The 111,810-nt window shown below is 60.2% G+C and carries 111 protein-coding genes and 1 pseudogene; 61 read left to right on the forward strand and 51 right to left on the reverse strand.

The window, feature by feature from the left end; translation table 11 throughout:
- Window positions 1-188, forward strand: a 188-nt coding sequence (locus tag AC07TV_RS09355; protein ID WP_494648129.1) for a hypothetical protein, incomplete at its 5' end; no start/stop codon positions are given.
- Window positions 189-446: 258 nt separating this feature from the next.
- Here AC07TV_RS09355 and erpA read toward each other — a convergent pair.
- The 5 genes from erpA to rplM form a co-directional block, all read right to left on the reverse strand.
- Window positions 447-797: an iron-sulfur cluster insertion protein ErpA gene (erpA, locus tag AC07TV_RS09360; RefSeq protein ID WP_494648130.1), complete on the reverse strand. Its 351-nt coding sequence runs from the start codon at window positions 795-797 to the stop codon at window positions 447-449.
- Window positions 798-861: 64 nt separating this feature from the next.
- Window positions 862-1,263: a bactofilin family protein gene (locus AC07TV_RS09365; protein WP_494648131.1), complete on the reverse strand. Its 402-nt coding sequence runs from the start codon at window positions 1,261-1,263 to the stop codon at window positions 862-864.
- An 11-nt stretch (window positions 1,264-1,274) separates the two neighbouring features.
- Window positions 1,275-1,901, reverse strand: coding sequence for a DUF6776 family protein (locus AC07TV_RS09370; RefSeq protein ID WP_494648132.1), 627 nt, complete (start codon window positions 1,899-1,901; stop codon window positions 1,275-1,277).
- 324 nt (window positions 1,902-2,225) lie between these two features.
- Entirely contained in the window at window positions 2,226-2,618 is a 393-nt protein-coding gene (gene rpsI, locus AC07TV_RS09375) for a 30S ribosomal protein S9 (RefSeq protein WP_226403796.1), read from the reverse strand.
- A gap of 9 nt (window positions 2,619-2,627) precedes the next feature.
- Window positions 2,628-3,056 carry a 50S ribosomal protein L13 gene (gene rplM / locus AC07TV_RS09380; protein ID WP_117607868.1) on the reverse strand — a complete coding sequence of 143 codons (429 nt, stop codon included), beginning with the start codon at window positions 3,054-3,056 and terminating at the stop codon, window positions 2,628-2,630.
- Window positions 3,057-3,555: 499 nt separating this feature from the next.
- Between rplM and AC07TV_RS09385 the strand changes: the two genes are divergently transcribed.
- Complete coding sequence (locus tag AC07TV_RS09385) at window positions 3,556-3,984, forward strand: OsmC family protein (protein ID WP_494648133.1); 429 nt, start codon at window positions 3,556-3,558, stop codon at window positions 3,982-3,984.
- A 14-nt stretch (window positions 3,985-3,998) separates the two neighbouring features.
- Here the strand turns inward: AC07TV_RS09385 and coq7 are convergent, their stop codons facing one another.
- Genes coq7 through AC07TV_RS09400 form a run of 3 tightly spaced genes read right to left on the reverse strand, consistent with a single transcriptional unit; the run spans window position 3,999 to window position 5,703 of the window.
- Entirely contained in the window at window positions 3,999-4,622 is a 624-nt protein-coding gene (gene coq7 / locus AC07TV_RS09390) for a 2-polyprenyl-3-methyl-6-methoxy-1,4-benzoquinone monooxygenase (protein WP_494648134.1), read from the reverse strand.
- Window positions 4,623-4,627: 5 nt separating this feature from the next.
- Window positions 4,628-5,152 (reverse strand): CNP1-like family protein, encoded by a 525-nt coding sequence (locus AC07TV_RS09395; RefSeq protein WP_494648135.1) that lies wholly within the window; start codon window positions 5,150-5,152, stop codon window positions 4,628-4,630.
- A gap of 2 nt (window positions 5,153-5,154) precedes the next feature.
- Window positions 5,155-5,703, reverse strand: a complete 549-nt coding sequence (locus AC07TV_RS09400) for an RNA pyrophosphohydrolase (protein WP_494648136.1) — start codon at window positions 5,701-5,703, stop codon at window positions 5,155-5,157.
- A 111-nt stretch (window positions 5,704-5,814) separates the two neighbouring features.
- On the opposite strand from AC07TV_RS09400, the gene AC07TV_RS09405 reads away from it, so the two are divergent.
- Both AC07TV_RS09405 and AC07TV_RS09410 read left to right on the forward strand, forming a co-directional pair.
- Window positions 5,815-7,545 (forward strand): proline--tRNA ligase, encoded by a 1,731-nt coding sequence (locus AC07TV_RS09405; protein WP_494648137.1) that lies wholly within the window; start codon window positions 5,815-5,817, stop codon window positions 7,543-7,545.
- Window positions 7,533-8,144, forward strand: a complete 612-nt coding sequence (locus tag AC07TV_RS09410) for a lytic transglycosylase domain-containing protein (protein WP_494648138.1) — start codon at window positions 7,533-7,535, stop codon at window positions 8,142-8,144. Before AC07TV_RS09405 ends, AC07TV_RS09410 begins: the two co-directional genes overlap by 13 nt.
- Window positions 8,145-8,213: 69 nt before the next feature.
- On the opposite strand, the gene ffh is transcribed toward AC07TV_RS09410, so the two are convergent.
- Window positions 8,214-9,569, reverse strand: a complete 1,356-nt coding sequence (gene ffh / locus AC07TV_RS09415) for a signal recognition particle protein (protein ID WP_494648139.1) — start codon at window positions 9,567-9,569, stop codon at window positions 8,214-8,216.
- 29 nt (window positions 9,570-9,598) lie between these two features.
- Here ffh and AC07TV_RS09420 point away from each other — a divergent pair, with 29 nt between their 5' ends.
- The 15 genes and pseudogenes from AC07TV_RS09420 to slmA all read left to right on the forward strand — a co-directional run bounded on the left by AC07TV_RS09420 (window position 9,599) and on the right by slmA (window position 22,410).
- Window positions 9,599-10,438, forward strand: a complete 840-nt coding sequence (locus AC07TV_RS09420; protein WP_494648140.1) for a cytochrome C assembly family protein — start codon at window positions 9,599-9,601, stop codon at window positions 10,436-10,438.
- 3 nt (window positions 10,439-10,441) lie between these two features.
- Window positions 10,442-11,713, forward strand: a complete 1,272-nt coding sequence (locus AC07TV_RS09425) for an HlyC/CorC family transporter (protein WP_494648141.1) — start codon at window positions 10,442-10,444, stop codon at window positions 11,711-11,713.
- Window positions 11,714-11,788: 75 nt separating this feature from the next.
- Window positions 11,789-13,504, forward strand: a complete 1,716-nt coding sequence (gene pilB / locus AC07TV_RS09430; protein WP_494648142.1) for a type IV-A pilus assembly ATPase PilB — start codon at window positions 11,789-11,791, stop codon at window positions 13,502-13,504.
- Between the two features lie 15 nt (window positions 13,505-13,519).
- On the forward strand, window positions 13,520-14,746 hold the full coding sequence (locus tag AC07TV_RS09435) for a type II secretion system F family protein (RefSeq protein ID WP_494648143.1): 1,227 nt from the start codon (window positions 13,520-13,522) through the stop codon (window positions 14,744-14,746).
- Window positions 14,746-15,600, forward strand: coding sequence for a prepilin peptidase (locus AC07TV_RS09440; protein WP_494648459.1), 855 nt, complete (start codon window positions 14,746-14,748; stop codon window positions 15,598-15,600). The genes AC07TV_RS09435 and AC07TV_RS09440 overlap by 1 nt, the downstream gene beginning before the upstream one ends.
- A 71-nt stretch (window positions 15,601-15,671) precedes the next feature.
- Entirely contained in the window at window positions 15,672-15,926 is a 255-nt protein-coding gene (locus tag AC07TV_RS09445) for an FmdB family zinc ribbon protein (protein ID WP_494648144.1), read from the forward strand.
- On the forward strand, window positions 15,926-16,540 hold the full coding sequence (locus tag AC07TV_RS09450) for a DUF502 domain-containing protein (protein ID WP_494648460.1): 615 nt from the start codon (window positions 15,926-15,928) through the stop codon (window positions 16,538-16,540). Before AC07TV_RS09445 ends, AC07TV_RS09450 begins: the two co-directional genes overlap by 1 nt.
- Window positions 16,541-16,557: 17 nt before the next feature.
- A complete protein-coding gene (gene aspS, locus AC07TV_RS09455) occupies window positions 16,558-18,357 on the forward strand; it encodes an aspartate--tRNA ligase (RefSeq protein WP_494648145.1) in 1,800 nt (599 codons plus the stop codon).
- Between the two features lie 66 nt (window positions 18,358-18,423).
- Window positions 18,424-18,723 (forward strand): annotated as a pseudogene (locus AC07TV_RS09460) (guanyl-specific ribonuclease); the annotation flags it as partial.
- Window positions 18,724-18,733: 10 nt separating this feature from the next.
- On the forward strand, window positions 18,734-19,162 hold the full coding sequence (locus AC07TV_RS09465; protein WP_494648146.1) for a barstar family protein: 429 nt from the start codon (window positions 18,734-18,736) through the stop codon (window positions 19,160-19,162).
- Window positions 19,159-19,614, forward strand: coding sequence for a dihydroneopterin triphosphate diphosphatase (gene nudB / locus AC07TV_RS09470; RefSeq protein ID WP_494648147.1), 456 nt, complete (start codon window positions 19,159-19,161; stop codon window positions 19,612-19,614). Before AC07TV_RS09465 ends, nudB begins: the two co-directional genes overlap by 4 nt.
- A 60-nt stretch (window positions 19,615-19,674) precedes the next feature.
- A complete protein-coding gene (locus AC07TV_RS09475) occupies window positions 19,675-20,091 on the forward strand; it encodes an Hsp20/alpha crystallin family protein (protein WP_494648148.1) in 417 nt (138 codons plus the stop codon).
- Between the two features lie 83 nt (window positions 20,092-20,174).
- Window positions 20,175-21,062, forward strand: coding sequence for an acetylglutamate kinase (gene argB / locus AC07TV_RS09480; protein WP_494648149.1), 888 nt, complete (start codon window positions 20,175-20,177; stop codon window positions 21,060-21,062).
- A 64-nt stretch (window positions 21,063-21,126) separates the two neighbouring features.
- Complete coding sequence (locus AC07TV_RS09485; protein WP_494648150.1) at window positions 21,127-21,789, forward strand: pyrimidine 5'-nucleotidase; 663 nt, start codon at window positions 21,127-21,129, stop codon at window positions 21,787-21,789.
- Window positions 21,790-21,801: 12 nt separating this feature from the next.
- On the forward strand, window positions 21,802-22,410 hold the full coding sequence (slmA, locus tag AC07TV_RS09490; RefSeq protein WP_494648151.1) for a nucleoid occlusion factor SlmA: 609 nt from the start codon (window positions 21,802-21,804) through the stop codon (window positions 22,408-22,410).
- A 51-nt stretch (window positions 22,411-22,461) separates the two neighbouring features.
- Here the strand turns inward: slmA and hemB are convergent, their stop codons facing one another.
- Both hemB and yihA read right to left on the reverse strand, forming a co-directional pair.
- The gene (hemB, locus tag AC07TV_RS09495) at window positions 22,462-23,466 is read right to left on the reverse strand and encodes a porphobilinogen synthase (RefSeq protein ID WP_494648152.1); all 1,005 of its coding nucleotides are present in this window, start codon (window positions 23,464-23,466) and stop codon (window positions 22,462-22,464) included.
- A 134-nt stretch (window positions 23,467-23,600) separates the two neighbouring features.
- Window positions 23,601-24,263 (reverse strand): ribosome biogenesis GTP-binding protein YihA/YsxC, encoded by a 663-nt coding sequence (gene yihA / locus AC07TV_RS09500; protein ID WP_494648461.1) that lies wholly within the window; start codon window positions 24,261-24,263, stop codon window positions 23,601-23,603.
- A gap of 107 nt (window positions 24,264-24,370) precedes the next feature.
- Here yihA and AC07TV_RS09505 point away from each other — a divergent pair, with 107 nt between their 5' ends.
- The 5 genes from AC07TV_RS09505 to msrQ all read left to right on the forward strand — a co-directional run bounded on the left by AC07TV_RS09505 (window position 24,371) and on the right by msrQ (window position 28,124).
- Window positions 24,371-25,006 (forward strand): c-type cytochrome, encoded by a 636-nt coding sequence (locus AC07TV_RS09505; RefSeq protein WP_494648153.1) that lies wholly within the window; start codon window positions 24,371-24,373, stop codon window positions 25,004-25,006.
- Window positions 25,007-25,126: 120 nt separating this feature from the next.
- The gene (locus AC07TV_RS09510) at window positions 25,127-25,558 is read left to right on the forward strand and encodes a CBS domain-containing protein (RefSeq protein WP_494648154.1); all 432 of its coding nucleotides are present in this window, start codon (window positions 25,127-25,129) and stop codon (window positions 25,556-25,558) included.
- 1 nt (window position 25,559) lies between these two features.
- Entirely contained in the window at window positions 25,560-26,402 is an 843-nt protein-coding gene (locus AC07TV_RS09515) for an HDOD domain-containing protein (protein ID WP_494648155.1), read from the forward strand.
- A 104-nt stretch (window positions 26,403-26,506) separates the two neighbouring features.
- A complete protein-coding gene (msrP, locus tag AC07TV_RS09520) occupies window positions 26,507-27,457 on the forward strand; it encodes a protein-methionine-sulfoxide reductase catalytic subunit MsrP (RefSeq protein WP_494648156.1) in 951 nt (316 codons plus the stop codon).
- Window position 27,458: 1 nt separating this feature from the next.
- On the forward strand, window positions 27,459-28,124 hold the full coding sequence (msrQ, locus tag AC07TV_RS09525) for a protein-methionine-sulfoxide reductase heme-binding subunit MsrQ (protein ID WP_494648157.1): 666 nt from the start codon (window positions 27,459-27,461) through the stop codon (window positions 28,122-28,124).
- Window positions 28,125-28,191: 67 nt separating this feature from the next.
- Here the strand turns inward: msrQ and AC07TV_RS09530 are convergent, their stop codons facing one another.
- Both AC07TV_RS09530 and bioB read right to left on the reverse strand, forming a co-directional pair.
- Window positions 28,192-29,085 carry a methyltransferase domain-containing protein gene (locus tag AC07TV_RS09530; RefSeq protein WP_494648158.1) on the reverse strand — a complete coding sequence of 298 codons (894 nt, stop codon included), beginning with the start codon at window positions 29,083-29,085 and terminating at the stop codon, window positions 28,192-28,194.
- On the reverse strand, window positions 29,082-30,065 hold the full coding sequence (gene bioB / locus AC07TV_RS09535; protein ID WP_494648159.1) for a biotin synthase BioB: 984 nt from the start codon (window positions 30,063-30,065) through the stop codon (window positions 29,082-29,084). Before bioB ends, AC07TV_RS09530 begins: the two co-directional genes overlap by 4 nt.
- An 83-nt stretch (window positions 30,066-30,148) precedes the next feature.
- Between bioB and AC07TV_RS09540 the strand changes: the two genes are divergently transcribed.
- A complete protein-coding gene (locus AC07TV_RS09540; protein ID WP_494648160.1) occupies window positions 30,149-30,865 on the forward strand; it encodes a ComF family protein in 717 nt (238 codons plus the stop codon).
- A 44-nt stretch (window positions 30,866-30,909) separates the two neighbouring features.
- On the forward strand, window positions 30,910-31,374 hold the full coding sequence (locus AC07TV_RS09545) for a tRNA (cytidine(34)-2'-O)-methyltransferase (RefSeq protein WP_494648161.1): 465 nt from the start codon (window positions 30,910-30,912) through the stop codon (window positions 31,372-31,374).
- On the opposite strand, the gene AC07TV_RS09550 is transcribed toward AC07TV_RS09545, so the two are convergent.
- The 6 genes from AC07TV_RS09550 to AC07TV_RS09575 are packed head-to-tail and all read right to left on the reverse strand — an operon-like array spanning window position 31,371 to window position 34,306.
- Window positions 31,371-32,360, reverse strand: a complete 990-nt coding sequence (locus AC07TV_RS09550) for an NAD(P)H-dependent glycerol-3-phosphate dehydrogenase (RefSeq protein ID WP_494648162.1) — start codon at window positions 32,358-32,360, stop codon at window positions 31,371-31,373. The genes AC07TV_RS09545 and AC07TV_RS09550 overlap by 4 nt on opposite strands.
- Window positions 32,357-32,797 carry an SH3 domain-containing protein gene (locus tag AC07TV_RS09555; RefSeq protein ID WP_494648163.1) on the reverse strand — a complete coding sequence of 147 codons (441 nt, stop codon included), beginning with the start codon at window positions 32,795-32,797 and terminating at the stop codon, window positions 32,357-32,359. The genes AC07TV_RS09550 and AC07TV_RS09555 overlap by 4 nt, the downstream gene beginning before the upstream one ends.
- 10 nt (window positions 32,798-32,807) lie before the next feature.
- Window positions 32,808-33,272, reverse strand: a complete 465-nt coding sequence (gene secB / locus AC07TV_RS09560) for a protein-export chaperone SecB (protein WP_494648164.1) — start codon at window positions 33,270-33,272, stop codon at window positions 32,808-32,810.
- 30 nt (window positions 33,273-33,302) lie between these two features.
- Complete coding sequence (gene grxC, locus AC07TV_RS09565; RefSeq protein WP_494648165.1) at window positions 33,303-33,563, reverse strand: glutaredoxin 3; 261 nt, start codon at window positions 33,561-33,563, stop codon at window positions 33,303-33,305.
- Window positions 33,560-33,979 carry a rhodanese-like domain-containing protein gene (locus AC07TV_RS09570; protein ID WP_494648166.1) on the reverse strand — a complete coding sequence of 140 codons (420 nt, stop codon included), beginning with the start codon at window positions 33,977-33,979 and terminating at the stop codon, window positions 33,560-33,562. The genes grxC and AC07TV_RS09570 overlap by 4 nt, the downstream gene beginning before the upstream one ends.
- 9 nt (window positions 33,980-33,988) lie before the next feature.
- Complete coding sequence (locus AC07TV_RS09575; protein WP_494648167.1) at window positions 33,989-34,306, reverse strand: ArsR/SmtB family transcription factor; 318 nt, start codon at window positions 34,304-34,306, stop codon at window positions 33,989-33,991.
- 75 nt (window positions 34,307-34,381) lie between these two features.
- On the opposite strand from AC07TV_RS09575, the gene AC07TV_RS09580 reads away from it, so the two are divergent.
- The 4 genes from AC07TV_RS09580 to AC07TV_RS09595 all read left to right on the forward strand — a co-directional run bounded on the left by AC07TV_RS09580 (window position 34,382) and on the right by AC07TV_RS09595 (window position 38,538).
- Window positions 34,382-35,815 carry a murein hydrolase activator EnvC family protein gene (locus AC07TV_RS09580; RefSeq protein WP_494648168.1) on the forward strand — a complete coding sequence of 478 codons (1,434 nt, stop codon included), beginning with the start codon at window positions 34,382-34,384 and terminating at the stop codon, window positions 35,813-35,815.
- Entirely contained in the window at window positions 35,812-37,227 is a 1,416-nt protein-coding gene (locus AC07TV_RS09585) for a S41 family peptidase (protein ID WP_494648169.1), read from the forward strand. The genes AC07TV_RS09580 and AC07TV_RS09585 overlap by 4 nt, the downstream gene beginning before the upstream one ends.
- A gap of 20 nt (window positions 37,228-37,247) precedes the next feature.
- On the forward strand, window positions 37,248-37,649 hold the full coding sequence (locus AC07TV_RS09590; protein ID WP_494648170.1) for a hypothetical protein: 402 nt from the start codon (window positions 37,248-37,250) through the stop codon (window positions 37,647-37,649).
- 61 nt (window positions 37,650-37,710) lie between these two features.
- Window positions 37,711-38,538 carry a HesA/MoeB/ThiF family protein gene (locus AC07TV_RS09595; RefSeq protein WP_494648171.1) on the forward strand — a complete coding sequence of 276 codons (828 nt, stop codon included), beginning with the start codon at window positions 37,711-37,713 and terminating at the stop codon, window positions 38,536-38,538.
- Here the strand turns inward: AC07TV_RS09595 and ribD are convergent.
- The 4 genes from ribD to AC07TV_RS09615 form a co-directional block, all read right to left on the reverse strand.
- Window positions 38,453-39,541: a bifunctional diaminohydroxyphosphoribosylaminopyrimidine deaminase/5-amino-6-(5-phosphoribosylamino)uracil reductase RibD gene (gene ribD, locus AC07TV_RS09600; protein WP_494648172.1), complete on the reverse strand. Its 1,089-nt coding sequence runs from the start codon at window positions 39,539-39,541 to the stop codon at window positions 38,453-38,455. The genes AC07TV_RS09595 and ribD overlap by 86 nt on opposite strands.
- A complete protein-coding gene (nrdR, locus tag AC07TV_RS09605; protein ID WP_310494623.1) occupies window positions 39,538-40,002 on the reverse strand; it encodes a transcriptional regulator NrdR in 465 nt (154 codons plus the stop codon). The genes ribD and nrdR overlap by 4 nt, the downstream gene beginning before the upstream one ends.
- 69 nt (window positions 40,003-40,071) lie before the next feature.
- On the reverse strand, window positions 40,072-41,322 hold the full coding sequence (gene glyA / locus AC07TV_RS09610; protein ID WP_494648173.1) for a serine hydroxymethyltransferase: 1,251 nt from the start codon (window positions 41,320-41,322) through the stop codon (window positions 40,072-40,074).
- Window positions 41,323-41,361: 39 nt separating this feature from the next.
- Window positions 41,362-42,018: a histidine phosphatase family protein gene (locus tag AC07TV_RS09615; protein WP_494648174.1), complete on the reverse strand. Its 657-nt coding sequence runs from the start codon at window positions 42,016-42,018 to the stop codon at window positions 41,362-41,364.
- Between the two features lie 103 nt (window positions 42,019-42,121).
- Here AC07TV_RS09615 and AC07TV_RS09620 point away from each other — a divergent pair, with 103 nt between their 5' ends.
- From AC07TV_RS09620 to AC07TV_RS09630, 3 genes are all read left to right on the forward strand, one after another.
- The gene (locus AC07TV_RS09620; protein ID WP_494648175.1) at window positions 42,122-42,715 is read left to right on the forward strand and encodes a TRAP transporter small permease subunit; all 594 of its coding nucleotides are present in this window, start codon (window positions 42,122-42,124) and stop codon (window positions 42,713-42,715) included.
- Window positions 42,715-44,211 carry a TRAP transporter large permease gene (locus AC07TV_RS09625; protein ID WP_494648176.1) on the forward strand — a complete coding sequence of 499 codons (1,497 nt, stop codon included), beginning with the start codon at window positions 42,715-42,717 and terminating at the stop codon, window positions 44,209-44,211. Before AC07TV_RS09620 ends, AC07TV_RS09625 begins: the two co-directional genes overlap by 1 nt.
- A gap of 454 nt (window positions 44,212-44,665) precedes the next feature.
- A complete protein-coding gene (locus AC07TV_RS09630; protein WP_494648177.1) occupies window positions 44,666-45,328 on the forward strand; it encodes a PEP-CTERM sorting domain-containing protein in 663 nt (220 codons plus the stop codon).
- 60 nt (window positions 45,329-45,388) lie between these two features.
- Here AC07TV_RS09630 and AC07TV_RS09635 read toward each other — a convergent pair whose 3' ends face one another.
- Window positions 45,389-46,312, reverse strand: coding sequence for a LysR substrate-binding domain-containing protein (locus AC07TV_RS09635; protein WP_494648178.1), 924 nt, complete (start codon window positions 46,310-46,312; stop codon window positions 45,389-45,391).
- Window positions 46,313-46,410: 98 nt separating this feature from the next.
- Between AC07TV_RS09635 and AC07TV_RS09640 the strand changes: the two genes are divergently transcribed.
- Both AC07TV_RS09640 and AC07TV_RS09645 read left to right on the forward strand, forming a co-directional pair.
- The gene (locus AC07TV_RS09640) at window positions 46,411-47,190 is read left to right on the forward strand and encodes a ferredoxin--NADP reductase (protein ID WP_494648179.1); all 780 of its coding nucleotides are present in this window, start codon (window positions 46,411-46,413) and stop codon (window positions 47,188-47,190) included.
- Window positions 47,191-47,346: 156 nt separating this feature from the next.
- On the forward strand, window positions 47,347-47,808 hold the full coding sequence (locus tag AC07TV_RS09645; RefSeq protein ID WP_494648180.1) for a Dps family protein: 462 nt from the start codon (window positions 47,347-47,349) through the stop codon (window positions 47,806-47,808).
- Window positions 47,809-47,950: 142 nt separating this feature from the next.
- Here the strand turns inward: AC07TV_RS09645 and AC07TV_RS09650 are convergent, their stop codons facing one another.
- From AC07TV_RS09650 to pmbA, 3 genes are all read right to left on the reverse strand, one after another.
- On the reverse strand, window positions 47,951-49,039 hold the full coding sequence (locus AC07TV_RS09650; RefSeq protein ID WP_494648181.1) for a TRAP transporter substrate-binding protein: 1,089 nt from the start codon (window positions 49,037-49,039) through the stop codon (window positions 47,951-47,953).
- A 187-nt stretch (window positions 49,040-49,226) separates the two neighbouring features.
- On the reverse strand, window positions 49,227-50,315 hold the full coding sequence (locus tag AC07TV_RS09655; protein ID WP_494648182.1) for a TRAP transporter substrate-binding protein: 1,089 nt from the start codon (window positions 50,313-50,315) through the stop codon (window positions 49,227-49,229).
- A 170-nt stretch (window positions 50,316-50,485) separates the two neighbouring features.
- The gene (gene pmbA, locus AC07TV_RS09660; protein WP_494648183.1) at window positions 50,486-51,829 is read right to left on the reverse strand and encodes a metalloprotease PmbA; all 1,344 of its coding nucleotides are present in this window, start codon (window positions 51,827-51,829) and stop codon (window positions 50,486-50,488) included.
- Between the two features lie 67 nt (window positions 51,830-51,896).
- Between pmbA and yjgA the strand changes: the two genes are divergently transcribed.
- Both yjgA and mog read left to right on the forward strand, forming a co-directional pair.
- Window positions 51,897-52,436 (forward strand): ribosome biogenesis factor YjgA, encoded by a 540-nt coding sequence (gene yjgA, locus AC07TV_RS09665; protein WP_226403740.1) that lies wholly within the window; start codon window positions 51,897-51,899, stop codon window positions 52,434-52,436.
- A complete protein-coding gene (mog, locus tag AC07TV_RS09670; RefSeq protein WP_494648184.1) occupies window positions 52,429-53,019 on the forward strand; it encodes a molybdopterin adenylyltransferase in 591 nt (196 codons plus the stop codon). The genes yjgA and mog overlap by 8 nt, the downstream gene beginning before the upstream one ends.
- Here the strand turns inward: mog and AC07TV_RS09675 are convergent, their stop codons facing one another.
- Window positions 53,020-54,567, reverse strand: a complete 1,548-nt coding sequence (locus tag AC07TV_RS09675; RefSeq protein WP_494648185.1) for a cyclic-di-GMP receptor FimW-related protein — start codon at window positions 54,565-54,567, stop codon at window positions 53,020-53,022. It lies immediately after the preceding gene.
- Window positions 54,568-54,745: 178 nt separating this feature from the next.
- Between AC07TV_RS09675 and AC07TV_RS09680 the strand changes: the two genes are divergently transcribed.
- The 3 genes from AC07TV_RS09680 to AC07TV_RS09690 are packed head-to-tail and all read left to right on the forward strand — an operon-like array spanning window position 54,746 to window position 57,613.
- Window positions 54,746-55,540 carry a thymidylate synthase gene (locus tag AC07TV_RS09680; protein ID WP_494648186.1) on the forward strand — a complete coding sequence of 265 codons (795 nt, stop codon included), beginning with the start codon at window positions 54,746-54,748 and terminating at the stop codon, window positions 55,538-55,540.
- A gap of 2 nt (window positions 55,541-55,542) precedes the next feature.
- Window positions 55,543-57,144, forward strand: coding sequence for a glucose-6-phosphate isomerase (pgi, locus tag AC07TV_RS09685; RefSeq protein WP_494648187.1), 1,602 nt, complete (start codon window positions 55,543-55,545; stop codon window positions 57,142-57,144).
- A complete protein-coding gene (locus tag AC07TV_RS09690; protein ID WP_494648188.1) occupies window positions 57,137-57,613 on the forward strand; it encodes a dihydrofolate reductase in 477 nt (158 codons plus the stop codon). The genes pgi and AC07TV_RS09690 overlap by 8 nt, the downstream gene beginning before the upstream one ends.
- Window positions 57,614-57,668: 55 nt before the next feature.
- On the opposite strand, the gene AC07TV_RS09695 is transcribed toward AC07TV_RS09690, so the two are convergent.
- The 4 genes from AC07TV_RS09695 to AC07TV_RS09710 form a co-directional block, all read right to left on the reverse strand.
- Window positions 57,669-59,897: an Orn/Lys/Arg family decarboxylase gene (locus AC07TV_RS09695; protein ID WP_494648189.1), complete on the reverse strand. Its 2,229-nt coding sequence runs from the start codon at window positions 59,895-59,897 to the stop codon at window positions 57,669-57,671.
- 71 nt (window positions 59,898-59,968) lie between these two features.
- Complete coding sequence (gene dcd, locus AC07TV_RS09700; RefSeq protein ID WP_494648190.1) at window positions 59,969-60,535, reverse strand: dCTP deaminase; 567 nt, start codon at window positions 60,533-60,535, stop codon at window positions 59,969-59,971.
- A gap of 72 nt (window positions 60,536-60,607) precedes the next feature.
- On the reverse strand, window positions 60,608-61,699 hold the full coding sequence (apbC, locus tag AC07TV_RS09705) for an iron-sulfur cluster carrier protein ApbC (protein WP_494648191.1): 1,092 nt from the start codon (window positions 61,697-61,699) through the stop codon (window positions 60,608-60,610).
- Window positions 61,700-61,776: 77 nt separating this feature from the next.
- Complete coding sequence (locus AC07TV_RS09710; protein ID WP_494648192.1) at window positions 61,777-62,460, reverse strand: response regulator transcription factor; 684 nt, start codon at window positions 62,458-62,460, stop codon at window positions 61,777-61,779.
- A gap of 197 nt (window positions 62,461-62,657) precedes the next feature.
- Here AC07TV_RS09710 and metG point away from each other — a divergent pair, with 197 nt between their 5' ends.
- Window positions 62,658-64,748: a methionine--tRNA ligase gene (metG, locus tag AC07TV_RS09715; protein ID WP_494648193.1), complete on the forward strand. Its 2,091-nt coding sequence runs from the start codon at window positions 62,658-62,660 to the stop codon at window positions 64,746-64,748.
- Window positions 64,749-65,163: 415 nt separating this feature from the next.
- On the forward strand, window positions 65,164-65,496 hold the full coding sequence (locus AC07TV_RS09720; protein ID WP_494648194.1) for a hypothetical protein: 333 nt from the start codon (window positions 65,164-65,166) through the stop codon (window positions 65,494-65,496).
- On the opposite strand, the gene AC07TV_RS09725 is transcribed toward AC07TV_RS09720, so the two are convergent.
- Window positions 65,493-65,687 (reverse strand): CopG family transcriptional regulator, encoded by a 195-nt coding sequence (locus AC07TV_RS09725; RefSeq protein ID WP_494648195.1) that lies wholly within the window; start codon window positions 65,685-65,687, stop codon window positions 65,493-65,495. The genes AC07TV_RS09720 and AC07TV_RS09725 overlap by 4 nt on opposite strands.
- Window positions 65,688-65,792: 105 nt before the next feature.
- On the opposite strand from AC07TV_RS09725, the gene AC07TV_RS09730 reads away from it, so the two are divergent.
- Both AC07TV_RS09730 and AC07TV_RS09735 read left to right on the forward strand, forming a co-directional pair.
- On the forward strand, window positions 65,793-67,484 hold the full coding sequence (locus tag AC07TV_RS09730) for a SulP family inorganic anion transporter (RefSeq protein ID WP_494648196.1): 1,692 nt from the start codon (window positions 65,793-65,795) through the stop codon (window positions 67,482-67,484).
- Between the two features lie 12 nt (window positions 67,485-67,496).
- Complete coding sequence (locus AC07TV_RS09735) at window positions 67,497-67,835, forward strand: zinc ribbon domain-containing protein YjdM (RefSeq protein ID WP_226403726.1); 339 nt, start codon at window positions 67,497-67,499, stop codon at window positions 67,833-67,835.
- Window positions 67,836-67,909: 74 nt separating this feature from the next.
- On the opposite strand, the gene AC07TV_RS09740 is transcribed toward AC07TV_RS09735, so the two are convergent.
- The 5 genes from AC07TV_RS09740 to AC07TV_RS09760 are packed head-to-tail and all read right to left on the reverse strand — an operon-like array spanning window position 67,910 to window position 76,859.
- A complete protein-coding gene (locus tag AC07TV_RS09740; protein WP_494648197.1) occupies window positions 67,910-69,367 on the reverse strand; it encodes a complex I subunit 4 family protein in 1,458 nt (485 codons plus the stop codon).
- Entirely contained in the window at window positions 69,364-70,863 is a 1,500-nt protein-coding gene (locus AC07TV_RS09745) for a complex I subunit 4 family protein (protein ID WP_494648198.1), read from the reverse strand. The genes AC07TV_RS09740 and AC07TV_RS09745 overlap by 4 nt, the downstream gene beginning before the upstream one ends.
- Entirely contained in the window at window positions 70,860-72,386 is a 1,527-nt protein-coding gene (locus AC07TV_RS09750) for a proton-conducting transporter transmembrane domain-containing protein (protein ID WP_494648199.1), read from the reverse strand. Before AC07TV_RS09750 ends, AC07TV_RS09745 begins: the two co-directional genes overlap by 4 nt.
- Window positions 72,383-75,421, reverse strand: coding sequence for a DUF2309 domain-containing protein (locus tag AC07TV_RS09755; RefSeq protein ID WP_494648200.1), 3,039 nt, complete (start codon window positions 75,419-75,421; stop codon window positions 72,383-72,385). Before AC07TV_RS09755 ends, AC07TV_RS09750 begins: the two co-directional genes overlap by 4 nt.
- Window position 75,422: 1 nt before the next feature.
- Window positions 75,423-76,859, reverse strand: a complete 1,437-nt coding sequence (locus tag AC07TV_RS09760; protein ID WP_494648462.1) for a complex I subunit 4 family protein — start codon at window positions 76,857-76,859, stop codon at window positions 75,423-75,425.
- Between the two features lie 210 nt (window positions 76,860-77,069).
- Between AC07TV_RS09760 and AC07TV_RS09765 the strand changes: the two genes are divergently transcribed.
- The 3 genes from AC07TV_RS09765 (at window position 77,070) to AC07TV_RS09775 (ending at window position 80,002) form a co-directional block, all read left to right on the forward strand.
- Window positions 77,070-77,669, forward strand: a complete 600-nt coding sequence (locus tag AC07TV_RS09765) for a peroxiredoxin (RefSeq protein WP_494648201.1) — start codon at window positions 77,070-77,072, stop codon at window positions 77,667-77,669.
- A gap of 136 nt (window positions 77,670-77,805) precedes the next feature.
- On the forward strand, window positions 77,806-78,393 hold the full coding sequence (locus AC07TV_RS09770; protein WP_494648202.1) for a response regulator: 588 nt from the start codon (window positions 77,806-77,808) through the stop codon (window positions 78,391-78,393).
- A 91-nt stretch (window positions 78,394-78,484) separates the two neighbouring features.
- Window positions 78,485-80,002 carry a methyl-accepting chemotaxis protein gene (locus AC07TV_RS09775; RefSeq protein WP_494648203.1) on the forward strand — a complete coding sequence of 506 codons (1,518 nt, stop codon included), beginning with the start codon at window positions 78,485-78,487 and terminating at the stop codon, window positions 80,000-80,002.
- Between the two features lie 138 nt (window positions 80,003-80,140).
- On the opposite strand, the gene AC07TV_RS09780 is transcribed toward AC07TV_RS09775, so the two are convergent.
- The 3 genes from AC07TV_RS09780 to dnaE form a co-directional block, all read right to left on the reverse strand.
- Window positions 80,141-80,836, reverse strand: coding sequence for a PEP-CTERM sorting domain-containing protein (locus AC07TV_RS09780; protein ID WP_494648204.1), 696 nt, complete (start codon window positions 80,834-80,836; stop codon window positions 80,141-80,143).
- Window positions 80,837-81,107: 271 nt separating this feature from the next.
- Window positions 81,108-81,578 carry a WbuC family cupin fold metalloprotein gene (locus AC07TV_RS09785; RefSeq protein WP_494648205.1) on the reverse strand — a complete coding sequence of 157 codons (471 nt, stop codon included), beginning with the start codon at window positions 81,576-81,578 and terminating at the stop codon, window positions 81,108-81,110.
- Complete coding sequence (gene dnaE / locus AC07TV_RS09790; protein WP_494648206.1) at window positions 81,575-85,054, reverse strand: DNA polymerase III subunit alpha; 3,480 nt, start codon at window positions 85,052-85,054, stop codon at window positions 81,575-81,577. The genes AC07TV_RS09785 and dnaE overlap by 4 nt, the downstream gene beginning before the upstream one ends.
- A gap of 1,239 nt (window positions 85,055-86,293) precedes the next feature.
- On the opposite strand from dnaE, the gene AC07TV_RS09795 reads away from it, so the two are divergent.
- From AC07TV_RS09795 to AC07TV_RS09805, 3 genes are read left to right on the forward strand one after another with little or no spacing between them, the layout of a single operon-like run.
- Complete coding sequence (locus AC07TV_RS09795; protein WP_494648207.1) at window positions 86,294-87,082, forward strand: enoyl-CoA hydratase; 789 nt, start codon at window positions 86,294-86,296, stop codon at window positions 87,080-87,082.
- Between the two features lie 37 nt (window positions 87,083-87,119).
- Window positions 87,120-88,223 carry an exo-alpha-sialidase gene (locus tag AC07TV_RS09800; protein ID WP_494648208.1) on the forward strand — a complete coding sequence of 368 codons (1,104 nt, stop codon included), beginning with the start codon at window positions 87,120-87,122 and terminating at the stop codon, window positions 88,221-88,223.
- A complete protein-coding gene (locus AC07TV_RS09805; protein ID WP_494648209.1) occupies window positions 88,220-88,777 on the forward strand; it encodes a hypothetical protein in 558 nt (185 codons plus the stop codon). Before AC07TV_RS09800 ends, AC07TV_RS09805 begins: the two co-directional genes overlap by 4 nt.
- 54 nt (window positions 88,778-88,831) lie before the next feature.
- Here AC07TV_RS09805 and AC07TV_RS09810 read toward each other — a convergent pair whose 3' ends face one another.
- From AC07TV_RS09810 to AC07TV_RS09830, 5 genes are all read right to left on the reverse strand, one after another.
- Window positions 88,832-89,779, reverse strand: a complete 948-nt coding sequence (locus tag AC07TV_RS09810; RefSeq protein ID WP_494648210.1) for an SdiA-regulated domain-containing protein — start codon at window positions 89,777-89,779, stop codon at window positions 88,832-88,834.
- A gap of 15 nt (window positions 89,780-89,794) precedes the next feature.
- Window positions 89,795-90,478 carry a lamin tail domain-containing protein gene (locus tag AC07TV_RS09815; RefSeq protein WP_494648211.1) on the reverse strand — a complete coding sequence of 228 codons (684 nt, stop codon included), beginning with the start codon at window positions 90,476-90,478 and terminating at the stop codon, window positions 89,795-89,797.
- 251 nt (window positions 90,479-90,729) lie between these two features.
- A complete protein-coding gene (locus AC07TV_RS09820) occupies window positions 90,730-91,530 on the reverse strand; it encodes a response regulator (RefSeq protein WP_494648212.1) in 801 nt (266 codons plus the stop codon).
- Window positions 91,531-91,607: 77 nt separating this feature from the next.
- A complete protein-coding gene (locus AC07TV_RS09825) occupies window positions 91,608-92,162 on the reverse strand; it encodes a flavodoxin family protein (RefSeq protein WP_494648213.1) in 555 nt (184 codons plus the stop codon).
- 34 nt (window positions 92,163-92,196) lie between these two features.
- Window positions 92,197-92,904, reverse strand: a complete 708-nt coding sequence (locus tag AC07TV_RS09830; protein ID WP_494648214.1) for a pirin family protein — start codon at window positions 92,902-92,904, stop codon at window positions 92,197-92,199.
- A gap of 105 nt (window positions 92,905-93,009) precedes the next feature.
- Between AC07TV_RS09830 and AC07TV_RS09835 the strand changes: the two genes are divergently transcribed.
- The gene (locus tag AC07TV_RS09835; RefSeq protein ID WP_494648215.1) at window positions 93,010-93,933 is read left to right on the forward strand and encodes a LysR family transcriptional regulator; all 924 of its coding nucleotides are present in this window, start codon (window positions 93,010-93,012) and stop codon (window positions 93,931-93,933) included.
- A 60-nt stretch (window positions 93,934-93,993) separates the two neighbouring features.
- Window positions 93,994-97,080 (forward strand): CHASE domain-containing protein, encoded by a 3,087-nt coding sequence (locus AC07TV_RS09840; RefSeq protein WP_494648216.1) that lies wholly within the window; start codon window positions 93,994-93,996, stop codon window positions 97,078-97,080.
- A gap of 51 nt (window positions 97,081-97,131) precedes the next feature.
- On the opposite strand, the gene AC07TV_RS09845 is transcribed toward AC07TV_RS09840, so the two are convergent.
- The 4 genes from AC07TV_RS09845 to AC07TV_RS09860 form a co-directional block, all read right to left on the reverse strand.
- Window positions 97,132-97,758, reverse strand: a complete 627-nt coding sequence (locus tag AC07TV_RS09845) for a nucleotide-binding protein (protein ID WP_494648217.1) — start codon at window positions 97,756-97,758, stop codon at window positions 97,132-97,134.
- On the reverse strand, window positions 97,755-99,080 hold the full coding sequence (locus AC07TV_RS09850; protein WP_494648218.1) for a TAXI family TRAP transporter solute-binding subunit: 1,326 nt from the start codon (window positions 99,078-99,080) through the stop codon (window positions 97,755-97,757). The genes AC07TV_RS09845 and AC07TV_RS09850 overlap by 4 nt, the downstream gene beginning before the upstream one ends.
- Window positions 99,077-100,051 carry a quinone oxidoreductase family protein gene (locus AC07TV_RS09855; RefSeq protein WP_494648219.1) on the reverse strand — a complete coding sequence of 325 codons (975 nt, stop codon included), beginning with the start codon at window positions 100,049-100,051 and terminating at the stop codon, window positions 99,077-99,079. Before AC07TV_RS09855 ends, AC07TV_RS09850 begins: the two co-directional genes overlap by 4 nt.
- A 122-nt stretch (window positions 100,052-100,173) precedes the next feature.
- Window positions 100,174-102,318: a UvrD-helicase domain-containing protein gene (locus AC07TV_RS09860; protein ID WP_494648220.1), complete on the reverse strand. Its 2,145-nt coding sequence runs from the start codon at window positions 102,316-102,318 to the stop codon at window positions 100,174-100,176.
- Window positions 102,319-102,535: 217 nt separating this feature from the next.
- On the opposite strand from AC07TV_RS09860, the gene AC07TV_RS09865 reads away from it, so the two are divergent.
- The 4 genes from AC07TV_RS09865 (at window position 102,536) to holA (ending at window position 107,307) form a co-directional block, all read left to right on the forward strand.
- Window positions 102,536-102,886, forward strand: coding sequence for a hypothetical protein (locus AC07TV_RS09865; protein WP_494648221.1), 351 nt, complete (start codon window positions 102,536-102,538; stop codon window positions 102,884-102,886).
- A gap of 256 nt (window positions 102,887-103,142) precedes the next feature.
- Window positions 103,143-105,755 (forward strand): leucine--tRNA ligase, encoded by a 2,613-nt coding sequence (leuS, locus tag AC07TV_RS09870; RefSeq protein WP_494648463.1) that lies wholly within the window; start codon window positions 103,143-103,145, stop codon window positions 105,753-105,755.
- Window positions 105,756-105,766: 11 nt separating this feature from the next.
- The gene (locus AC07TV_RS09875; protein ID WP_494648222.1) at window positions 105,767-106,294 is read left to right on the forward strand and encodes an LPS-assembly lipoprotein LptE; all 528 of its coding nucleotides are present in this window, start codon (window positions 105,767-105,769) and stop codon (window positions 106,292-106,294) included.
- Window positions 106,294-107,307: a DNA polymerase III subunit delta gene (gene holA, locus AC07TV_RS09880; RefSeq protein ID WP_494648223.1), complete on the forward strand. Its 1,014-nt coding sequence runs from the start codon at window positions 106,294-106,296 to the stop codon at window positions 107,305-107,307. The genes AC07TV_RS09875 and holA overlap by 1 nt, the downstream gene beginning before the upstream one ends.
- Here holA and AC07TV_RS09885 read toward each other — a convergent pair.
- Window positions 107,304-107,555, reverse strand: a complete 252-nt coding sequence (locus tag AC07TV_RS09885; RefSeq protein ID WP_494648224.1) for a hypothetical protein — start codon at window positions 107,553-107,555, stop codon at window positions 107,304-107,306. The two genes, holA and AC07TV_RS09885, sit on opposite strands and share 4 nt — an antisense overlap.
- Window positions 107,556-107,668: 113 nt before the next feature.
- Here AC07TV_RS09885 and AC07TV_RS09890 point away from each other — a divergent pair, with 113 nt between their 5' ends.
- The 5 genes from AC07TV_RS09890 to AC07TV_RS09910 all read left to right on the forward strand — a co-directional run bounded on the left by AC07TV_RS09890 (window position 107,669) and on the right by AC07TV_RS09910 (window position 111,791).
- Window positions 107,669-108,925, forward strand: coding sequence for a glutamate-5-semialdehyde dehydrogenase (locus AC07TV_RS09890; RefSeq protein ID WP_494648225.1), 1,257 nt, complete (start codon window positions 107,669-107,671; stop codon window positions 108,923-108,925).
- 74 nt (window positions 108,926-108,999) lie between these two features.
- Window positions 109,000-110,175: an acyl-CoA dehydrogenase gene (locus AC07TV_RS09895; RefSeq protein ID WP_494648226.1), complete on the forward strand. Its 1,176-nt coding sequence runs from the start codon at window positions 109,000-109,002 to the stop codon at window positions 110,173-110,175.
- Between the two features lie 49 nt (window positions 110,176-110,224).
- Window positions 110,225-110,704 (forward strand): methylated-DNA--[protein]-cysteine S-methyltransferase, encoded by a 480-nt coding sequence (locus AC07TV_RS09900; protein ID WP_494648227.1) that lies wholly within the window; start codon window positions 110,225-110,227, stop codon window positions 110,702-110,704.
- Window positions 110,682-111,590, forward strand: coding sequence for a site-specific tyrosine recombinase XerD (gene xerD, locus AC07TV_RS09905; RefSeq protein ID WP_494648228.1), 909 nt, complete (start codon window positions 110,682-110,684; stop codon window positions 111,588-111,590). Before AC07TV_RS09900 ends, xerD begins: the two co-directional genes overlap by 23 nt.
- Before the next feature lie 9 nt (window positions 111,591-111,599).
- A complete protein-coding gene (locus AC07TV_RS09910) occupies window positions 111,600-111,791 on the forward strand; it encodes a hypothetical protein (protein ID WP_494648229.1) in 192 nt (63 codons plus the stop codon).
- The last annotated feature ends 19 nt before the right edge of the window (window positions 111,792-111,810 follow it).

The raw sequence follows: 111,810 nt of genomic DNA on the forward strand, positions 1-111,810 counted from the left end.
ACCGCGCCGTCGCTTTCGCTTCGTCTGCAGCAGAGAGGCAAGATTATGAAGAACTTCTCACCTCCCGTCAAGCTTTTTTGCAAAATTTCTTGCTTCACCTGACTCCCCTACAACCGCCGGAAACGCCCGGCACCGCAGGAGAGGTGCGCATTCTACAGATTAAAATCAGACCGTCAACACTTCATTGAAATATATTCAGACTACTCCCAACAAAACCCCAAACATCAACCTATTACTTCGTACCGGACTTCTAGAACTTCAATCTCCCGAACACCCACCGGACTCTGAAATCGAATCAAATCTCCTTCTCGGGCCTTGATCAAGGCTTGCGCCATGCCTACTGCGAATTAACCAGCCCCCGCCCCCCCCTTTGCAATAACCTTAACCTGATAACCAAGACGTAAAAAAGGCGGCTTTCGCCGCCTTCTTTGTCACTCCCAAACCAATCAAGCAGAAAAGGAGGAACCACAACCACAGGTGGAAGTCGCATTCGGGTTACGAATGACGAACTGAGAGCCTTCAAGCCCTTCACTGTAATCAATCTCGGCGCCGACCAGATACTGATAACTCATAGGGTCGATCAACAGCGTAACACCATTCTTCTCCATGGTCGTATCGTCTTCATTGACCTCTTCATCAAAAGTGAAGCCGTACTGAAAACCGGAACAGCCCCCACCCGTAACAAAGACCCGCAACTTGAGCCCCGGGTTGCCCTCTTCCTCAATCAATTCCTTTACCTTGCCAGCGGCACTATCGGTAAAAACAAACGGTGTAGTCGTTTCGGTAACTGCATTCATAGGGCAAACTCCTGAGAAAATTCGTGCGAGATTATGCGAGCCGGCGATATCACGGTCAAACAAATTAGGCAGAAGTAGCCAACTTTAGTTCCACCGGCTTACTTGTCGAATGAAGCAGGCGACCTTCGATTACCGCCCCTTGATGCATTTCAATTACTGCGTACTCGACATCACCAACAATCTGCGCCTTTGATTGCATCTCAAGCGACTGGGTTACAGCAACAGGACCAACCACAGTCCCGTTAGTCACTAAATGGGCCACGTTTACAGCCCCCTCAATGCGCGCGTGCTCGCTTATCACCAACATAGAAGAAGACGCACCCTCGGCCGCAAGAATACTTCCCTTTACCTCACCATCTATCCGCAAACCACCGGTAAAGAAAATACTACCCTCAACGCGGGTTCCCGCGCCAACCAGGCTATCGATCCGCCCTAAAGGCTTGCTTTCATTTTTTTTCCCGAACACTTGGTCCACTCCTAGAGTTGAGCCGACAACTTTGCCTTAAGTGTATCACCCTGCAAAATCCTGGCCTCCACACCCGACAAGGTAGCCGACTCCGGCAATTCAAATTCGCCTTCGCGACGCAGAAAACGTTTTAAATCAATTTGATACTCCGCAAACGTTTCCCGCTTATTCGGCAGCACGAACTGCATATTTTTGCCAGATTGAGCAAAACTAATTATTAACTGAAGACGGCCCCGAAAATCCGGAGTCAGCCTATCAGGCTGAAATGCAAGGAGCATACGATAATGGAAACGCCCCCCCCCTCTCTGAACAACGCGAAAACTCTCGACACGAACTGCAGCCCCATCGCCAACTACCGGCATCAAACGCTCAAATAAAAGAATATCTTCTTTTAATGCTGCGTTTTGCGCCTCCAGCCCCTGAATTTTTCCCAATAATTGCTGCTGGCTCGCCCGCTCGATACTTACCGCGTTTTGCCCCGTTCCCGCCGTCGACCGCAGAATATTCAACTCTTCTCGCTGAGCCTGCATTTGCTTGCGCAATCCATCCACTTCCAAGCCCAACATCCCGGCCTCACCATTCCGGGCAATAAGCCCTCCAACAAAGCCAGCCAAGACCACCAACAACAGAGCAGCCAAAGCGAGCCACCACCACGAAAAATGGCTTCGCACAACCACCCTCGGTGCCGCAATCCCGAAACGTCGACGGAACCTTCTCACCCTCAGAGCAATGGCGGGAGTTGGCATAACCTTGATACTTCAGCTCGATATAAAATGAAGACTACTCCCCATTCGCCCCTGTCAACCATCGCTGGCAAAATCTTCCGGATTTCGTAGCGTAGCCGCCATCAGGAAGCCCCCCTCGCAGCATTTAATATGAGCGAGATCAGACGCGGAGCATGATACTCCGCGCCCGAAAAACAAAAAAGCCGCCCAAAGGCGGCTTTTTTATCCTGCAGCGTATTAGCGCTTGGAGAACTGCTTCCGGCGACGGGCTTTGTGGAAGCCGACCTTCTTACGCTCAACTTCACGCGCATCACGCGTAACGAATCCAGCTTTCGACAGCGCGGGCTTCAATGCAGCATCATATTCAATCAGCGCACGGGTAATACCATGGCGAACTGCACCAGCTTGGCCAGATTCGCCACCACCAATAACATTTACCTTGATATCAAAACCGCTCAACTGCTCAACCAGCGCCAGCGGTTGACGCACAATCATGCGGCCCGTTTCACGAGAGAAGAACTGATCGACCGGCTTGCCATTGACAACGATGGCGCCAGAACCACGCTTCATGAACACACGAGCAACGGCGCTCTTGCGACGACCGGTACCGTAAAAATAACCTTCAGCCATGATAACCCCTTAGATTTCCAGAGCCTTCGGCTGCTGGGCAGTGTGAGGATGCTGTTCGCCAGCGTAGCACTTAAGCTTCTTGAGCATGGCATAGCCCAGCGGACCCTTGGGCAGCATGCCCTTTACGGCGGTTTCCAGAGCACGACCCGGGAAACGCTGCTGCATCTTCTTGAAGTTGGTTTCGTAGATACCGCCCGGATAACCGGAGTGACGGTAGTACTTTTTATCTTCGGCCTTGTTACCGGTCACGGTAAGCTTTTCGACGTTGGTGACGACGATGAAATCGCCGGTATCAACGTGCGGGGTATAGATGGCCTTGTGCTTGCCACGCAGTCGGCGGGCAATTTCGGTTGCGAGGCGGCCGAGCACCTTGTCTGTGGCGTCTACCACAAACCACTCGCGCTTCACCTCATGTGGCTTGGCGGAAAACGTTTTCATATAAGTGTGCCGTCCTGAAAAATTTGGGCGCAGATTGGAGAAAGGCGCGGATTCTAGTCGACACCTGCAGCAGGTGTCAATGCCTATCCACTCTTTTCATCATAAGGACAAAAAAAACGCGGCTCGCTGAGCCGCGTTAAATCCACACCAAAGGAGGAGGGTGGAGGAGACAAATCTGAACTGGAGAACTCATCGCTGTTAAGTTACCTCAGTTCGTACGCCTTGCATTCTCCATGAATTGGGCACACAGGGCAAGAGCCATTTGTGCGACGCAACATTGCCGCACAAATGTCAGAATAACATTTATTTATTCATACCAAATTACTGTATTAAAAAGTATTTATATACATAAAAATAGTAAATTCACCATATCGGAAAATGGCACACTCCCCAACAGACCTTACACCGAAATCAAAAATTGGTGCGTCGCACCAATTTTCCGAACTTAGACCGGATTTCGCACATCCGTTAGAATCCGCGGTCTTGCAAGGAGGTCACAATGGAATGCACCGTTAGATGGATGGGCAACGACGCCGGAATGTCGTTTGTTGCAGAAACAGGCAGCGGCCACGCCGTGGTCATGGATGGCGCCCCTGAGGCCGGGGGAAGGAACATGGGGCTACGGCCGATGGAGATGGTGCTGGCAGGAACAGGGGGCTGCACGGCTTTTGATGTCGTATTAATCCTGAAGAAGGGACGCCATACTGTCAGCGGTTGCGATGTCAGCCTCAAGGCCGAACGAGCTGAGACCGACCCCAAGATATTTACGCATATCCACTTTCACTACCGCGTCAAGGGCAAGCAACTTAAGCCAGACGTGGTTGCACGGGCAATCGAGCTATCGAAAGACAAATACTGCTCAGCCTCGATCATGATCGGCAAGACAGCGGAGATCACGCACGACTTCGAAATTATCGACGAAACCTGACCACGCCTGAAGGGTCAGACGCGGTAGGCAGCCCCGGTCATGACCTTGGCTGCCAATTTCATACCAAGTTTGACCGGCGCCGGAAGTTCGGCCGCGCCGTATTGGATGGCTGTCTCAGCATGCTGAATTTCATCCAGGCGCATCTGGTCAACAATTGCCCGCGAACGACCATCAGCCGCAGGCAAGCTGAGCAAATGCCCATCCAAATGGGCTTCGACCTGCCGCTCAGTCTCAGCCAGGAAACCAAGATTCCATCTATCCCCGAGCGCCCCCGCGGCCAGCCCCAGGCTCAGAGAGCCTAGGTAGAGGAGTGGATTTAGCAAACTTTTGTGCCCGCCAAGTTCGGCAATGCGTTGTTCTGTCCACGCGAGATGCTCGGTTTCTTCGTTAGCGGCACCACGAAGCGCCTCGCGGATTGCCGGATCCCGGGATGTCAGCGCCTGCCCCTGATACAGAGCCTGGGCGCAAATTTCGCCGCAGTGATTGACACGCATCAGGCCGACAACGTGGCGCCGTTGCTCGGCGTTTAGATCGGCCTCTGGCAGCTTTTCGCCTGGCGTCGCGCGAACCGTGCGAGCAGGCGTCAGTACCGTGCGCAAAGCGCGATCAAATTCGAGAATGAGCTGGTCCGGAGACATGGGTTTCAGTGTTTGTTATCGGGATGCTCGCCCTTGATTAGAGCATTTCGAGCCTCGGCAGCATTTTGGACGATGTTTCCGACCGGACAGAAATACTCGAGAAATAGCGCCGCGTGCTGGCGATTGGCATAGGCATCCTGAATGCGCACCCATTCATTTTTCCGTGCCTTCGACCAGCTTCCATCTTGCCGCCCAGATGCATAGATACGGCGCTCGCGAGTCTCGCAACGCATCCCTTCGTAGGTAACATTGCGCGCTCCTTGTGGCGTCAAGACGAGCAGGACGTAGCGAACAACGCCATCACTACCGACGCTAAGCGTCGCTCCGTCGATGAAAAACTGATTTTCAGTCGCCGCACTGACATAAAACGGCAGCAAGGTTTCTTTCCTGGGGGCTACCGGCAGTTGAAGCTCAACTTCCTGCCATTGCTTGGTTTCGTAATCTTCCTCGAAATCGGCCGAGTCAGCCAAAATCGCGGCGGATGCAAACATGGCCACAAAAAGGAAAGATGCGCTACGGAACAATGACATGGCTAATCCTCGTGCTGAGCGGGAACATCGGAATCCGAAGGCTCACCTGAAAGCCGGCGATGCTTCGCCCCTTTGCGGTCGAAATCGATAAAGCGGACGAGTTCATTGAGCGCCTGCTCGTAAACAAGACGTTTGAACTCGATCACCGCATCGAGCGGAATCCAGTAATCGTTCCAACGCCAGGCATCGAATTCCGGCTTGTTGGTGGCGCGCAGACTGACGTCGCTGTCGCGCCCTACCAAGCGAAGCAGGAACCAGATTTGTTTCTGGCCCTTGTAGGATCCACGCCATTCGCGCTTGATCCAGTGTGTCGGCACTTCGTAACGCAACCAGCCTTTGGTTCGCCCAAGGATACGCACGTGTTCGGGCAGGAGCCCGACCTCTTCGTGCAGTTCACGAAACATGGCCTCTTCGGGCGTTTCGCCGCGTTTGATGCCACCTTGCGGAAACTGCCAGGAATGCTCCCGAATGCGTTTACCCCAGAAAACCTCGTTCTTGGCGTTACAAAGAATGATGCCGACGTTCGGGCGGTAGCCTTCACGGTCGAGCATAGAAATCCTGAAAAATTAATAGTTAGGCGGATTCTTTCACAAAGGGCTCCCGCATGCAAAGAAGCGGGACCGTGTAAAATCGAGGTTTCGCAACGAATTCAAGAGCATCCCATGCGCACTTCGCAGTTCTTTTTTACAACTCTCAAGGAAGCCCCGGCCGACGCCGAAGTTATCAGCCAGAAAATGATGCTGCGCGCCGGCTACATCAAGCGGGCTGCAGCGGGCATTTACACTTGGATGCCGCTAGGCCTGCGCGTGCTGCGCAAGGTTGAGAATATCGTGCGCGAAGAGATGAACAATGCCGGCGCGCTCGAACTGCTGATGCCGGCCGTGCAGCCGGCCGAACTGTGGCAGGAATCCGGCCGCTGGGAGCAATACGGCCCGGAACTGCTGCGTTTCAAGGATCGCCATCAGCGCGAATTCGTGATCGGACCGACGCACGAGGAAGTAATTACCGACGTCGTACGTCGCGATGTGAAGAGCTATCGGCAACTGCCGATTCACCTGTATCAGGTCCAGACCAAGTTCCGCGACGAGATTCGCCCTCGTTTTGGCGTCATGCGCGGCCGCGAATTCCTGATGAAGGACGGCTACTCTTTCCATTCGTCCTTCGACGACCTGAAGCGCGAATACGGCAACATGTACGACACCTATAGCCGGATTTTCACGCGCCTGGGCCTGCGGTTCCGTGCCGTGGCGGCGGATACCGGCTCGATTGGGGGTACGGGGTCGCATGAATTCCATGTGCTGGCCGATTCCGGAGAGGATGACATCGCCTTCTGCCCGGATTCCGGTTATGCGGCCAACGTCGAACTGGCCGAGGCCGTCGCCCCCTCATCCGCGCGCGGCGCCGCGACGCAGACGATGACCAAGGTCGCCACGCCAGGCAAGATGGTTTGCGTCGATGTCGCCGAATGCCTGGGCGTGCCGCTGGAAAAAATCGTCAAATCCATCGCAGTGATGAGCGAGAAGGAAGATGGCAGCACGACTTTCGCCCTGCTCTTGCTGCGCGGCGACCACGAACTGAATGAAATCAAGGCGAGCAAGATTCCAGCCATCAATCCGTTCCGTTTCGCCACGGAGCGCGAGGTCGAGGAATATCTGGGCTGCCAGCCCGGTTATATCGGGCCTGCCACGGTCAACCGGGAAAAAGTGGCTATTTTTGCCGACCGCAGCGTTGCCGCGATGAGCGATTTCGTTTGCGGAGCCAATGAAGCGGGCTTCCACCTGACCGGTGTCAATTTCGGCCGCGATCTGCCGGAACCGGAAGTGGCCGATATCCGTAATGTGGTGGCGGGCGATTCTTCGCCCGACGGCAAAGGCACGCTGGAAATCCTGCGCGGCATTGAAGTCGGTCACATTTTCCAGCTTCGCCAGAAGTACGCCGAGGCGCTGAACTGCGCTTATCTGGACGAAAACGGCAAGAGCCAAATCATGGAAATGGGCTGCTACGGCATTGGCGTGTCGCGCATCGTTGGCGCCGCCATCGAGCAGGGCAACGACGATAAGGGCATCATCCTGCCGCCGGCCATCGCGCCGTTCGAGGTTTGTCTGGTGCCGATGGGCTATCACAAGAGTGAGGCCGTCAAGGCAGCTACCGACCAGTTATACGGCGAGTTAAAGGCGGCCGGCGTCGATGTGGTGCTCGATGATCGCAACGAGCGTCCGGGCGTCATGTTTGCCGACATGGAACTGATCGGCATCCCGCATCGCGTCGTCATTGGCGAGCGCGGCTTGAAAGAAGGCCAGCTGGAGTACAAGGGCCGCCGCGATGCTGAGCCGACGATGATTGCGCAAGCCGATGTACTCAGCGCCCTCAAAGGAAAGTTGTGCGCCGCCTGATTGCGGCCCTTTGTTTGTATGGCGCGTCAGCGGCATTCGCTGGCGCGCAAAAGTATGAACCGCTATCGGCCAGCGTCCAGGCCGCGCTGCACAAGGCTGTCTCGGACTCCCGCCCGACAGTCAGTTCGTTCAAGACCCCGATGGAGGCGGCCGACTGGCTGGGCGAGATGTCGCGCCGGCTGGAAAAACGCATCCCGAACCGCGAATACCGCATCGATCTGCTCCGCAGCGTGCATTACGAAGCCACCCGCGCCGGGCTGGACCCGCAACTGGTCCTCGGCCTGATGCAGGTCGAATCGGGCTTTCGCAAATACGCCGTGTCGTCAGCCGGGGCACGCGGCTACATGCAGGTCATGCCCTTCTGGGTCAAGGTGATCGGCCGCCCGGATGACTCGCTGTTCGACCTGCGGACTAGCCTGCGCTACGGCTGCACCATCCTGCGTCACTACCTGGATATCGAAAAGGGTGACCTGTTTCGCGCTCTCGGCCGCTACAACGGCAGTCTAGGCAAGCCGGAATATCCCAACATGGTTCGCGCCGCCTGGCAGAACCAGTGGGGTTACGACAAACCTTCCCGACTGGCACAGTCAGGACTTTGATTTTGGGCCTTTTTTCCGGTTGACCGTGGGATTGCCACGGTCAACCGGAAAAAAGGCCCGAAAATGAAATCAGCGCATCCCGGGCATCATGCCCTTCATGCCACGCATGAGCTTGCCGATGCCGCCCTTGCTCATCATCTTCATCATTTTCTGCGACTGCTCAAACTGGTTGAGCAGCCGATTGACTTCCTGCACCTGAACGCCCGCCCCCATCGCAATGCGACGCTTGCGGCTGGCCTTGATCAGCTCCGGCTTGGCCCGCTCAAGCGGCGTCATCGAATTGATGATGCCCTCGACGCGGCCAACCATTTTATTCTCAGCACCAGCCGGCATCTGGCCGGCCATCTGGGCGATCTGCGCCGGCATCTTGTCCATCAGCGCCGACAAGCCGCCCATGTTGCGCATCTGGCCGATCTGTTCCTTGAAATCGTTGAGATCGAAGCCCTTGCCGGATTTGAGCTTCTTGGCGAAGGCAATCGCCTTTTCTTCATCCAGCCCCTTCTTGGCATCTTCGATCAGCGACAGCACATCGCCCATGCCGAGGATGCGCGAGGCCATCCGCTCGGGATGGAAAGCCTCCAACCCCGTCAGCTTTTCGCCGACACCGGAAAACTTGATCGGCTTACCGGTGACATGACGCACCGACAAGGCAGCGCCACCACGCGAATCGCCATCCAGCTTGGTCAGCACGACGCCAGTCAGGGGCAACGCCTCGTTGAACGATTTGGCCGTATTGACCGCATCCTGGCCCAACATGGCATCGACGACGAACAACGTTTCGATCGGGTTGATCGCTGCATGCAGCCGCTTGATTTCGGCCATCATTTCTTCGTCGATAGCCAGACGGCCGGCCGTATCGACGAGCAACACATCATGGTAATGACGCTTGGCCCAGTCAATCGCCGCCAGCGCAATCGCCTCGGGCTTCTCGCCAATGGTCGACGGGAAAAAATCGATCCCGGCCTGCCCGGCCACCGATTTCAGCTGCTCAATAGCCGCCGGACGATAAACGTCACAGGAAACCACAAGCACCTTCTTCTTGTGATTTTCCTTGAGGAACTTGCCCAGCTTGCCAACCGTCGTCGTCTTGCCGGCGCCCTGCAAACCTGCCATCAGAATGATCGCCGGTGGCTGGGTATTGAAATTGATGCCTTCGTGGGCGTCGCCCATGATCTTGGTCAGTTCGGCATGCACAACGCCGATCAGCGCCTGACCGGGACTCAGCGAACCGATCACCGCCTCGCCCACCGCCTTTTCCTTCACCGCAGCAATAAAATCCTTGACTACCGGCAAGGCCACGTCGGCCTCGAGCAGCGCCATACGCACTTCGCGCAAGGCATCGGCAATGTTGGTTTCGGTGAGGCGAGCTTCGCCCTTCAGCGTCTTCATGACGCGAGCAAGGCGATTGGTCAGGTTATCGAGCATGTCGTTTGGGCTTCTAGTAGAATCTAAGGATGGTTGATATTGTAATTCAGCTTCTGCCGCACATTCTCGCCGCCCTGCTTTATGGTGCACTTGGCTTCCATTTCTGGAACACCCGCTGGCGCGAGGGAGAAAACCAGTGCGTCGCCTGCCCCATGCAAGCATGGGAGCGCGTCGCCATTGCCGCGGCGCTGTTCATTCACGCCGCAGCGCTCTACGACGCCCTGTTTGCCGAAATCGGCATGCGCTTCTCATTCAGCTTTGCCCTGTCGCTCATGATGTGGCTCGCCGTGCTGATCTACTGGCTCGAAAGCTTCATGGCCAGAATGGAAGGCATGCAGCCCATGGTCCTGCCGCTGGCCGCACTGTGCACAGTACTTCCTGTCTTCTTCCCGCACGTTCATCTGGTCGCCAACGCCAGCGCCACCGGCTTCAAGCTGCACTTCCTGGCCGCCATGCTGGCCTACAGTCTGCTCACGCTGTCCGCGCTGCACGCCATTTTCATGGGCTTTACCGAAAATGCCCTGCACAAGCGCTCTCTAAAACGCAGCCTGAGCAGCTTGCCCCCGTTGCTGACAATGGAAAAACTGCTGTTTCGCATGCTGCTGGTCGGCTTCATTCTGCTGACCCTGACCGTCGGAAGCGGTGTGCTCTTCTCCGAAGCACTGTTCGGCAAGCCGCTGACGGTGGATCACAAAACCATGTTCGCCTTCGCCTCGTGGGGCATCTTCGCCACCCTGCTGGTCGGACGCCATGCCTGGGGCTGGCGCGGCAAACGCGCCCTGCGCTGGACCCTGGCCGGATTCGCGCTGTTGATTCTGGCCTACGTCGGCAGCCGCTTCGTCGCCGAAGTCATCCTGGGACGAGTCTGAGCCGTGGATGAAATTCCGCTATCGGCATTACTCATAGCGCTGGTTGTCTTGCTGGCTCTGTCGGCTTTTTTTTCGCTCAGCGAAACAGCCATGATGGCCAGCAACCGCTTCCGTCTTCGCCATCTGGCCAAATCCGGACATCACGGCGCACAAAAAGCCATCGCCCTGCTTGACCAGACCGACAAAATGCTCGGCGTCATCCTGCTCGGCAACAATTTGGTCAACTCTGCGGCAGCAACACTCGTTGGCGTAATCACCATCGCACTATTCGGCGAAGAAAAATGGGCGCTCGCCGTCGGCACCCTTGCCGTCACCTTTGCCATCCTCGTCTTCTCGGAAATCACTCCCAAGATCATTGGCGCCACCCACGCCGACCGTCTGGCCGGCCGCCTCGGCTACGTGCTAACCCCGCTGCTCCGGCTCTTTTACCCCGCGGTCTGGTTCATCAACCTCTTCGCCAGCGGCCTGCTTCGATTGTTTCGTCTGACACCCAAAAGTGCCGATGGCCCAGCCAAGCTGTCGCCGGAAGAGTTGCGCAGTCTGGTACTCGAGTCATCGCACTTGATGCCCCAAAAGCACCATGCGATTCTTTCAAGTCTGTTTGAACTCAACAACATCACCGTCGAAGACGTCATGACGCCTCGCGGCAGCATCGAAATTCTCGATCTCGACCAGCAATGGGATGAGGTACATGCCCAACTCGCCACCAGCCATCACAGTCGGCTTCCAGTCTGCCGCGAATCGCTGGACCAATTGATCGGCGTCCTGCCGGTTCGCCGCTTGCTCACCAACCTTGGCGACCCCGACTTTGACGAAGCAGCCCTGTTGCAACAGCTGCAGCCGCCGTATTACATCGCTCCAGGCACACCGGTTTTTTCGCAACTCGCCTTTTTCCAGGAAAACCACCAGCGCATCGGCTTTGTTGTGGACGAATACGGCGAGATTCTCGGCCTCTTGACGCTTGAGGACATCATTGAAGAATTCGTCGGCGACTTCACCACCTCCCTACCCGGCCTTGGCCACGAACTCGGCTGGTCGGATGCCGGAGATGCCATCGTTGAAGGCTCCCGCGCACTGCGCGATCTCAACCGGATGCTTGGGCTGGATTTCCCAATAGACGGTCCTAAAACGCTAAATGGTCTGATTCTCGAACACTTTCAGGATATCCCCGAGTCCGGCACGAGCATCAAACTGGCCGGGGTGGCTGTTGAAGTCCTCCAAACCCAAGATAGAAGCGTCGTAACCGTCCGCATCTTTCGGCCAGAAAGCGCCTAGCACCCGACCTGTCCTTTACAAACGGGCGCCTGCGTAGCATCATCAAGCGATCTAATCAGCATTTCATATTGATCAATGGCGGCAACACCTCAAAATCCTCCACTCGGCGGCCTGGCACGAGCGCTTGTACAGGCCGGGCAACTCAAGGAGGCTGAGGCGGAACAATTGCTGGCGCAGGCCCACAGCAGCAAGACATCGCTGATTGAGCAGATCATCGCCAGCCAGAAAGCCGGCGCATTGGATATTGCGCGTTTTGTTGCTGACACCTTCGGCTATCCGTTGCTTGACCTCGCGGCGTTCGATGAGGCGCACATCCCGTCAGATGCAATCGACCGGAAGTTGATTGCCACCCACAAGGTAATCCCGCTCAACAAGCGCGGCAATCGCCTTTCGGTAGCCATTGCCGACCCGACCAATCTGCGCGCCCTTGACGAAATTCGCTTTCAGACCGGACTCGCTGTCGATCCCATCGTCGTCGAGCAATCCAAACTCGCACCATTGGTCGCAAAATATTCCGAATCGGCCTCGGATGCACTCAAGAGTTTTACCAGCGAAGACATAAACCTCGACTTTCTCGACGAGGAAGCAGCCGGCAAAGCCGACGAAGTAGCCGGCCAAGAGATAGATGACGCGCCGGTCGTCAAGTTCATTCAGAAAATGTTGCTCGATGCCATCAATGATGGCGCCTCCGACATTCACTTCGAGCCCTACGAAAAGTTCTATCGAATCCGCTTCCGCGTCGATGGCATATTGCGCGAAGTCGCCACGCCACCGCTGGCGATCAAGGAAAAAATAGCCTCACGCATCAAGGTCATTTCGCGGTTGAACATTGCTGAAAAGCGCGTACCGCAAGACGGCCGAATGCGGCTCGTTCTATCGAAAAATCGCGCCATCGACTTCCGGGTCAGCACTCTGCCAACTTTGCAGGGCGAAAAGATCGTCATGCGGATTCTCGACCCGAGCTCAGCGACTCTGGGCATCGAGGCCCTTGGTTATGAGCCGGAACAAAAATCAGTTTTGATGGAAGCTATAAGCAGGCCGTATGGAATGATCTTGGTGACCGGCCCAACCGGGTCAGGGAAAACAGTGTCGCTCTACACCTGCCTCAACATCCTGAACAAAGACGGCATCAACATTTCAACGGCTGAAGACCCAGCTGAAATCAATCTGCCGGGCGTCAATCAGGTCAATGTCGACGATCGCGCGGGCTTGACCTTCCCTGTCGCGCTGAAAGCCTTTCTGCGCCAGGACCCGGACATCATCATGGTCGGCGAAATTCGCGACCTGGAAACCGCCGAAATATCGATCAAGGCGGCGCAAACAGGCCACCTTGTACTTTCGACACTGCACACCAACGATGCGCCGCAAACGCTGACTCGCCTCATGAACATGGGCGTTCCCATGTTCAATATTGCCTCCAGCGTACTCCTGATTACCGCACAGCGTCTGGCCCGCCGCCTCTGCAATTGCAAGAAACCAATTACAGTACCGGAGCAGGCTCTTCTAGATGCAGGCTACACAGAGGCCGACCTTGATGGATCCTGGACACTGTTTGGCCCTGGGGGCTGCGATCGCTGCAAAGGCACCGGCTACAAGGGGCGGGTCGGCATCTATCAAGTCATGCCAATCTCGGAAGCAATGCAGCGCCTTATCTTGAGCGGAGCCTCCGCACTGGATCTTGAGGCACAAGCAAAAGCTGAAGGCATAAAAAATCTGCGCGAATCGGGATTGTTGAAAGTTAAACAAGGCATGACGTCGCTTGACGAAGTATTAAGCACTACCAACGCCTAATGAAAAGGAAAAGATATGGCTACCGCCGCAAGATCTAGGGCCTCGGCAGTCAAGGAAAGCACCTTCCTCTGGGAAGGAAAGAACAAGGATGGAAAATCCGTTCGCGGCGAAATGCGCGCTGCCAGCGACTCCGTAGTGCAAACCACGCTACGCAGGCAAGGCGTAACCAACGCCAAGGTTAAAAAAGTCCGTTTTAAGACAGGCGGCAAGATTACGGAAAAGGATATTTCCCTTTTTACCCGCCAATTGGCGACCATGATGAAATCGGGGGTTCCACTACTTCAGTCGTTCGATATTGTCGGCCGAGGACACTCCAACCCGGCAGTGGGCAAGCTCTTGCTCGACATCAAGTCGGATGTTGAGACAGGTAGCTCCCTGTCTCAAGCGTTCCGCAAATTTCCACTGCAATTCGATGCCTTATATTGCAATTTAGTGGCAGCAGGGGAACAGGCCGGCATCTTGGACACATTGCTCGACCGCCTTGCAACTTACAAAGAAAAGATCATCGCAATCAAGAGCAAGATAAAATCGGCTCTGTTTTACCCGGTTGCCGTTTTGGTTGTCGCCTTCATCATCACAACCGTAATCATGATTTTCGTCATTCCGGCTTTTAAGGAAGTCTTTCAAGGCTTTGGCGCTGACCTTCCTGCACCAACCCTATTTGTCATTGCGCTTTCCGACTTTTTCGTTGCCTACTGGTGGGCGATATTCGGCATTCTCGGCGGGGGCCTCTATGCATTTCTCGAGAGCTGGAAGCGTTCAGAGAATATCCAGATAGCAATGGACAGACTGCTTCTGCGCATGCCCGTTTTTGGAGACATCGTCCGCAAATCGGTCATTGCTCGCTGGACCAGAACCCTAGCAACAATGTTTGCTGCAGGCGTCCCGCTCGTCGAATCGCTTGAGTCTGTCGGCGGAGCAGCTGGTAATCATGTATACAAAGTAGCTACCCGACAAATTCAAAGTGAGGTATCGACAGGCATCAACCTGACCACAGCAATGCAGAACGCAAATATATTTCCCAATATGGTGACTCAAATGGTCTCCATTGGCGAAGAATCTGGGGCACTTGATTCCATGCTTTCAAAGGTTGCTGATTTCTTTGAAGCAGAAGTTGACGATGCAGTTGATGCCATGTCCAGTCTAATGGAGCCTATCATCATGGTCATCCTCGGCATACTAATTGGCGGCATGGTTGTTGCTATGTACCTGCCAATATTCAAACTCGGAGCCATAATGTGATGCTTCCCGAATCACTGGGTGGCCTGGCCGCCATGGCTGGGCTTCTCGGTTTGTGTGTTGGCAGTTTTCTCAACGTAGTCATTCACCGCCTGCCCAAAATGATGGAGCAAGAATGGCATGCGCAGTGCGCCGAATTGCGAGGGGAAATGGCGTCGACCGTAGAAGAGCCGTTATCTCTCGCAAAGCCACGCTCGCGCTGCCCGGCATGCGGCCATCAGATCACAGCTATCGAGAATATCCCGCTAATCAGCTATCTGTTTTTCCTCAGAGGAAAGTGCTCGGGATGCCATACCCGGATTTCACCGCGCTATCCGATCATCGAGGCGGTTACCGGGCTACTATCGGCATATGTTGCCTGGCATTTTGGCCCAACGCTTCAAGCGGCGGCGGGACTAGTTTTGGTCTGGGCTCTGATTGCACTCGCCGCTATCGACCTTGATACCCAACTATTACCGGATTCGATCACCGTGCCCCTTCTGTGGCTGGGGCTCGCCCTGAACCTATGGGGAGCCTACGTCGATCTGCCATCAGCAGTCGCTGGAGCGATGCTCGGCTATCTGGCCCTATGGAGCGTCTTCTGGCTATTCAAACTGGCAACCGGCAAGGAAGGCATGGGTTACGGCGACTTCAAACTCCTTGCCGCTCTCGGCGCATGGCTGGGATGGCAAATGCTGCCCGCCATTATTCTGCTCTCTTCAGTTGTCGGTGCCGTCGTTGGCATCACGCTGATTGTTGCAACCCGTCATGGTCGCAACGTGCCCATTCCATTTGGTCCCTACCTTGCGGCTGCGGGAGGCATAACCCTTTTCTGGGGTGAATCCATCACACGCAGCTATCTTGGTCTGCTCGGTTGAAAAAAGCTCCCCTCGCCCCGATATAGCCAACTCCGACTCTCGGTTATAATTCAAGGTTTTGGAGGACTCCCATGCCGATTTACGAATATCGCTGTGACTCCTGCGGCTTCCAGAAAGAACATCTGCAAAAAATGAGCGATCCCGTGCTCACAATTTGCCCGGAATGCAGCAAGGAAAGCTATAGCAAGCTACTTTCCGCCGCTGGCTTTCAGCTCAAAGGCAGCGGCTGGTATGCCACCGACTTCAAAGGTGGCAGCAAGAAGACAGATGCCGCGCCCCCATGCCAGACCGGAGAAGGAAGCTGTTCGTCGTGCGTGGCCAACTGATCAAACGCTATTTCATCACGGGCCTCCTGATCTGGGTCCCGCTGGTTATCACCGGCTGGGTACTGTCAATGATCATCAGCACGCTTGATCAATCCTTGCGCCTGCTACCGGAGGGCATGCATCCGCAAAGTCTGGTCGGCTTCGCCATACCTGGCGCCGGGGCGGTCCTGACACTGGCGATGATTCTGCTTACCGGTCTGCTCGCCACCAACTTCATCGGTCAGAAACTGGTTGTTTGGTCAGAAAAGGTTTTGGCTCGCATTCCGGTCGTAAACTCCGTTTACCACAGCGTAAAACAGGTCTCCGACACGCTTTTTTCGCCGAATGGCAATGCCTTTCGCAAGGCACTGCTCATCCACTACCCCCATCAGGGAAGTTGGACCATCGCCTTCCAGACAGGACATCCCGGCGGCGATATCGTCAATCATCTCGATGGCGAGCATGTCAGCGTCTATGTCCCGACCACACCAAACCCGACTTCGGGATTCTTCCTGATGCTACCGGCCAAAGACGTCATTGAACTCGAAATGACTGTCGACGAAGCACTCAAATACATCATCTCAATGGGCGTGGTGGCTCCCCAGCCGCACCCCCGCGTCATCACCAACACCTGAATCAACCGGAAAGTTTCATGCGTACCCATTACTGTGGACAACTCAATGCCGCCCTAGACGGGCAAATCGTTACCCTGTGCGGCTGGGCCCATCGTCGGCGCGACCACGGCGGCGTTATTTTCATCGACTTGCGCGATCGCGAAGGCTTGGCTCAGGTCGTTTGCGACCCTGATCGTGCCGCCACGTTCGCCATCGCCGAATCGGTCCGCAACGAGTTTTGCCTGAAGATCACCGGCAAGGTTCGTCCGCGCCCGGCCGGCACGACCAATGCCAACCTGGCATCCGGCGAGATCGAAATCCTCTGCCACGAGATCGAGGTGTTGAACCCATCCGTCACGCCGCCGTTCCAGCTGGATGAAGACAATCTTTCCGAGAACGTTCGCCTGCTGCATCGCGTCATTGACCTGCGTCGCCCGCAGATGCAGAACAACCTGATGCTGCGCTACAAGACCTCCCGTGCCTTCCGCCGCTTCCTTGACGACAACGGTTTCATCGATATCGAAACACCGATGCTGACCAAGTCGACGCCGGAAGGTGCCCGCGATTATCTGGTTCCTTCACGCGTCCATCCCGGCCAGTTCTTCGCCCTGCCGCAATCGCCGCAACTTTTCAAGCAACTGCTGATGGTCGCCGGCTACGACCGCTACTATCAGATCGTCAAATGCTTCCGTGACGAAGATTTGCGCGCTGACCGTCAGCCTGAATTCACCCAGGTCGATATCGAAACCTCGTTCATGAGCGAGGCCGAGATCATGGCGCTGACGGAAAAACTTATCCGTACCGTCTTTAAGGAAGCGATCGACGTTGATCTGCCCGACTTCCCGCGCATGACCTACGCCGAAGCCATGCACCGCTTCGGCTCCGACAAGCCGGACCTGCGCGTTACGCTTGAGCTGACCGAAGTCACTGATGCCTTCAAGGATGTCGCCTTCAAGGTCTTCGCCGGCGTCGCCAACAGCGAAGGTGGCCGGATCGCCGCCATGCGCATTCCCGGCGGCGCCACGCTGACCCGTGGCGAGATCGACGCCTACACGCAATTCGTCGGCATCTACGGCGCCCGCGGCCTGGCTTACATCAAGGTCAACGACGTTACCCAGATCAACGAAACCGGCCTGCAGTCGCCGATCGTCAAGAACCTTTCCGAAGCCTCGCTCAAGGCAGTCATCGAGCGCACCGGCGCCCAATCCGGTGACCTGATCTTCTTCGGTGCCGACAAGGCCAAGATCGTCAATGACGCCCTCGGCGCGCTGCGTATCAAGATCGGCCACGAGAAGGGCTTCGTTACCGGGGCCAAGTGGGCACCGCTGTGGGTCATCGACTTCCCGATGTTCGAGTACGACGACGAAAACAAGCGCTGGTCAGCCTGCCACCATCCCTTCACCAGCCCGAAAGACGAACATCTTGACCTGCTGGTCACCGATCCGGGCAAGTGCCTGGCCAAGGCCTACGACCTGGCGCTCAACGGCTGGGAGCTGGGTGGCGGTTCGGTCCGTATCCACCGTTCCGACGTGCAGGAAAAGGTTTTCTCCGCGCTCAACATCGGTCCGGAAGAACAGCAGGCCAAGTTCGGCTTCCTGCTCGACGCCCTGAAGTACGGCGCGCCCCCCCACGGTGGCCTGGCCTTCGGTCTGGATCGCATCGTCACGATGATGACCGGTGCCGAATCGATCCGCGACGTGATCGCCTTCCCGAAAACCCAGCGCGCCCAGTGTTTGCTGACGGATGCGCCGTCCGGCGTCGACGAGAAACAGCTGCGCGAGTTGCATATACGCTTGCGCCAGAAGGTTGAAACACAAGTCGAAGTCAGCCCGACCTAAACGCTGATGCAGATTTGCCTGCGCCTCCTGATCGTCGCCTGGCTGGCGATCGGGAGCGCATTCGGTTTCAGCTTCGGGCGCGATGCTGCGGTCGACACGATTCATGCGGCAAATTTGCCAGCCGAAGCCCGGCAGACACTTGCCCTGATCAAGGCTGGAGGCCCTTTTCCCTACCAGCGCGATGGGGTCGTATTCGGCAACTTTGAAAAACGGTTACCACTGCATCCACGAGGCTACTATCGCGAGTACACGGTAAAAACCCCGTGGCGCAAGGATCGCGGGCCTCGCCGGATCGTCGCTAGTCGCGACAACAGCTACTATTACACCGACGATCATTACCGGACCTTTCGACAAATAGTGGAATAGGGACCCATCCATGAACGAAAACCTGCTGGAAAATGCCAATGCCTCCGGTGTCTTTTACTTGGCAGCAACACAACAGGCCACCATCGAGATGGCTGCCCACCAGGCAGATTTGTGTGTCCTGAAGGCCGATATAGCAAAACACGTTTCAACTCAGGATGTCTTGCTTCAACTGGGTGCCGCGCTGAATTTCCCGAGCTGGTATGGCAACAATTTTGATGCGCTCTTCGACTGCCTGACCGATCCCGATTGGCACCCTGCGAAGGGTCACGTTCTGTTCATCAACGGCATAACCCGCTTGCGCGCATCGCAACCGGCGGATTTCGCAACCTTGATAGAGGTCTTACAGGCTGCCGCAGAGGACAGGCGAAACGCGCATACGCCCTTCTGGATACTGATCGACGCCCCGGCGCGAGGCATTCCGATGCTTGCCGAGGCATGACCACCGGCCACAAACAGCCGGTTTCCGTTCTGGTCGTCATTCACACGGCGTCCCTTGACGTGCTCCTGCTGGAAAGAGCAGCCCACCCAGGGTTTTGGCAATCGGTGACGGGTAGCCGCGAAGGCAGCGAGACATTGATCGACACCGCACGCCGCGAAGTCCTCGAAGAAACCGGGATCGACACTGCCCTAGGCGAGCTGATTGACTGGCAGATGACCAACACCTTCGAAATTTTCAGCGAATGGCGGCACCGCTACGCCCCAGGAATAACCCATAACGTTGAACATGTATTCAGCCTGAAGCTGGCCGATCGACCGCCCATCGTTACGGCCCCCGACGAACACCGCGACTGGCAATGGCTTCCCTGGCGAGAGGCTGCCGAGCGCTGCTTTTCATGGAGCAATCGCGACGCCATTCTCATGCTGGCAAATAGCTGGCGCTCCGGCACTTGAATCTGCCAAAACCTCTCCTATATTTGGTCCACGACAGCTTCATTCACCAAGGAGAAAACCATGGCAAACATTACCCGAATCGACCCATTCGACGACTTGTTCCGCGGATTTTTCGTACGCCCCGTGGATTTTGAAGGCACCCCCGCCCAGCCTCCGTCGATCAAGATGGATGTCAGGGAGCAGGGCGACAGCTATCTGATCCATGCCGACCTGCCGGGCGTCAAGAAGGAAGACATTCATGTAGTCGTCGATGGCAACCAGATATCGATCAGCGCCGAAGTCAAACAGGAAAAGGAAACCAAGGAAGGTGAGCGCGTACTTCGTTCCGAGCGTTACTTTGGCAAGGTGTCCCGTTCGTTCCAACTGGGGCAGGAAATCGACGATGGCAAAGCCGTCGCCAAGTTCAACGATGGCGTACTTGAACTGACCCTGCCAAAACGGACTGAAACCACCAGCAAACGTTTAAGCATCGTTTAACGCCAGCACCGTTCACACAAGGCCGGACCCCGTTCCGGCCTTTTTCTTTGTACAATCCGCGGCGATTCCACTTGGAGCCCGCCATGAGCATTGAAGACCTCACCCCCGGCATCAAGGCCGCCGTTCTGGCCGAAGCCCTGCCCTACATCAAGCGTTTCCACGGCAAGACCATCGTCGTTAAATACGGCGGCAATGCGATGACCGACGAGCACCTGAAAAGCTGCTTCGCCCGTGATGTTGTGCTGCTTGAACTGGTCGGCTTTAACATCGTCGTCGTGCATGGCGGCGGCCCGCAGATCGAAAGTCTGCTCGGCCGTGTCGGCAAGAAGGGCGAGTTCGTTCAGGGCATGCGCGTCACCGATGCCGAAACGATGGAAGTCGTTGAAATGGTGCTTGGTGGCCAAGTCAACAAGGACATCGTCAACTTGATCAACCAGCATGGCGGCAAGGCCGTCGGCCTGACCGGCAAGGATGGCAACTTCATCCGTGCCAAGAAGCTGATGCTGGAAAACAAGGACCACCCGGGCGACCTGATCGACGTCGGCCAGGTCGGCGAGATCGTTTCCATCGACCCGACCCTGATCGACCACCTCGACAAGGGGTCCTTCATTCCGGTCATCGCCCCGATCGGTGTCGGCAAGGATGGCGAGACCTATAACATCAACGCCGACGTCGTCGCCGGCAAGATTGCCGAAGTCCTCAAGGCCGAAAAGCTCGTGTTGCTGACCAACACGCCGGGGGTGCTCGACAAGAACGGTGATCTGATTACCGGCATCACCCCCAAGCAGATCGACGAAATGGTCGAGGATGGCACCCTGTCCGGCGGCATGCTGCCAAAAATCGGCTCGGCGCTTGATGCCGCCCGCAATGGGGTCAAGGGCGTGCACATCATCGACGGCCGCGTCGAACACGCGTTGCTACTGGAAATTCTGACCGACCATGGCGTCGGTACAATGATCAAGTCGCACTGATGCTTGATTGCACTCCCAAAAGCCCGCGACAGCGGGCTTTTTCCTTTCCGCAACGGAAATGGCCATGAAAAACCCGGTCTGGCTGTTCGACCTCGACAACACACTGCACAACGCGACGCCGCATATCTTCCCCCACATCAACCGTTCGATGCGCCAATACATCGAGCACCACCTCGGCGTCGACGAACATGAGGCGACGCGGATTCGACAAGGCTACTGGGAACGTTATGGCGCCACGCTGCTCGGCCTGATGCGCCACCACGACACCGACCCGCGCCACTTCCTGCGCGAAACCCACCGGTTTCCCGACCTGCCGCGCATGGTTGTCTTCGACAAGCCCCTGCTCCACACGCTACGCCGGCTGCCCGGCCGCAGGATCATTTTCTCCAATGCGCCGCGGCATTACGCCGAAGCGATTCTCGAGATAACCGGCCTCGACCGTTGTTTCGATGCCGTCTATACGGTCGAAAACCTGCGTTTCCAACCCAAGCCCATGCTCTCGGGATTCCGCACCCTGCTCCGCGCCGAGCACCTCGACCCGCGTCGTTGCATCATGATTGAGGACAGTCTGGCCAACCTCGTCACCGCCAAAAAGCTCGGTATGAAAACTGTGTGGGTGAGCGCTGGCTCACGCCAGTCGCCTTTTGTTGACGTTAAAATCCGCTCGGCAACACAATTATCAAAATGCTACGGTCGACTGGAAATTTCGGCCAAAAATGAAATCTGAGGAGGGGGAAACATGGCGACAAAACCGGGCGAACGCCGCCTGCAAATCCTGCAGACGCTAGCCGAAATGCTGGAAACCCCGAAAGGGGAAAAAATCACCACTGCCGCGCTGGCCGGCAAACTGGATTGCTCCGAAGCGGCGCTTTACCGCCATTTCGCCAGCAAGGCCCAGATGTTCGAAGGTCTGATCGAATTCGTCGAGCAAAGCCTGTTCAGCGTCATCAACCAGATCACCACCGAGGAAAACGAAGGCTTCAAACAAGTCGAGCTGATCATCGGCCTGCTCCTGCGTTTTGCCCAACGCAACCGCGGCATGACCCGGGTCCTGATCGGCGACGCCCTGGTCAATGAAAACGAGCGCCTGCAAATCCGCATCAACACCCTGCTCGACAAAGTCGAAGCGGCCATCAAACAGGCCCTGCGCATCGCCGCCACCCAGGAAAACCTCAAGCCCGATGCCGATTTCGGCGCCCTGGCCAATTTGCTGCGCTGCTACGTCGTCGGCCGCTGGGAACAATACGCGCGCAGCGGCTTCACGCGCGAGCCACTGACTCAATGGCCACAGCAATGGCCAATGCTCTATTTCGCCTGTCTGTCGCAATCCGGCGCACCAGGCGCCTGAAAAACAAAATGGCGGCTTAGGCCGCCATTTTTCCATCCAGAATCGCTGAGCTCAGCCCCTCAGATACTCCGCCGCATCGAGTGCAAAATAAGTCAGGATGCCATCGGCTCCAGCCCGCTTGAACGCCAGCAGGCTCTCCAGCACGCAGGCCTTCTCGTCCAGCCAGCCGTTCTGTGCCGCTGCCTTGAGCATCGCGTACTCGCCGCTGACCTGATAGGCATAGGTCGGTACCTTGAACTCATCCTTGACGCGCCGCACGATGTCCAGATACGGCATGCCAGGCTTGACCATGACCATGTCGGCGCCCTCTTCAAGGTCGAGCGCCACTTCGCGCAACGCCTCGTCGGTATTCGCCGGGTCCATCTGGTAGGTGTACTTGTTGCCCTTGCCCAGATTGCCAGCCGAACCGACCGCATCGCGGAAGGGGCCGTAGAAGGCCGACGCATACTTGGCGGAATAGGCCAGAATGCGTGTGTAAATCTGTCCGGCCCCCTCCAGTTCGGCCCGAATACGGGCAATACGACCATCCATCATGTCCGATGGTGCGACGACATCGACCCCGGCCTGGGCATGACACAGCGCCTGCCTGGCCAGGACTTCCAGCGTCTCATCGTTCAAGACGTAGCCCGTTTCGTCGATCAGCCCATCCTGGCCATGGCTGGTATAGGGATCGAGCGCCACATCGGTAATCACCCCGAGATTCGGGAATTCGCGCTTGAGCGCCTTGATCACCCGCGGCACCAGTCCGTTGGCGTTGTACGCCTCTTCGGCCCCGAGCGACTTCAGCGAAGCGTCGATTACCGGAAACAGCGCCAAAGCCGGAATCCCGAGTTTTACAGCCCGCTCCGCCGTCTTCAACAAAACATCGAGCGACTGGCGCTCAACGCCGGGCATGGACGACACTTTTTCGACACGCCCTTCGCCCTCAAGTACAAAAACCGGGTAAATGAAATCGTCGGCTGTCAGCACCGACTCCCGCATCAAACGGCGGGAAAAATCATCACGCCGCATCCGGCGCATCCGGGTTCCGGGAAAACCACCAGTCACAACAGCCATGCCTCAACCTCGATCAATTGAACACAGAAAAATTTTCATACTCGGCGGAACTTCCCGCCATGACGCGCGTCAGATTCGGCAGATGGCACGCGCTGTCTCCCGCTTCACCTCCCTGAGCGGGCGCCTTGACCCTGTTAAGGCTTTTTGGCCCCCGGACTCCCCTTATCCGGGGGCCCTTTGTTTTCTTTTGGCTTGATTTCGATCTCCAGCCAACTGGCGAGAACGCCCTCAGCCTCTTCGACACCGGTCTTTTTCAAGCTGGAAAAGAGCTGAACCGAATACAGGTCAGCATCACCCCAGGTCGCCACCTCGGCCTTGACCGATTTCAGGGCTTTCATCTGCTCCTGGCGGCTCAACTTGTCGGCCTTGGAAAGCAGGATATGGATCGGTCGCCCGGTTGGGCGAAACCAGTCAATCAGGCGCAAATCAAGGTCGGTCATCGGCCGACGGATGTCCATGATGACAACCAGCCCGGCCAACTGATCCCGCTTGCTCAGGTAGGGGCCAATCAGGCCTTCCCACTGCGAGCGAATCGCCTCCGGCGCCTTGGCATAACCATAGCCCGGCAAGTCCACGAAATACTTGCCGTCGGCCAGCGTGAAATAATTCAAATGCTGCGTACGACCCGGTGTTTTGCTGACGTAGGCGAGACGAACACGCCCCGCCAGGGTATTGATGGCAGAAGATTTTCCGGCATTGGAACGGCCAGCGAAGGCCACTTCGCGAACAGAATCCTGCGGTAAATCACGGAGATTGGCGACGGTTGTCAAAAAAACCGCCTGCTGGAACAGAGGCATAAAAAACTCGGAAGACCCGCCAAGAGGGCGGCGAACTGATATAGAATAACAGGTTTGTAACCTCCGTTCCGGCCAAAGCGCCCATAAACGCGCACTAGGAGTTCGAAATGATCCGTAAAGCGGCACTGGCGATCCTTTTCGCCACCAGTTTCGTCACCCACGCTTCCGAAGAAGCGCATGCCAAGGCTGACCCAGCCAAAGGCAAGGCTATTGCCGAATCCATCTGTGTTGCCTGTCATGGCGTCGATGGCAACAGCCCGACTTCGGCCAATCCGAATCTGGCAGGCCAGGTTGAGGAATACATCGCCAAGCAACTGAAGAACTTCAAGCCGGTTGGCGACAAGCCGCCCGTGCGCAACAACCCGATCATGGCCGGTATGGCTGCCCCTCTCTCCGACGACGACATCAAGAACGTCGCTGCCTGGTTCGCCAGCCAGAAGCAGAAGCCAGCCGCTGCCAAGGACGAAAAACAGATCGCGCTTGGCCAGAAAATCTGGCGCCAGGGTGACTTCAAGAAAGGCGTACCGGCCTGTGCCGGCTGTCACGGCCCGGCTGGTGCCGGCTTGCCCGCCCAGTACCCGCGTCTGGCAGGTCAGTTCCAGGAATACACCGAAGCCCAGTTGAAGGCTTTCCGTGTTGACGAACGCGCCAACGATCCGGAAAAGATGATGCGCACGATCGCAGCCAAGCTGTCCGACGCCGAAATCAAGGCAGTCGCCGAATACGCCGCCGGCCTGCGCTGATTGGCGCACCAGCATGAGAAAGGCAGCCTCGGCTGCCTTTTTGTTTTTCTGGCGCTTGGCAGTCTACGTCGACGCGACTAGACTGGACACACAATACCCCAACGGAGTAGGAGACAAAACATGAAGACGCTCAAACAGCTTCTCGCGGGCCGGAATCGCCCATTGGCCGTCGTCGCGCCTGGCGATACCGTTTTTCACGCTCTAACCGTAATGGCCAAGCATGAGGTCGGTGCCGTGTTGGTTCTGGACGGCGAACAACTGGTCGGCATTTTTTCCGAACGCGACTATGCGCGAAAAATCATCCTGCACGGCAAGACATCCAAGGAAACCCTGGTCAAGGAAATCATGAGCGACAAGGTTGCCTACGTGACTCCAGGGGTTTCGCTTGACGAGTGCATGGCCCTGATGACCGAAAAGCACTTCCGCCACCTACCGGTACTGGATGACGAAGGAAATGTGCTGGGCATCATCTCCATCGGCGATCTGGTCAAGGAAACGATCTGCGACCAGCAATTCCTGATCACCCAGCTGGAACACTACATCGCCAGTTGAAATGAGCAGCGGTAGCAGTATCCACTTTCGCATCCTCGAAGATATCGCCCGCGATCTGTCGGGCGATGTCAATTTTCCGACCTGCCTGGATGCGGCCATTCTCGTCCGTAACGCACTGAAAGATCCATTTGCCAGCACCGAACAAGTGGTTCAGGCGATCAGCGTCGAGCCGCTGATCTCCAGCAAGCTTTTACGACTGGCCAACTCGGTCGTCTACAACCCTTCCGGCGATGAGGTTTCGAACCTCAATGCCGTAGTCAAGCGGCTTGGGTTCGACATTGTCCGAACGACATCCTTGGCCGTGGCCATGGATCAGATGCTGAGGTCCAGGAATCTGGCGGCCTACGATCATATTTCCCGGCAAACCTGGGAGCACTCCTTGCAGGTTGCGGCAATCGCGCGTGTGCTGGCCCGCAATCTGGGCCGCGTTCAGCCGGAAAACGCAATGCTGACCGGTCTGGTCCACAACATCGGCATTTTCTACCTGCTGTTTCGTGCGGCGGAATACCCGGAATACCGCAACAACGAGCCGGCAATGATCGAACTGCTGGCCGGTTGGCACGAAGGGATAGGCGAGAGCCTGTTGCACATCCTGGGGCTACCGGCGGCGATTACGGATGCCGTGCGCGACCAAAGCCATTTGAGCCGGGTCGAAAAGCCCTGCACCATCAGCGATATTCTCTATTTTGCCATCGCGCTATCCGACAACTGCCTGCCGTGGCAACGCAGCGTGGTGGACACCGAGGAAGAGGTTAGACGGGAGGAGGACCGCCTACGCTACGCCGATCTCCTGAAGAGCGCCGAAGAAGATATCGTCGAGTTGCGGGCGGCGCTTTCTGCCTGAACCTGCGGGCATCCTGTCAGTCTGAAATTCATCGCGCCGGGCCTTCGCTGTAAGGATTCGGGAAGGATACCGACTAATGGATACGCAAGCCTTCAGGAACCATCATGCTGATTCGCCCCCACCCGGAATTACCCAGCTCTGAAATCACCGATCCGCAGGTTTACGCCGGTCGCCGCGACTTCGTTCGTTCTCTCGCCCTCGGCCTCGGTGCGGCTAGCCTGGGACTAGCCCACGGCGCGGAGCCCCGCAGCGGAAGCGGCCGTTTCGAGAGTCTGCTCGCCAGCCCGTTCTCGACGCGCGACGACAAACTGACGCCGTACCAGTCGATGACGACTTACGGCAATTTCTACGAATTCGGACCGGACAAGGACAGCCCGGCGAAAAATGCCCATCGCTTGCGCACGCGGCCGTGGACAGTGACGATCGACGGCGAAGTCAAAACGGCAAAGACCTTTGCCATCGAAGATATCCTGAAATGGGCGCCACTCGAGGAGCGCATTTACCGGCTGCGTTGCGTCGAGGGGTGGAGTGCTGTTGTGCCCTGGGTCGGATTTCCGTTCGGCGAACTGCTCAAACGGGTCGAACTGACCGGCAACGCCAAGTTCGTCGAGTTCTGGAGCCTGGACGATCCCGAACAAATGCCCTACGTGCGCATTCCGCTGCTTGATTGGCCGTATGTCGAAGCACTCAGGCTCGATGAAGCACGACATCCGCTGACGCTTCTCGCAGTCGGCATGTACGGCGAGGTCATGCCGAAGCAGAACGGGGCTCCGCTTCGCCTCATCGTGCCTTGGAAATACGGCTTCAAGGGGGCAAAATCGATCGTTCGCATTCGCTTTGTCGAGAAGCAACCGCAAACGGCATGGATGAAAGCCGGGCCTGACGAGTATGGCTTCTACTCCAACGTCAATCCGGATGTCCCGCACCGGCGCTGGAGTCAAGCCAGCGAACGCCGTCTCGGCGAGTTTCTCAAACGCAAGACGCTACCCTTCAATGGCTACGCCGAGCAGGTCGCCGGCCTGTACGCCGGCATGGATTTACGGAAAAATTTCTGACATGAGCTTCAACCCCGACAACCGCCAACTTGGCCAGATCAAGATCGCCCTCTTCGCCCTCTGCCTGATCCCCGCAATGCGCCTGGTGTGGGCTGCTTATACCGGAGACTTCGGGGCCAACCCGGTGGAATTCGTCCAGCGGTGGACCGGCACCTGGACCTTCAACCTGCTGCTCATCACGCTCTGCGTGACGCCGCTGCGGGCGATGACGCAAATACACTGGCTGACCCGGCTGCGGCGCATGCTCGGGCTATTCTGTTTTTTCTACGCCACGCTGCACTTCCTGAGTTTCATCGGCTTCGACCATGACTTCGTACTCGATGACATCGCCAAGGATATTTTCAAGCGCCCCTTCGTGACAGTCGGCTTTGCCGCCTTCCTGTTGTTGATTCCACTGGCTGCCACCTCGAGCAACTGGGCCATTCGCAAGCTGGGCGGACGAAAATGGCAGGAACTGCACCGCAGCATCTACCTGATCAGCATTCTCGCCACAGTGCATTATTTCTGGCTGGTCAAGGCCACCGCGCTGCTCTGGCCGCTGGCGTATTCCGTGGCCGTCGCCATGCTACTCGGCTGGCGGATTCGTGAACGCCAGCGCAAGGCGATCCCGGTACCGCAATTTCAGGGAGTGAAGCCGCTGAAATTCTTCAAACAGAAACCGGATTGATCCGTCCGGCAGCTTGCCACGGTCAACTGGAAAAAACGGCCAAAATTGAAAGCCTCGGGACTAGGCCTCAGCCTTTCCGGGTCAGATCAAAGCGGACGATGGCGCGACCATCCGGCGTTTTCTTCGGCTCTGCCTTCCAGGCGTGACCGTAGATGACCTCGAAGGTCGCCGGTAGCCTGCCATCCTTGCGCATCGCTTCGTAGGCGGCCTTGCCGCTCGCCCACGACTTTCGGCCGGTCATCCCGTGGCGCCGGGCCTTCATGGCGCAGGATGAGCCGGCAGCACGCAGTTCGGCAAACATGGCGTCCACATCGTCGTAGGTCAGCGTGATGACCTCCATGTCCATGACCGGATCGGCAAAGCCGCAGCCGACCAGCATGTCGCCGAGATCGTGCATGTCGGCAAAACGTTGGGTGTGGGCGTAACCATCGGCGAAAGCGGCACGCAGTTCCTTCAGCGTATCCGGGCCAAGGGTCGAGAACATCAGCAAGCCGCCAACTTCAAGCACGCGGTGCGCTTCGGCCAGCGCCGGAATCGGATCATCCAGCCAGTGCAGCAGCAGGTTGGACCAGACGATTGCGGTAGACCGCGATTTCAGGGGCAAATTGGCCGCATCGGCCGCCAGGCGAAGCGGCTCGGCATTCTTGCCGAGCCCCAGCCAGCGTTGCCAGCCGGCGCGCGGGATACGGCCGGCAGAAAGCATGGCCGGCGCGACATCCAGACCGATCAGTTCAGCCTCGGGATAGCGGGCGGACAGACCGGGAAAGCTCCCACCGCGACTGCAGCCGAGGTCGAGAATCCGCTTCGGTTCGACCTTGACGAAATCGAGCCGCTCTTGCATCCGGCGATCGACTTCGCGGGCGAAAAAATCGCCTTCGCCATAGGTTGCGGCAACTCTGGCAAAGCGTCGACCGACGTGTTGCCGGTCGACAAAACCTGAATGCGGGCTGGCTGAGCTCAAATTGCCTTGACGCCGAGACGGGCAAACAGCGCGTCGTCGCGTTCGATGTCCGGGTTGCCGGTGGTCAGCAAGAAATCGCCATAGAACATCGAATTGGCACCAGCCAGGAAGCACAGGGCCTGCAGTTCGTCACTCATCTCCTGGCGACCAGCCGACAGGCGAACCCACGAGGTCGGCATCATGATGCGGGCGGCGGCGATGGTCCGCACGAACTCGAACGGGTCGAGGCGATCCTTGTCGGCCAGCGGCGTACCGGGAATCGGCACAAGATTGTTGATCGGCACGGACTCCGGCGCCTTGGGCAGGTTGGCCAGTTGAACGAGCAAACCAGCGCGGTTCTTGCGCGATTCGCCCATGCCGATGATGCCGCCGGAGCAGACGTTGATGCCGGCATCGCGGACCTGCTCGAGGGTATCGAGACGGTCGTCCTGAGTGTGCGTCTTGATGACCTGACCGTAGAACTCCTTGTCGGTATCAAGATTGTGGTTGTAGTAGTCGAGGCCGGCGTCCTTGAGCTTTTCAGCCTGGCCTTCCTTGAGCATGCCGAGGGTCACGCAGGTCTGCATGCCCAGCGCCTTCACTTCGCGCACCATGTCGAGCACGCGGTCGAGATCGTTGTCCTTCGGCCCCTTCCAGGCGGCCCCCATGCAGAAGCGCGAAGCGCCCTTGGCCTTGGCGGCCTGGGCAGCGGCAACCACCTCGTCGAGCGGCATCAGACGCTCGCGCTCGGTGTCGGTGTCATAGCGGGCCGACTGCGAGCAATAGCTGCAATCTTCCGAACAGCCGCCGGTCTTGACCGAAAGCAGCGTCGAGCGTTGAATGGCGTTCGGATCGAAGTTTTCGCGGTGCACTCCCTGCGCCCGCCAGATCAGGTCCATCAGCGGCAACTCGTAGAGCGCGAGTACTTCAGCAACCGACCAGAGACGGGCGGGAGCAGACTGGGAAACAGACGAAACGGCGGCGGTGGAACTAGCTTGCATGAAAGGCCTTGCGTGAAAAATGCTATAAAAATCAGATACGAAACGCATCGGTAATTATGGATTATCGCGGACGCTCCGGCTGGATGTCAATTTTACCCCAGCCCGAAGGGCTCAAACGGCTTGGCCGGAAAATCCTCGACGCCGCCCTGCCAGGCAGTTGCCTGCTTTGTGGCGCCGACAGCCGGGGGAACCTGCTCTGCCCGCCATGCACGAACGATCTTCCTCCCTTGCCCACGGCCCTGTGCCCGATCTGCGCCGTCCCGACGACGCATGGCGAACGCTGCGGCGCCTGCCTGCGTGAGACGCCGCACTTCGCGCGGACCATCGCCCTTTACTGCTACGACTTTCCGGTCGATCGAATCGTTCATGCACTCAAGTACGGGCACCAACTGGCGGTGGCCGGCTGGGCTGGGCAAAAACTGGCCGGGCTAAGCAGCACCGAAGCATTCGATTGCATCATTCCCCTCCCCCTGCACGCTGAACGCCTGCAGGAAAGGGGCTTCAACCAGTCAGCCGAGATCGCCAGGGCATTTCAATTTTGGGCAAAAATTCCGGTTGACCGTGGGAATGTCCTGCGCACGCGAGTAACGCCTCCACAAACCTCGATGCCGCACAAGGAGCGCCACAAAAACGTCCGTGGCGCCTTCGAGTGTCGGCAGGACTTCACCGGCCAGCGCCTGCTGCTCATCGACGACGTCATGACCACCGGCGCGACAGCCAACGAGTGCGCCCGCGTCCTCAAACTGCATGGCGCCGCCGAGGTCACCGTTGCCGTCATCGCCCGTGCGCTACGGCACTGAATCCATGCTCTAATTCGCCCCCTTCACCGTTCGAAAGCTGTCGCGTGTTTGCCGTCGTTCTCTACCAGCCCGAAATTCCGCCCAACACGGGCAATATCATTCGCCTGTGCGCCAATACCGGAGCCGAGCTGCATCTGGTCGAACCGCTCGGCTTTGACATCACCGACAAGGGTTTGCGCCGGGCCGGACTGGATTATCACGAATACGCTCGCGTCGTGCGTCACGCCGACTGGGACGCGTGCAAGGCGGCACTGGCCGGCCGGCGCACGTTTGCCATGACGACCAAAGGCACGGGCAGTCCGTTCGATACGGCTCTGCAGGAAAACGATGTATTTGTTTTTGGTCGCGAAACGAGCGGACTGCCGCCGGAAGTGCTCGCCGAGTTTCCGCCGGAACAGCGACTGCGCCTGCCCATGCAGGCCGGGCAGCGCAGCCTCAACCTCTCCAACGCTGCCGCCGTCACCGTCTTCGAAGCCTGGCGCCAAGCCGGCTTCGCAGGCGCCAGCTAGGCCAACTCTTCTTTCGGATCGCGGGCCATCAACTGCTCGACGGCCTGCGCTGCAGTCAAACGACCATCCAGCACGGCCGCCACGGCGGCGCTGATCGGCATATCGACGCCGAGTTGGCTCGACAGACGATCAACTTCGCGGGCGGTATAAACGCCTTCGGCGACATGCCCGAGTTCTTCGAGAATCTGTGGCAGCGATTTGTTCTGGGCCAGCGCCAGACCGACGCGACGGTTGCGCGACAGATCGCCGGTACAGGTCAGGATCAGGTCACCCATGCCGGCCAGACCCATGAAAGTCTGCCGGTCAGCACCCAGCGCCAGACCAAGCCGGGCAATTTCGGCCAAACCCCGGGTCATGAGTGCCGCCCGGGAATTCAGGCCTAGCCCAAGTCCATCGCAAACGCCCGTAGCGATGGCCAACACATTCTTGACGGCACCACCGACTTCGACGCCGACCAGATCATCGTTGGCGTAGATACGCAGGCGCGAGGTGTGCAACTGGCGCGCCGCTTCGCGGGCGAAGGCCGGGTCATTGCCGGCCAGCGCCACGGCAGTCGGCTGACCGGCCGCCACTTCCTCGGCAAAGCTGGGGCCGGACAACGCCCCGCACAAGGCCTGTTGGCCGAGCACTTCAGTCACCACCTGATGCGGCAGCTTGCCGCTACCCGCCTCGAAACCCTTGCACACCCACAACACCGGCAACGTGCAGCCGATGGCCTTGAGACGCTCGACCGTGGGCCGCAAACCGGCAATCGGCGTCGCCACGATGAGCAACTCGGCCGCGGCAACCGCTGCCTCGAAGTCCGTAGACACGGCGACCGAGTCCGGCAACTTGTAGCCCGGGAAAAACCGATGGTTTTCTCGGGTGGATTTCAGGTCGGCAGCGACATCCTCTTCGCGCGACCACAGCGTCAGCTCATGCTTGCCGGCAAAGGCAATGGACAGCGCCGTGCCCCAGGCACCAGCGCCAAGCAGCGAAATTTTCATAGGCCCCAGACCTGCGTCGAACGAATGTAGCCGGTCGCGCCGTCGCGATGGCGCACCTTGGCCCAGCCCGGCGAGGCGGGTTCGATGAATTCAACAGCCACCCATTTGTCCAGTTCGGCCAGGACGGTCGATTCCGGCTTGTCCGACTGGCGAATTTCAGCTTGCGGCGCGGTCACAACGAGCGTCCGCTTGTCCACGAGGTTGCGCGACTCCAGCCAGGCCAGCGTCCCTTCGGCATCGCGCACCTTGAACCAGCCTTCGAGCTTGACGACGACCTCGACCGGCGTCTGCGCCTTGATCAGGTAGAGCTTCTTGCCTTGCAGCGACGGCGCATCGAACAGAATGGCCGCCGGCACACTGACCGAGCGGTAGTCGATAGCCAGCGCTGCTCCCGCAGCGCTGATCAGCGACAGGGCGACAAGCGCACGACGCCACATGGCAATCACCTTACTGGATCGACACTTCAGCCGGCGCGCCAGCCTGTTCCTGCTGCTGCAGGCGCTGCATGTACATGCCTTCAAAGTTGACTGGCTGCAGGACGATCGGCTGGAAGCCGGCGCGGCTGACCGAGTCGGAGACTGCTTCACGGGCGTAGGGGAAAAGAATGTTCGGGCAAGCGACGGCAATCAGTGGCTCGATCTGCTCTTCCGGGACGTTCTGGATGCGGAAGATACCGGCCTGGCCAACTTCAACCAGGAAAACCGTCTTGTCGCCCATCTTGGCAGTGACGGTCACGGTCAGCACAACTTCGTAGACGTTGTCGCCAACGGTACGGCCACCGGTATTGAGCTGGATCTCGACTTGCGGAGCTTCACGCTCAAGGAAGATTTCCGGCGCATTCGGCACTTCGACCGACAGATCCTTGACGTAGAGTTTTTCAATGCCGAAGACGGGCTGAGCGTTTTGTTCCATGATTTTCTTTCAGAAGTTAAATCGGTTTAATCAGCCTTCGAGCAGCGGCTTCAACTGACCGGATGCATCGAGGGCATAGAGATCGTCACAGCCACCCACGTGGGTTTCGCCAATGAAGATTTGCGGCACTGTACGCCGCTGAGTTTTCTGCATCATTTCATCGCGGCGTTCCGGATCGAGATCGACACGAACCTCCTCAATCAGCTCAACGCCGCGCGCCTTGAGCAATTGCTTGGCGCGCGTGCAATAAGGGCAGACTGCCGTCGTATACATCAGGACATGGGCGCTCATTTGCTCTTGGCCCCCTTCTTGATCGGATAACCGGCCCCCACCCAGGCATCAACACCACCGGACAGGTTGTACAGCTTTTCGAAGCCCTGCTTCTTGAGCTCGCCACAGGCCTTGTTCGAGCGCATGCCGGAGGCACAGCAAACGATGATCGGCTTGTCCTTGAACTTGTCCAGCTCGCCGATACGCTCGGCCAGCGCGCCGGTCGGAATATTCTTCGCTTCCGGCAAATGCCCGGCCGCGTACTCGGCAGCTTCACGAACATCAAGGATGTGCGCATCTTCACGATTGATCAACTGAGTCGCCTCGGCCGGCCCGACGCTATTGCCGGCGGGGCGCATCACCATCGGCCAGAGCAGGGAAAGGCCACTGACAGCGACCAGCGAAACCAGAAGGATATTCTGGTTGATAAATTCCATCGGTATCACTTAAGCCTCCGTCCCGCAAAAAACTTCGCGCATCATGCTGACCAGTTGCAGCGTACGTTGGTCACCAACCCGGTAATAAACACGGTTGGCATCCTTGCGGGTCACCAGCACGCCTTTTTCGCGCAGAATGGCCAGGTGCTGGGAAATATTGCTTTGCGATGTCCCCACCGCTTCGACGATTTCCTGCACACACGCCTCCTGTTCGCCAAGCACGCAAAGGATTTTCAGGCGCAGCGGGTGGGCAATGGATTTCAGCGCACGGGCGGCCAGCTCGATGTGCTCCTGCTTGTCGATCAAACTGAAGGAAGGCGTTTCCAAGATAAAACCTCGTTTCGGTGAATGGCGCATTATAAAATAGCGTTTTACGTTTCGCTTAATCGAAATCAATCCGCGATGACCTTTGGACATACCCGGCACGGCCAGCGCAGCCCTCGGCCATCCGGCAAAAGGCTGACAGCGGCACTGATTGCCGCCATTTTCACGGGCGCGGCACCGGTCGGCGCCAAGCCTGCCGCGGTCGAAAAAAAACCGGCCCAGATCGTCGCTTCGCCCGATATTGCCGAAAAACAGGCCGATCTGGGCGAATTGCGCAGCCGCATCGAAGGGTTGCGCAAGGAATTATCCAGCAGCGAAGAGAGCAAAGCTGACGCCGGCGACCGCCTGCGCGAATCCGATCGCCAGATTTCGCGCCTGCAACGCGAGCTGCACGAATTGAACGATTCCCGCGGTCAACTGGAAAAAAAGCTCAAAAACCTTGAGCAACAATCACAGGAACTCGGCGTCACGCTCGGCCAGCAACAAGCCCAGCTGGAAAGACTGATCTACAAACAATACCTGCGCGGCACCCCGGACTCGCTGCAACTGCTGCTCAATGGCGATGATCCCAACCAGATGGCGCGCGACCTGCACTACCTGTCAGCCATCGCCCTGACCCGTGCCGAACTGATGGGCGAAATCAACGCGACACTCGACAAAAAGAAAGCGCTGGCCGCCGACGCCAAGGAGCGCAGCGCTGAATTAGCCGAGGTCGAAGCGGAGCAGAAAAAACGCCATGCCGATCTACAGAGGCAGCGCGAGGAGCGCCAGGCGCTGTACGCCCAGCTGGCCAGCAAGGTCAGCGCCCAGCGCAAGGAAATCGGCACCCTGCAACAAAACGAAAAACGGATGACCCAGCTGATTGATCGGCTGTCAAAAATCCTCGCCGCCCAGGCGGCAAAGGCGGCCAAGGCAGCCGAAGCGGCACGCCTGGCCGAAGTGCGCCAGGCCGCGGCTCGGCAGAAGGAAAAAGTGCGCGAGAGGGAACGAGAAAAGGACAAGCGACCTTCGCATCCGGAAGAGCGGGAAATCGCCCGCCCGACTCCCGCCATAGAACCCATTCGCCCAAGAACCGTTGAAGCCGAAAACCACTACGAACCCGCCCCGAGCAACGGCAGTTTCGCTCGCCAGCGCGGCAGCCTGCGCCTGCCGGTACGCGGCGCGGTCTCTGGCCGTTTCGGTTCGGCCCGTGACGGCGGCGGCACCTGGCGCGGCCTGTTCATCAAGGCTGGCGCCGGCAGCGAGGTCAAGGCCATTGCCGGCGGCCGCGTCGTCTTCTCGGAATGGATGCGCGGCTTCGGCAACCTGCTCATCGTCGACCACGGCGACGCCTACCTGTCGATCTACGGCAACAACGATGCCCTGCTCAAACAGGTCGGCCAGGCCGTCAAGGGTGGAGAAACGGTTGCCACTGTGGGTAACAGCGGGGGCAATCCCGAATCCGGTTTATACTTTGAACTCCGCCACCAAGGGCAACCGATCGACCCGATGAAATGGGCCAGCTTGAAATGAGCAAAACGAAAACCATTAGCTTGACCGTTGGCGCCTTTGTCGCCGGCGCACTGATCAGCCTGAACTTCCCGGCCATGGCCGAAAAGGAAGTCAAACCCGGCCTGCCTATCGATGAGCTGCGCACCTTTGCCGAGGTGTACAGCGCCATCAAGCAGGGCTACGTCGAGCCGGTCGAAGACAAGAAGATGATCACCAATGCCATTTCCGGCATGCTCTCCAACCTCGACCCGCACTCGACCTACCTCGACGCCGATGCCTTCAAGGATCTGCAAGTCGGCACGCAGGGCGAATTCGGCGGCCTGGGCATTGAAGTCGGCATGGAAGACGGCTTGGTCAAGGTCGTTTCGCCGATCGAGGATACCCCGGCCTATCGCGCTGGCGTCAAGGCCGGCGACCTGATCTTCAAACTCGACGAAACCCCGGTCAAGGGTCTGACCCTGTCGGATGCCGTCAAGAAGATGCGCGGCAAGCCGAAGACGCCAATCAAACTGTCGATCATCCGCAAGGGCGAAACCAAGCCGATCGAGCTGACCCTGATCCGCGAAGTGATCAAGGTGCAGAGCGTCAAATCCAAACTGGTCGAGCCCGGCTACGGCTGGGTGCGCGTCACGCAATTCCAGGAAAATACCGTCGCCGAACTGGCCAAGCATGTTTCCGCCCTCTACAAGGATGGCAACAAGCTGAACGGTCTGGTGCTCGATTTGCGCAACGACCCGGGCGGCCTGCTCAACGGCGCCATCGGCGTTTCAGCAGCTTTCCTGCCACCCGACGTCAAGGTCGTATCGACCGATGGCCGCACCGCCGACGCCAAGCAGGAATTCCGGGCGCGGGCACAGGATTACCTGCGCGGCAGCAAGGAAGATCCGCTCAAGAACATGCCCGTCGAAGCCAAGAAGGTGCCGATGGTCGTTCTGGTCAATGGCGGCTCTGCCTCGGCTTCCGAAATCGTCGCCGGCGCACTGCAGGATCACAAGCGCGCCATCATCGTCGGCACCCAGAGTTTCGGCAAAGGCTCGGTGCAATCCGTTCTGCCGCTACCGGGCAACACCGCCATCAAGCTCACCACGGCCCGCTACTACACGCCGGAAGGCCGCTCGATTCAGGCCAAGGGCATCACGCCCGACATCGTTGTCGAAGAGAGCGCCAACGGCGCCAGCCCGGGAATGCGCGTGCGCGAAGCCGACCTCGACCGCCACCTGAGCAACGACCGCGACAAGGAAGCAACCAAGGAACCGGCCAAGCCGGAAGCCAAGGGAGCGGCCAAGACACTCAAAAACGGCAAGGACAAGAAGGAAGATGCCGAGGAAGAAATGCCGCAACGTCTGGAGTACGCCACCAAGGGTGACTACCAGTTCCAGCAGGCGCTGAATCTTCTCAAGGGTCTTCAGATCATGCAGAATAAGGCGCAATAGTTCATTGATCGGGAGGGATGATGGCCGACACAGACCTCAAGAAAAACCGGGAAATTCTGTTCTCCAAGTTTCCGCCGGGCCAGGTGCCCGAAGCGGCGGATGATCTGCAGCATCTGGAGGAAGTCGAGGTTCAGGCCAGATTCGAAAAGCGCTCGCTGGGTGTCTGCTACGATCTGCAGCAGCACACCCTGCGGGAGCTTGACGAGCATCTGGTCGACAAAGGCTTTCATCTCGACAACACGTTATTCACGAAACTGACCCGGGCGCTGATCTACTACGTCGAAGAGACCCAGCTGCACAACATCGGCGCCCCGGAAAAACGCCTGAAACGCTCGGCCCAGGAAGCCTACGTCAACGCCTGGGAACATCACCCGCACGGCGACCATGACGACACGCCACCGGAGTGGCGCGAATACAAGTAGCTCACGGGATCGAGGATCGGGTTTTAACCCTCCTTGATCACAATGGCTGACAATGCACCAAATGACCGACGAGCAGCTACTCCGTTACAGCCGACACATCCTGCTCGACGCGTTGGGCATCGAAGGTCAGACGCGAATTCTGGATACCCACGCATTGATCATCGGCGCCGGTGGTCTTGGTTCGCCAGCGGCGCTCTACCTGGCCTCGGCCGGGGTCGGCAGGATCACGCTGGTCGACGACGACACGGTCGATTTCACCAACCTGCAGCGGCAGATTCTGCATACCCAGGCACGCGTCGGCATGGCCAAGGCCGAATCCGGTCGTCAGGCGCTGAGCGCCATCAATCCTGACATCGAGATCATTCCGCTGCAGCAGCGTCTATCGGGTGAGGGGCTCGATGCGCTGGTTGCCAGCGCCGACCTCATTCTCGACTGCACCGACAACTTCGCCTCCCGCCACGCCATCAACCGCGCCTGCGTGCATCACCGCAAACCGCTAGTGTCCGGTGCGGCCATCCGCTTCGATGGCCAGATCAGCGTCTACGACCTGCGCCGCGACGATTCACCGTGCTACCACTGCCTGTTTCCCGAAGGCGAGGATGTCGAGGAAGTGCGCTGCGCCGTGATGGGCGTTTTCGCCCCGCTGACCGGCATCATCGGCACCATGCAGGCGGCCGAGGCGCTCAAGCTGGCGGCCGGCATTGGCGAGGCTTTGACCGGACGGCTATTGCTGCTCGATGCGCTGACCATGGAATGGCGCACCGTCCGTTTCAAGAAGGACGACGACTGCGCCGTGTGCGGACCTAAGGGAAACGTGCGATCAGGCGAATATCTTCGCCAAGCTGGCGCAGATCGCGAATCTTCAAGCGCCGCTTGCCGTCTAGCGTAATCAGCTCGGGCAGGTTGAACAGGCCGCTCGCCTCGTGGCCAATCAGGCAGGGCGCCAGATAGAGCAGCAACTCATCAATCAGCCCTTCGCCCAGCAGCGAACCATTGAGCTTGAAGCCGGCTTCGGCGTGAACCTCGTTGATGCCGCGCCGGGCCAGCAATTCGAGCAGGGCTTTGAGGTCAACCTTGTCGCTGCCGTTATTCAGAATTTCGACGAAATTTCCCGTTGACCGTAGCAATGCCATTTTTTCGGCATTCTCTATGGCGCCGACGATCAGCACCGGCTCGCCTTGCAGAATGCGCGCCGTCGGCAGAATTTCCAGCCGGCTATCGACCACCACGCGCAAGGGCTGACGCGTCGTCGCCACGTCGCGCACAGTCAGATTCGGATCGTCGTCGCGCACGGTACCGATACCGGTCAGGATGGCGCAGGCACGGGCCCGCCAGGCGTGACCATCACGGCGCGCATCGGGGCCGGTGATCCACTGGCTGACGCCGTTGTTGAGCGCAGTCTTTCCATCCAGACTGGCCGCCGCCTTGAGGCGTAACCACGGCCGGCCACGCGTCATGCGCGAAACGAAGCCGATATTCAGTTCGCGCGCCTCGCTTTCCAGCAAACCGCTTGCTGTCTCGATACCCGCCGCCTGCAACAAGGCCAGCCCTTTGCCGGATACCAACGGATTGGGATCGGTCATCGCCGAAACGACGCGCGCAACGCCCGCGGCAATCAGGGCCTCGGCGCAGGGCGGCGTCCGGCCATGATGGCTGCAAGGTTCAAGCGTCACATAAGCCGTGGCGCCTTTCGCCCTCTCACCGGCGGCGCGCAGGGCATGGACTTCGGCATGCGGCTCGCCAGCCTTCTCGTGCCAGCCTTCACCGACGATTTCACCGTCGCGGACCACGACGCAACCAACGCGCGGATTGGGCGAAGTCGTCCACAGGCCACGCTCAGCCAGTTGCAGGGCGCGCGCCATCATGCCGTGGTCGACGGCTGAAAAGCTCATTTTTTCTTGGCGGAGGGCGAAACTTCGCGGATCGCCTTGGAGAAGGCATCCACGTCTTCAAAGTTGCGATAGACCGAGGCGAAGCGGATGTAGGCCACCTTGTCGAGCTTCTTAAGCTCGCGCATGACCAGTTCGCCCAACTGCTGCGTCGTCACCTCGCGCTCACCGGCCGAGCGCAATCTTTCTTCGATATCGGCGACAGCGGCATCGACCGACTCGATCGACACCGGCCGCTTGCGCAGCGCCAGTTCCAGACTGGCGCGCAGCTTGGCCCGGCTGAACTCGGTGCGCAGGCCGTTTTTCTTGACCACTTGCGGTAGCTGGATTTCAGCCCGCTCGTAGGTGGTGAAACGCTTGTCACAGGCATTGCACTTTCTGCGGCGACGCACGACATCCGCCTCATCGGAGAGGCGGGTATCAACAACCGCCGTGTCGTCGTTGCCGCAGAAGGGGCATTTCACTTCAAACTCCCGAAAATCTCAGCGCGCCGCCCGAACAAGGCAACGCCGTGCGGGCAAACGCTGGAATTTTCACGCGCCGTAGACCGGGAACTTGGCACACAAGGCAGCGACCTTGGCACGCACGGTAGCGGCAACAGCTTCGTCGTTCGGCGCCTCGAGCACGTCAGCGACCAGATGGGCGATGGTTTCAGCTTCGATTTCGGTGAAACCACGCGTCGTCATGGCTGGCGAACCGATGCGGATGCCGGAAGTAACGAACGGCTTCTGCGGGTCGTTCGGGATGCCGTTCTTGTTGACCGTGATGTGAGCACGGCCGAGGGCTGCTTCGGCTTCCTTGCCGGTGATGTTCTTGGCGCGCAGGTCGAGCAGGAAGACGTGGCTTTCGGTGCGACCGGAAACAATGCGCAGACCGCGCTCTTCGCCGAGTACGCGAGCCATGACGCGGGCGTTGTTGATGACCTGTTCCTGGTAGTTCTTGAACTCAGGCGTCGCGGCTTCCTTGAAAGCAACAGCCTTGGCTGCGATCACGTGCTCGAGCGGGCCGCCTTGCAGGCCCGGGAAGATGGCGGAATTGAGGGCCTTTTCGTGCTCGGCCTTCATCAGGATGACGCCGCCGCGCGGGCCGCGCAGGGTCTTGTGCGTGGTCGAGGTCACGACATCGGCGAAGGGCACCGGGTTCGGGTAGAAGCCGGCGGCAATCAGGCCGGCGTAGTGAGCCATGTCCACCCAGAAAATGGCGCCGACTTCCTTGGCGATCCTGGCGAAGCGTTCCCAGTCGATGCGCAGGGCGTAGGCCGAAGCGCCGGCGACGATGATCCTCGGCTTGTGCTCGCGGGCCAGCGCTTCCATCTTGTCGTAGTCGATGGCTTCATTGGCATCGAGACCGTAGGAAACGACGTTGAACCACTTGCCGGACATGTTGAGCGCCATGCCGTGGGTCAGGTGACCGCCTTCGGCCAAGCTCATGCCCATGATGGTGTCGCCCGGCTTGGCAAAGGCCATGAGCACGGCCTGGTTGGCCTGCGAACCGGAATTCGGCTGGACGTTGGCGGCATCGGCACCGAACAATTTCTTCAAACGGTCGATGGCGATCTGCTCGACGACGTCGACGTATTCGCAGCCACCGTAGTAGCGCTTGCCCGGGTAGCCTTCGGCGTACTTGTTGGTGAGCTGGGAGCCCTGGGCTTCCATGACGGCCTTGCTCACGTAGTTTTCGGACGCGATCAGTTCGATGTGGTCTTCCTGACGCTGCACTTCGGCCTGCATGGCCTGCCAGAGTTCAGGGTCAACTTTTGCCAGGGTGTCTTTCGCGGAAAACATGTTAAATGCCTCAAGCCATTGAAAAGGGGTCGAATTTTATCACGCCGGAAGCTCGTCAAGGGCGCCCGGCTCCAGATGGTCGGTTTCGCCCCAGGTTTTGAGGTTCCACTGGCCGTCGACCGTGACAATCCAGTTGATGCCGGCGTTCGGAATCAGGAAATCGCGCGGCGTTTCCAGCGAGTTGCCACGCACAAAGCGGTTGATGATATCGAGCACGCCGCCGTGCAGCACAATGGCGATGGTCTGGCCGGGATGCAGTGCCGCCAGCTCCTTGAGCTTGCCGGTCACGCGCGCGAACATGGCAATCAGGCTTTCACCCTTCTCGAAATCGTAGTCGGCGTTGCGCCCTTCGAAGGCGGCGTAGCCTTCCGGATGATTGGCTTTCGCCTCGTCGTAAGTCAGCCCCTCGAAAACACCGTAGCGCCGTTCTCGCATTTCCGGCACCGGCGTCGGCTCCAGCCCGAGTTCGGCGCCAATCGATTGCGCCGTCGTCCATGCCCGCTTGAGATCGCTGCTGTAGAGCGCGACAATACCGGCCGATCTGAGCCAGCGCCCGGCCGCCATGGCCTGGCGCACACCGGTTTCGTTGAGGCCGATGTCGATCTGCCCCTGGATGCGCCGTTCAGCGTTCCATTCGGTCTCGCCGTGGCGCACCAGACAGATTTGCGTTGACCGGGTTGTAGGGATTTCCACCATTCTCTGCCTCTCGCCTTCGCTGTAAATTTGGCCCACTCAGATTTTCAATTAACCCCGGCCACTTCAGAAGTCGGGAATTCTATCAACCGAGGAGGACTTTTTCGTGACCCTTCTGCTCAAGCTCTCGCAGCTGATCGACTGGCTCAATGAGCGCGTCGGCAAAAGCGCTTTCTGGCTGGTGCTGATCATGGCCCTGATCAGCGCCGGCAACGCCAGCTACCGCTTTGTTTTCAATGACAGCTCCAACGGCCTGCTGGAAATCCAGTGGTACCTGTTTGCCGCCGTCTTCCTGCTCTGCTCGCCTTACACCCTGCAAAAGAACGAGCACGTCCGCATCGACGTCCTGTCCGGCAAGTTGTCGCCGCGTGGTCTGGCCGTTATCGACATCATCGGCACCCTCTTCTTTTTGCTGCCCATGGTGGTCGCCGTGCTCTGGCTCTCCCTGCCGCTGGTTGCCGAGTCATACAAGATTCAGGAAATGTCGGCCAACGCTGGCGGCCTGATTCGCTGGCCCGTCAAGATCCTGCTGCCCATAGGCTTTACGCTGCTCGCCCTGCAGGGCATTTCCGAACTGATCAAGCGCATCGCCTTCCTGGCCGGACGAATTGACGACCCGAACAACAAGGAAAAGGGCCCGACGCCTGAAGAAGAACTGGCCGCTGCCATTGCTGCAGCCAAAGCACAGGAGGCCAAATAATGGCGGAGTTCATGATTGCCAACATGGCGCCGCTGATGTTTGGCGCCCTCGTTGTATTCCTTCTCTTCGGCTATCCGGTCGCCTTCGCGCTGGCCGCCAACGGCATCCTCTTCGGCCTCATCGGCATTGAACTCGGGCTGCTCCACCCGGCACTCTTCCAGGCTCTGCCGGAGCGCATCTTCGGCATCATGGCCAACGACACCTTGCTGGCCATCCCGTTCTTTACCTTCATGGGCCTCATCCTCGAGCGATCGGGCATGGCCGAAGATCTGCTCGACACCATCGGCCAGTTGTTCGGCCCGATTCGTGGCGGCTTGGCCTTTGCCGTCATCTTCGTCGGTGCGCTGCTCGCCGCAACCACCGGCGTCGTTGCTGCCTCGGTCATCTCGATGGGTCTCATTTCGCTGCCCATCATGCTCCGCTACGGCTACGACAAGAAGCTGGCCTGCGGCGTCATCGCCGCCTCCGGCACGCTGGCCCAGATCATCCCGCCATCGCTGGTGCTGATCATCATGGCCGACCAGCTGGGCAAGTCGGTTGGCGACATGTACGAAGGCGCCATCTTCCCCGCCCTGGTCCTGACCAGCCTTTACGTCGGCTACGTGGTGATACTCACCATCCTCAAGCCCAATGCCGCCCCTGCCCTGCCGCCCGAAGCCCGCACGCTGCGCGGCGTCAAGCTGATGCTGCGCGTCATCACGACGATGGTCCCACCGTTGATGCTGATCTTTCTCGTACTAGGCACCATCTTCCTCGGCATCGCAACACCGACCGAAGGCGGCGCCATGGGCGCGGCCGGTGCGCTGGCTCTGGCGGTGGGCCGCAAGCGCCTGAGCTTCAAGCTGCTCAGGCAGGCCATGGAAACGACCGGCAAGCTGTCGTCGTTCGTGATTTTCATCCTGGTCGGTTCGACGGTTTTTGGCCTGATCTTCCGGGCGGTCAACGGCGACCTGTGGGTTGAACATCTGCTGCTCGGCCTGCCGGGTGGCCAGGTCGGCTTCCTGATCGTGGTCAACTTGCTGGTCTTCCTGCTCGCCTTCTTCCTCGACTTCTTCGAACTGTCTTTCATCATCGTGCCGCTGCTCGCCCCGGTGGCCGACAAGCTGGGCATCGATCTGGTCTGGTTCGGCATCCTGCTTGCGGTCAATATGCAGACTTCGTTCATGCACCCGCCTTTTGGCTTCGCGCTGTTCTACCTGCGCTCGGTGGCCCCGAGTTCCATCAAGACGACCGATATTTACTGGGGCGCCATTCCCTTCGTCTGCATCCAGATTCTCATGGTCGCGCTGATCATCATCTTCCCGAACATCGTCAGCTATGGCGACGAGGCACAGAAGGAAATGCAACGCCTGGAGAAGGAAGGCAAAGCCCCGGCCGCCATCGATCTCGACTCGCTCATGAAACAGAGCGAAGAGGAGCCCGACGAGAAGAAGGAAGGCAACGAGGACGCGGATGCAGCAGCCCTGCTCAAGGGCTTGCAGAGCGACAGCAAGTAATTACGTCGGCTCGCATCAGGGCGGGGTCTGCGGACCCCGCTTTTTTTTCGTACGGTTCAGAGGATGAAGGGGAAGACCAGCCCACGGGCCTCATTCGGCAACTTGCTAACTTCCTACCAGGCGCACCAGACTCACTCAAACGCCTGTTCGACGCCGCCCCGCCAAATAACTGATCTGGCCTATGGCGAATGCCCTGCAACATCTGTCGACGTTTCTTACAGTCAACGAAGACTCAAGGTGAGCACAGAGACACACTGAAAATAATATTTCATAAATTCAATAGGTTAAGAACACGTATATCCAATGGCTTTTTTCTTGCTTTTCTGATCGCGAGCATGCCAATAGAGATTACAAAATCAGGAGAGGGGCATGCGGTGACTAGCCTGTCAAACTGGTGCGCTCAAGACTCATGGGTACCAACTCAACTGGAAGCCTACTGTAGGAGTATTTCTTCATGAAAAGAATTCTCACGTTTCTAGCGCTGTTGGTCGCAACCACTCCATCGTGGGCGGCATTGACCCTATATACCAACGAGACAAGCTATCTCGCAGCGGTTGGCGCCAGTCGTTCATATATTGACTTTGCGGGGTCACCGGCCGCGACAGTCAGTGGCTTTGGTTTTTCTCCCAACGTGGCATTTGGGTCCTGTACCGACTCGACCAACCAATCCACCTGCGGGACAAGCGTATTCCATAACGACAACGCAATTTCCGACATTGGCGGATCGGCAGCAAACAACGGCGTGGGAAGTCTCGCCTGGAGATTTCTCCTGCCTGACGTTTTCGCCTTCGGCTTCAACTACGCCAGCGGCGACATCGCCGCCATCCAGATTGTGGATCCCTCAGGCCTCTCAAGCCTTGTAGACACCACATCCGCCACGGACTTCATCGGTCTTGTTGCCGACACCGCGTTTTACGGCGCCATCGGTGTAAACGCACTGTTAGCGGGAGATGCCGGAAACGACCGCTACTTTATTGATGATTTCCGTATCAATGCACTAAGAACCGTGCCCGAACCGGGAAGTCTTGTGCTGGTTCTCGTGTCGCTCGGCATAGCCGCCTTGATCAGAAAAAGCGGGCGCCCGACACACCTGGAACATATGTCCCCCGCCCACTGAAAAACCCGCCATCTCCACAATTTCAATATGGGGTCTTTGGACCCCATTTTTTCGTCCGGCTCAGGGGATGAAGGGCAGGTTCAATTCGCTGGTGTCGCCGGCCACGGCCGAAAAACGCAGACACTCGTCGATGAACATTTGGGTTGCGCTGCTGACATGCCGCTGGCGCTGACGAACGAACTGGAAGCGCCGACGCAGCGCCAGTTCCGGTGTTCTGATCTCGACCAGACTACCGCGCCGCAAGGCTTCGCGCAGGGATAGCCGGGACAGGCAACCAATGCCCAGGCCGGATTCGACGGCGCGCTTGATCGCCTCGGTATGCTCAAGCTGCAGACAGACATCGGGATCGACGCCGATGGCCCGCACGGCCCGGTCGAACAGGGCGCGCGTTCCCGAACCCGGTTCGCGGACGATCCATTTCTGTGCCGCCAGCGCGGTCGACCGTGCCAACCCTGCTGCCGCCAGAGGATGCGAGGGGGCGCAAAAGACAACCAGTTCATCATCTAGCCAAGGTTCGAAAATCAGATCGGAATCGCTCGCTTCGCCCTCGATCAGGCCGAGATCGAGCTCGAAACGGCGCAGGCGTTCGATGACCTGCTGCGTGTTGCAGACACTGAGATCGACCCGGCTGCCGGGGTTCTTTTGCAGGTATTCAACAACGACCAGCGTCGCCAGATAGTTGCCGATGGTCAGCGTTGCGCCGACGGCGACCGGTGCCAGACGACCGCCGGCCAGGTAGCCCTCGACCTCGCTGGCCCGGGCCAGCATGTCCTCGGCCTGCGGCAGCAGGCCACGCCCGCTGCCGTTAAGGCGCAGCGATTTGCCGACGCGGTCGAACAGCGGGCAATCGAAATGGCGCTCGAGTTCGAGCAGGGCTGTACTGGCAGCGGATTGCGACATGTTGAGCTGCGTTGCCGCCCGCGAAACATTTTCCAGGCGGGCGATGGCAGCAAAGACTTCAATCTGGCGCAGGGTGATTTTCATATCTGTATTTTAGATGACTGATATACAAATTACCCGCTTTTATCAATAAACGATCCAGCCTAAGATCGGTCTCATTTTGTATCAGAAGGAGCATCAGCATGAGCAACCTGGCCACCGAAACCGTCACTTCCGTCCATCACTGGAACGACAGCCTGTTTACCTTCCGGACGACGCGCGACCCCGGCCTGCGCTTCACCAATGGGCAGTTCGTGATGATCGGCCTGGAAGTCGATGGCCGCCCGCTGACCCGCGCCTACAGCATCGCCAGCGCCAACCACGAGGAATATCTCGAGTTCTTCAGCATCAAGGTCCAGGACGGCCCGCTGACTTCCCGCTTGCAGCATCTCAAACCCGGCGACCCATTGCTGGTCAGCAAGAAGCCAACCGGCACCTTGGTTCTGCGCGACCTGAGGCCGGGCAAGCGTCTGTTCATGTTCGCCACCGGCACCGGACTGGCACCGTTCATGAGCCTGATCCACGACCCGGAAACCTACGAGCGTTTCGACAAGGTCATCCTCATCCACGGCGTCCGGTGGACCAATGAATTGGCCTATCACGACTACATCGAGCAGGATTTGAAAGAGCACGAATACTTCGCCGACTGGGTCAAGGAAAAGCTCATTTACTACCCGACCGTGACGCGCGAACCCTTCCGCAACGAGGGACGATTGACTGACCTGATTGAGTCCGGCAAATTCTTTGCCGACATCAACCAGCCGCCGCTCGACCCGGCGACCGACCGCGCCATGATCTGTGGCAGCCCGGCCATGCTCGAAGATACGGCAGCCATGCTCGATGCGCGTGGCTTCGAAGTCGGCAACCATCACACCGGCAAGCTCGGCGATTACGTGATCGAACGCGCCTTTGTTGAAAAATAGGCTTTTTTTTCGGTTGACCGTGAAAAGTGGGCAGGGCTATCGTAAGAATAGTCAGAATGAATTGGCGGCGCGCCGGCAAGAGGCGCATCATTCAATTGTCGCCTGACCAGCAAGCAAGCTGGTTGCCCTCCACCCGATCAACAAAGGGAGAAAATCATGGATATCGGAATCACCAAGAAGGATCGTGAAAAAATCGCCGAAGGCTTGTCCCATCTGCTGGCCGACTCATTTACCCTCTACCTGAAGACCCACAACTTCCACTGGAACGTCACCGGCCCGATGTTCAACACGCTGCACGTGATGTTCATGGACCAATACACCGAACTGTGGAATGCACTGGACCTCATCGCCGAACGCATCCGCGCCCTAGGCGTCGCCGCCCCCGGTACCTATACCGAGTTCGCCAAGCTCACGGTGATCAAGGAAAGCGAAGGCAAGGTCTCGGCCGAGGACATGATCAAGCAACTGGTCGCCGGCCAGGAAGCCGTCACCAAGACCGCCCGCGGCATTTTCGCCATTGTCGACAAAGCCGGCGACGAGCCAACCGCCGACCTGCTCACCCAGCGCATGCAGATTCATGAAAAGAATGCCTGGATGCTGCGTAGCCTGCTCGAATAATCGGCCTCCACGGTCCGCCGGCCTTGCTACGGTCAACCGGAAAAAACAGCAAAATTTGAAATTTTCAATCGGCCAGACGTAAAAAAACCCGCGAAGTTCGCGGGTTTTTTTGCGGCATTTTTCGGGTTGACCGTAAAAACCTCTACTTCCCGGTCTGCAGGAAGCCGTCCATTCGCCGTTCTGCCAGGCTGAACCAGGCCGACTGCGTTCGACGGTACTTGTCGTACTCGGTGAAGATTTTCTTGAACTCCGGGTTCTTGCCGGCTTCATCAGCGTACAGTTCGGTCGCAGCCTTGTAGGTCGCCTTGAGAATGTCCGACGAAAACTCCTTGACCTTGACACCGGCCTGCATGAGTTTGGCCAGTGCCGCCGGATTCTTGTGGTCGTATTCGGCCATCATCGTCACATTGGCCTCGTAGGCCGCGGCCTGGAAGGCTTCCTGATACTCCTTCGGCAGCTTGGCCCATTCGGCCTTGTTCACAAAGAAGTGGATGACCGGACCCGGTTCCCACCAACCCGGGTAGTAGTAATTCTTGGCAACCTTGTAGAAGCCCAGCTTTTCGTCGTCGTACGGACCAACCCATTCGGCTGCGTCGATGGTGCCCTTTTCCAGCGCCGGGTAGATGTCGCCACCGGCGATCTGCTGCGGCACCACGCCGAGTGCGGAGAAGACGGTGCCGCCGAGACCGGCGATGCGCATCTTGATACCCTTGAGGTCAGCCACTGTCTTCACTTCCTTGCGCCACCAGCCGCCCATCTGGGTACCGGTATTGCCGCCGGCGAAGGAGAGGACGTTGTAGTTGCTGTAGAACTCGTCGAGCAGCTTCTGGCCGCCGCCGTAGTAGATCCATGCATTCATCTGGCGGGCAGTCATGCCGAACGGAATCGAGGTGCCGAAGCCGAAGGTCTTGTCCTTGCCGACGTAGTAATACGAACAGGTGTGGCAGCATTCGACGGTGCCTTGCTGCACGGCATCGAGCGCCTGCAGGCCGGGGACGATTTCGCCGCCGGGGAAAACGCGGATGTCGAACTTGCCGCCGGTCATCGCACGCAGGCGATTGGCCAACACTTCGGCACCACCGTAAATTGTATCGAGGCTCTTCGGGAAGCTCGAGGTCAGGCGCCACTTGATGTTGGGCAGAGCCTGGGCGATGGCCGGTGCGGCCAGAGTGGTAGCTGCGCCGGCAACGGCACCGACAGAAGCCTTCTTGAGAAAATCACGACGTTGCATATTGTCTCCTCCAAAAATAGGGATCGTCATTCATGACGATTGCCCATTCTTCACCAAGAGGCCATATTTTGCGAGTAGTGGAAAACCCTAACCTCCCGATACGCGCCGAATCGCCGTGATTTCGCCGTTCACACAATCCAAAAAAAAGGAGCCGAAGCTCCTTTTTTGATTCTATGGCTGGAAACGATCAGCGATGCGCCTGAGAGAACTGATCCATCGGCATTTCAGCGACGGCAAACCAGGCACGCTGGCTCTTTGCATATTTGGCGTATGAATCGTAGATCTTCTTGAAAGCCGGATTCTTGGCCGACTCGTCGGCATAGAGTTGTTGCGCCGACTTGTGAGCAGCCTCCATGATTTCCTTGGAGAAGCTGTGCAGCTTGACGCCGTTTTGCAGCAACTTGGCCAACGCGATCGGATTCTTGTGATCGTATTCGGCGGTCATCGTCACGTTGGCTTCAGCGGCGGCACAAGCGAAGGCGGCCTGGTACTCCTTGGGCAGCTTGTCCCATTCCTTCTTGTTGACGAAGAACTCGAGGCAGGTGCTCGGCTCCCACCAGCCCGGACCGTAGTAATGCTTGGCGACTTTGTAGAAACCCAGCTTCTCGTCATCGTACGGACCGATCCACTCGGCGGCGTCGATTGTGCCCTTTTCCAGCGCCGGGTAGATATCGCCGGCCGCGATCTGCTGCGGCACGAGGCCGAGCGGCGACAGCACGGCGCCACCGAGGCCGCCAATGCGCATCTTGATGCCCTTGAGGTCGGCCACGGTCTTCACTTCCTTGCGCCACCAGCCGCCCATTTGGCAACCGCTGTTGCCGCCAGGGAAGGAGACGCAGTTGTAGCCGGCATAGAACTCGTCGAGCAGTTGCTGGCCGCCGCCCTGGTACATCCAGGCGTTGGTCTGGCGGGCGTTCATGCCGAAAGGAATGGTCGTACCGAAGGCGAAGGTGCGATCCTTGCCGACGTAATAGTAGGAAGCGGTATGGCAGCACTCGACGGTACCCTGCTGCACGGCATCCAGCGCCTGCAGGCCGGGGACGATTTCACCGCCCGGGAAGACGCGGATGTCGAACTTGCCGCCGGTCAGTTCGCGCAGGCGGTTGGCCAGCTGCTCGGCGCCACCGTAAATGGTGTCAAGGCTCTTCGGGAAGCTGGAAGTCAGGCGCCATTTGATACTCGGCAAATCAGCAGCGATCGCCGGTGCGGCGATGGTGGCGGCGGCTCCAGCGGCGGCGCCGATGGAAGCCTTTTTCAGAAAATCACGACGTTGCATCTTGTCTCCTAGACAGTGAATTTTTGAGGTTTATTACAACGGACCCCATTCTAGGAAACTAAGGGAAAAGCGCGATTGGAGAAAACCCGATCAGGAAAATCCCTGATTGCAAACGAAAAATAGCCAGTTAGCATTGAAAAAGCCAGCTAACACGCCCGATGCCAGACAGCTCAGTCGCCGGCCACCGTCATCCGCTCCAGCATGATCGAGCCGGTCTGCTTGCTGCCGCGTACCTGAACGTCATTGCCGACGGCAACGATACCGGCCAGCATGTCCTTGAGATTTCCAGCGATCGTAATTTCCTCGACCGGGTAGGCGATCTTGCCATCCTCGATCCAGAAGCCGGCGGCGCCGCGCGAGTAATCGCCGGTCACATAGTTAATACCATGGCCAAGCAGTTCAGTGACCAGCAGGCCGCGGCCCATCTTGGCCATCAAGCCTTCCAGACCAAGCTCGCCGGATTCGATGATCAGATTGTGGCTGCCACCGGCATTGGCCGTTGTCTGCATGCCCAGCTTGCGCGCCGTGTAGGTGCTCAGAAAATAACCCTGCAGAACGCCATTGCTGACCACGTCACGATCGCGCGTTGCCACACCATCGCTGTCGAAGGAGGCGCTGCCCAGTCCACACTTGATATGCGGGCGTTCGGCGATATTGATGAAGTCGGGCATGATCTTCTTGCCGAGCTGATCGAGCAGGAAAGAGGACTTGCGATACAGCGCCCCGCCGCTGGCGGCATGCACCAGACTGCCGAGCAGGCCGCCGGCCAGCGGCGCCTCGAGGATGATCGGGAATTCACCGGTCTTGACCTTGCGTCCGCCGAGCCGGGCCACAGCGCGTTCAGCTGCGATGCGGCCGACCTGCGCCGCGTCATCCAGACGCCGGGCATCGCGATGCGTCGTGTACCAGTCGTCGCGCTGCATCGCATCCTGCTCGCCGGAAATGACCGAGCACGAAATGTAATGGCGCGAAGTCGGGTAGCCGCCCATGAAGCCAAGGCTGTTGGCCGAGACAAAATGTGCCTGCTGCGTCGAGATTGATGCCCCCTCGGAATTGCTGACCAACGGACTGGCCTCGAAAGCCGCCTGTTCGCAACGACGCGCCGTTTCGATGGCGTCTTCCACGGTTAACGCCCACGGGTGATACAGATCCAGATCAGGCACATCCTTGGCCATCAACGCTGCATCGGCCAGGCCGGCGCAATCGTCCTCAGCCGTGAAGCGGGCGATGTCGAGCGCCGCCTCGACCGTTTCGCGCAGCGCCTGGGCCGAAAAGTCGGAGGTACTGGCGTAACCCTTGCGCTGTCCGGAGTAAATCGTGATGCCGATCCCCTTGTCGCGATTGAACTCGATGGTCTCGACCTCGTTGCAGCGCACCGTCACCGACTGCCCGAAGCCTTCGGACACATCGACCTCACAGGCTGTCGCACCCTTGCTCCTGGCGTGCTTGAGGACATCTTCGGAGAGCTGTTGCAGGGTAGCGTGGGAATAGGAAAATGTGGCAGTTTCGGACATGGAGGCGGCGTCGGAGCGGGAAAGTCGCTATCATAACAGCCCGTTATTGCCAGCACCGGACGCACCCATGCAAGAAGAAGATTTCACCGAAGACACCGGCCGCCCCTCGAAGACAAAAAAGAAAGAGGCGATGCATGAATTGCGCGATCTCGGCGCCGAACTGGTCGAGCTTTCGGTCGGCCAACTGAAGGCGATCAAACTGCCGGAAAACATTTTCGAAGCGGTGCGCGAATGCCAGAAGATCACCGCCCACGGCGCCCATCGCCGCCAGGTGGCCTATCTCGGCAAGCTCATGCGCGGCGTCGACGACGAACCGATCCGCGCCGGTCTGGCCATGCTGCGCGGCGAATCGTCAGCCGAGACGGCCCGCCTGCATCGGCTTGAGCGTTTTCGCAATCGCTTCCTCGAAGACGAAGCCTATCTGGCTGAAATCGCCGCCGTTTGGCCCTCCATCGACCTCCAGCATATGCGCCAGTTGCGCCGCAATGCGCTGAAGGAACAGGAAAACAACAAGCCGCCAAAGAATTTCCGGGCCATTTTCCAGATCCTGCAAGAGCTGGACAAACAAGGCACCCCGCCAGCCGAAGAGGAAGCCGGCGATGAATGAGGAACTGGTCGTCGGCCTCGTCTCGATCAGCGACCGCGCGTCGTCCGGCGTTTATGAAGACAAGGGCATCCCGGCCTTGCAGGAGTGGCTGTCGTCAGCCCTGACCACCCCGTGGCGCGTCGAAACGCGTCTGATCGCCGACGACCGCGAGACAATTGAAAATACGCTGATTTCTCTGGTTGACCGTAGCAAGTGCCATCTGGTCCTGACCACCGGCGGCACCGGCCCGGCCCTGCGCGATGTTACGCCGGAAGCCACGCTGGCCGTCGCCGACAAGGAAATGCCCGGCTTCGGCGAGGAAATGCGGCGGATCAGTCTCAATTTCGTGCCGACCGCCATTTTGTCGCGGCAGGTCGCCGTCATCCGCAAGCAGGCGCTGATCATCAACCTGCCCGGCCAGCCAAAATCGATCAAGGAAACGCTGGAAGGCGTCCGTAACGCCGACGGAACCGTCGCCCACGTCGGCATTTTCGCCGCCGTGCCGTACTGCATCGACCTGATCGGCGGCCCCTACGCCGAAACGAACGAGGCGGTGATCAAGGCTTTCCGGCCCAAATCGGCGATTCGGGCCAAACAGCCGTAATCAGCCAAGGGGGCTCCGGCGGTAACGCGCCAATTCATAGCCCCCCGTCTGCTCGACCAGTGCAATCGGCGTCAGCTGAAAGCGCTTGCCATCCCGGGCGTACTCCATGCTGTCGCGCGGATCGAAAGTCATCGGCGGCAGAATGACCCGAAGCTCGTCGGGCTCGTTGCCATCGAGCAGCATCAAGGCCGGCGTCGACCCAGCGGCCGCCATGTAGATCGAGGAGCCCCGCGGCCGAACCTCGATCGAAAGAGCCTTGGTCGCCAGCGCCTGAATGCCAACGCGGGCGTCCCTTTCGGATAGCCGGTGGTAACGGCGAACCACCCCGAGCAGCCAGTTATCGCCACCTTCGGGCTGCATGGCGAGCAGGGCCCCCACCTTCAGCCATTCGCCGGGAATGCTGTCGAGCAAGGCACCGAAGCCGCCACGGCTGACATTCTCGGCAACCCAGACCTCAGTCGGCAAGCCGGCCGGGCGACCGCCAAACTCATCGGAAAACACCACGAATGCGTTGACCAACCCGTTCAACACCGACATCCGATGCGTCACGCGATGACGGTCATGCAGGCGCTGCGGCGGGATCGGTGACAGGTAATTGGTCAAATGGCGAAACACCGTGACCAGAAGCTTGACCGGATACTGCCCGCCCAGGTTGATCTCGGCCGGCATGTCGCCGCCCCGCTCCAGGGTATCAAGGACCGCTCGCATTGCTTCGTGGGCGGCGCCGGGTTTGAGAAAACGTTGCGTCGGTGCTGCCTGTGCCGGCATGCGGGCCAAGCGTTGCGGCGGCTGGGCCAGCTTGAGATCGACCCAGTAAACGCTGTCAATCTGGGCCTGGGCAGTAAACACGAAACCCGGCAGAAAATGGGCGATCACATGCTCGGCAAGCTCGATGCCAACAGGCAGGAGACTATCGAGCGACGCTGCCTGGAAAATCATGACCTTTTCGTACTCCTGCTGCGGCGAGGTCATGCCACTTCGGCCCGGCAAGGCCACCGCCTTGCTTGCCACCCCCGCCTCCTCGGCGCTCAGCAGGGCACGCCCGAGGCTCTGCCAGGAAGTATCCGGCGAAGGGCCATAGTGGAATTGCTCCCATTTGAGGGCACGCCCGAGCGCGATTATCAGACGAACGCACAAGGTTGGCAGTACCGCCTTCGCCAGATCGCCAGGCCGGGCTTTCTCGCCGATCGACAGCAGGCAACGCTCATAGGCTGCGGCCAGCCGGGTCCAGAACCCATAGTTGATCGACCACAGACGGTTTTCTTCGGATTTCGACAGACGGCTAGTCCCGAAATACTCGCGGGAGAGCCGCTTCAGATGCGGCTGGGCCGTCTCCTCGAACTGCTCGAGCACCTCGTACAAGGTACTGACGGGAAAGTTGCTGACTCCGTCCAGAGACTCCAGCCAGCCGGAAATTTCGTCCAGTGCCTTGAAGGCATTGTCCGTAGGCAATTCGCTCAGGACCCGGCGCAACTCACGCGCATTGGCCAGTGGATGATCTGTTTTCTGGGCAAACAAACCACCCAGATTGGCAACCTTGTTAAGCACTGCTTCTCCTCGAACAATTTCTTTTTTTTCAGTGTAGACCGATATTCCGCCTTCCGCCGCGAGTAATTTCCACCTTCTGAAATATTGCCATTGGATAATCGCAGCCAAGCGTGCAGACGATGATTGTGTCTGCCATGTAAAATAGATCGCTTAATAATAGCCTCGGACAGCCGACTCGATGCAGCCCTACCTTGACCTGATGCGCCACGTTCTCGATAACGGGCACGACAAATCCGACCGCACGGGGACCGGCACGCGCTCGGTCTTTGGCTGGCAGATGCGCTTCGATCTGGCCAAGGGTTTTCCGATGGTGACGACCAAGAAGCTCCATCTGAAATCGATCGTTCACGAGCTGCTGTGGTTCCTGCAGGGCGACACCAACATCGCCTACCTCAAGGAAAACGGCGTTCGCATCTGGGACGAATGGGCTGATGAAAATGGCGACCTCGGCCCGGTTTACGGCAAGCAATGGCGGCGCTGGGAAACCCCGGATGGCCGCCTGATCGACCAGATCACGCAACTGGTCAACAGCCTCAAAAACAATCCCGACTCGCGCCGCCACATCGTTTCGGCATGGAACCCGGGCGACGTGGACAGCATGGCGCTGCCGCCCTGCCACTGCCTGTTCCAGTTTTACGTTGCTGACGGCAAGCTGTCCTGCCAGCTCTACCAGCGCAGCGCCGACATCTTCCTCGGCGTACCCTTCAATATCGCGTCCTACGCCTTGCTGACAATGATGCTGGCGCAGGTCTGCGGTTATCAGCCGGGTGATTTCGTCCATACCTTCGGCGACGCGCACATTTACGCGAACCATTTCGACCAGGCCAAACTTCAGCTTTCGCGCGAAACGCGCCCGCTACCGACGATGTGGATGAATCCCACGGTCAACGACATTTTTGCCTTCAAATTCGAGGATTTCCGCCTCGAAGGCTACGACCCGCATCCGCACATCGCCGCCCAGGTGGCCGTCTGATCATGCAGGTGCCACTGCGTCCAGCCTGGCTCGCGCTGTCCGAACACGCGCGCAGCATCAAGCATCGCCACCTTCGCGAGTTGTTTGCGGCCGACCAGGCCCGCTTTTACCGCTTCTCGGTGCAGGTCGACAATTTCCTGCTCGACTACTCGAAACAGCGACTCGACCAGCACACCATGGGTCTGCTCCGGCAACTGGCCGAGCAGGCCGGCCTGCCGACCTGGATGGAGCGGATGCGTAACGGCGAGCCGATCAACCACACAGAAGGACGCGCCGTTCGCCATGCCGACCTGCGGGCCGGCGACGCCGCTCCGCCCGAAGTCAAAAGCGTGCTGGCCCGCCTGGCCGGTTTCTGCGAACAGATTCACAGCGGCCAATGGCGGGGCTTTTCGGGGGATCGCATCACCCATGTCGTCAATATCGGCATTGGCGGCTCCGACCTAGGCCCGCGCATGGCTGTCCGGGCCCTCGGCGCCTTCCAGCAGCCCGACGTCACGGTGCATTTCGTCTCCAACCTCGACAGCGCCGATCTGGCCAGCACCCTAATCCACCTCAACCCGCGCAGCACGCTGTTCATCGTCGCCAGCAAAACCTTCACGACGCTGGAAACAATGGCCAACGCTCGCACGGCGAGAAACTGGGTGCTAGCCGCCGCAGGTAACGAGCAAGCCATCGCCCGCCATTTCGTCGCGGCATCGACCAATCTGGCCGCCACGGCCGAGTTCGGCATCGCCCCGGAAAACGTCTTCGAATTCTGGGACTGGGTAGGCGGCCGCTTCTCGATGTGGTCGGCTATCGGCCTGCCGATAGCACTGGCCGTCGGTTTCCGCCATTTCGAGCAACTTCTGGCTGGCGCGCACGCCATGGACACGCATTTTTTCAATGCACCCCCCGAAGGCAACCTGCCACTGACGCTGGCGCTGATCGCGCTGTGGAACACCAATTTTCTCCGCGCCCACAGCAACGGCGTCTTCCCCTACAGCCACTCGCTGGCGCTGCTGCCGTCCCATCTACAACAGCTCGAGATGGAGAGCAACGGCAAGCGCGCCAACCGTGACGGGGTGGCTGTCGACTACCCGACCAACCCGATCCTCTGGGGCGAAGCCGGCACCAACGGCCAGCATTCGTTCTTCCAGCTGCTACACCAGGGCAGCGAGCTGGTCGCCTGCGATTTCATTGCGCTGGGCAAATCCGACTTTCCGCTGCCCGGCCACCACAGCGGCCTGCTCGCCAACTGCCTGGCGCAGTCGTCGGCCCTGGCCTTCGGCCAGACCGTCGACGAAGCGCGGGCCGCCGGCATTCCCGAGCATTTGTTGCCCTTCCGCCGCTTCCCGGGCAATCAGCCGTCATCGACGCTGGTTCTGCCCGAACTGACACCTTTCACGCTGGGCCAGCTCATCGCCCTCTACGAGCACAAGGTCTTCTGCCTTGGCGTGCTGTGGAACCTCAATTCTTTCGACCAGTGGGGCGTCGAACTCGGCAAGCAACTGGCCGGCAAGCTCGCCCCGTGCATTCGCGACGAGGCACCAACTGACGGTCTCGACCCGTCGACGCGCGGCCTGATCAACCATTTGCGCCGTTTCCGGAGCGAACCCCATGACTGAAGTCGTCGTCATCGCCGCCGTGGCGAAGAACCGCGTGATCGGCAAGGACAACCAGCTGATCTGGAATATCCCGGAAGACATGGCGCACTTCAAGGCGCTGACTGCCGGCCACACGGTGATCATGGGACGCAAAACCTGGGAATCGCTGCCGCCGCGTTTTCGCCCGCTGCCCGGCCGACGCAACATCGTAATCAGCCGGCAAACCGACTACGCTGCCCCCGGTGCCGAATTGGCCGATTCCCTGGAAAACGCCCTGAAACTGGCGTCGACCGCAGATACCGTTTTCATCATCGGCGGCGAGCAGATTTACGCCCAGGCGATGGCGCTGGCTGACCGCCTGGAAATCACCGAAGTCGACCTCGAACCCGAGGGCGACGCGTGGTTTCCCGAGATTTCCACGGTCAACTGGAAAAAAACGTCAAAAACAGAAGGTGCCGGCCACGCCTTCGTGACCTACCGGAAGCAGTAATTCATCGTCGCAGTGCCGCGTTCAGCTCGCGGCACCGGACAACGCTTCGCCCCTGTCAGCGCACGCAATCCACGTAGTAACGCCCATCGGCGCCCTTGACCAGACCATGGACGTCGGTCTCGAAACCGGGGAAACGCGCATTGAATTCGCGGGCAAACTTCAGGTAGTTGCAGATCGTCGCGTTGAAACGCTCGCCCGGGATCAGCAACGGAATACCCGGCGGGTAAGGCGTCAGCAGCACCGCCGTGACACGACCTTCAAGTTCATCAACCGGGACGCGCTCGATGTCGCGATGCGCCATCTTGGCGAAGGCATCGGCCGGACGCATGGCCGGCACCATGTCCGACAAATACATCTCGGTGGTCAGGCGGGCCACGTCGTTCTGCTTGTAAACGCTGTGGATCTGCGTACACAGGTCGCGCAGGCCGACGCGCTCGTAGCGCGGGTTTTTTTGCACGAACTCGGGCAGCACCTTCCACAGCGGATGGTTCTTGTCGTAATCGTCCTTGAACTGCTGCAAGGCCGTGACCAGCGTGTTCCAGCGGCCCTTGGTGATGCCGATGGTGAACATGATGAAGAAGCTGTACAGGCCGCACTTCTCGACGATAACGCCGTGCTCGGCCAGGTACTTGGTGACGATGGCGGCCGGGATGCCGAATTCGTCGGCGAAATCGCCATCGACGTCGAGGCCCGGGGTGATGATCGTTGCCTTGATCGGGTCGAGCATGTTGAAGCCATCGGCCAGATTGTTGAAACCGTGCCAGCGCTCGCCGGGCTTCAACATCCAGGCGTCGCGCTCCTCGATGCCCTCTTCGGACAAATCGTCCGGCCCCCAGACCTTGAACCACCAGTCGGCGCCCCACTCCTCGTCGACCTTGCGCATGGCGCGGCGGAAATCGAGGGCCTCGGCAATCGATTCCTCGACCAGCGCCGTACCGGCCGGCTCTTCCATCATCGCCGCAGCGACATCGCACGAAGCGATGATCGAATACTGCGGCGAAGTCGAGGTGTGCATCAGATAGGCTTCGTTGAAGATATCGCGGTCGAGCTTCTGGTTCTCGGCATCCTGGACCAGAATCTGCGACGCCTGCGATAAACCGGCCAGCAGCTTGTGCGTCGATTGCGTCGAGAAAATCATCGACTCCTTGCAGCGCGGGCGGTCGGCGCCGATGGCATGGTAATCGCCATAGAAATCGTGGAAAGCGGCGTGCGGCAGCCAGGCTTCGTCGAAGTGCAGGGTATCGATCTTGCCGTCCAGTTCCTGCTTGATGTCCTCGACGTTGTAGAGAATGCCGTCGTAGGTCGACTGGGTAATCGTCAAAACGCGTGGCTTGGCGGTCTTGTCGGTGATGAACGGATTGGCGAAGATCTTCTTCTGGATGTTCTCCCAGAGGAATTCGGACTTCGGAATCGGCCCGATGATACCGAAGTTGTTGCGCGTCGGCATCAGGAAAACGGGGATCGCGCCGGTCATCATGATGGCGTGCAGGATCGACTTGTGACAGTTGCGATCGACGACCACGATGTCGTTCGGAGCCACGGTCGAGTGCCAGACGATTTTGTTCGACGTCGAGGTGCCGTTGGTGACGAAGTACAGATGGTCCGAGTTGAAAATGCGCGCCGCGTTGCGCTCTGAAGCGGCGACCGGCCCGGTGTGATCAAGAAGTTGCCCGAGCTCCTCGACGGCATTACAGACGTCGGCGCGCAGCATGTTTTCGCCGAAGAACTGGTGGAACATCTGGCCGACCGGCGACTTCAGGAAAGCGACACCACCCGAATGCCCGGGGCAATGCCAGGAATACGATCCGTCCGCCGCGTAGTGAACCAGCGCACGGAAGAACGGCGGCGGCAGCGAATCAAGATAGGCGCGAGCTTCGCGCTTGACGTTGCGGGCGATGAATTCCGGCGTGTCCTCGAACATGTGGATGAAGCCGTGCAGCTCACGCAACACGTCGTTCGGAATGTGACGCGAAGTGCGCGTCTCGCCGTGCAGGAAGATCGGGATCTCGGCATTGCGGTTGCGGATTTCCTTGACGAAGGCACGCAGCTCGGCCAGCGTCTCTTCCGGCTCCAGCGCCAGTTCCTCGTCGTCAATCGACAGGATGAAAGCCGAGGCACGGCTCTGCTGCTGGGCAAACGAGGTCAGGTCGCCATAGCTGGTGACGCCCAGCACTTCCAGACCTTCCTTCTCGATGGCGTCGGCCAGCGCCCGGATGCCGAGACCGGACGTATTCTCCGACCGGAAGTCTTCGTCGATGATGATGACAGGGAAGTGGAAGCGCATGTTGAATCCTTAAAATGCGGCGACCCGCCGCAGCGGGTCACAGAATAAGACGATTTCGTTACGGTATCGCGTCAGATTTTAGGGAGGGTGACGCCAACTTGCCCCTGATACTTGCCGCCGCGGTCCTTGTAGGAAGTTTCGCAGACTTCGTCGGACTCGAAGAACAGCACCTGGGCACAACCTTCGCCAGCGTAGATCTTGGCCGGCAGAGGCGTCGTGTTGGAAAACTCCAGGGTGACGTAGCCTTCCCACTCGGGCTCGAAAGGCGTGACGTTCACGATGATGCCGCAACGGGCATAGGTGCTCTTGCCGAGACAAACGGTCAATACCGAGCGCGGAATGCGGAAGTACTCCATCGTGCGGGCCAGCGCGAAAGAGTTAGGCGGAATGATGCAGACATCGGACTCGATCTCGACGAAGGACTTCGGATCAAAGTTCTTCGGATCGACGACTGTCGAGTTGATATTGGTGAACACCTTGAATTCGCGGGCGCAGCGGATATCGTAGCCGTAGCTGGAGGTACCGTAGGAGACAATTTTCTCGCCATTGGCCTCGCGTACAAGCTCGGGTTCGAACGGCTCGATCATGCCGTGCTCAGCCGCCATACGGCGTATCCACTTGTCTGATTTGATGGTCATTTTTTATCGTCCGCGCCACAAAAAGCAAAGGCGGGATTTTACCCGCCTTTGAGTGGGGTTTTGGCAAAAAACTTACGTATTCTGAACCACGATATTCGGGAACTTCGAGGTCATGTCCTTGGCTTTCTCGCCGATCTTGACGGCAACCCGGCGGGCAATGGTGCGATAGATCTCGGCTGTCCGCGAATCCGGCGCGCCGACCACGGTCGGCTTGCCACCATCGGCCATTTCGCGAATCGCCAGCTCCAGCGGCAGACTGCCGAGGAATTCGACGTTGTAATCGGCACACATCTTTTCGCCACCGCCCTCGCCGAAGATATGTTCTTCGTGGCCGCACTTCGAGCAAATGTGGATGCTCATGTTCTCGACGATGCCGATGATCGGGATATTGACTTTCTCGAACATCTTGAGGCCCTTGCGGGCGTCGATCAGCGCAATATCCTGCGGCGTGGTGACAATTACCGCGCCGGTCACCGGCACCTTCTGAGCCAGCGAGAGCTGGATATCGCCGGTACCCGGCGGCATGTCGACGATCAGGTAGTCAATGTCGTGCCAGTTGGTCTGACCGAGCATCTGGTCAAGCGCCTGGGCGACCATCGGGCCGCGCCAGACCATCGGCGTCTCGACATCGACCATGAAGCCGATCGACATCGCCTGCACGCCGTAAGCTTCCAGCGGCTCCATGCTTTGGCCATCCTTCGATTCCGGCTGCCGGCCGGCCAGACCAAGCATTTGCGGCTGCGACGGACCATAAATGTCGGCGTCGAGAATACCCACGCGCGCGCCCTCCTGAGCCAATGCCAGCGCAAGATTTACGGCTGTCGTGCTCTTGCCGACGCCACCCTTGCCGGAAGCGACGGCGATGATGTTCTTGACCCCCGGCAACAGCTTGACGCCAAGCTGCACGGAATGGGCGACGATCTTGCTGAAAACATTGGCGGACACGTTACCGACCCCCGGAAGGGTGCGCACGGCTGCGATCACCTGCTTGCGGATCGGATCAATCTGACTTTTTGCCGGGTAGGCCAGTTCGATATCAAACGACACGTCGTCGCCATCGATTTTCACATTCTTGAGCACCTTGCCGGCGACGAAATCCTTGCCAGTATTGGGGTCGACCGCAGCAGAAAGCGCCGCCCTGACTTGCTGTTCTGTAAGACTCATGGAAACTCCGGTTTTGGGGTGAGCAACGGGCAATACCCGAGTGATTTTGTCCAGTATACCCAAAACCTTGGCAGAAATCAGCCTTGGTGGACGGTATCCAGGCGGTAGCCCTGCCCATAGACTGACGACAACATCAACCCACTCTCGCCGGCCAGCCCGAGTTTTTTGCGCAAACGACTGGCATGGGTATCGACGGTACGCGTATCGACACCGGCATCTCGCGCCCAGACGCTGCTCAGCAACTCATCCCGCGACAGAACGCGGCCGACGTTCTGCAAGAGAATGACTGCCAGTTCGAATTCACGCTGGGTCAGATCGACATCGACCCCGGCCAGCCTGATCCGCCGACCTTCCATGTCGATCTCGATGCTACCAAACTGCACGGTGGCCGGACGCACTTGACGCCGGCGCAACAGGGCATGAATCCGTGCCATGAATTCCATGTAGCGGATAGGCTTCGGAATATAGTCGTCAGCACCGAGACGCAGGATGTCGGAAGCAGCCTCCTCGTCGGTGCGGCCTGTGCAGAAGACAACCGGAACCTCCCAACCGCACTTTTCGCGCACATGGCGGAGCACTTCGTCACCGCCAATGTCAGGCAGGATCCAGTCGATGACAAAGAAATCGAAGCTTCGGGTCTGGAGCGCCTCGACGCAGGATTTCCCGTCCACAAACACTTCAACCTGGTGCCCCTCGCTTTTCAACAGCGCCTTGAGCACTTCAGCCTGGCTTCTACTGTCCTCAACCACCGCAAAAATCATAGATCCTCCCGTTCCGCGCCGAATTCTGCGCCCTTCGTACAACTTCGGCAATCATTCATCGATCATGTTTTACCAATCGAGCACACTGGTTTACGTTCCCTAACAATTGTCGCGGAAAGGTGTCGGCCTGATTTCTGAATCGTCTCCCTGCTTCCTCGCGGTAAAATTGCCCTTTATTTTTCCAGCCTTGCCCATCCATGTCGCGCAAAATACTCGTCACCTCCGCCCTGCCCTACGCCAACGGCGCCATTCACCTCGGCCATCTGGTCGAATATATCCAGACTGATATCTGGGTAAGGTTTCAGAAGATGGCCGGCAACGAATGCTGGTACGTTTGCGCCGACGACACGCACGGCACGCCGATCATGTTGCGCGCCGAAAAGGAAGGCATCACGCCGGAAGCGCTGATCGCTCGAGTCCATGGCGAGCATTCGCGCGACTTTGCCGGCTTCGGTGTCGGCTTCGACAACTTCTACAGCACCAACTCCGACGAAACCCGTGACTGCGCCAACGATATCTACCTCAAGCTGCGCGCCGCCGGCCTGATCGAGACGCGAACGATCGAGCAATACTACGACCCGGTCAAGCAACTGTTCCTGCCCGATCGCTTTATCAAGGGCGAATGCCCGAAGTGCGGCGCCAAGGACCAGTACGGCGACAACTGCGAGTCCTGTGGCGCAGCCTACGCGCCGACTGACCTCAAGGAGCCGTATTCCGCAATCTCTGGCGCCAAGCCGGAACTGCGCAGCTCCGAACATTACTTCTTCAAACTGTCCGACCCGCGCTGCGAGTCTTTCCTGCGCCAATACACCAGTCGCGACAACGGGGTTCTGCAAAACGAAGCCGCCAACAAGATGCAGGAATGGCTGGGCGCTCCCGGCGAGAACAAGCTGACCGACTGGGACATTTCCCGCGACGCCCCCTACTTCGGGTTCGAAATCCCCGATGCGCCGGGCAAATATTTCTACGTCTGGCTTGACGCGCCGATCGGCTATATGGGTTCGTTCAAGAACCTGTGCAGCAAGAACGGTCTGGACTTCAACGAGTACTTCAAACCGGACTCAACGACCGAGCTCTACCACTTCATCGGCAAGGACATCCTCTACTTCCATGCCCTGTTCTGGCCAGCCGAGCTGCAACACGCTGGCTACCGGACGCCGACCAAGATCTTCGCGCACGGCTTTCTCACGGTCGACGGCGCCAAGATGTCGAAATCGCGCGGCACATTCATCACCGCCCAGAGCTACCTCGACACCGGCCTCAACCCGGAATGGCTGCGCTACTACTACGCCGCCAAGCTGTCGGCCAGCATGGAAGACATTGACCTCAACCTTGAGGACTTCGGCGCCCGGGTCAATTCCGACCTGGTCGGCAAGTACGTGAACATTGCCAGCCGCTCGGCCGGCTTCATCACCAAACGCTTCAACGGCCAACTGGCTCCTGCCGCCGCCGAACTGCCGGCCATCAAGGCCATCCAGGAAGCCGCCGGCCGCGTAGCCGAACTCTACGAAGCCCGTGAATTCGGCAAGGCCATGCGCGAAATCATGGCGCTCACCGATGCTGCCAATCAGTACGTCGATAGCGTCAAGCCCTGGGAACTGGCCAAGCAGGAAGGCAAGGAAGTCGAACTGCATGCTGCCTGCACCAATGCGCTCAACCTCTTCCGCCTGCTCACCGTGCTGCTCAAGCCTATCCTGCCGGTGGTCGCTGGCAAGGTTGAGAAGTTCCTCAACATCGCGCCGCTCGACTGGACCGACACGCAAAGCCTGCTTGCCGCCGGCCACGGCATCAATGCCTACGAACACCTCATGACGCGCGTCGATCCGAAACAGATTGAAAAGCTGGTCGAGGCCAACAAGGAATCGCTGGCGCCGACCCAGGAGCAGCAGTCACCGCAGCGCCACGCCGAGCATCAACAAAACGAAGTGAAATCCGAAAGCCCGTGGGAGCCGTTCTGCAACATCGACGATTTCATGAAGGTCGACTTGCGAATCGTCCGCATCGCCAACGCCGAACACGTTGAAGGCGCCGACAAGCTGGTGCGCCTGACCCTCGATGTCGGTAACAACGAAACGCGCAATGTCTTCGCCGGCATCAAGGCCGCTTACGATCCAGCGCTACTGATCGGTCGCCTGACCGTCATGGTAGCCAATCTGGCACCGCGCAAGATGAAATTCGGGTTGTCCGAGGGGATGGTTCTGGCGGCTTCGGATACCGAGGGCAAAACCCCCGGGATTTTCCTTTTGTCACCCGATTCAGGCGCTCAGCCCGGGATGCGAGTGAAATAAATTGACACCGTCCAAAACGGTTGGCGCAGCAAGGAATCGCCTGCTGCGCCGCAGCAAAATTGTGACACAACCTAAGATTTCACTTTAACTTAGCTAGCCAATCTAGCTACACCGTTTAGGCTTTTGGAACTATCCACAAAAACTGTGGATAAGTCTGTGAATGAATCAAGGGGTAAGTCGCTAAGTGACCGTTCCACAAGGATTTTCCTTACCCTGCCCGAAACTTGAGCTGAACAACAACACACTGATTTTAAACGATATTTGATTCACCCGGCTAATCTGGCAAATCTATCACTCAGAAAGAAAAGTGGCGCATCGAAACGCCCCAACTCTGTGCATAAGTCAAGCCTTGACTTTCGCTTTGTCAAGACCATTTGATAAATATCAATAAACCAATCAACTACCGGCCCAGCACATGCTCAATCGAACCAATCGCCCACCCCGCCCGACGCTGACCGGCCCGATCTTTCTCTATGCGCTGGTCGATATGTTTGGCCTGGCCTGCGTCGGCATCGGCGCCAGCTGGTTTGCCGCCGGCAAGGGCGCGATTTTGGCTGATTTTCCGACGTCGACCGTGGAAGCTGTGGCCTGCACTGCCGGTGGCGTTGCTGTCATGCTGTGGGCGGTGGCGCGCATTCTGCGCGAACTGGCCAAGCAGTCGCCGCAAATGCAGGCCAAGTTCGATGCCTATATCAGCGCAAATCACCCGGACAAGGTTCGGAAGGCCCCTGAAAACGAACAGGATTAGTCGGCGACCTTGCCGCTCGGCTTGAGCCACGCCGGCAATTCGCGGTCGCCGGCATTTTCGATAATGTATTGGCGCACCAGGCGACGAACAACCTGGGATGAAGTCAGGTCCTTGGCCGCGCAGATTTCCTCGAAGATTTTCTTTTTCTGAGGATCGATCAGGATAGTCAAACGTGCCGTGCGTTTCTCCATGATTCACTCTTGTTTGATTCGTGTTGCATCATATTAACATGTGATTAACATTGACGATTAACATGGTGCTCATATAATGCTGCGCTTACCCTCCGAGCGTGCGTCATGAAAATCGCCTTCCACCCCAAGCTGCTGGATTGCCTGCCTACTTATAACCGCGCGCAATTCGGCAAGGACATTGCGGCGGGAATCACGGTTGGCGTACTGGCCCTGCCGCTGGCGATGGCTTTTGCCATTGCCTCGGGCTGCTCGCCGACGGCCGGCATCTGGACAGCCATCGTGGCCGGCCTGATCACTTCGGCGCTGGGCGGCTCACGGGTGCAGATCGGTGGCCCGACCGGCGCCTTCATCCCCATTGTTTACGGCATCGTCGCCATCCACGGCTATGCCAACCTGATGGGTGCCACCATTCTGGCCGGCATTTTTCTGCTTGCCATGGGCCTCGCCCGCATGGGGCAATTGATCCGCTTCATTCCGGTTACCGTCGTCATCGGCTTCACCAACGGCATCGCCGTCGTCATCTTCCTTGCCCAGATCAAGGATTTTTTCGGCCTGCAGATCGACAGCCTGCCTGCCGAATTCTTCCACCGAATCAAGACCCTGGCCGCCAACGCCCACACGATCGACCTGCCAACTCTCGGCCTGGCCTCGGCCTGCTTCGCCTTCCTGCTGTCGTACAACTGGCTGGCCCAGCGCATTACCTTCCTGCGCCGCGCCCCCGGCCCCCTCGCCGTGCTCCTGGTCGGCACCCTGGTTTCCTACCTGTTCGACCTGCCAGTACAGACTATCGGTAGCCGGTTTGGTGGCATTCCGCAGGAACTGCCCAACTTCGGGCTTCCCGACCTGTCGATTCACGATTTCGGCAAGCTGATCTCGCCGGCGATTACCATCGCGCTGCTCGGCGCCATCGAGTCGCTGCTCTCGGCCCGCGTTGCCGACAGCCAGATTGACGACCGTCACGACCCCAACCAGGAGCTGGTGGCCCAGGGGCTGGCCAATATCGCTGCGCCGTTGTTCGGCGGCTTTGCGGCGACCGGCGCCATCGCCCGGACCTCGACCAACGTCAAGTCCGGCGGCCGGACGCCAATCGCCGGCATGGTCCACGCCGCCGTGCTGCTCGGCATCGTCCTCGTTGCCGCGCCGCTCGCTTCTTACGTTCCGCTGGCCACGCTGTCGGCCATCGTCATGGTGGTTGCCATCAACATGGGCGAATGGCACCAGTTCGTCGAATTGCGCCGTTACAGCTACAACTACCGGATCATCCTGCTCGCCACCTTCTTGGTAACCGTACTCTTCGATCTGACCATCGCCGTCGAACTGGGCATGGTGCTGGCCAGCCTGTTCTTCATCTACCGGATGTCGGAACTGACCAAGATTGATCGTCTCCCGCTCAGCGAAGAAGCTCAGGAACCGCAGTTCCTCTACCCGGATGGCACGATGCGCGTCGCTGCCTGGCAGCTTTTCGGCTCGCTGTTCTTTGGTGCGGCGAATAAGCTCGAAGAATTGCTCGATCCGCGCGAAGGGCACCCCGAGGTCGTCATTCTCGACATGACGCGGCTGATCCAGCTCGACACCACCGGCCTGGAAGGCCTCGAAAATCTGCGCGACAAATTGGCCAAACGCGGCTGCACCCTGCTCGTCTGCGGCCTCAACTCGCAGCCCGGCTCGCTGCTTTACCGCTCGGGCTTCATCGATCATCTCGGCGACGAAAACGTCCTGACCGACCTGAGCGAAGCCCTCAAGCGCGCCTATATCCTGCTGCCCAATCTGATGGGCGGCTTTGAAGAAGACTACTGAAAAGGAAACTCCATGAGCGGCTTGCCAAACTGTCCGAAGTGCAAATCGGAATACACCTACGAAGACGGCACGAACTACGTCTGCCCGGAATGCGCCCATGAGTGGAGCAAGGATGCCGGCGAAAGCACCGAGCAGGCCCGCGTCTGGAAGGATGCCAACGGCAACGTCCTGCAGGATGGCGACTCGGTTACCGTCATCAAGGATCTCAAGATCAAGGGCTCGTCCTCGGTCGTCAAGGTCGGCACCAAGGTCAAGAACATCCGCCTGATCGATGGCGACCACGACATCGATTGCAAGATCGACGGCATCGGCGCCATGCAGCTCAAGTCGGAGTTCGTCAAGAAGGCCTGATTTTCAGACTTCCACGGTCAACCGTAAAAAACAGCCAAAATCGAAATCTTCCGATTGCCTGCTTGCGGCGCCTTCTAGCGTTGCAAGCCCGCCGCCCAGGCTTCAGCCGCTGGCCTGACAATTTCGATCCATGGCCCGGGGTAGATGCCGATGGTGGCGATCATGACAATCAGCGCCACCAACACAGCCCATTCGCGCGGCCGGAGGTCGCTGGCGTTGGCCACCGCGGCCCGGCTTACCGGGCCGAAAAAGGCTTTGCGATAGAGCGACAGGAAGCCGCCGGCCGCGATGGAGAGGCCGAACAGCGCGGCCATGCCGGCGCCGGTGTGGCTTTGCAGGGCGGCGATGATGAGCATGAATTCACCGGGGAAACTGCTCGTGCCTGGCATGCCGACGCCGGCCAGGCCGCAGATCAGGAAGCCTGTGGCGAGCAGCGGCATGGTTTTGGCCGCACCGCCCAGCGCGTTGACGTCGGTTGAGCCGGTACGCTGGCGCAGGAATTCGAGCAGCACGAAAGCCCCGCCGGTTGCCACCGAAAAACTGAGCAGCAGCGACACCGCGCCCTGCGCCGCCTGCGCCGTGTAGGAAGCCAGGCCGAGCACGGCCAGCCCGACGTGGCAGATGCTGGCGTAGGCCAGGCCGAGGCGCAGGTTGCTCTGGGCCAGCATACCGACCGCGCCGTAGAGAATGGCGACGGTGCCCAGCCCGGCGAGCAGCCAGTGCAGGTCGAGCGCCGCCTGCGGCGCGAGCGGAATGGCGAAGCGGATCAGGCCGAAGGCACCGAGCTTGAGGCCGACGATCAGGGCCGTCAGCGAACCGGGCGCGGCCAGCGCAAACTGCGGCAGCCAGGTATGGAGCGGGACGAGCGGCACCTTTACGCCAAAACCGAGCAGGCAGAGCAGGAACACCGCCGTCTGCGTCGATCGCGGCAGCGGAGTAGCAAGCAGGACTGTCAGGTCGAAAGTCGGCACCGGCTGGCTGGTGGCGAGGATGACGAAGGCGATGAGCAGCGGAATACCGCCGGCCAGCATGATCAGGAAATAGCGCGCCGCGGCGTGGGCGCTGCCGCCGGTCACGCCCCAGCGGCCGAGAAGAAAATAGAGCGGGACCAGCGTCAGTTCCCAGAAGACGAAGAACAGCGCCGTATCGAGGGCGCAGAAAATCCCCAGTGTCGCCATCTCGAACAACAACAGCAGGCTGAAATGCAGGCGTGGCGCATCGGGCACGGCGTTCCAGCTGGCGACCAGCGAGCCGAGGAAAAGCAGCGCGGTGGCCGGCAAAAACAGCACGGAAATGCCGTCGACCGCGACCAGGTAATGAATATTCAGGCTGGCGATCCACGACACCCGTTCGAGCAGCTGGAAACGCGCCCCGGCCGGGTCGTAGGCGACCAGTGCGGCGGTGGCCAGAGCCAGCGTGACGAGCATGGAGAAGGCCACGACATGGCGCGTCGCCCGCGTCGGCAGCAGCCAGATCGCCGCGATGCCGCCGAGCGGCAGGAACAGGAGCAGGGAGAGCAGCGGCAGGCTCATCGCACGAACCTCGCCGCGGCCGCCTGGCTGGCCGTTTCGGTCAGGTACAGCCAGGGTTCGGTGAAAAAGCCGATGGCCAGCATGGCGGCCAGCGCGATGCCGCAGACGACGTATTCCATCGGCAAGGTGCGGTCGACATCGTGGCCACCGGCTTTCGCCTGCGACAGGAAGGCCCGCTGAAAAGCCCAGAGCAGGAAACCGGCCGCCGCGACGTTGCCGAGGGCCGTCGCCACCGTCGGCAGGGCGCCGAATTTGTCGATGGAAGCTTCGAGAATCAGGTGAGCGGCATCGAAACCCGGCGTGCCGGGCATGCCGACGATGGCCAGGCCGAAAGTCAGGAAGGCGATGGCGAGGAAGGGAATGCGCTCGAACAGGCCGGACAGTTCGTGCAACTCGGTCGTCCCGGTGCGCCGGAAGACGAAGCCGACGATGAACCACATACCGGTCACCGCCAGCCCGAAGTTGGCGGCGAGCAACATGGCGCCCTGGATACCAGACTCATGCAGACTGAACAGGCCGATGACGAGCAGGCTGGTGTGGCTGACTACGGCAAAAGCCAGCAGGCGGCGCAGGTTGCTTTGCTGGAAAGCCAGCGCCGCCGTGAAAAAGACGCCAGCCATGGCGAAGCCGACGACGTAGGGCTGCCAGGTTTCGACCGCCGCCGGGGTCAGCGGCAGGACGAAACGCATCATGCCGTAGATGCCGACCTTGACGCCGACCATGAGCGCCGGGGCAACGGCGATCAGGCCGTGTTGCGCCATGTTGGGCAGCCAGCCGTGCAGCGGGAAGAGCGGCGTGCGCACGGCCAGGCCGTAGAACAGCAGGTAGAAGGCGGCGGTCTGGAACTTGCCAACCGGCACGGCGCCGACCAGATCGAAGAGATCGAAGCTCCATCGGCCACCGGTTGCCTCGGCGTGGCCCCAGCCGAGCACCAAGCAACCGGCCGCGAAGAGCACCCAGCCGAAGGCCTGATACTGGACGAAGCGAGCCAGGGCATGGATTTCAGCCCGCGACGAGGCCCAGCGGCGGAGCAGGAAAACCACCGCCCACAATTCGAGGGCCGAGAAGGCGGCGAACCACGCCACATTGACCGTCACCAGCATGCCGACCAGCCCGGCTTCGGCCAGCAGCAGGACGGCAAACAACCGGCCCGGCGAAATCATGCCGCGACTCATGCCGTAGAGCGTCATGAGCAAAGTGAGCAGGGCGACGAGCAGCAAAAAGAGCAGGCTCAGGCCGTCGACCGCGACGTGGTAGGCCAGCGGCGCGAAGCGTTCAGCCAGTTGCAGGGCGGGCAGGGTCGGGTTGATGTGGCTGACGGCGACGATGCAAAGCACCAATTCGCCCAGCGCGAAGACCTTGCCGAGCGTGACGCCGGTTCGCCGCTCGTTGAGGGCATAGACCACGGCCGCGCCGAGCAGCGGCAGCAGTTGCAGGGCGAGGAGCAGCGGCAGGCTGGCTTGCTCGGTCCAGAAGATTTCGGTCAGGCCGCTCACAGGATCACCACGAAAGTCGCCATCACGGCCATCATGAGGTAGCGCGGCTGTTCAAGCAGGTTTTCCAGCGTGCGCAGGTAGGCGCCGGCCCGGTGCATGAGCTTTTCGGCGGTGCCGCCCTTGCCGCGCAGCAACAGGCGGTATTCGATGCGTTGCAGGACATCCGAGGCCCAGGCCAACAGGCGCCCCGGCAAGCCATCGACTATGACCAGCGGGCGGTCGGCATGAACTGCCTTGCCCTGCCCTGGCTGGCCGATGGCGTGGTCGATGAAATGCTCTTCGAAGGCGTGGGCATCGCGCGAGAAGGATGCCGTCGGCTGGACGAACAGCGTATCGGCCAGCTTGTCGAGCCAGAAACGTTGCAGGGCGGCGGTGTACAACAACTGATTGTTGCGCAGCCAGGCCGGCGGCGGAGGCGGCCGCTCGCGGGTGATGACCAGCCACGATGGCGCGACGAGGAACTGCCAGACCCGCCAGCCGGCATGCAGGCAGAGATGGACGAGGGCCAGCGTCGTCCAGCCGAGGCCGATGGAAACGAACATCAGCGAGACCTGGAACAACGTCGCGAAGATCAGCGCCGACTTGACGTCGGTCTGCACCAGACCACACAGCCAGGCGTAGATGGCCGTCAGCGCACCGGCGACGACGAGGCCGAACATGACGTCGGGCACCTGGAGGAGCAATGGTTCGAGACGCAGCATCAAATAGACGCCGGCATGGACCATGACCGCGCCGTAGAAGATGGCCGACGATGGCGTCGGCCCTTCGAGCGCCTTGGTGATCCACGCCGAGAAAGGCAGTTGCGCCGATTTGGCGAGCGCCGCGATGACGAAGCCGATGACCAGCAGACGGTCATTGACGACGCTGATCTGCGAGGCTTTCGAGAGCAGCGTCCACTCGAAACCGCCGAGCCAGGTGGCGGCCAGGCCGAGGGCGAGCAGAAAGCCGGCATCACCGCCGCGATTGGTGACGAAGGCGAACAGCGCGTTGCCGGTCGCCACCGGCCGATGCCAGGCGTAGCCGATGAGCAGGAAGGACGAGACACCGCACATTTCCCAGCCAACGAAGGCGAGCAGCCCGTTACCGGCGAGCAGGACGAGCTGGATGCCGGCCAGGAAGAAACTCAGCGCGATGAAGAAGCGATGGAAGCCGGCCTCGCGGTGCAGGTAATTGGCCGAAAAGCGGATGACCAGCCAGCCGATCAGCGCCGTCAGCGTACCCAGCGTCAGCGACAGTGGGTCGAGCATGAAGGAGAAGGTGGCCTCCCAGTTGCCGTTGCCGAACCAGTGGGCGAGGCGAAGGTGGCCGGGGGGCGCGTCGATCAGTGCCAGGGCATCGATGGCGAGGAGCAGCACGAGGCCGCCGAAAGCGGCGAGCGACGACAGCCGGGCGGTGAGCGGCTCGGCGGCATCGCCGGTGGCGGTGCCGAGCAGGACGCGGGCGGCATTGATGACGACGGCGACCAGCGGCAGGACGGGGACGAGCCAGATCCATTCGGGCAGGTTGGCGAGCAGCGGGATCATCGAACGCCTCCGAGAATGATCGCCGGCGCCAGCGGCTCCGACTCCCCAGCGAACCAGTCGGCCGAATGCGCGACCTGCGGCAGCACGGCCTTGCCGGACCACGGCAGCCAGCCGCGGCGCGGGCAGTAAAGTTCAATTGCTGCGGTCGACGGCGATTTGGCGGCCAAAACGATCCATTCGTTGTTGATCAGTTCCTGCAGCGGCGGCTGGCGATTGAGGATGGCGGTCAGGCGCTCCGTGGTCTGTTCGACAACGACGAGCAGGCGCATCGGCTCGTGGATTTCGACCATCTGCCAGGGCAGGCCGGTGCGCAGGTCGGAATCGGCGCCTTCCATGACGCCGAACAGGCCGGTGATGTTGTGGGTGATTTTCGAGCCGCAGCCGAAATGCTCGTTGTCGACGGTCGAGAAATAGTATTCGAGGGCGATGCCGGCGCCGACCGGGCCGGCGGCGAGCAGGATGTCTTCGACGATGGCGCCGTCGTCATCGCTGGCCGGGTCGTAGGAAATCAGGAAGACCCGACGATCAAGAAAGAGGCCACGACTCATTTCGCGCCGGCCAATGAAGGCCGCGGCGTTGGTGGCGTGGCCGAGTTCCGGCCGGGCCTGGGAAATGTCGCTGGCCCGGCCGAGCATGTGCTGGCGGGCTTTCCATGGCGTTGGGCGCACTGGCGCCGAGGCCAGGCGTCGGCAGCGCTCGGCCGCATGCGCCCGGCAGGCTTCGCCGATCTGGGCCAGCAGCGTATCGAGCGCGGCATGGAAATGTTCCGGCACGGTGTCGAGGTCGTACCACTCGACGCCGTCGTCGCAGGTGTTGTGCTCGGCGGCGATGAACCAGGTGCTTTCGGGAATGAGCAGACCATGCGCGGCCAGTCCGGCGCGTACTTCGGGGCGATTGGCCATGGCGGCGAAGATCCGCGCATTCGGCCCGCCGTGTTTGCCCGAGCAGGCGCCGCAGTCGTAGGCCGAGAGGTGGGGATTGTTGCGGCTACCCGAGCCATGGCCAAAGATCAGGATGAGCGGGGCAAAGTCTCTGGCCAGGCCGATCATGCGCAGGAAATCTTCGACGTACTTGATCTGCTCGGCATCGGTCAGGCCCAGCTGCGGCTGTTCGGGCGTCGCCTCGGCTTGCCGCTCGGCGGTCAGCTGGAGCCGGGTCGGCAGTCGGCCATCGTATTGCTCGCGCCAGCGTCGGGTCGTTTCGCCGAACCAGCCCGGGGCCAGCGTCATCGCCGTCAGCGCGGCCAGCGCCGGCAGACTGCCCAGCGCGGTCAAAATCGGGCCGGCCACGGCGCGCCGGCGCGTCGCCTGATAGAAGCGTTCGCGCCAGTGCAGACGCCTTTCGCGGCGGGCGGCGCGTTGGCCCTGTTCGATTTCGGCACCGGCGACGCCCAGTTCGCGGACGAGTTGCGTCGGCCGCACGACGACCGGGCAGAGCGCTGTCCGGCCGGCATCATCCAGCCCTTGCCAGTAGATCGGCACGCCGAAGAAGCCGACGGCGCCGAAGGTGACAATGTCCGGGGAGATTTCTTCGAGGTGGCGGCGGGTGCCCTCCTCGCGGTCGTCCATGCACATGACGACCTGGGCCGACGGGGTGGCCGGCGCGGCCTGGCGCGGATGGTTGGCGGTCAGCGCCGAGAACAGTTGTTCGCGGTAATGGCGTTCGTAGGCGAGCAGCCAGATCTGGCTGCGCTGTGCGGGGCTCAGACTGCCGGCACACGATTGCAAGGCGGCGACTTCTTCGCGGCTCAGCGTCTGCACGTCGGCCAGCGACAGGGCGAGCGGCCGGCTCAAGGCGGCCAGTTGCCAGGCGGTGTTATCAGCCTGGGCGCTGTGCATGGCCGGAGCGATGGCTTCGGCCAGATGGCGCCAGTCTTCGACATCGACATGCCCATTGCGGGCCAGATCGACCAGGCAGGCAGCGCGGCCTTGCAGTTCTTCGGGTAGCCAGGCGTGGTGGCGCGCCTCGCGAACGAGGAATTCATCGGGACGAGCGGCGTAGTGCTCGGGCAGTTCGGCCAGATGCAGCGGTCCGCCGGCCAGGCGGCGCAGCAGGTCGTCGGCAAGCAGGCGTTCGAGCAGGACGCGCACGGCGAGGTATTCGAGCATGGCTACCGGCGTGCCGTCGCCGCGCGCCGGGTGGCGGTCGCGCCAGAGGACCATGCCGGACCAGCCAGGCAACTCGAGGCTCAGACGCTGCAGGTAGCCGGGCCACAGGCTTTCGTCGGCGATCAGGCGCGGCAGTTCTTCGAGCAGGACGTCGATCGGGCTGTCGGGCAGGTGCAAAATTTCGTCGCGGACATTGGGCAACTCGTCCATTTCCCAAGCCAGATCGAAGCCGGCACTGGCCCGCCAGGCGGCGAAAAAGCCCTGCCCCTGCGCCGGGTTGCGCCAGGCCGCGACGCCGAGGTCGAGATGCGCCGCAAGGTGACGCTGCAGGATGCTGCGCACGCGCTCGAGCACGTCCTCGCCACTCAGGTATTCGAGCAGGCCGCGCCAAGTCCAGGATTTGCCGACCCGGCCACAGAGTTCGGCCCAGCGGGCCTGCGCCTGTTGCTGCCAGGACGAGACATGGGCCGGGGCCGGCTGTTCCACGGTCAACCGGGAAAAATGGCTGAAAATGAAATCGTCGTCGAGGCCCGTTTCGCGCTGCAGCCAGCCCAGACGACGGGCATCGGGCACCTCGCTGCCGGCCATCAGGCTGGCGAGCAGGACATCGCGCCGGCTCAGGGCGCGGATCAAGGATTCGTCGAGATCGGCGACGCCAAAATCGTCGAGGGCAGCATTCAGGTCGTCGGCGCTGATCCGCCCATTGGCCAGACATTCGCGGAATTTCGCCTCCGGCCACCAGGTCGCCGCCCCGGTCAGCGCCGAAGCTGCCGACAGCGCTTCGGCGAAGGGCAAATGCTGGAAGCCGTGCAGCGTGTTGTGATGGACAAAATCGCGAATCGGCGCCTGCGCCGGTAGCACATGGGTCAGATGCTCGACCCAGTGGGCCAGGCGCTCGCGGATAGGCAAGTCGTCTTCGGCGCTCATCTCATGTCCCGAACAGTCGGGCGACCTGGCCGACACTGCCGGCGATCAGGTCGAGCAAAGGCGCCGGCCAGACACCAAGGCCAAGGATGCAGGCAGCCAGCAAGCCCGCCGCCACCGCCTCGGTCCGCGTCATGTCCGGCAGGTCCATAGTCTTGCCTCTCAGGCACAGGCGACCGATGACGCGCAGGCTGTAGGCGGCGCCGATGAGCATGGCCAGGCAAAGGATGAGCACCCAGCCGCCCCAGCGCTGATAGCCGCCGACCAGCGCGTGCAGTTCGGCGATGAAGCCGGCACTGCCCGGCAGGCCGATCGCAGCGAGCAGCCCGAAGGCCGTGAAGAAAGCGAAGCGTGGCGCCTTGCCGAGCAGCGAGCCATAGTCGGCCAGATCGCGGCTGTGCGTACGCTGGTAGAGCAGGCCGACAATCAGGAAGAGCAGACCGGCGGTCAGCCCGTGCGCCACCATCTGCATGACAGCACCAGTCAGGCCGGTAACATTGAGCGTGGCGATGCCGAGCAGCACGATACCCATGTGCGAAATCGACGAATAGGCAACCATGGCTTTCAAATCCTGCTGGCGCCAGGCGAGGATGCCGCCATACAGCAAACTGATGAAGGCAATGACGACCAGCCAGTCCTGCGTCGCCAGCAGCGCCGCGGGCAGCGTTTCGGCAGCACGGATCAGCCCGTAGGCCCCCATCTTGAGCAGCACGCCGGAGAGCAAAATGGACACCGGGCTGGGCGCCTCGACGTGGGCCAGCGGCAACCAGCCGTGTAGCGGAAAGACCGGCATCTTTACGCCGAAGCCGATGAAAAACCCGGCGAAGATCAGCAATTGCGTATTGAGCGGCAGGCCGCGCCCGCCCTCGGCCATGTCGGCCATCGCAAAACTGTGGCCGGGCGCCGCGTCATACAAAAAGAGCAGCGCGACAAGCATGAACACCGAGCCGCCCAGCGTGTACAAAAAGAAATTGAGCGCCGCGCGCTGCCGGTTCGGCCCGCCCAGCCGGTCGATCAGGAAAAACAGCGGCAGTAGCGTCGCCTCCCAGAAGACATAAAAAAGTGACCAGTCGCGCGCCATGAAGACGCCGAACATCGCCGATTCGAGCAACAGCACCAGCACGAAATAAAGTCGCGCCCCCGCTTCCATGCGCCGCGACATCAGCACGGCAATCAGCGAAAGGAGCGCGGTCAGCAGCACCATGGCCAGCGAAATGCCATCGACACCAAGCGCAAAATAGGAACCAAGCCGGCGATTCCACGCCCGGCTCTCGAACATCTGCAGCGCCGGCCCGGCCGCCTCGAATTGCCCGGCCAGCCACAGCGCATAACCCAGCGCCCCGAGCGCAAAAGCCATCGCCACCTGCCACAGCGGCAGGGCCCGGCGCACCGGCAGAACGGCCAGCAGGAGCGCGCCCACCACCGGCAGAAAAACCAGCACCTTCAGCAAGTCCCGGCCCCTCCGCCAGTCTGCTCGGCTATCATTATTTTCATACCGGGATTATGCCAGCGACCCGCGCTTTCCGGACAAGCCAAGCCGCATACATCACGAGTTGTTCCGATGCGAATCCTGGTTTGACACGACATGCCAGCTTCGTTAAATTGGCCTTTTCCCCCCAACCGACAAACCACTTATTACAAGGAGTTCCCCATGGCCGTTCTCGTTGGCAAGCAAGCCCCGGATTTCACCGCCACCGCCGTATATGGCAACAATGAAATCAAGGAACTGAAGCTCTCCTCCTTCAAGGGCAAGCCCGTTGTCCTGTTCTTCTACCCGCTCGATTTCACCTTCGTCTGCCCGTCCGAACTGATCGCCTTCGATCATCGCCTGGAAGAATTCAAGCAGCGCGGCGTCGAAGTCATCGGCGTTTCCATCGACTCCCAATTCACCCACCTGGCCTGGAAGAACACCGCCATCAAGGACGGCGGCATCGGCCAGGTCGGTTACCCGCTGGTTGCCGACGTCAAGCACGACATCTGCCGCGCCTACGACGTCGAACTCGAAGCGGCCGGCGTTGCGCTGCGTGGTTCCTTCCTGATCGACAAGACCGGCGTGGTCATGCATCAGGTCGTCAACATGCTGCCGCTCGGCCGCAACATCGACGAAATGCTGCGCATGGTCGATGCCCTGCAATTCTTCGAAGAGCACGGCGAGGTCTGCCCGGCCGGCTGGAACAAGGGCAAGCCCGGTATGACTGCGTCGACCGAGGGCGTCGCCGCCTATCTGGCCAAGAACGCCAAGAAACTGTAACCAACGCTTTTGCCCACGGGCTGGGCATTTCCGGCAAAAACCCGAGAGCCAATACGTCTCGGGTTTTTTTTATTGTAGTTTCGCGCGATTACAGGATAAAATTTGGCGAATTTGTAATTTCAGCAAAGACAAAATCATGGCCGATTCCGAATATCTCAGCACCCGGCAAGCAGCCCTCCGTCTGGGTGTTTCCCTGGGCACCGTTCAGAACATGGTTGAAAGCGGCGCGCTCGAAGCGTGGAAAACAGCCGGCGGACATCGCCGGATTCCGGTTGCGTCTGTTGATGCCCTGCTCGCCCGCCGGCGCAACCTGACGCCAAGCGCCCAGGAATATGGCGGCCAGATCGAAATCCTCGTTGCCGAAGACGATCTGACCCTGCAAATGCTCTATCAGATGACTGTCGATAGCTGGAACCTGCCGGTCAAACTGCGCATCGTTGCCAATGGCTTCGATGGACTGCTGCAAGTCGGCCAGCGCGTTCCCGACATCCTGATCGCCGACCTCATGATGCCGGGCATGGATGGTTTCGAGATGATCCGCCGCCTGCGTGCCAATACTGATCTGGCGCGAATGGACATCATCGTCGTCAGCGCCATCGACCGCGACGAAATTCTCGAACGCGGCCTGCCGTCGGATATCACCGTTTTCGGCAAACCGATTCCCTTTCATGAAATCAAGGGATTCATCCTCGGCCGCCTGGCAGCACGCCAGCGCAGCAACTAAAAACCAATAGTGACGCCGCCCGACAGTATCGGGGGGACGATCACAACCGCACCGCAATCCCGTCCACTAAAAAAGATTCAGGAGACATACCATGGGATTTTTTGGCAATAGCGGCGCTCTCGAAAAGATCGACCGCGACATCGCGGCGATTGCTGACGGCAGCGCTGATCTTTCGTATTCGGTAGGGAATGTCGGGAACGACCCTGCCGGACGCATTTCCGCCAACATCAACCGTTTTTTCAGTCGCGTCCGCGGCCTGATTTCGCACGCTCGCGAACGCAGCGTCAGCATTGCTGCCGATGCCGCCCGGATGAACAGCCAGGTGCAGCAGACCGACGATGCAGTGCGCCGCCAGGAGGCTCTGGCCGCCAACGTCTTCGAGTCGAGCAATCTGGTCAATCAGGCGGTCAGCGAGGTGGCGCGGAATTCCGACGCGATCCAGGCCTCAACCCAGAACAACCTCGATCTCGCCCAGCGCTCGCTCGAGCAAATGGAAACCGTGGCCTCGACCATGCGGTCGACCAACGCCCACATCGAGCATTTCTCGTCGACGGTTGCCGAGTTGCACACCAACTCGATGAAAATCGACCAGATCGTGTCGCTGATCAACGACATTTCCGATCAAACAAATCTGCTGGCACTCAATGCCGCCATCGAAGCCGCCCGGGCCGGCGAGGCTGGCCGCGGCTTTGCGGTGGTCGCCGACGAAGTGCGAAAACTGGCGGAAAAGGTCAAGACGGCGACCCAAGTCATCGGCCAGAACACCCAGTCGATGATCAACCTCGTCTCCGACACCTCGGCCAAGACGCAGACCATCGTCAGCGAAGTGACGCGGGCCAACGGCTACATCGAAACCTCGGCAGCCGACCTGACGACCATGGTTGCTGATTTCAAGCAGACCACCGAGCAACTGTCCTCCATCTCGAGTGCGATTTACAACCTGCGCGAGAGCAATCAGACGATTCACCACGAAGTCGAAGGTATCCGCGATCACTCTCGCGACATCTCCGGGCGCATGAAACAGTGCCTGGACAGTGCCAAGACCTTGCGCGAATCGACCGAAGACCTGCAATGCACGCTGGCCGACTTCCGTACCGGCAACAGCATGTTCGACACCCTGCACGACAAGTGCGCCGGCTTCCGCGACAACGTCGTTGCCGTGCTGCAGCGAATGGCTGACCGCGGGGTCAATGTCTTCGATCAGGCCTACAAGGAAATCCCCGGCTCCAACCCAAAGCGTTACACGACGGCCTACGACAACCAGTGCGATGCCGAACTGACCCGTATGTACGACGACCTGCTACGTGACGTGCCAGGCCTGACCTATTCGCTGTCAGTCGACACCAACGGCTACGCTCCCGCCCACAACGGCGTGTTTTCCAACCAGCCGAGCGGGGATCCGGCCGTGGATCTGGTCAAATGCCGGCACAAGCGGATATTCAACGATCCGGTCGGCCTCAAGCTGGCCAAGAACCAGAAGTCCTCGCTGTTCCAGACCTACGTCCGCGACACCGGCGAAATCCTGGCTGACCTCTCGATGCCCATCATGATCGGCGGCCGCCACTGGGGCGCCGTGCGCATCGGTTTCAAGACCGATCTGGTCAAATAGAATCCGACCACCAAGGCCTGGCAAAAACAAGGGCAGCAGCCGACGGCTGCCCGATGGGTACATAAAAAAGCCTCTTGCACGCAAGAGGCTTTTTACTAACTACGCCATCCATCCGGATGGCGTCATCAGACCGATCTTTCAGACACCAATCCGGCGACGACGAACCATGGCGCCAACCACACCCAAGCCGGCGAGCAGCATGGCAAAGGATTGGGGTTCTGGAACAGCCGTCACGTTGATATCGAGGAGCACGCTCTTTTTCTCGATAAATGCGTAGCCACTGGCAGGGACGTAGGCACCGAGAATGTTTTCGATACTGACCACAGCCTTCCCGGTGGCAACCTGAACAATGCTGGCCAATGCGGTCCAATCCGTCGTAGCCAGATTGGCGAATGAACTGCTGGTTACATTCAACGGCATGGCCGATGCGATGCTATTGCTCAAGTTCACGTTGGCGTTGACCATGTCCTGGACGCGCAACTGTCCCAGAACAGCCACTTCACTACTTGCACCGATCTTGAAATAGTCACCCTTTTCGATCAGGTTGAAACCAGTCAGCTGGTAACCGGCGTCAGCCGTAATGGTCAGGGCGACAGTGGAATTGGTAAAGTCAAAGCCAGAACCGGTTTGAGCCGAAAAACCCGGGGTGCCGCTGGGGGAAAAGGCAAGATCACCCGAAGCGGTCAGCGTCGGGGTACCGAAGAGCCCGAGAAGGGAATCATCAAAACTGATGGTGTAGTTGCCGGCGTCCAGCGTCTGCGTTGCAGCCAGCGCACTGGTTGAGATCAAGGCCGTGGCGATTAATGCAGCCAGCGGTTTTAGTTGATTGAACATTAGCACTCCTGCAAAGGACTAGCGAAAGTAAAAGCGTTTGCAAAGACAATGCAAACGGAATGTCATACTAACAGCACAAATCCCAATGTCAATAACGATTTTGCATAGCAACATGTCGCCACTTAGCGACAAGCACTTAATTACATTGTGTATTTTTTATAATTACAAAATTCATGCTGCGCCGCAATATTTTTCAAAAATGACAATGTCAGCAATTGATATTACAGCGCACCTAGTCCGCTGATGAACCGAGTCACCAGAATTGGGCGACTCAGGCGAACAGGATCTGCAGTGCTTTCAGGTACACGAGGGCAGCAGGCGCTCCCTCGGCTGGCGCCCAGGGAGCGCGTTCGGTTTCGGCAATCGGCACGTAGGGGCCGGCCTTGGCCTCAAAGAAGACGGTGCCGGGTTCCAGCGCGAGAACCGTATGGAAAACGCCGTGCGGAATGTCGATGCCGATGGCCTCACCGCCTGCCTGTAGCACGATGCTACGGTCAACGGCATTTTCGGCCCGAAAAATGACAACTCCCAGTCGCCCACGGACGACAAGCAGTGTCTCATCCTTGTTGGGATCGAGGTGTCGGTGTGGAGCGACATATGAACCGGGCTCGATGGCAATCAGCAACCGGTGGGCCGGATAGGCGTCCCCCGGATGAAAGTTGCGGTGTTTGCGCAGACGGGGTGCGCCGTCGGCCTCGGCTGTCAGGTTATCGAGCAGCGCCCGGTCGATCAGCGTCGTCACGAATAGATTATTTCGACGTTTTCCGGCTGTAGCCAGCCTGACAAGGCTTCGAGCAAGGCGTCATCGAGCCGGACCCGCAGATCCTTGCCGAGTTGCAGTTCACACTCGGCATCGGCATTCCGGTAGCGCACGCGCACGTCTGCCGAACCCGGCGCGAACGGCGTCAACAAGGACTTCAGTTTGCGGGCATCGGAATTGCCGTTCATCTTGAGCAGCAAGTGCCGGGCGAAACGGGCGCGCGCTTCGCCCAGCGTCATGAGCTTGTCGGCGGTAACGCTGTTGCCGCCAGAAAAGTCGTCGTAGCGCACCTTGCCCTCAATGATCAGCACTTCGTCGGTGACGATCTTGGTACGTTCGGCTTCGAAGAGTTCGTTGAAAACGGTGACCTCGATCATCCCGGTGCCGTCGTCCAGTTGCACAAACAGCATCTTGCCGCGGCGGGTCATCTGGGTGCGCACGCCGACCACGACGCCAGCCAGCGTGGTCAGTTCCTTGGAGGGTTCCAACCGGTTGAGCGGCCGGCGCACGAAGCGTGACAGTTCTTTCTTGCAGGTGTTGTACGGATGGCCGGAGAAGAAGAAGCCGAGCGCCGTCTTTTCTTCCATCAACAGTGTCTTTTCGTCCCACGGGCGAACGTTGACGTATTCCGGCGCGTGTTCGTCGGCCACATCGCCGACGTCGAACAGGCTGGTCTGCATGGCGTTGCGTTCCATCTGCTCGGCAAAGTCCATGGCGATGCCGACGGTGGCCAGCAATTTGTGGCGATTCGGAAGCTTGGCACCCGCTTCGACCGGAGCGATGGCATCAAACGCGCCAGCCTTGATCAGCGCCTCTGTGGTCCGGCGGTTGACCATGCGCTTGTCGCAGCGCTGGCAGAAATCGAACAGATCCTTGAACGGGCCGCCCTCTTCGCGGGCTTTGAGGATCACGTTCACCGCCTGCTCGCCGGTGCCCTTGACCGCCCCCAGGCCGTAACGGATGGTGCCGCGGTCAACCGGCTCGAAACGGTAATTCGAGACATTGACGTCCGGCCCGAGCACCTTGATCTTGTTGGCGATGGTGTCTTCGTAAAAGATCTTCACCGAGTCGGTGTTGTCGAGGTCGGACGACATCGTCGCCGCCATGAAGGCCGCGCAGTGGTGCGCCTTGAGCCAGGCGGTGTGATAGGTGACGACGGCGTAGGCGGCAGTGTGCGACTTGTTGAAACCGTATTCCGCGAACTTGGTCATCAGGTCGAACAACTGCTCGGCGAGCGCCGGGTCATAGCCTTTTTCCTTGGCACCGGCGGCGATGGTCTCGCGGTGCTTGGCCATTTCCTCGGCCTTCTTCTTGCCCATCGCCCGACGCAGCATGTCGGCGCCACCGAGCGTGTAGCCGCCGATGATCTGCGAGATCTGCATCACCTGTTCCTGATACACGATGACGCCGTAGGTCGGCGACAGGCAGGCGGTCAGGTCGGGGTGGAAATAGTCGATCTTCTGCTGGCCCTTTTTGCGCAGGATGAAGTCATCGACCATCCCGGAACCCAGCGGGCCGGGACGATAGAGCGCGAGCACAGCGATGATGTCTTCGAAGCGGTCGGGCGCCAGCTTCTTGAGCAGCTTCTTCATGCCCTCCGATTCAACCTGGAAGATCGCCGTCGTATTGGCGTCCTTGAGGATCTGGTAGGCAGCCGGGTCGGTGAAGCCGAGCGACATGAGGTCGAGCTTCTCGCCGGTCATCCGGCGGATGTATTCGACGGCCAGCTCGATAATCGTCAAGTTGCGCAGGCCCAGGAAGTCGAACTTGACCAGGCCGACCTTCTCGACGTCATCCTTGTCGAATTGCGACACCGTAGACGCATCGCTGCCGGTGGCCTGATAGATCGGGCAGAAATCAGTGATCTTGCCCGGCGCGATCAGCACGCCCCCGGCGTGCATGCCGACGTTACGCGTCAAATCCTCAAGACGGCTGGCCAGGTCGAACAGTTCGCGGATGGTTTCGCCGTCGCCGTCGCCCTCCATCATCTCTCGTAGCTGCGGCTCCTGCTCCAGCGCCTCGGCCAGCGACACCGGCTTGTTCTGGACAATCGGAATCAGCTTGGAAATCCGGTCGCACATCGAATACGGCAGGCCGAACACGCGGCCGACGTCGCGGATCACCGCCTTCGACGACATGGTGCCGAAGGTGGCAATCTGACTGACCGCATCCTCGCCGTAGTGCTGGCGGACGTACTCGATGACGCGCCAGCGGTTGTCCTGGCAGAAGTCGATGTCGAAGTCGGGCATCGACACCCGTTCCGGATTCAGGAAGCGTTCGAACAGCAGGGCGTAGGCCAGCGGATCGAGGTCGGTAATGCGCAGGCTGTAGGCGACCAGCGAACCGGCGCCGGAACCCCGGCCCGGCCCGACTGGCACGCCGTTGTTCTTGGCCCAGTTGATGAAGTCGGCCACGATCAGGAAGTAGCCGGGGAAGCCCATCTGGAGAATGGTCTTGCATTCGAAGATAAGGCGCTCGTCGTATTCCGGCCGGCGCTGGGCGCGCACTTCCGGGTCCGGGTAAAGCTCGGCGAGGCGAACTTCCAGCCCCTTCTCGGCCTCATCGACCAGATATTCGCCGATGGTCATGCCCGGCGGGATCGGGAAATCGGGCAGGAAGTTCTTGCCCAGCGTCATCGTGATATTGCAGCGCTTGGCGATTTCCAGCGAGTTTTCCAGCGCCTCCGGCAGGTCGACGAACAACTCCGCCATCTCGGCCTGCGTCTTGAAATACTGTTCCTCGGTGTAGAGCTTCGGCCGCCGCGTATCGCCCAGCACGTAGCCTTCGGCAATGCAGACGCGCGCTTCGTGAGCGCGGAAATCATCGCGGTTCATGAACTGGATCGGATGCGTCGCGACCAGCGGAATGCCCGTTTCACCGGCCAGATCGGCCGTCTGCTGAACAATCGCCTCCTGCTGCGACTGGCCGTAACGCTGCACCTCCAGATAAAACGCGCCGGGGAAAATCGCCTCCCAGGCCTTGGCCCGCTGGCCGGCCAGATCGAAATTGCCGTTCAACAAGGCTTCGCCGACATCGCCGAGATGCGCCCCGGACAAGGCGATCAGCCCGTCGCAGCCGACCTCGCCAAACCAGTCGCGATTGAGTTCAGCCCGGTCACGCCGGCCTTCGACCAGATAAGCCTTGCTCAGCAACTGGCACAACTGCTTGTAACCGGCGTTATTGCGCGCCAGCAGCAGCAGGCGATAAGCATCGTCCGGCGACTCCGGATTGGCGATCCAGACATCCGCCCCGGCAATCGGCTTGACCCCCTTGCCGCGCGCCCCGGAATAGAACTTGACCAGCCCGAACAGATTGCCCAGATCGGTCAGCGCCATCGCCGGCATGCCATCCCCCGCCGCGCGCTTGACGGCATCGCCGATGCGGACAATGCCGTCGGTGACTGAATATTCGGAATGGAGGCGGAGGTGGACGTAGCGCGGCGAATTCATGGCCGACATTTTACCGCGGCCGGCCGGGGCGTTTCCGTTTAAGTGCGCCGAAGGGCATTGCTACGGTCAACCGGAAAAAATGGCTAAATTTGAAATCGGCAGCACGCGTCGACGCCACCCAGGAACGCGCGCCAAAAATGCCAATTGCAATTCCGGTCAATAATCCCTACTGTCCAGTTCGTCGCCAGGAAATTTCTGAAAACATGCAAGCAAACACTCATAACCCTTCCTGCACAATGACCTTTGGCTGTCCTATCTGCCAGCTTATTGGACAGTCCTCCGAATTAGGCGACAGCTTTGTCGTCTACTACTAGTTGGGGGCATTCATGTTTGCCGTGCTGATACTGCTGGTACTTCTGCTCGTTGCCCTGAACTCCTATGCCATATATGCCCTCGTCCACAGTCTGCGTTACGACCGTAGACAGAAGTTGCTTCAATTCCTACTAGTTTGGTTCGTGCCCATCGTTGGGGCACTTCTGGTTTGGTCGCTAGCCAGGGACAAACACACGGGGCGAGTCACGACCGATTTGACTGACAGAGCGGGTCTCGATGGTCACAAAATCCCAGATGGCGTGGGCGAAGGCATCGGCCGTGAGTAGCAACCTAAACTTTAGCGCCAGGGGGTTCGGCGAGCCTCATACCCCCAACCCGGCAGTCGAGCGGACCTCCGCGAAAAGCCGCGCAGTCCGCTCACTTCTACGTTGTACACCTTAGGTATGGCTCGCATTGCCGACTTCCTCCGCGCAAGAACAGGCTTCGAATTTTGCGTGTTCGCACTCTTCTCCTTCTCGTTCGTACAGGGGCTATTTACCGGAGAAGTTACCTTCGTTGGCCGGACATCAAGCTTCACAGTCAGTGTCAGTCGCGATCCGTGGTGGTATTGGCCGATCATGGCGTTTTCCTTTCTCTGTCTCATCGCGCTCGGAAATTCCGTGCATACGTGGGCGAGAAACAGGGGGCGCTGGTTCAAGCGATAAAGGGGATAAATGTAAACCTCGGGACAGACCACGATTTTCTAACGCAATACAGTAAGCCACCGCTGCTTGGCTGATCCCCAGCAACTTTCATTTTTGGCCGTTTTTTCCGGTTGACCGTAGCAACAGCCCCACTCCTCCAGAACTCAGCGTTTCTCCTGGCATACCTCGGCCATCGTCGCTACCAAGTCGGCGGCCCCGGCATGGAAGCCACCTCGCCTCCGGGGGTAAAATCAGCAAGCATTAATAAACCCAATAAACGATGGAGACACCCATGACCACCACCGAACCCCTCGTCCTGCGCACCGACCGTGCCGACGGCCTGACCACGCTGACCCTCAACCGTCCCGGCCAGTTCAATTCGCTGTCGAAGGACATGCTGACTGCACTGCAGGCGGAACTCGATGCCATCGCCGGCTCGAACGGCGTGCGCGTTGTCGTCATCGCCGGAGCCGGCAAGGCTTTTTGCGCCGGCCACGATCTCAAGGAAATGCGCGGCAATCACAGCAAGGAGTTCATGCGGGCGCTGTTCAAGCAGTGCGGCGAGTTGATGCTGAGCATCACGCGCATGCCGCAGCCGGTGATCGCCCGCGTGCACGGCATCGCGACCGCCGCCGGTTGCCAGCTGGTGTCGATGTGCGACCTGGCCGTCGCTGCCGATGTCGCCAAGTTTGCCGTGTCGGGCATCAACGTCGGGCTGTTCTGCTCGACGCCGGCCGTTGGCCTGGCCCGCAACCTCGGCCGCAAGGCGGCGCTGGAAATGCTGCTCACCGGCGAGTTCATCGACGCCATGGAGGCCAAGGCCAAGGGCCTGGTCAATCGCGTCGTGCCGCTCGATGCACTCGATGCCGAAATCGAACGGCTGGCCGGCAACATCCTCGGCAAGAGCGCCGTCGCCATCCGCATGGGCAAGGGCATGTTCTACAAGCAGCTCGAAATGGGCCTGAGCGAGGCCTACGACTACGCCGGCGAAGTGATGGCCTGCAACATGATGAGCGAGGATGCCGGCGAAGGCATCGACGCCTTCATGCAGAAGCGCAAGCCGGAATACAAGGGCTGCTGAGCGGGGCATCCAGGGAAGCGGGTTAGAATCCCGGCCCATGCCGCTTCCCACCCGCCCTCTCCTGTTGTTGCTATTCATTGGCGCACTGGCCGGCGCTTTCTGGCGCGCACCAAGGCCGGCCGCCCCGGCTTTCGCCCCGCCCCCCGCCGCCACGCCATCGACGCTGCCGGCGCTCTTCGTCAATGAAATGCTGTGGCGCGACGCCGGTTTGACGGCCGCCGCCCCCAACCTGACCGAATTGCCCGATGGCCGCATTGCCGCGGCCTGGCTGGCTGGCCCCGAGGACGCGATGACCGTCCATTTCAGCGTGCGCGATCGGGGCGGCTGGCGCAGCCCGGTGCAGATCGCCACGGCCGAAAGCACGGCCGGCGGCACCTTTGCCCAGATTGGCCGGCTCGGTAACCCGGTCCTCCATGCCGAAGGGAGCTGGCTGCACCTGTGGTATGCCAGCAGCACGCTGGGTAGCTCGATCAACCACAGCGTGTCGACCGATGGCGGCAAGAGCTGGACCAAGCCGGCCCGGCAGCAAACCTCGCCGTTCGCCAATTTCGGCGGCGCCGTCCACACCGCCCCCGTGCCGCTGGGCGACGGCGGACTGGGGCTGGCGATCAGCCACGACTTCATCGGTCAGCATGGCGAATGGCTGCGCCTGTCGGCGACCGGGCAAATTCTCGACAAGGCTCGCCTGCCTGGCGCGGGTGCCACGCTGCAACCCGCCGTCGCCGCCCTTGATGAACAGCGTGCGATAGCGGTCCTGCGCGATGCCGGCGGAGCGCCGGGTTCGGTGCGGGTGGCGACAACAGACGACGGAGGCCAGCACTGGCAGGCGGGCGAAGCCATCGCCGTGCCCAACCCGAATGCTTCGATAGCACTGCTCCGCCTGAAAAGCGGCCGGCTGCTGCTTGCCGGCAACCCGGCCAGCGGGCGGCAGGCCTTGTTGCTCTGGCTGTCGGCCGATCAGGGCAAGACCTGGCAGGAGGTGCGCACCGTCGAAACCGCCCCCGATGGCGGCGCCGACTACGGCAATCCGGCCCTGCTGCTCGGCCGCGATGGACGCATCCACCTCGCCTACGACTGGCGTCGGCAAGGCATCAAGCATGTCGTCCTCAGCGAAGCCTGGCTCGATGGAGGGCAGCCATGAACCTGCTGGCCGCCTACGGTCTACTCGCCCACGCCCTGATTTTCGGCGCCCTGACCGCACTTGTGCCCTTCGGCGAGCTGCGCGCCCGCGTCGCGCTGGCGGCGACCACGCTGGCGCTGGTGGTCGGCATTGCCCCCGGCATGCACGCCTATTTCGGAACGCCGTCACTGACTCTGGTGGCACTCGCCGTACTCCAACTGGCCGACAAAACGCCCTCGCCGCTGGGCTACCGCCCGGCCCTTGGCCTGCTCGCTTTCGCCGTGCCGTTCTATGCCGCCTCGCTCGGCCTAGGATCGTTCGATCCGTATGCCCTCGGCTACCAGCCGACACTGCTGCTGGCCGGGTTGCTGCCCCTCGGCCTGGCCTTGTGGTGGAAGCGGCTCGACGTCTGGCTGGCGATTCTCGCCATCGACCTCGCCGGCTACGCCAGCGGCGTTTTCGCCAACCTGTGGGATGTCCTGTTCGACCCCCTGCTGGGGCTGCTGGCACTGATTGTCGTCGTCCGCCAGATCACCATCCGCCGGCTGGCGACAAAAATCGGCAGCGCCGGCTGAGTCAACGACAACGGGGGCAGAGGCCCCCGTCTGTCTGGCAGAAAAATCCGTGGATCAGGCCGCCAGCTTCCTGCGGCGCGCCACGACACTGAGCAGGCCAAGACCAGCCAGCAACATGGCGTAGGTTTCCGGCTCGGGAACCGGGGCGGTCAATACGAACAGCTTCGAGTTCGGCATGCCGGAATCTTCCGCCACCAGATAGATCGTTCCCTTTTCGTCGACAGTCACGCCTTCGATGGCCTGATTCGTGACACCGCTGAGATCGAGGCTGCTCAACACCTGACCTGAACGGTTGATTTCGATAAGCTTCTTGGAGTCGAGGCTCAGAATCAGCAGATTGTCGGCCGCAGCGGTACCAACCAGGGCATCAATCGGGGAAAGCGTTTGCACGTCCGAGAAACTGTTGACCCCGAACAGTGAGGTCGTGCCCGAATACAGCGTGCTCATCGAAGAAACACCACCGCCCTGCGCGAACGTCAGGCCGCCAGCCAGCAAAGCCACCGGACCGTCCTGCTTGACCGAGACGAAGCTGCCATTGCGCGGATCGTAGCTGATACCTTCGGTACCGACATTGCCGACGGTGCTGCCGATTGACACGAATTCGGCATTGGCCAGGGTTACGCTGCCACCGGCCACATAGTTGAACTTGAACGCATCCTGCAGACGTTCTTCAGCAACAACCAGCACGCCATTGCCGAGGTAGGTCAGGCCCTCTGCGTCGTTGTTGGTGCTGCCGGTACCGGTCCAGTTGAAATTCATTTTGCCCAAGGTCTGGCCGGTCAGCGAGATTTCCACGACGCCCAGGCCTTCATCACCGACAAAAAACAGCGAGCCCCGGTCCCGCGCGTAGGTCACGGCAGAGGCTTCCAAACCCATCTCGGACAAGGTATCGAGGTTGTACGAAGCGGACACCTGGTAACGCGACAGGTCCAGAGAGGTCTGCGCCGATGCGGACAAGCTGGCGAATGCCAGCAGAGATGCAATTAATGTCTTCTTGATCATGCTATTTGCTCCGTCTCAAACTTTGCGGCGACGAACGAGACCAGCGATCAGACCGAGGCCAGCGAGCAACATGGCATAGCTGTCAGGTTCGGGCACTGGCGCGTAAATGAAAGTTCCGGGGTTGCCCAAGTCAACGCTGGAAACAGAGTAATAGGAACCATAAGCATCGCCGGCAGAGGCCAACACCCAGTTGGCGGTGATGGTGCCGGAGGTCAAATCGGTGACAGCCAGCGGGTTGCCGCTGGCATTCTGGGCGCGGATGGTGCCCGGAAAGGCGGAGTCGCCATAGGTCAGGCGGTCAACAAGAATGTCACCAGCAGCGTAAAGATTGATTTCGTCGCTGCGGCCCAGGTTATTGGTATTGCCGCCGATAACCTTGACGTTGGCGCCCAGGTTCCAGGCAGAACGAAACTCTGCCGCGGTAGCTTCGGTCAAAATAACCGACTCGCCTGCACCAACCAGACCAAAGTCGGACAGACTGACAGAGCCAGGTGTTCTGCTTGAGTCATCGAAAGACCAGCCGGAGAAATTCACGGCAACCGAACCCATGTTGGTGAATTCGATGTATTCCCCGGTCGTGCCAGTACCGTTGTACATCCATTCGGTAATCTGGATATCGGGAAGGGAAACAGTAGCGAACGCCGCACCAGGGCCGGCAATGGCCAAGGCGGCCGCAATAATGCGCAGGGACTTCTTCATGATTTACTCCGCTTGATTCGGAAAAAGGGAAAATAGCTCCCCGCGGCCGAACACAACGTGAACAGATACCGGCGGCCGGGGAATGTTCCGAAGATTGGCGCGCGCACATTGCACGCTCGTGACACAGGCCGCAAACGGCATAGTCCGAATGGATCAACGTCTCGTTTTTCGCTCGCTGAAACCGTGAAGTTTTTCAGGTTTCAGCGCAGAAATCAGCCGGGAAGCTTTGCGCTTCTCCGGCGCCAGCGTGGTTAACGGGTCAGTGCTTCGCTGATCAGCCGGCGAATGCTGCCAGCCTCGAAAGGCTTGTCGCAGATGGCCGAAACACCAGCCCGCTCGACGGCGGCCAGACGGCCCATGTTCTGCTCGCTGGTCACCATGAGCACCGGCACCTCGGCCTGCCAGCTTTGCGTGCGGATGTATTCAGTCAGTTCGCGGCCGTCCATTTCCGGCATGTTGTAGTCGGTGATGACGAGGTCGACCATGGCCTGTTCGAGCAGGGCCACCGCCTCTTTGCCATTAACCGCTTCGGTGATGCGTTCGATGCCCAGTTCGGTAAGCAGCCGGCGCAAATGGCGACGCGACGACAGGCTGTCGTCGACGAGCAGGACACGCAGGTTTTCGATCTCGGCCACGTCGAGGTCTTCCGGCGGGTTCAGGTAGTCAGCAGCGGCATAGAGCGCACGCGATAGCTGCTGTTCGTTGAAGGGTTTGGCGACGATGCTGCAGGCGCCGGACTGGCGCACCGGTTCGAGCACCTGCGGGCGGGTTTCGCTGGAGACGAGAATGAAGGGCACGGTTTCAAGATCGCGGTCGGCCCGCATGGCGGCGACCAGTTCGGTACCGGCCAGATCCGGCAGGTAGAGGCTGCTGATCACGATGACATTCGTGCTTTCAACCTTTAGCGCCGCCAGCGCCGCACTGGCCGTATCGACAGCAGTGACTTTCTTGACCCCTTGGTGCTCAAGCATGCGGCTGACCAGATGGGCCTGCATCTGCGACGGCTCGACGAGGATGATGGCGAGGTCAGCCAACGAGGTAGTCATTGCCATGCGATCACTCCGGAACGAAGGGGAATGACCTCACTATAGCAGCGAGCGGACAGCCCGGGGGCCGCCCGCCCAAGCCTTTACCCGCGCAGGCGAGCAGCGATGTCGGCGACGCGCTGGCCGTAGCGTTTGGCGGTATCGAGATCACCGGCCGGGACTTCGGCGACGCTGGCGTCGGAGGGCGAGCGGACAAGCAGGCCGGCCGAACCGCCGAGATGGTTCATGTCGGCATGCGTGGCGGCCTTGGTGTTGGCCGGCAGGATGCCGAGGCTGACCCAGATGCCGCCATGCTGCGAGGCCAGCGTGTGCAGTTGAATCATCGTCGCGCCCTTGTCGCCGACCGGGCTGGCGCTGTTGGTGAAACCGCCGAAAACCTTGTCCTGCCAGGTCCGCGAAAACCAGGGCTTGGACGAGGCATCGGCAAATTTCTTGAACTGCCAACTCGGGCCGCCCATGTAGGTCGGCGTGCCGAAGATGATGGCGTCGGCAGCGGCCAGCTTTTCCCAGCCGCCTTCGGGCAGGTTGCCTTCGGCATCGATGGCCAGCAGTTCGGCGACGGCGCCTTCGGCGACGACTTCGGCGACGCGCTTGGTGTGGCCGTAGCCGGAGTGATATACGACGATGGTGTTGCTCATGCTGTTTTCCATTTATTGATTATTGAAAGTCGGGTCAGGCGACAGGCGGCAGGTCAAAGAGCAGGAATTCCGCTTCTTCACTGGCCAAAAACTTGAGATCGGTTTCGTCGGCAATCTTGGCGCCGTCACCGCCATTCACGTTTTTGCCATTTATTTCCAGTTGACCGTAGATAACGTGCACATAGGCCAGCCGGCCGGCCGCCAGGCGGTAATCGATGCCTGCCCCCGGCTCGACAACGGTGGCCCACAGGCGCGCATCCTGGCCGATGGTCGTGCTGCCGTCGGCACCGTCCGGCGAGGCAACCAGGCGCCAGCGACCGCGCATTTCGTCGAGCGGCAGGGCTTGTTGCTCGTAGCTGGCTGACGTACCGTGCTGCGCCGGTTCGATCCAGATTTGCAGCAGGTGCGTTTCTTCGTCGGCCGATGGGTTGGATTCGCTGTGCAGGATGCCCTTGCCGGCGCTCATCCGCTGCACTTCGCCGCGCCGGATGAAGCCGCCGTGGCCGAGGCTGTCCTTGTGCTCCAGCGTACCGGACAGGATGTAGGTGACGATTTCCATGTCGCGATGGCCATGCCGGCCGAAACCGGTGCCCGGGGCGACGCGGTCCTCGTTGATGACACGCAGGGCGCCCCAACCCATTTCGTCCGGGTCGTAATAATCGGCAAAGGAAAAACTGTGTTTGGCGCGCAGCCAGCCATGGTCGGCGTAGCCGCGTTCGGCAGAAGGGCGAAGCTGGATCATCTCAGTATCCTTGTGAATAAATCGTATTGATTAGTCACCATAGTATTCATGGTGTTCAACAATAAATAGCGAATAATTACGAGGCTATCAGTTAATATTTTTCATATGAAAATATCGCTCGATCTACTGCTCATCCTCGACGCCATCGAACGCTTGGGCAGCTTCACCGCGGCCGCCGCTTCGCTGCATCGCGTGCCGTCCGCGCTGTCGCATGCCGTCGCCAAACTGGAATGCGATCTCGGCATCACGCTGTTCCGGCGCGAAGGCCGGCGCGCCACGCTCAACGAGGCCGGGCGCACACTGCTCGACGATGGCCGCCACCTGTTGCGCGCGGCGAGCGAGCTGGAGCGTCGCGTCCAGCGCATCGCCGACGGCTGGGAGGCCGAACTGCGCATTGCGCTCGATGCGGTCATTCCGATTGAGCGCATCTTTCCGCTGCTCAAGCGCTTCTACGCCGCCGGACACGGCACCCAGATCAGGCTCTCCAACGAAGTGCTCGGCGGCACCTGGGACGCCCTGGCGACCGGCCGGGCTGACCTGGCCATCGGTGCGCCGGGCGACCCACCGTCGCGCAGCGGCATCGCCACCAGCCTGCTGTGCACGCATACCGATTTCATCTTCGCCATTGCCCCGGAGCACCCGCTGGCCGCCTGGCCCGGCACCATCCCGGCCAGCGAGCTGCTGCACCACCGCGCCGTCGTCGTCGCCGACACCTCGCAGGAGCTCGATGCCCGGACCATCGGCCTGCTTGAAGGACAGGACGTCCTGCGCGTCCCCGACATTCGTGCCAAGGTGGCGGCCCAGGCGGCCGGACTGGGCATCGGCCACCTGCCGCGCTGGCTGGCCGAACCGGAGATCGCTGCCGGACGACTGGTGAAGAAAGACCTCGCCACGACACGCCCGGCAGCCCCCCTGCATACCGCCTGGCGCACCCGCCAGGACGGCAAGGCGCTCCTCTGGTTCGTCAAAGAACTAGCTGACAAGGTGGTAACGAGCGCACTGACCGAAGGCCTTCATTCAGGCACATAACCCGGCCCACAGGCGCTCCATATAGTGCTATCTTGAAAAGAATTTGACCAAATCATAACAATGGAAAAATCCCGGCCAATCTCGCTCGACAGCATGCAAAGGGGCCACTATTTCCCGCATTTCCTGCTGCATGAAGGTGGGGCCTGGCTGGTGCTTGGCATCATTCTGGCCATCACCGCGGTGCTCTACGGCATCGTTCGGCAAAGCACCGAGGAGCAGATTTACCAGCGCTTCCTGTACCGCGCCGAGCAGGAGCGGAGCACCCTGCTCTTTCGCCTTCAGGCCCACGCCCAGGTCCTGCGTGGCGCTGCTGCCTTCATCGAGGCGAGCGACGACGTCAGGCGCGACGAATGGCAGAGCTATGTGCGCAACCTGCAGCTGGAAAAAACCCTGCCCGGCATACAGGCCACCGGTTTTTCGCTGATGATCCAGCCGCGCGACAAGGCTGCACATGAGCAGACAGTCCGGAACGAAGGTTTTTCGAGCTATGCCATCAAACCCGAAGGGATACGCGAGCAGTTCAGCAGCATCGTTTATCTCGAACCGTTTTCTGATGTCAATCAGCGCGCATTCGGCTACGACATGTTCTCCGAACCGGTTCGCCGCCTTGCCATGACGCGGGCGCGGGACAGCGGCGAACCAGCCCTGTCGGGGAAAATCACACTCCTTCAGGAAAATGACGGGCAGCCTCAGCCGGGCTTCCTGATTTATATACCGGTATTCCGCAACGGCCAGCCCCACGACAGCATCGAACAACGCCGGGCAACGCTGCGCGGCTTCAGCTATGCCGCTTTCCGCGCCCGGGATCTGCTCGGCAGCATTTTCAACCCGGACAACAAGGATGTCGAAATCGAGTTGTACGACACGGCGGTTGCGCCGGAAAATCTGCTTTTTGATTCGCATCCGGATAACAAGGCGCACAACCACGGGCGCCAGCGCGTAACCCTGCCCATCGAATTCGGCGACCACAAGTGGATCGCCCAGCTACGCAGCAGTCCCGAGTTCGACAGCATTACGCCGACGGCGCTGCCCTTCAGCATTGCCTTCGGCGGCATCCTGGGCGGCCTGGCGACGTTTTTCTGGGTGCGGCGCAACAACGGCTACCGGCGCAACATCACGATCTACGCCGATCGCCTGACCAAGAATGAGAAACGCCTGCGCACACTGATCGACACCTTGCCGGATATTGTCTGCCTGAAGGATGGCGCCGGGCGCTGGACGGAAGCCAACAGCCCCCTGCTCCGCATGCTCGGCCTGAGCAATACCGACTATCGCGGCTCGACCAGCCGGGAATTGGCCGCCTCGGGCAAATTCGACACGGCGCCGCTGACGCTGCTCGACACCTCGGATGAACGTGCCTGGAACAATGGCGGCCGTCTCGACGAAGAACTGATTTTCCGTGACCACGACGGCAAAGAACAGGTTTTCGAAATTGCCAAGGTGCCGCTTTTCGGAGCCGACGGCAACCGGCAGGCACTGGTCATGGTCGGCCACGACATCACCAAACGGGTTCAGGTGGAAAAGGAGCTGCGCTCCGCCGAGCACAAGTTCCGCGGCCTGGTCGAGCAGTCGCTGGCTGGCGTCTATATCATTCAGGGGCCGCATTTCCGCTACGTCAATCCGTGGTTTGCCAAGCTCTTCGGCTACGAGTCGCCCGAGGAAGTCATTGACCGGGTGGCGGTCATCGACCTGGTTGCCCCGGAAGACAGGCAGAAGGTTGCCGACAATGTCCGGCGGCGGGAAAAAGGTGAAATCGAGGCGCTGCACTATGGCTTTACCGGCCTGCGCCGGGACGGCAGCAAGCTGGATGTCGAAGTCTTCGGCACGGCGGTCGATTTTGAAGGGCGGCCGGCGGTGATCGGGATCATCATCGACATTTCCAAACGCAAACAGGCCGAGGCGGAACTGGACCGCCACCGGATGCACCTCGAAGAGCTGGTCGCCTCGCGCACCGCCGACCTCCAACTGGCCAAGGAGGCAGCCGAAGCGGCCAACCGTGCCAAGAGTACTTTCCTGGCCAACATGAGCCATGAACTGCGCACGCCGATGAATGCCATCATCGGCCTGACCCACATCCTCAACCGACGCAGCAACGACCCCGACCAGCGCGACAAGCTGGGCAAGATCGACAAAGCAGCCAGCCATCTGCTGAGCTTGCTCAACGACATCCTCGACCTGTCGAAAATCGACGCCGAACGGCTCAAGCTGGAACAGACCTCGTTACGCTTGGGCAGCATCGTCGCCAACATCGAAAGCCTGGTCAGCGACAAGCTGGCCGCCAAGGGGTTGCAACTTGAACTCGACGTCGAGCCGCAACTGAGCGAAGCCAAATTGCTCGGCGACCCCCTGCGGCTGCAGCAGATTTTGCTCAACGTGGTCGACAACGCGGTTAAGTTCACCGAGCGCGGCAGCATTTCCATCGGGGCGACGACGGTCGAACAAACGGCGAACACGCTGACCGTCCGCCTGGCCGTCCGGGACACCGGTATCGGCATTTCCCCCGAGGCGCAGGAAAGGATCTTTTCGCCGTTCGAACAGGCCGACGGTTCTACCACTCGCCGCCATGGCGGCACGGGACTGGGCCTGGCCATCGTCCGCGAACTCGTCCGGCTCATGAATGGCCGCATTGAAGTGCACAGTACGCCGGACGTCGGCAGTACCTTCACGCTGACCATCTGTTTCACCAAGGCGGCGCCGGACGCCGCGGATCTCTCGGCAACGCCGGCCGACCAGACAAACGACGCCCGGCCCGCTGATTTCAGCGGCAAGTGTGTGCTACTGGCGGAGGACGACCCGATCAACCAGGAAGTCGCTCTCGAACTGCTGCAATGCCTGCCCGGCCTGAGCATCGACGTTGCCGACGACGGCACCAAAGCGCTCGAACAGGCCAGCCGGAAATACTACGATCTGGTCCTGATGGACATGCAGATGCCGAACATGGATGGACTGGAAGCGACGGTGGCGATTCGCCGGCTACCCGGCTACGCGGCGACACCGATTCTGGCGATGACCGCCAATGCTTTCGCTGAGGATAAGGCGAAGTGCCTGGCGGCGGGGATGTCCGATTTCATCGCCAAGCCGGTCAAGCCGGAACTGCTCTACGCCAAGCTGGAGCAATGGCTGGGCATGACTGCCAATTCGGCCTGATTTCGTTTTTGGCCGTTTTTTCCGGTTGACCGTGGAACTGCGCCGAGGCGCTCAGTTGGCCTCGACCCATTTGATGATCGCCTGCCATTGCTCGATATCGCGCTCGGCACGCGACGGCGGCAGGTCGAAAATGGTCATGCCGGCGGCAGTGGCCTGGACATAGGTCTGCGTGTCGCGCAGATAGGCCAGCACCGGCAGCTCGAAGGTGGCGAAGAAGCGCTCCAGTTCGCCGGCGGCGCGCGTTCGCGCATCGACCCGCATGCCGATTACGGCGACGTCGGCCTTGCCCTTGCGCACGGCCTTTTCGGAGAGCAGTTCGGTCAGGAAATGGCGCGTCGCCAGCATGTCGAACATCGACGGCTGGACCGGCACGATGACCCGCGTCGACAACTTGAGGACGCGTTCGAGCATCTTGCCGTGCAGACCGGCCGGGGTGTCGAGGATGACGTGCGTCGTGCCCTTCGGCGGCCGCGAGATCTTGTCTTCGCCAACCTGCCAGGTGTCGATGGTCGGCAGGGCGAAGGGGCGAATGCCCAGCCATTCGCGCGACGATTGTTGACGATCGATGTCGCCGAGCATCACCTCGGCCCCCCGGCTGGCGAAATAGCCGGCCAGGTTGGTGGCCAGCGTACTTTTGCCGGACCCCCCCTTGGGATTGGCGACGAGAAAAGCTTTCATGCCGAAACTTCCTTTTTATCCAGGATATGGCGAACCAGATTGACGTGTTCGCGCAGGGTGTAGGCCAGATCGGTAAAGCCGAGCGGAATGTGCAGGGCACTGGCTTCATCGTCGAGGGCATCGAGCCGGCTGCGGTAGTCGGCCAGTTTGGCCGGATCGAAATGGTGTTTGAGATCGTCTTCGAGGAACTTCAGCTCGCCGTAAATGCGGAAAACCTTTGAGCGCACCCGCCAGTTATAGATTGCTGGCGCCACCTTGAGGAGCGGGATGAGCAGGACGAAGATCGGGACCAGCATGACGATCAGCCGGTCGACCAGTACGGCCAGCCAGAACGGCAGGTAGCGTTGCAGGAAGGACGGGCCGGACTTGAAGAAGCGGGCCGCTTCGGGCGACAACGGCAGCATCTGGTCCATGTAGGAAGGAAATTCGCCTGTATCCTGAAAGAAGCCGGATTTGCCATGCACCTCGCTGGCCGCCTGCAGGAGCAGTGCCTGCAAGGCCGGATGGAGGTCTTCGCGGACGATCAGATTGGCCGTCGGCGCCAACACCTTGATGTCATCCGGCGGGAAATCGCGAACCAGATCGGCGACGCCCCGCGGGAAGGTCAGCTTGGTCAGGAAAGGAAAGCGGCGCTGATAGGCGCGGTCCTGGGCGAAGCTCATGAGTTTGACGCCGGGCGAGCGGATCAGCACCTGAACCACCGGCGCCGTTTCGGCGGCGATGATGAAGGCGGCATCGATCCGTCCCTGCTGCAGCTCCTCGGCCGCCGACAGGCCGGCTAGCGGGACCAGATGATCGTCGTTCGGAATTTCGTTGGCGTCGAGCAACTGCTGCGCCAACTGGCGCACCCCGGAGCCTTCCTGGCCGATAGCGATACGTTTGCCCTTGAGCTCGGTCAGGCGCGTCAGCACCTTGTCGCCGCGATAGAAGACCCAGACCGGCTCGTAAAAAACGCTGCCGAGCGAGAGCAGGCCGGATTCGTCCTCGGCATCGGGATCGTCCTTCGGCGGCACGACACCGCCCTGGACGAAGCCGATCTGCACTTCGTCCTTGTGCAGGCGATCCAGATTCTCCAGCGAACCGGCCGAGGTCCGCACCTCGAGGGTGATGCCGTTCTTGGCCAGGATGGTGGCGTAACGCTTGGCGAACTGGTAATAGGCGCCACTTTCGCTGCCGGTGCTGATGGCAATCTTGTTCGGCGGCGCCGGTTCGACAAACTGGTAGGCAATAGCGAAGCCAATGCCGGCGAGCAGGACAATCCACCAGGCGGTGGCGAACAGGTCGCGCAGCGAGAGCAGGCCAGCCTTGATCCTGGCCATCATGGCAGCAGAATGGTCGAACCCGTGGTCTTGCGCGCCTCGAGATCACGATGCGCCTGGGCTGCGTCCTTCAGTGCGTAAGTCTGATTGACCTCGATCTTGACCTGGCCAGAGACGACGACATCAAACAGCTCGCTGCCCAGGGCGACGAGATCTTCGCGCTTCGCCGTGTAGTTCATGAGCGTTGGCCGGGTGACGAACAGCGAACCCTTTTGCGACAGCACAATCAGGTCGAGCGGCGGCACCGGGCCGGAAGCATTGCCGAAGGAAACCATCATGCCCATGGGGCGCAAGCTGTCGAGCGAGCCGGCGAATGTATCCTTGCCAACGCCGTCATAGACCACGGCGACGCCTTCGCCGTTGGTGATTTCACGGACGCGCTGGGCGAAATTCTCGGTGCTGTAGTTGATCACGTGGTGGCAGCCGTGTGCCTTGGCCAGCTCGGCCTTGGCCGGCGAGCCGACGGTGCCGATCACCGTCGCGCCAAGCGCCCGCGCCCATTGGCAAACGATCAGCCCGACGCCGCCGGCGGCAGCCTGGATCAGCACGGCATCGCCCGGCTGGACGCGATAGGTCTTGCGCAGCAGGTAGGCCGCCGTCAGGCCTTGCAGCATCATCGCCGCGCCGGTTTCGAAGGAGATGGCGTCGGGCAGTTTGAGCAGGCGGTGCGCCGGGATGTTGCGCACGTCGGCGTAGGCGCCAAGCGGGCCGCCGGCATAGGCGACGCGATCGCCGACCTTGAGTTCGCTGACCCCTTCGCCCACCGCCTCGACGACGCCGGCGCCTTCCATGCCGATACCGGAAGGCAGGGTGACCGGGTAGAGGCCGGTGCGGTGATAGGTGTCGATGTAATTGAGTCCGACGGCGTGGTGGCGAATGGTCGCTTCACCGGCGGCCGGCGCCGGTACCTCAACCGTTTCCCAGGACAGCACTTCCGGACCGCCGTTTTGATGAAGACGAATGGCGTAGGGCATGGTGATCTCCTCGTTATCTGCTTATTTTTGCGAGATAACGAGGTTATCACCGTGCCGGCCGGCGATCTACCGTCGGGCGATTTGAATTTTGGTCAAATTTTCGAGTTGACCGTGGGATTGCCTCAAACCGGCGTCAACTTGGCGTACTCGAGCGCCAGCCACTTCATGCCGCTGCCCCCGAAGTTGATCTGGACGCGCGCATCGGCGCCACGCCCCTCGGTGGACACGATGACGCCGATGCCGAACTTGGCATGCTCGACTGTCTGCCCGATGCGCAGGCCGCCCGCCGCAGCCGGCTCGGCATAACCGCCGCCGAACGAACCGAAAGCCGGGAAGGCCGCTGCCGGCGCCGCTTTCTTGTTGAGTTTGAGCAGCAGTTGCTCGGGAATTTCATCGAGAAAGCTGGACGGCACGCAATAGCGCGTCTGGCCGTGCAGCATGCGGGTCTGCGCACAGGAAACGTAAAGGCGCTGACGGGCGCGGGTGACCGCCACGTACATCAGCCGCCGCTCCTCCTCCAAGCCATCCTTGCCGGCGTTGATCGAGTTTTCGTGCGGGAACAGGCCCTGCTCCAGGCCGGTGATGAAAACCACATCGAACTCGAGTCCCTTGGCGGCGTGCACCGACATGAGCTGGACCGCCTCCTGCCCCTCGCCGGCCTGATGCTCGCCGGCTTCGAGCGAAGCCAGGGTCAGGAAGGAAACCAGCGCCCCGCCTTCGCCGATGGCGCCTTCATCGTCGATGAAAGTCGCCGCAGCGTTGATCAGTTCGTCGAGATTCTCCAGCCGGTCCTGGCCTTCCTTGTCGGTCCGGTAATGCTGGGCCAGACCGGATTTTTCGATGACGTGCTCGACCATTTCCGGTAGCGGCAAGCCTTCCGTCTCGACGCGCAGTTGTTCGATCAAACGAATGAAGGCGCCGACCGTCTGGCCAGCCTTGCCGCTCAGCGAGGCCGCCGCGTTGTACAGGCTGGAATTGGTCTGATGCGCCGTGGCCTGGAGGTTTTCGAGCGAACGGGCGCCGATGCCGCGGGTCGGGAAATTGACGACGCGCAGGAAAGCCGTATCGTCGTCCGGATTGCCGAGCAGGCGCAGATAGGCCAGGGCGTGCTTGATTTCCTGCCGCTCGAAGAAGCGCAGGCCGCCATAAACCTTGTACGGCACGCTCTTGGTGAACAACTCGTTTTCAAGCACGCGCGACTGGGCGTTGGAGCGGTAAAGCAGGGCAATCTGCGTCGGCGAGATGCCGTCGCGGACCAGTTCACGGATCTCCTCGACAACGAAACGCGCCTCGTCGAGGTCCGAATAAGCCTCAAAGGCGCGGATCAGCTCGCCCTCGCCGGCATCGGTCCACAAATTCTTGCCGAGGCGCTCGCGGTTGTTCTTGATGATGGCGTTGGCCGCGGCCAGGATGTTGCCGTGCGAGCGGTAGTTCTGCTCGAGCCGGATCACATTGTCGCCGGCGTAATCGCGCTCGAATTCGCGCATGTTGCCGACCTCGGCACCGCGGAAGGCGTAGATGCTCTGGTCGTCGTCGCCGACGGCAAAAACCACGGCCCCGCCGCCGGCCAGCAATTTCAGCCAGGCGTACTGCAGCTTGTTGGTGTCCTGCACCTCATCGACCAGGATGTAACGGAAGCGGTCCTGATAGTGTTTGCGCAAAGGTTCGTTGCGCTGCAGCAATTCGTAGCAACGCAACAACAATTCGGCGAAGTCGACGACGCCTTCGCGGTTGCACTGGTTCTCGTATTCGGCGTACAACTCGACGCGTTTTTGCGTGTAATTGTCGTAAACCTCGGCCTGTGCCGCCCGCACGCCCTGCTCTTTATGGGCGTTGATGAAGTGGCACAACTCGCGTGGCGGATACTTCTCGTCGTCCACATTCAGGTTCTTGAGCAGCCGCTTGACCATCGCCAGCTGGTCGGCCGAATCGAGGATCTGGAAGGTCTGCGGCAGCCCGGCCTCGCGGTGATGCGCCCGCAGCAGGCGGTTGCACAGGCTGTGAAACGTGCCGATCCACATGCCGCGCGTGTTGATCGGCACCAGCGACGACAGCCGCGCCGTCATCTCCTTCGCCGCCTTGTTGGTGAAGGTCACCGCCAGCACCCCGTGCGGCCCGACCTGACCGGTCGACATGAGCCACGCAATGCGTGTTGTCAGCACCCGGGTCTTACCACTGCCAGCCCCGGCAAGGATCAAAGCATGAACAGGCGGCAGCGTAACTGCCTGAAGTTGCGGCGAATTCAGATTTGCAAGGAGATCGGACATGAAGTCTCAAGGTTAAACCGGGCAACGCCCGGTCAATTGGTATGACCAATTAGTTGCGTTTGTACAACGAAAACTACAATTACGTGCATTTTTTCACAGTCACGAACCGAGTGCACACGTATACTTGCCTAAAATATATTGCAGTGCACAAAACTATTAGCCCACAAGGCAGTCTTACCCAACAGTAGCTACCGCTACATAGAGAAGGAGAATCAGCATGAACAGCATGAATGCACCGAAGATCCTGCCATGGATCGCCCGCAAGGCCGGCATCAGCGACGAGCTCGCGCTCAAACTGTGGCGCCGCGCCGTCAGCGAAGCAGAGTATCTCACCGGCAAAACCGAAGGTTCCGCCTACTGGGGCTTGGCCATCGATCGTTTCCTGGCCATCGTTGAAGACGAAGTCGGCAACGTCCAGTCCTACAGCCTGGCCCCCGCTCCCCAGCTTTCCTGGATGTGGCGCCATCAGTCCAGGATGTCCTTGCTGTCCCTCGCGGCGACCCAAAACGCTTACCGTTACTGGCAGAACACTTGGGAAGGCATCTACCAGCAAAAAAAAGCGGCGTGACCGGGCGACAATAAAGTAGGACCCGCGGGTGCGGAGCGTGCAGGCTCCGCACCCGCTGCACCCGGTCACTGACCATCTGTTTGCTGCAGTCGCTCCACGTCGTTGAGCCCCGTCGGGCCTGCTACGGTCAACCGCAAAAAAGGGCCAAGATCCAAAGGCTCGAGGCATGCCTCGCCCTCATCGCCGATGAGTCGGGGTCAACCGGTATAATTCGCGGTTACTCTCCGATTTCCAGCGAATGAACCCCGCCATGCCCATGCAGGACAAATACACCCCGGCCGACATCGAGCGCGCCGCCCAGCAACACTGGGACAAGACCGGCGCCGCCCGCGCCGTCGAAGACGCCACGAAACCCAAGTACTACTGCCTGTCGATGTTCCCGTATCCGTCCGGGAAACTGCACATGGGCCACGTCCGCAACTACACCATCGGCGACGTGCTGTCGCGCTTCCACAAGATGCAGGGCTTCAACGTCCTGCAACCGATGGGCTGGGACGCCTTCGGCATGCCAGCCGAGAACGCTGCTCTGCAAAATAACGTGCCGCCGGCTGGCTGGACCTATTCCAACATCGATTACATGCGCCAGCAGCTCAAATCGCTCGGCTTTGCCATCGACTGGGAACGCGAGTTCGCCACCTGCACGCCCGAGTACTACCGCTGGGAACAGTGGCTGTTCACCCGCCTCTACGAAAAGGGCCTGGTTTACAAGAAGCTCGGCACCGTAAACTGGGACCCGGTTGATCACACCGTGCTCGCTAACGAACAGGTCATCGACGGCCGCGGCTGGCGTTCCGGCGCGCTGATCGAAAAGCGCGAGATTCCCATGTATTACATGAAGATCACCGCCTACGCCGAAGAACTGCTGAGTGAACTCGACAACCTGCCGGGCTGGCCCGAGCAGGTTCGTTTGATGCAGAAGAACTGGATCGGCAAGAGCACCGGCGTGCGCTTCGCCTTCCCGCTCGCCGACAACCCGGAAGAAAAGCTGTGGGTGTTCACCACCCGCGCCGACACCATCATGGGCGTCACCTTCGTTGCCGTCGCCGCCGAACATCCGCTGGCCACCAAGGCTGCCGCCAACAATCCCGAACTTGCCGCCTTCATCGAGGAATGCAAGAAGGGTGGCGTCGCCGAAGCCGACATCGCGACGATGGAAAAGAAGGGCATGCCGACCGGCATCTACGTCACTCACCCGCTGACCGGCCAGCAGGTCGAAGTCTGGGTCGGCAACTACGTGCTGATGAGCTATGGCGATGGCGCTGTGATGGCCGTGCCGGCCCACGACGAGCGCGATTTTGCCTTCGCCCTGAAGTACAACCTGCCGATCAAGCAGGTCGTCGCCGTCGACGGTGAAACCTCGTTCAGCCACGAAGCCTGGGCCGAGTGGTACGCCGACAAGCAGCGTGGCAAGCTGGTCAATTCCGGCAAGTACGACGGCCTTGGTTACGAAGCCGCCGTCGACGCCATCGCCGCCGACCTCGCCGCCAAAGGTCTGGGCGACAAGAAAGTCCAGTTCCGCCTGCGCGACTGGGGTATTTCCCGCCAGCGTTACTGGGGCTGCCCGATCCCGATCATCCACTGCAAGACCTGCGGCGACGTGCCGGTGCCCGACGAGCAGTTGCCCGTCGTCCTGCCCGAGAACGTCGAGATCACCGGCGCCGGCTCTCCGCTGGCCAAGATGCCGGAGTTCTACGAGTGCAAGTGCCCGAAGTGCGGCGGCGACGCCCGGCGTGAAACCGACACCATGGACACTTTCTTCGAGTCGTCCTGGTACTTCCTGCGCTACGCCTGCCCGGACAACGCCACGGCCATGGTCGACGAGCGCGTCGCCTACTGGTGCAAGGGCGGCATCGACCAGTACATCGGCGGCATCGAACACGCCATCCTGCACCTTCTGTATTCGCGCTTCTTCACCAAGCTCATGCGCGATGTCGGCCTGATCGGCGACCTCGGCGAGCCGTTCGCCAACCTGCTGACCCAGGGCATGGTCGTCGCTCCGACCTTCTTCCGCGATCTTGATGGCGGCAAGAAGCTGTGGATCAACCCGGCTGACGTCGACGTCGTCACCGACGAGCGCGGCCGCCCGACCGGCGCCACACTCAAGGCCGACGGTCTGCCAGTGGTCATCGGCGGCACCGAGAAGATGTCGAAGTCGAAGAACAACGGCGTCGATCCGCAGGCCCTGATCGACCAGTACGGTGCCGACACCGCCCGCCTGTTCATCATGTTCGCCTCGCCGCCCGACCAGTCCCTGGAATGGTCCGACGCTGGCGTCGAAGGGGCGTATCGCTTCCTGCGTCGCCTGTGGAAGACGACGTACGACCATGTGCAAGCCGGCCTCGTCGATGCCGATTTTGAGCAAAATTCCCTGTCGACCGTGCAAGCCGACCTTCGTCGCAAGCTGCACCAGACCATGGGCAAGGTGGCCGACGATTACGGCCGCCGCAAGCAGTTCAACACAGCCATCGCTGCCGTCATGGAACTACTCAACGCCTACGACAAGTGCGACCTTGCCGACGCCACCGGTCGCAAGCTGGCCCAGGAAACGCTGGAAAGCATCGCCCTGCTGCTCTTCCCCATCGTCCCGCACATCGGCCAAGCGCTCTACGCCGAGCTGAAACCGGGCAAGGATGCCGGCGTACAGCCCTTCCCGAAGGCCGATCCGGCGGCGCTCAAGCAGGATGAAATCGAGCTCATGGTCCAGGTCAACGGCAAGCTGCGCGGTTCCGTCCGCGTTTCTGCCGAGGCCGACAAGGCGAGCATCGAAGCCGCTGCTCTGGCCTCCGAAGGCGCCGTCAAGTTCATGGAAGGCAAGCCGGCGAAGAAGGTTGTCGTCGTGCCGGGCCGTCTGGTCAACATCGTCGTCTGAGGAAAGCCGCCATGCGTTCGCCGCTCCGCCTGCTGTTCGCCCTGATCATCGCCGCCGCCCTCTCCGGCTGTGGCTTCCATCTGCGCGGCGTCGGCAGCGGCAACCTGCCCTACAAGACGATGTACATCGCCTTGCCGGACACGGCTGAAGTCAATATCTGGCTGCAACGCTACATCAAGGCCAGCGGCAGCACCGAGATCGTCGAGGACGCCAAGGCGGCCGATGCCATCTTCCAGCAACTGGGCGACAGCCGCCTGAAGACCATCCTCAGCGTCAATGCTCAGGGCCGGGTGCGCGAATACCGGTTGCAACTGACCTACACCTTCCGCATCGTCAACCAGAAGGGGCAAGTACTGGTTCCGCCCAACGAGGTGGCCCTGACCCGCGACATTTCCTTCGACGACTCGAACATTCTCGCCAAGGATCTTGAAGAAGGCCTGCTCTGGCGCGACATGAACAATGACCTGGTCAACCAGATCATGCGCCGGCTGAGCATCATCAAGCCGAGAAACCCAGACGCAGCAGAAGACGACGAGTAATGCTGCTCAAAGGCGATCAGCTGGCGGGGCATCTCGAACGCGAGTTGCGGCCGCTTTATGTTCTGTACGGCGACGACCCGCTGCTGGTCATCGAAGCCGCCGACGCCATCCGCGCCAAATCGCGCCAGCAGGGCTACAGCGAACGCGAAGTACTGACCGTGCTGCCGCAGTTCGACTGGGGAACATTGCTCGCCGCCGGGGGCAACATGTCGCTGTTCGGCGATAAAAAACTGATCGACCTGCGCGTTCCGACCGGCAAGGTCGGCAAGGAAGGCAGCGCGGCGCTCCAGCAGTGGTGCCAGAACCTGTCGATGGACAACCTGCTGCTGATCACCTTGCCCGAGCTCGACTGGCGCGAAGAAAAGGCCGTCTGGTTCACCGCTCTGGTCAATGCCGGCGTCGCCATCAAGCTCATGGCGCCGCCGCTGGCCGAGTTGCCGGGCTGGCTCGTCGGCCGCCTGCGTCGCCAGCAGCAGAGCGCCGACCTCGAAAGTCTCAAGTTTATTGCCGAGCGCGTCGAGGGCAACTTGCTCGCCGCCCATCAGGAAATCCAGAAACTCGGCCTGCTCTACCCGGCCGGCCAGTTGAGCCTGGCGCAGATTCGCGATGCCGTGCTCAACGTTGCCCGCTACGACATCGACGGCCTGCGCGAAGCGCTGCTCTCGGGCGACGTCGCCCGCCTGACGCGGACGCTCGATGGCCTGATGCAGGAAGGCGAAGCGCCGCCGCTGGTGTTGTGGGCGATGAGCGAGGAAATCCGGGCGTTGACCATCATTCGGGCCGGCATGGATGCCGGCAAGCCGGTGGACATGCTGCTCAAGGATGCGAAAGTCTGGGGGCCGCGCGCCAACCCGGTGAAAAAGGCGCTACAGCGCCTGTCGACCGCAGCACTCGAAGCGGCGCTGCAACATGCCGGCAAAATCGACCGACTGGCCAAAGGCATCGGTCACGGCAACATCTGGGAAGAATTCCTGCGGCTCGGCCTGCGCCTCGCCGCGGTCAAACAAATTTAGGCCGCCTTGTTATCGGCGGCCTTGTCCTCGGGTGGCGTGTCCGGCTCCAGATCTTCCCAGAGACAGGTATGCTCCTGACGCACGTCGTGCAAGCCGGGTTTGTTCTTCTCCTGAACCAGGCATTCCCCTGAACATTCATCAGAAACCACCACCAGCTTCATCTCGGCGTCCACCTGCCGTTCGCCATCCCAGAAGCTACACGTAGCGCAGACCTTAACCTCGGTCGGCAAAATCAATTTTTCAGCCATCTTGTCCTCGACGGAAAGCCCTGTTGTCGTTGCGGATAAGAGTTTACCCGGTTCTAGAAGTTCCCACTTATTTGTCTGGCTATAATGTTCCTTTGCCCCGCACGAAGAACATCATGGACATCAAGGAATACATGCAGACCGTCGGCCGACAGGCCCGCGCTGCCTCGCGTCGTGTCGCCTCGGCCTCGACGGCCGAAAAAAATGCCGCACTGCTCGCCATCGCCGCTGCCATCCGTCGCGAAAAGTCCGCCCTGATCGCCGCCAACCAGGAAGATCTGGCCGCCGCCCGCGCCGCCGGGCTTGAAACCGCCATGCTCGACCGCCTGACACTCAGCGAAAAGGGCGTCGACAGCATGGCCGAAGGCGTTGAGCAGGTCGCCAAGCTACCCGATCCGATTGGTGAAATGGGCGAATTCAAATACCAGCCGTCCGGCATCCAGGTCGGCAAGATGCGCGTGCCGCTCGGCGTCATCGGCATCATCTACGAAGCCCGCCCGAATGTGACGGCCGATGCCGCGGCGCTGTGCCTGAAATCCGGCAACGCCGCCATCCTGCGTGGCGGCTCGGAAGCCATCCGCTCCAACCGCGCCATCGCTGCGCTGGTCCATGAAGGCCTGCAAGCTGCCGGGCTGCCAGCCGATGCCGTGCAGGTCATCGACACCACCGACCGCGCCGCCGTCGGCGAACTGATCACCATGCGCGAATTCGTCGATGTCATCGTGCCGCGCGGCGGCAAGGGCCTGATCTCGCGTCTGCTGGCCGAATGCCGCGTGCCGATGATCCAGCACCTCGATGGCAACTGCCACGTCTACCTCGAGGAAGAAGCCGACCCGAACAAGGCCCTGAAGATCGTCGAGAACGCCAAGACCCAGCGCTATGGCACCTGCAACACCGCCGAATCGCTGCTCGTCGACCGTTCGGTCGCCGCCATGCTGTTGCCGCCGATCGCCCATATGCTGACCACCAAGGGCGTCGAGATCCGCGGTTGCGCCGAAACCTGCGCCATCGTGCAGAACGCCGTCGCCGCAACGGAAGAGGATTACTACACCGAGTTCCTGGCGCCAATCATTTCGGTCAAGGTGGTCGCCGGCATCGACGAAGCCATCGCGCACATCAACAAGTACTCGTCGCACCACACCGAGTCCATCGTCACCGACAACCACCCGAAAGCCATGCGCTTCCTGCGCGAAGTCGATTCGGCCTCGGTCATGATCAACGCCTCGACGCGCTTCGCCGATGGTTTCGAATATGGCCTGGGCGCCGAAATCGGCATCTCGACCGACAAGATCCACGCCCGCGGCCCGGTCGGCCTGGAAGGACTGACCAGCCAGAAATGGATCGTGCTCGGCGACGGACACGTTCGAGCCTGAGCGGACAAGCGCGGCATTCCCTGAAATCCACAAGTCCCCGCGCTGGCGGGGACAACTTTTTCCGGAGCAAGCAGATGGCCAAACCTTCCTTCACCTGGGAAGACCCTTTTCTCCTCGACAGCCAACTGGCTGCCGACGAGCGGCAAGTCCGCAACGCGGCCCGCGACTTCGCGCTCAAGGCGCTCAAGCCACGCATCCGCGATGCCTTCCGCAATGAAACGACCGACCCGGCGATCTACCGCGAAATGGGTGACATGGGCCTGCTCGGCGCGACGCTGCCACCGCAGTTCGGCGGTGCCGGACTCAATTACGTCTCCTACGGATTGATCGCGCGCGAGGTCGAATATGTCGACTCGGCGTACCGGACGCTGCTCAGCGTGCAGTCCTCGCTGGTCATGCTGCCGATTTACGAATTCGGTTCCGACGAGCAAAAAGAGAAATACCTCAAGAAGCTGGGCAAGGGCGAGCTGATCGGCTGTTTTGGTCTGACCGAGCCGAATTCCGGCTCGGATCCGGCCAGCGCCAGCAGCGTGGCTCGCGCCGTACCGGGTGGCTGGAAGCTGTCCGGGCGCAAGACGTGGATTACCAACTCACCGATGGCCGACATTTTCATCGTCTGGGCCAAGGATGACGCCGGTGCCTTGCGCGGCTTCATCCTTGAAAAAGGCATGGCCGGGCTGTCGGCGCCGATCATCAACGGCAAGGTCAGCCTGCGCGCCTCGATCACCGGCGACATCGTGATGGACGAAGTTTTTGTTCCCACCGAGAACCAGTTGCCCAAGGCGAGCGGCCTCAAGGGGCCGTTTACCTGCCTCAACTCAGCCCGTTTCGGCATTTCATGGGGCGCCCTCGGCGCCGCGGAAGCCTGCTGGCACACGGCCAGGCAATACACGCTGGATCGCCAGCAGTTCGGCCGGCCGCTCGCCGCCACGCAATTGATTCAGAAAAAACTGGTCGACATGCAGACCGAAATCGCCCTGGGGATTCAAGGTGCGCTACGCCTCGGCCGCATGATGGACGACGGTAGTGCGACGCCGGAACTGGTCTCGCTGATGAAGCGCAACAGCACCGGCAAGGCGCTGGAAATCGCCCGCAACGCCCGCGACATGCTGGGCGGCAACGGCATTTCGGATGAATTCGGCGTCATCCGCCACATGGTCAATCTCGAATCGGTCACCACCTACGAAGGCACACACGATGTACACGCGCTGATCCTCGGCCGCGCCCAGACCGGCTTGTCGGCTTTTTGAATTTTGGCCGTTTTTTCCGGTCGACCGTAGCATTGACCACGGAGGCATCATGAAAACCAACGCCTATCAAGCCATCGTCGCCGCGCCGGGATTCTCGCTTGGCGTGCAGTGCAGCGCTGATGAAATCACCGGCATCGACTTCCTCGAACCGCGCCCGGAACAAGCGCCGGCAACACCACTGGCAGCCGAAGCCGTGCGTCAGCTCAAGGCCTACATCGCCGACCCGAGCTTCGTTTTTGGCCTGCCCCTGCGCCCGGCCGGCACACATTTTCAGCGCCGCGTCTGGGAGCAGATTTCAGCCATTCCGACCGGCCGGACCCACACCTACGGCGAAGTGGCGAAAAACATCAAGAACGCCCCGCGTGCCGTCGGCCAGGCCTGCGGCTCGAATCCCTACCCGGTTGTCGTGCCCTGCCATCGTGTTGTCGCCACCGGTGGCGGACTCGGCGGTTTTGCCCGCGAGCGCGGCGGTTTCCTGCTTGACGTCAAACGCTGGCTGTTGTCGCATGAAAACAGCCTCCCCGGCTGACCTCGCCGAGATCGACAATTTCTGCGACGCCCTGTGGCTGGAAGACGGCCTGGCCAAGGCGACGCTGAACAGCTATCGCTCCGACCTCGGCCGGTTGTCCCTGTGGCTGGCCAATAACGCCAACGAGCCGCTGCTCGACCTGCGCGAAACGACGCTGACCGGCTTCATCGCCCACCTCGCCAGGCAGACCCGAGCCAGTTCGCAGGCCCGCTACCTGTCCACGCTGCGCCGCTTCTACCGCTGGCAGCTCGGCCGCGGCCGCATCGTCGCCGACCCGACGCTCAAGCTGGCCAACCCGAGCCGCCCGTCGCGCCTGCCCAAGGTCATGTCGGAAAAGCAGGTCGAAGCCCTGCTCGATGCCCCCGACCTCGACACCCCGCTCGGCCTGCGCGACCGCGCCATGCTCGAAACGATCTACGCCACCGGCTTGCGCGTCTCGGAACTGGTTGGCCTCAGGCTGCACGAAGTCAGCCTCGCCGACGGCGTGCTGCGTGCTCTCGGCAAGGGCAGCAAGGAGCGCCTGGTACCGCTCGGCCAACTGGCCATCGAGTGGATCCAGCGCTATCTCAACGAAGCCCGACCGGACATCCTCAACGGCCAGCAAAGCGACGACCTGTTCGTCACCGCCCGCGGCGGCGCCATGACCCGCCAGGCCTTCTGGCACCTGATCAAGCGCTACGCCCTGATCGCCGGCATCGCCCCGGAAAAGCTGTCGCCGCACGTCCTGCGCCACGCCTTTGCGACCCACCTGCTCAACCATGGCGCCGACCTCCGTGTCGTGCAACTGCTGCTCGGCCACGCCGACATTTCGACGACGCAGATTTACACCCACGTTGCCCGCGAACGGCTCAAGACGCTGCACGCGGTGCATCACCCGCGCGGTTGAAAGAGGTCCATGTCATCGCCGCGTTGCAACCAGTGCGCCCACTATTTCATCACCCATGAACTGCCGTTCCGCTATGGCTGCCGCGCCCTCGATTTCAAAAGCCAGCGCCGGCCCGAACTCGATGTGATCGCCTCCTCGGGGCAGGCCTGTCTCTATTTCCAGCCCAAGACGCCGGTCAATCCGACTCGGCAGGGGATGTAAAATCAATCAAGAACATTGA

The organism is Azonexus sp. GW821-FHT04F04 (assembly GCF_059420025.1).

What these genes read in the sequence shown, in the direction of transcription:
- erpA (WP_494648130.1), bottom strand. Translation starts at nt 797, where the DNA reads ATGAATGCAGTTACCGAAACGACTACACCGTTTGTTTTTACCGATAGT.
- rpsI (WP_226403796.1), bottom strand. Translation starts at nt 2,618, where the DNA reads ATGGCTGAAGGTTATTTTTACGGTACCGGTCGTCGCAAGAGCGCCGTT.
- rplM (WP_117607868.1), bottom strand. Translation starts at nt 3,056, where the DNA reads ATGAAAACGTTTTCCGCCAAGCCACATGAGGTGAAGCGCGAGTGGTTT.
- AC07TV_RS09385 (WP_494648133.1), top strand. Translation starts at nt 3,556, where the DNA reads ATGGAATGCACCGTTAGATGGATGGGCAACGACGCCGGAATGTCGTTT.
- coq7 (WP_494648134.1), bottom strand. Translation starts at nt 4,622, where the DNA reads ATGTCTCCGGACCAGCTCATTCTCGAATTTGATCGCGCTTTGCGCACG.
- AC07TV_RS09395 (WP_494648135.1), bottom strand. Translation starts at nt 5,152, where the DNA reads ATGTCATTGTTCCGTAGCGCATCTTTCCTTTTTGTGGCCATGTTTGCA.
- AC07TV_RS09400 (WP_494648136.1), bottom strand. Translation starts at nt 5,703, where the DNA reads ATGCTCGACCGTGAAGGCTACCGCCCGAACGTCGGCATCATTCTTTGT.
- AC07TV_RS09405 (WP_494648137.1), top strand. Translation starts at nt 5,815, where the DNA reads ATGCGCACTTCGCAGTTCTTTTTTACAACTCTCAAGGAAGCCCCGGCC.
- ffh (WP_494648139.1), bottom strand. Translation starts at nt 9,569, where the DNA reads ATGCTCGATAACCTGACCAATCGCCTTGCTCGCGTCATGAAGACGCTG.
- AC07TV_RS09420 (WP_494648140.1), top strand. Translation starts at nt 9,599, where the DNA reads ATGGTTGATATTGTAATTCAGCTTCTGCCGCACATTCTCGCCGCCCTG.
- pilB (WP_494648142.1), top strand. Translation starts at nt 11,789, where the DNA reads ATGGCGGCAACACCTCAAAATCCTCCACTCGGCGGCCTGGCACGAGCG.
- AC07TV_RS09435 (WP_494648143.1), top strand. Translation starts at nt 13,520, where the DNA reads ATGGCTACCGCCGCAAGATCTAGGGCCTCGGCAGTCAAGGAAAGCACC.
- AC07TV_RS09440 (WP_494648459.1), top strand. Translation starts at nt 14,746, where the DNA reads ATGCTTCCCGAATCACTGGGTGGCCTGGCCGCCATGGCTGGGCTTCTC.
- AC07TV_RS09445 (WP_494648144.1), top strand. Translation starts at nt 15,672, where the DNA reads ATGCCGATTTACGAATATCGCTGTGACTCCTGCGGCTTCCAGAAAGAA.
- aspS (WP_494648145.1), top strand. Translation starts at nt 16,558, where the DNA reads ATGCGTACCCATTACTGTGGACAACTCAATGCCGCCCTAGACGGGCAA.
- AC07TV_RS09465 (WP_494648146.1), top strand. Translation starts at nt 18,734, where the DNA reads ATGAACGAAAACCTGCTGGAAAATGCCAATGCCTCCGGTGTCTTTTAC.
- nudB (WP_494648147.1), top strand. Translation starts at nt 19,159, where the DNA reads ATGACCACCGGCCACAAACAGCCGGTTTCCGTTCTGGTCGTCATTCAC.
- AC07TV_RS09475 (WP_494648148.1), top strand. Translation starts at nt 19,675, where the DNA reads ATGGCAAACATTACCCGAATCGACCCATTCGACGACTTGTTCCGCGGA.
- argB (WP_494648149.1), top strand. Translation starts at nt 20,175, where the DNA reads ATGAGCATTGAAGACCTCACCCCCGGCATCAAGGCCGCCGTTCTGGCC.
- AC07TV_RS09485 (WP_494648150.1), top strand. Translation starts at nt 21,127, where the DNA reads ATGAAAAACCCGGTCTGGCTGTTCGACCTCGACAACACACTGCACAAC.
- slmA (WP_494648151.1), top strand. Translation starts at nt 21,802, where the DNA reads ATGGCGACAAAACCGGGCGAACGCCGCCTGCAAATCCTGCAGACGCTA.
- hemB (WP_494648152.1), bottom strand. Translation starts at nt 23,466, where the DNA reads ATGGCTGTTGTGACTGGTGGTTTTCCCGGAACCCGGATGCGCCGGATG.
- yihA (WP_494648461.1), bottom strand. Translation starts at nt 24,263, where the DNA reads ATGCCTCTGTTCCAGCAGGCGGTTTTTTTGACAACCGTCGCCAATCTC.
- AC07TV_RS09505 (WP_494648153.1), top strand. Translation starts at nt 24,371, where the DNA reads ATGATCCGTAAAGCGGCACTGGCGATCCTTTTCGCCACCAGTTTCGTC.
- AC07TV_RS09510 (WP_494648154.1), top strand. Translation starts at nt 25,127, where the DNA reads ATGAAGACGCTCAAACAGCTTCTCGCGGGCCGGAATCGCCCATTGGCC.
- AC07TV_RS09515 (WP_494648155.1), top strand. Translation starts at nt 25,560, where the DNA reads ATGAGCAGCGGTAGCAGTATCCACTTTCGCATCCTCGAAGATATCGCC.
- msrP (WP_494648156.1), top strand. Translation starts at nt 26,507, where the DNA reads ATGCTGATTCGCCCCCACCCGGAATTACCCAGCTCTGAAATCACCGAT.
- msrQ (WP_494648157.1), top strand. Translation starts at nt 27,459, where the DNA reads ATGAGCTTCAACCCCGACAACCGCCAACTTGGCCAGATCAAGATCGCC.
- bioB (WP_494648159.1), bottom strand. Translation starts at nt 30,065, where the DNA reads ATGCAAGCTAGTTCCACCGCCGCCGTTTCGTCTGTTTCCCAGTCTGCT.
- AC07TV_RS09540 (WP_494648160.1), top strand. Translation starts at nt 30,149, where the DNA reads ATGTCAATTTTACCCCAGCCCGAAGGGCTCAAACGGCTTGGCCGGAAA.
- AC07TV_RS09550 (WP_494648162.1), bottom strand. Translation starts at nt 32,360, where the DNA reads ATGAAAATTTCGCTGCTTGGCGCTGGTGCCTGGGGCACGGCGCTGTCC.
- AC07TV_RS09555 (WP_494648163.1), bottom strand. Translation starts at nt 32,797, where the DNA reads ATGTGGCGTCGTGCGCTTGTCGCCCTGTCGCTGATCAGCGCTGCGGGA.
- secB (WP_494648164.1), bottom strand. Translation starts at nt 33,272, where the DNA reads ATGGAACAAAACGCTCAGCCCGTCTTCGGCATTGAAAAACTCTACGTC.
- grxC (WP_494648165.1), bottom strand. Translation starts at nt 33,563, where the DNA reads ATGAGCGCCCATGTCCTGATGTATACGACGGCAGTCTGCCCTTATTGC.
- AC07TV_RS09570 (WP_494648166.1), bottom strand. Translation starts at nt 33,979, where the DNA reads ATGGAATTTATCAACCAGAATATCCTTCTGGTTTCGCTGGTCGCTGTC.
- AC07TV_RS09580 (WP_494648168.1), top strand. Translation starts at nt 34,382, where the DNA reads ATGACCTTTGGACATACCCGGCACGGCCAGCGCAGCCCTCGGCCATCC.
- AC07TV_RS09585 (WP_494648169.1), top strand. Translation starts at nt 35,812, where the DNA reads ATGAGCAAAACGAAAACCATTAGCTTGACCGTTGGCGCCTTTGTCGCC.
- AC07TV_RS09590 (WP_494648170.1), top strand. Translation starts at nt 37,248, where the DNA reads ATGGCCGACACAGACCTCAAGAAAAACCGGGAAATTCTGTTCTCCAAG.
- AC07TV_RS09595 (WP_494648171.1), top strand. Translation starts at nt 37,711, where the DNA reads ATGACCGACGAGCAGCTACTCCGTTACAGCCGACACATCCTGCTCGAC.
- ribD (WP_494648172.1), bottom strand. Translation starts at nt 39,541, where the DNA reads ATGAGCTTTTCAGCCGTCGACCACGGCATGATGGCGCGCGCCCTGCAA.
- glyA (WP_494648173.1), bottom strand. Translation starts at nt 41,322, where the DNA reads ATGTTTTCCGCGAAAGACACCCTGGCAAAAGTTGACCCTGAACTCTGG.
- AC07TV_RS09615 (WP_494648174.1), bottom strand. Translation starts at nt 42,018, where the DNA reads ATGGTGGAAATCCCTACAACCCGGTCAACGCAAATCTGTCTGGTGCGC.
- AC07TV_RS09625 (WP_494648176.1), top strand. Translation starts at nt 42,715, where the DNA reads ATGGCGGAGTTCATGATTGCCAACATGGCGCCGCTGATGTTTGGCGCC.
- AC07TV_RS09630 (WP_494648177.1), top strand. Translation starts at nt 44,666, where the DNA reads ATGAAAAGAATTCTCACGTTTCTAGCGCTGTTGGTCGCAACCACTCCA.
- AC07TV_RS09635 (WP_494648178.1), bottom strand. Translation starts at nt 46,312, where the DNA reads ATGAAAATCACCCTGCGCCAGATTGAAGTCTTTGCTGCCATCGCCCGC.
- AC07TV_RS09640 (WP_494648179.1), top strand. Translation starts at nt 46,411, where the DNA reads ATGAGCAACCTGGCCACCGAAACCGTCACTTCCGTCCATCACTGGAAC.
- AC07TV_RS09645 (WP_494648180.1), top strand. Translation starts at nt 47,347, where the DNA reads ATGGATATCGGAATCACCAAGAAGGATCGTGAAAAAATCGCCGAAGGC.
- AC07TV_RS09650 (WP_494648181.1), bottom strand. Translation starts at nt 49,039, where the DNA reads ATGCAACGTCGTGATTTTCTCAAGAAGGCTTCTGTCGGTGCCGTTGCC.
- AC07TV_RS09655 (WP_494648182.1), bottom strand. Translation starts at nt 50,315, where the DNA reads ATGCAACGTCGTGATTTTCTGAAAAAGGCTTCCATCGGCGCCGCCGCT.
- pmbA (WP_494648183.1), bottom strand. Translation starts at nt 51,829, where the DNA reads ATGTCCGAAACTGCCACATTTTCCTATTCCCACGCTACCCTGCAACAG.
- yjgA (WP_226403740.1), top strand. Translation starts at nt 51,897, where the DNA reads ATGCAAGAAGAAGATTTCACCGAAGACACCGGCCGCCCCTCGAAGACA.
- mog (WP_494648184.1), top strand. Translation starts at nt 52,429, where the DNA reads ATGAATGAGGAACTGGTCGTCGGCCTCGTCTCGATCAGCGACCGCGCG.
- AC07TV_RS09680 (WP_494648186.1), top strand. Translation starts at nt 54,746, where the DNA reads ATGCAGCCCTACCTTGACCTGATGCGCCACGTTCTCGATAACGGGCAC.
- pgi (WP_494648187.1), top strand. Translation starts at nt 55,543, where the DNA reads ATGCAGGTGCCACTGCGTCCAGCCTGGCTCGCGCTGTCCGAACACGCG.
- AC07TV_RS09690 (WP_494648188.1), top strand. Translation starts at nt 57,137, where the DNA reads ATGACTGAAGTCGTCGTCATCGCCGCCGTGGCGAAGAACCGCGTGATC.
- AC07TV_RS09695 (WP_494648189.1), bottom strand. Translation starts at nt 59,897, where the DNA reads ATGCGCTTCCACTTCCCTGTCATCATCATCGACGAAGACTTCCGGTCG.
- dcd (WP_494648190.1), bottom strand. Translation starts at nt 60,535, where the DNA reads ATGACCATCAAATCAGACAAGTGGATACGCCGTATGGCGGCTGAGCAC.
- apbC (WP_494648191.1), bottom strand. Translation starts at nt 61,699, where the DNA reads ATGAGTCTTACAGAACAGCAAGTCAGGGCGGCGCTTTCTGCTGCGGTC.
- AC07TV_RS09710 (WP_494648192.1), bottom strand. Translation starts at nt 62,460, where the DNA reads ATGATTTTTGCGGTGGTTGAGGACAGTAGAAGCCAGGCTGAAGTGCTC.
- metG (WP_494648193.1), top strand. Translation starts at nt 62,658, where the DNA reads ATGTCGCGCAAAATACTCGTCACCTCCGCCCTGCCCTACGCCAACGGC.
- AC07TV_RS09720 (WP_494648194.1), top strand. Translation starts at nt 65,164, where the DNA reads ATGCTCAATCGAACCAATCGCCCACCCCGCCCGACGCTGACCGGCCCG.
- AC07TV_RS09725 (WP_494648195.1), bottom strand. Translation starts at nt 65,687, where the DNA reads ATGGAGAAACGCACGGCACGTTTGACTATCCTGATCGATCCTCAGAAA.
- AC07TV_RS09730 (WP_494648196.1), top strand. Translation starts at nt 65,793, where the DNA reads ATGAAAATCGCCTTCCACCCCAAGCTGCTGGATTGCCTGCCTACTTAT.
- AC07TV_RS09735 (WP_226403726.1), top strand. Translation starts at nt 67,497, where the DNA reads ATGAGCGGCTTGCCAAACTGTCCGAAGTGCAAATCGGAATACACCTAC.
- AC07TV_RS09740 (WP_494648197.1), bottom strand. Translation starts at nt 69,367, where the DNA reads ATGAGCCTGCCGCTGCTCTCCCTGCTCCTGTTCCTGCCGCTCGGCGGC.
- AC07TV_RS09750 (WP_494648199.1), bottom strand. Translation starts at nt 72,386, where the DNA reads ATGATCCCGCTGCTCGCCAACCTGCCCGAATGGATCTGGCTCGTCCCC.
- AC07TV_RS09755 (WP_494648200.1), bottom strand. Translation starts at nt 75,421, where the DNA reads ATGAGCGCCGAAGACGACTTGCCTATCCGCGAGCGCCTGGCCCACTGG.
- AC07TV_RS09765 (WP_494648201.1), top strand. Translation starts at nt 77,070, where the DNA reads ATGGCCGTTCTCGTTGGCAAGCAAGCCCCGGATTTCACCGCCACCGCC.
- AC07TV_RS09770 (WP_494648202.1), top strand. Translation starts at nt 77,806, where the DNA reads ATGGCCGATTCCGAATATCTCAGCACCCGGCAAGCAGCCCTCCGTCTG.
- AC07TV_RS09775 (WP_494648203.1), top strand. Translation starts at nt 78,485, where the DNA reads ATGGGATTTTTTGGCAATAGCGGCGCTCTCGAAAAGATCGACCGCGAC.
- AC07TV_RS09780 (WP_494648204.1), bottom strand. Translation starts at nt 80,836, where the DNA reads ATGTTCAATCAACTAAAACCGCTGGCTGCATTAATCGCCACGGCCTTG.
- dnaE (WP_494648206.1), bottom strand. Translation starts at nt 85,054, where the DNA reads ATGTCGGCCATGAATTCGCCGCGCTACGTCCACCTCCGCCTCCATTCC.
- AC07TV_RS09795 (WP_494648207.1), top strand. Translation starts at nt 86,294, where the DNA reads ATGACCACCACCGAACCCCTCGTCCTGCGCACCGACCGTGCCGACGGC.
- AC07TV_RS09800 (WP_494648208.1), top strand. Translation starts at nt 87,120, where the DNA reads ATGCCGCTTCCCACCCGCCCTCTCCTGTTGTTGCTATTCATTGGCGCA.
- AC07TV_RS09805 (WP_494648209.1), top strand. Translation starts at nt 88,220, where the DNA reads ATGAACCTGCTGGCCGCCTACGGTCTACTCGCCCACGCCCTGATTTTC.
- AC07TV_RS09810 (WP_494648210.1), bottom strand. Translation starts at nt 89,779, where the DNA reads ATGATCAAGAAGACATTAATTGCATCTCTGCTGGCATTCGCCAGCTTG.
- AC07TV_RS09815 (WP_494648211.1), bottom strand. Translation starts at nt 90,478, where the DNA reads ATGAAGAAGTCCCTGCGCATTATTGCGGCCGCCTTGGCCATTGCCGGC.
- AC07TV_RS09820 (WP_494648212.1), bottom strand. Translation starts at nt 91,530, where the DNA reads ATGGCAATGACTACCTCGTTGGCTGACCTCGCCATCATCCTCGTCGAG.
- AC07TV_RS09825 (WP_494648213.1), bottom strand. Translation starts at nt 92,162, where the DNA reads ATGAGCAACACCATCGTCGTATATCACTCCGGCTACGGCCACACCAAG.
- AC07TV_RS09830 (WP_494648214.1), bottom strand. Translation starts at nt 92,904, where the DNA reads ATGATCCAGCTTCGCCCTTCTGCCGAACGCGGCTACGCCGACCATGGC.
- AC07TV_RS09835 (WP_494648215.1), top strand. Translation starts at nt 93,010, where the DNA reads ATGAAAATATCGCTCGATCTACTGCTCATCCTCGACGCCATCGAACGC.
- AC07TV_RS09840 (WP_494648216.1), top strand. Translation starts at nt 93,994, where the DNA reads ATGGAAAAATCCCGGCCAATCTCGCTCGACAGCATGCAAAGGGGCCAC.
- AC07TV_RS09845 (WP_494648217.1), bottom strand. Translation starts at nt 97,758, where the DNA reads ATGAAAGCTTTTCTCGTCGCCAATCCCAAGGGGGGGTCCGGCAAAAGT.
- AC07TV_RS09850 (WP_494648218.1), bottom strand. Translation starts at nt 99,080, where the DNA reads ATGATGGCCAGGATCAAGGCTGGCCTGCTCTCGCTGCGCGACCTGTTC.
- AC07TV_RS09855 (WP_494648219.1), bottom strand. Translation starts at nt 100,051, where the DNA reads ATGCCCTACGCCATTCGTCTTCATCAAAACGGCGGTCCGGAAGTGCTG.
- AC07TV_RS09860 (WP_494648220.1), bottom strand. Translation starts at nt 102,318, where the DNA reads ATGTCCGATCTCCTTGCAAATCTGAATTCGCCGCAACTTCAGGCAGTT.
- AC07TV_RS09865 (WP_494648221.1), top strand. Translation starts at nt 102,536, where the DNA reads ATGAACAGCATGAATGCACCGAAGATCCTGCCATGGATCGCCCGCAAG.
- leuS (WP_494648463.1), top strand. Translation starts at nt 103,143, where the DNA reads ATGCAGGACAAATACACCCCGGCCGACATCGAGCGCGCCGCCCAGCAA.
- AC07TV_RS09875 (WP_494648222.1), top strand. Translation starts at nt 105,767, where the DNA reads ATGCGTTCGCCGCTCCGCCTGCTGTTCGCCCTGATCATCGCCGCCGCC.
- holA (WP_494648223.1), top strand. Translation starts at nt 106,294, where the DNA reads ATGCTGCTCAAAGGCGATCAGCTGGCGGGGCATCTCGAACGCGAGTTG.
- AC07TV_RS09885 (WP_494648224.1), bottom strand. Translation starts at nt 107,555, where the DNA reads ATGGCTGAAAAATTGATTTTGCCGACCGAGGTTAAGGTCTGCGCTACG.
- AC07TV_RS09890 (WP_494648225.1), top strand. Translation starts at nt 107,669, where the DNA reads ATGGACATCAAGGAATACATGCAGACCGTCGGCCGACAGGCCCGCGCT.
- AC07TV_RS09895 (WP_494648226.1), top strand. Translation starts at nt 109,000, where the DNA reads ATGGCCAAACCTTCCTTCACCTGGGAAGACCCTTTTCTCCTCGACAGC.
- AC07TV_RS09900 (WP_494648227.1), top strand. Translation starts at nt 110,225, where the DNA reads ATGAAAACCAACGCCTATCAAGCCATCGTCGCCGCGCCGGGATTCTCG.
- xerD (WP_494648228.1), top strand. Translation starts at nt 110,682, where the DNA reads ATGAAAACAGCCTCCCCGGCTGACCTCGCCGAGATCGACAATTTCTGC.
- AC07TV_RS09910 (WP_494648229.1), top strand. Translation starts at nt 111,600, where the DNA reads ATGTCATCGCCGCGTTGCAACCAGTGCGCCCACTATTTCATCACCCAT.